General features: G+C 38.1%; 110 protein-coding genes, 5 pseudogenes and 5 riboswitches (1 of these 120 only partly in view). Of the genes and pseudogenes, 28 read left to right on the top strand and 87 right to left on the bottom strand.

The genetic code is table 11. The annotated features are described in order from the left end of the window. From AR328_RS12650 to AR328_RS12620, 7 genes are all read right to left on the bottom strand, one after another. Positions 1 to 198: the start of an enoyl-CoA hydratase/isomerase family protein gene (locus AR328_RS12650; RefSeq protein ID WP_066295369.1), read on the bottom strand. It extends 567 nt beyond the left edge of the window; only the first 198 of its 765 coding nucleotides appear in the window; it begins with the start codon at positions 196 to 198; its stop codon lies off the left edge, out of view. An 18-nt stretch (positions 199 to 216) separates the two neighbouring features. Continuing rightward, positions 217 to 1,338 carry a 2-keto-3-deoxygluconate permease gene (locus AR328_RS12645; RefSeq protein ID WP_066295368.1) on the bottom strand — a complete coding sequence of 374 codons (1,122 nt, stop codon included), beginning with the start codon at positions 1,336 to 1,338 and terminating at the stop codon, positions 217 to 219. A gap of 54 nt (positions 1,339 to 1,392) precedes the next feature. Beyond that, positions 1,393 to 1,833: a tripartite tricarboxylate transporter TctB family protein gene (locus tag AR328_RS12640; protein ID WP_066295365.1), complete on the bottom strand. Its 441-nt coding sequence runs from the start codon at positions 1,831 to 1,833 to the stop codon at positions 1,393 to 1,395. A gap of 16 nt (positions 1,834 to 1,849) precedes the next feature. Beyond that, a complete protein-coding gene (locus AR328_RS12635; RefSeq protein ID WP_066295363.1) occupies positions 1,850 to 2,893 on the bottom strand; it encodes a tripartite tricarboxylate transporter substrate binding protein in 1,044 nt (347 codons plus the stop codon). Beyond that, positions 2,890 to 4,407: a tripartite tricarboxylate transporter permease gene (locus tag AR328_RS12630; protein ID WP_066295361.1), complete on the bottom strand. Its 1,518-nt coding sequence runs from the start codon at positions 4,405 to 4,407 to the stop codon at positions 2,890 to 2,892. The genes AR328_RS12635 and AR328_RS12630 overlap by 4 nt, the downstream gene beginning before the upstream one ends. A 17-nt stretch (positions 4,408 to 4,424) precedes the next feature. Continuing rightward, positions 4,425 to 5,405: an aminopeptidase gene (locus AR328_RS12625; RefSeq protein WP_197414460.1), complete on the bottom strand. Its 981-nt coding sequence runs from the start codon at positions 5,403 to 5,405 to the stop codon at positions 4,425 to 4,427. Between the two features lie 215 nt (positions 5,406 to 5,620). Beyond that, positions 5,621 to 7,402, bottom strand: a complete 1,782-nt coding sequence (locus AR328_RS12620; protein ID WP_066295356.1) for a sigma-54 interaction domain-containing protein — start codon at positions 7,400 to 7,402, stop codon at positions 5,621 to 5,623. A gap of 236 nt (positions 7,403 to 7,638) precedes the next feature. On the opposite strand from AR328_RS12620, the pseudogene AR328_RS22250 reads away from it, so the two are divergent. Next, positions 7,639 to 7,940, top strand: a pseudogene (locus AR328_RS22250) (tyrosine-type recombinase/integrase); the annotation flags it as partial. Positions 7,941 to 8,095: 155 nt separating this feature from the next. On the opposite strand, the pseudogene AR328_RS23070 reads toward AR328_RS22250, so the two are convergent. The 4 genes and pseudogenes from AR328_RS23070 to AR328_RS23065 form a co-directional block, all read right to left on the bottom strand. Next, positions 8,096 to 8,203 (bottom strand): annotated as a pseudogene (locus AR328_RS23070) (TRAP transporter large permease subunit); the annotation flags it as partial. A 364-nt stretch (positions 8,204 to 8,567) separates the two neighbouring features. Beyond that, a complete protein-coding gene (gene trhO / locus AR328_RS12615) occupies positions 8,568 to 9,536 on the bottom strand; it encodes an oxygen-dependent tRNA uridine(34) hydroxylase TrhO (RefSeq protein WP_066295355.1) in 969 nt (322 codons plus the stop codon). Between the two features lie 150 nt (positions 9,537 to 9,686). Further along, positions 9,687 to 10,175, bottom strand: coding sequence for a flavin reductase family protein (locus tag AR328_RS12610; RefSeq protein ID WP_066295354.1), 489 nt, complete (start codon positions 10,173 to 10,175; stop codon positions 9,687 to 9,689). 70 nt (positions 10,176 to 10,245) lie between these two features. After that, positions 10,246 to 10,443, bottom strand: coding sequence for a hypothetical protein (locus AR328_RS23065; protein ID WP_066295353.1), 198 nt, complete (start codon positions 10,441 to 10,443; stop codon positions 10,246 to 10,248). A gap of 852 nt (positions 10,444 to 11,295) precedes the next feature. Here AR328_RS23065 and AR328_RS12600 point away from each other — a divergent pair. Genes AR328_RS12600 through AR328_RS12590 form a run of 3 tightly spaced genes read left to right on the top strand, consistent with a single transcriptional unit; the run spans position 11,296 to position 12,732 of the window. Further along, the gene (locus tag AR328_RS12600) at positions 11,296 to 11,742 is read left to right on the top strand and encodes a hypothetical protein (protein WP_066295352.1); all 447 of its coding nucleotides are present in this window, start codon (positions 11,296 to 11,298) and stop codon (positions 11,740 to 11,742) included. Position 11,743: 1 nt separating this feature from the next. After that, positions 11,744 to 11,971, top strand: a complete 228-nt coding sequence (locus AR328_RS12595; RefSeq protein WP_066295351.1) for a helix-turn-helix transcriptional regulator — start codon at positions 11,744 to 11,746, stop codon at positions 11,969 to 11,971. A gap of 59 nt (positions 11,972 to 12,030) precedes the next feature. Beyond that, positions 12,031 to 12,732, top strand: a complete 702-nt coding sequence (locus AR328_RS12590) for a DUF4386 domain-containing protein (protein WP_066295350.1) — start codon at positions 12,031 to 12,033, stop codon at positions 12,730 to 12,732. Between the two features lie 110 nt (positions 12,733 to 12,842). Here AR328_RS12590 and AR328_RS12585 read toward each other — a convergent pair whose 3' ends face one another. From AR328_RS12585 to AR328_RS12570, 4 genes are all read right to left on the bottom strand, one after another. Then, positions 12,843 to 13,541 (bottom strand): Type 1 glutamine amidotransferase-like domain-containing protein, encoded by a 699-nt coding sequence (locus AR328_RS12585; RefSeq protein WP_066295349.1) that lies wholly within the window; start codon positions 13,539 to 13,541, stop codon positions 12,843 to 12,845. A gap of 57 nt (positions 13,542 to 13,598) precedes the next feature. Further along, the gene (locus AR328_RS12580; RefSeq protein ID WP_066295348.1) at positions 13,599 to 14,129 is read right to left on the bottom strand and encodes a GNAT family N-acetyltransferase; all 531 of its coding nucleotides are present in this window, start codon (positions 14,127 to 14,129) and stop codon (positions 13,599 to 13,601) included. A gap of 437 nt (positions 14,130 to 14,566) precedes the next feature. Further along, positions 14,567 to 14,755, bottom strand: coding sequence for a capping complex subunit for YIEGIA (locus tag AR328_RS12575; protein ID WP_066295347.1), 189 nt, complete (start codon positions 14,753 to 14,755; stop codon positions 14,567 to 14,569). A gap of 17 nt (positions 14,756 to 14,772) precedes the next feature. Then, the gene (locus AR328_RS12570; RefSeq protein WP_082677216.1) at positions 14,773 to 15,225 is read right to left on the bottom strand and encodes a YIEGIA domain-containing protein; all 453 of its coding nucleotides are present in this window, start codon (positions 15,223 to 15,225) and stop codon (positions 14,773 to 14,775) included. On the opposite strand from AR328_RS12570, the pseudogene AR328_RS23390 reads away from it, so the two are divergent. Beyond that, positions 15,158 to 15,454: pseudogene (locus AR328_RS23390) on the top strand (CBO0543 family protein); the annotation flags it as partial. The gene AR328_RS12570 and the pseudogene AR328_RS23390 sit on opposite strands and share 68 nt — an antisense overlap. A 153-nt stretch (positions 15,455 to 15,607) precedes the next feature. On the opposite strand, the gene AR328_RS12565 reads toward AR328_RS23390, so the two are convergent. Continuing rightward, positions 15,608 to 16,447, bottom strand: coding sequence for a DUF2935 domain-containing protein (locus AR328_RS12565; RefSeq protein WP_066295346.1), 840 nt, complete (start codon positions 16,445 to 16,447; stop codon positions 15,608 to 15,610). A 328-nt stretch (positions 16,448 to 16,775) separates the two neighbouring features. Between AR328_RS12565 and AR328_RS12560 the strand changes: the two genes are divergently transcribed. Further along, positions 16,776 to 18,284, top strand: coding sequence for a flavin monoamine oxidase family protein (locus tag AR328_RS12560; RefSeq protein ID WP_066295345.1), 1,509 nt, complete (start codon positions 16,776 to 16,778; stop codon positions 18,282 to 18,284). A 1,162-nt stretch (positions 18,285 to 19,446) separates the two neighbouring features. Here the strand turns inward: AR328_RS12560 and AR328_RS12550 are convergent. From AR328_RS12550 to AR328_RS12515, 8 genes are all read right to left on the bottom strand, one after another. Continuing rightward, positions 19,447 to 19,932 carry a glutathione peroxidase gene (locus AR328_RS12550; protein ID WP_066295343.1) on the bottom strand — a complete coding sequence of 162 codons (486 nt, stop codon included), beginning with the start codon at positions 19,930 to 19,932 and terminating at the stop codon, positions 19,447 to 19,449. Between the two features lie 244 nt (positions 19,933 to 20,176). Beyond that, a complete protein-coding gene (locus AR328_RS12545) occupies positions 20,177 to 22,747 on the bottom strand; it encodes an EAL domain-containing protein (RefSeq protein WP_066295342.1) in 2,571 nt (856 codons plus the stop codon). A gap of 23 nt (positions 22,748 to 22,770) precedes the next feature. Continuing rightward, positions 22,771 to 23,859 (bottom strand): sensor domain-containing diguanylate cyclase, encoded by a 1,089-nt coding sequence (locus tag AR328_RS12540; protein ID WP_066295341.1) that lies wholly within the window; start codon positions 23,857 to 23,859, stop codon positions 22,771 to 22,773. A gap of 20 nt (positions 23,860 to 23,879) precedes the next feature. Further along, positions 23,880 to 23,962, bottom strand: a riboswitch (cyclic di-GMP riboswitch). Positions 23,963 to 24,356: 394 nt separating this feature from the next. Continuing rightward, positions 24,357 to 24,824: a regulatory YrvL family protein gene (locus AR328_RS12535; protein WP_066295340.1), complete on the bottom strand. Its 468-nt coding sequence runs from the start codon at positions 24,822 to 24,824 to the stop codon at positions 24,357 to 24,359. Positions 24,825 to 24,920: 96 nt separating this feature from the next. Then, the gene (locus tag AR328_RS12530; protein ID WP_066295339.1) at positions 24,921 to 25,919 is read right to left on the bottom strand and encodes an HAAS signaling domain-containing protein; all 999 of its coding nucleotides are present in this window, start codon (positions 25,917 to 25,919) and stop codon (positions 24,921 to 24,923) included. Beyond that, positions 25,906 to 26,253 carry a PadR family transcriptional regulator gene (locus AR328_RS12525; protein WP_066295338.1) on the bottom strand — a complete coding sequence of 116 codons (348 nt, stop codon included), beginning with the start codon at positions 26,251 to 26,253 and terminating at the stop codon, positions 25,906 to 25,908. The genes AR328_RS12530 and AR328_RS12525 overlap by 14 nt, the downstream gene beginning before the upstream one ends. A 238-nt stretch (positions 26,254 to 26,491) precedes the next feature. Then, positions 26,492 to 27,616 (bottom strand): helix-turn-helix domain-containing protein, encoded by a 1,125-nt coding sequence (locus tag AR328_RS22830; protein ID WP_066295337.1) that lies wholly within the window; start codon positions 27,614 to 27,616, stop codon positions 26,492 to 26,494. A 321-nt stretch (positions 27,617 to 27,937) separates the two neighbouring features. After that, positions 27,938 to 29,611, bottom strand: coding sequence for a ribonuclease J (locus tag AR328_RS12515; RefSeq protein WP_066295336.1), 1,674 nt, complete (start codon positions 29,609 to 29,611; stop codon positions 27,938 to 27,940). A gap of 143 nt (positions 29,612 to 29,754) precedes the next feature. On the opposite strand from AR328_RS12515, the gene AR328_RS12510 reads away from it, so the two are divergent. Together AR328_RS12510 and AR328_RS12505 are read left to right on the top strand one after the other, a co-directional pair. Next, the gene (locus AR328_RS12510) at positions 29,755 to 30,348 is read left to right on the top strand and encodes a dienelactone hydrolase family protein (RefSeq protein WP_066295335.1); all 594 of its coding nucleotides are present in this window, start codon (positions 29,755 to 29,757) and stop codon (positions 30,346 to 30,348) included. 125 nt (positions 30,349 to 30,473) lie between these two features. Then, positions 30,474 to 30,950, top strand: coding sequence for a hypothetical protein (locus AR328_RS12505; RefSeq protein WP_066295334.1), 477 nt, complete (start codon positions 30,474 to 30,476; stop codon positions 30,948 to 30,950). A 50-nt stretch (positions 30,951 to 31,000) separates the two neighbouring features. Here the strand turns inward: AR328_RS12505 and AR328_RS12500 are convergent, their stop codons facing one another. From AR328_RS12500 to AR328_RS12440, 14 genes and pseudogenes are all read right to left on the bottom strand, one after another. Next, complete coding sequence (locus tag AR328_RS12500) at positions 31,001 to 32,023, bottom strand: DUF3231 family protein (protein ID WP_066295333.1); 1,023 nt, start codon at positions 32,021 to 32,023, stop codon at positions 31,001 to 31,003. Between the two features lie 120 nt (positions 32,024 to 32,143). Continuing rightward, positions 32,144 to 33,151, bottom strand: a complete 1,008-nt coding sequence (locus tag AR328_RS12495) for a DUF3231 family protein (protein WP_066295332.1) — start codon at positions 33,149 to 33,151, stop codon at positions 32,144 to 32,146. Between the two features lie 550 nt (positions 33,152 to 33,701). Then, positions 33,702 to 34,241, bottom strand: a pseudogene (locus tag AR328_RS12490) (DUF1572 family protein). Positions 34,242 to 34,364: 123 nt separating this feature from the next. Beyond that, positions 34,365 to 34,901 (bottom strand): GNAT family N-acetyltransferase, encoded by a 537-nt coding sequence (locus AR328_RS12485; RefSeq protein ID WP_066295331.1) that lies wholly within the window; start codon positions 34,899 to 34,901, stop codon positions 34,365 to 34,367. Between the two features lie 198 nt (positions 34,902 to 35,099). Further along, complete coding sequence (lepB, locus tag AR328_RS12480; RefSeq protein ID WP_066295330.1) at positions 35,100 to 35,735, bottom strand: signal peptidase I; 636 nt, start codon at positions 35,733 to 35,735, stop codon at positions 35,100 to 35,102. Positions 35,736 to 36,364: 629 nt separating this feature from the next. Continuing rightward, positions 36,365 to 36,817, bottom strand: a complete 453-nt coding sequence (locus tag AR328_RS12475; protein WP_066295329.1) for a hypothetical protein — start codon at positions 36,815 to 36,817, stop codon at positions 36,365 to 36,367. An 81-nt stretch (positions 36,818 to 36,898) separates the two neighbouring features. Continuing rightward, positions 36,899 to 37,276 carry a DUF2500 domain-containing protein gene (locus AR328_RS12470; protein WP_066295328.1) on the bottom strand — a complete coding sequence of 126 codons (378 nt, stop codon included), beginning with the start codon at positions 37,274 to 37,276 and terminating at the stop codon, positions 36,899 to 36,901. A gap of 193 nt (positions 37,277 to 37,469) precedes the next feature. After that, positions 37,470 to 37,625, bottom strand: a complete 156-nt coding sequence (locus AR328_RS22555; protein ID WP_156422691.1) for a hypothetical protein — start codon at positions 37,623 to 37,625, stop codon at positions 37,470 to 37,472. Between the two features lie 62 nt (positions 37,626 to 37,687). Next, complete coding sequence (locus AR328_RS12465) at positions 37,688 to 37,894, bottom strand: transcription initiation factor TFIIIB (protein WP_066295327.1); 207 nt, start codon at positions 37,892 to 37,894, stop codon at positions 37,688 to 37,690. Further along, positions 37,891 to 38,100 carry a DUF2332 family protein gene (locus tag AR328_RS12460; RefSeq protein WP_066295326.1) on the bottom strand — a complete coding sequence of 70 codons (210 nt, stop codon included), beginning with the start codon at positions 38,098 to 38,100 and terminating at the stop codon, positions 37,891 to 37,893. The genes AR328_RS12465 and AR328_RS12460 overlap by 4 nt, the downstream gene beginning before the upstream one ends. Before the next feature lie 7 nt (positions 38,101 to 38,107). Next, a complete protein-coding gene (locus AR328_RS12455) occupies positions 38,108 to 38,485 on the bottom strand; it encodes a GNAT family N-acetyltransferase (RefSeq protein WP_066295325.1) in 378 nt (125 codons plus the stop codon). Between the two features lie 97 nt (positions 38,486 to 38,582). Next, positions 38,583 to 38,888 carry a hypothetical protein gene (locus AR328_RS22825; protein ID WP_191969303.1) on the bottom strand — a complete coding sequence of 102 codons (306 nt, stop codon included), beginning with the start codon at positions 38,886 to 38,888 and terminating at the stop codon, positions 38,583 to 38,585. 101 nt (positions 38,889 to 38,989) lie between these two features. Next, positions 38,990 to 39,295, bottom strand: coding sequence for a hypothetical protein (locus AR328_RS12445; protein ID WP_066295324.1), 306 nt, complete (start codon positions 39,293 to 39,295; stop codon positions 38,990 to 38,992). 54 nt (positions 39,296 to 39,349) lie between these two features. Continuing rightward, positions 39,350 to 39,577 carry a hypothetical protein gene (locus AR328_RS12440; protein ID WP_066295323.1) on the bottom strand — a complete coding sequence of 76 codons (228 nt, stop codon included), beginning with the start codon at positions 39,575 to 39,577 and terminating at the stop codon, positions 39,350 to 39,352. Positions 39,578 to 39,843: 266 nt separating this feature from the next. On the opposite strand from AR328_RS12440, the gene AR328_RS12435 reads away from it, so the two are divergent. Continuing rightward, positions 39,844 to 40,599 (top strand): DUF2087 domain-containing protein, encoded by a 756-nt coding sequence (locus tag AR328_RS12435; RefSeq protein WP_066295322.1) that lies wholly within the window; start codon positions 39,844 to 39,846, stop codon positions 40,597 to 40,599. Positions 40,600 to 40,620: 21 nt separating this feature from the next. Continuing rightward, positions 40,621 to 40,970: pseudogene (locus tag AR328_RS12430) on the top strand (GIY-YIG nuclease family protein). Between the two features lie 258 nt (positions 40,971 to 41,228). Here AR328_RS12430 and AR328_RS12425 read toward each other — a convergent pair. Further along, positions 41,229 to 44,312, bottom strand: a complete 3,084-nt coding sequence (locus AR328_RS12425) for an efflux RND transporter permease subunit (RefSeq protein WP_066295321.1) — start codon at positions 44,310 to 44,312, stop codon at positions 41,229 to 41,231. Between the two features lie 99 nt (positions 44,313 to 44,411). Between AR328_RS12425 and AR328_RS12420 the strand changes: the two genes are divergently transcribed. Beyond that, positions 44,412 to 45,239, top strand: a complete 828-nt coding sequence (locus tag AR328_RS12420; RefSeq protein WP_066295320.1) for a TetR/AcrR family transcriptional regulator — start codon at positions 44,412 to 44,414, stop codon at positions 45,237 to 45,239. Between the two features lie 371 nt (positions 45,240 to 45,610). Here the strand turns inward: AR328_RS12420 and AR328_RS12415 are convergent, their stop codons facing one another. The 3 genes from AR328_RS12415 to AR328_RS12405 form a co-directional block, all read right to left on the bottom strand. Continuing rightward, positions 45,611 to 46,900 carry an MFS transporter gene (locus tag AR328_RS12415; RefSeq protein ID WP_066295319.1) on the bottom strand — a complete coding sequence of 430 codons (1,290 nt, stop codon included), beginning with the start codon at positions 46,898 to 46,900 and terminating at the stop codon, positions 45,611 to 45,613. A gap of 116 nt (positions 46,901 to 47,016) precedes the next feature. Then, positions 47,017 to 48,234 carry a MerR family transcriptional regulator gene (locus AR328_RS12410; RefSeq protein ID WP_066295882.1) on the bottom strand — a complete coding sequence of 406 codons (1,218 nt, stop codon included), beginning with the start codon at positions 48,232 to 48,234 and terminating at the stop codon, positions 47,017 to 47,019. Positions 48,235 to 48,316: 82 nt separating this feature from the next. Then, complete coding sequence (locus AR328_RS12405) at positions 48,317 to 48,886, bottom strand: TetR/AcrR family transcriptional regulator (protein WP_066295318.1); 570 nt, start codon at positions 48,884 to 48,886, stop codon at positions 48,317 to 48,319. Positions 48,887 to 49,059: 173 nt separating this feature from the next. Between AR328_RS12405 and AR328_RS12400 the strand changes: the two genes are divergently transcribed. Beyond that, a complete protein-coding gene (locus tag AR328_RS12400) occupies positions 49,060 to 49,989 on the top strand; it encodes a DsbA family protein (RefSeq protein WP_066295317.1) in 930 nt (309 codons plus the stop codon). A 144-nt stretch (positions 49,990 to 50,133) separates the two neighbouring features. Here the strand turns inward: AR328_RS12400 and AR328_RS12395 are convergent, their stop codons facing one another. From AR328_RS12395 to AR328_RS12385, 3 genes are all read right to left on the bottom strand, one after another. Then, positions 50,134 to 50,868, bottom strand: coding sequence for a glucose 1-dehydrogenase (locus AR328_RS12395; RefSeq protein WP_066295316.1), 735 nt, complete (start codon positions 50,866 to 50,868; stop codon positions 50,134 to 50,136). A gap of 128 nt (positions 50,869 to 50,996) precedes the next feature. Then, a complete protein-coding gene (locus AR328_RS12390) occupies positions 50,997 to 51,791 on the bottom strand; it encodes an SDR family NAD(P)-dependent oxidoreductase (RefSeq protein WP_066295315.1) in 795 nt (264 codons plus the stop codon). A gap of 137 nt (positions 51,792 to 51,928) precedes the next feature. Next, complete coding sequence (locus tag AR328_RS12385) at positions 51,929 to 52,678, bottom strand: SDR family NAD(P)-dependent oxidoreductase (RefSeq protein ID WP_066295314.1); 750 nt, start codon at positions 52,676 to 52,678, stop codon at positions 51,929 to 51,931. Positions 52,679 to 52,998: 320 nt separating this feature from the next. On the opposite strand from AR328_RS12385, the gene AR328_RS12380 reads away from it, so the two are divergent. After that, positions 52,999 to 53,412, top strand: coding sequence for a MarR family winged helix-turn-helix transcriptional regulator (locus AR328_RS12380; RefSeq protein WP_066295313.1), 414 nt, complete (start codon positions 52,999 to 53,001; stop codon positions 53,410 to 53,412). A gap of 506 nt (positions 53,413 to 53,918) precedes the next feature. Then, positions 53,919 to 54,125, top strand: coding sequence for a hypothetical protein (locus AR328_RS12375; RefSeq protein ID WP_066295312.1), 207 nt, complete (start codon positions 53,919 to 53,921; stop codon positions 54,123 to 54,125). Between the two features lie 113 nt (positions 54,126 to 54,238). On the opposite strand, the gene AR328_RS12370 is transcribed toward AR328_RS12375, so the two are convergent. The 9 genes from AR328_RS12370 to AR328_RS12325 all read right to left on the bottom strand — a co-directional run bounded on the left by AR328_RS12370 (position 54,239) and on the right by AR328_RS12325 (position 63,476). Continuing rightward, entirely contained in the window at positions 54,239 to 54,946 is a 708-nt protein-coding gene (locus AR328_RS12370; protein WP_066295311.1) for a DNA alkylation repair protein, read from the bottom strand. Between the two features lie 309 nt (positions 54,947 to 55,255). Next, positions 55,256 to 56,884 carry a M20/M25/M40 family metallo-hydrolase gene (locus AR328_RS12365; RefSeq protein WP_066295310.1) on the bottom strand — a complete coding sequence of 543 codons (1,629 nt, stop codon included), beginning with the start codon at positions 56,882 to 56,884 and terminating at the stop codon, positions 55,256 to 55,258. A gap of 17 nt (positions 56,885 to 56,901) precedes the next feature. Next, positions 56,902 to 58,056, bottom strand: coding sequence for an aminotransferase class I/II-fold pyridoxal phosphate-dependent enzyme (locus AR328_RS12360; protein ID WP_066295309.1), 1,155 nt, complete (start codon positions 58,054 to 58,056; stop codon positions 56,902 to 56,904). A 3-nt stretch (positions 58,057 to 58,059) separates the two neighbouring features. Next, on the bottom strand, positions 58,060 to 58,722 hold the full coding sequence (locus AR328_RS12355; protein WP_066295308.1) for a GntR family transcriptional regulator: 663 nt from the start codon (positions 58,720 to 58,722) through the stop codon (positions 58,060 to 58,062). Positions 58,723 to 58,901: 179 nt separating this feature from the next. After that, the gene (locus AR328_RS12350) at positions 58,902 to 59,240 is read right to left on the bottom strand and encodes a cupin domain-containing protein (RefSeq protein WP_066295307.1); all 339 of its coding nucleotides are present in this window, start codon (positions 59,238 to 59,240) and stop codon (positions 58,902 to 58,904) included. Positions 59,241 to 59,252: 12 nt separating this feature from the next. After that, complete coding sequence (locus tag AR328_RS12345) at positions 59,253 to 60,533, bottom strand: TRAP transporter large permease (protein ID WP_066295306.1); 1,281 nt, start codon at positions 60,531 to 60,533, stop codon at positions 59,253 to 59,255. Next, positions 60,530 to 61,006, bottom strand: a complete 477-nt coding sequence (locus tag AR328_RS12340; protein WP_066295305.1) for a TRAP transporter small permease — start codon at positions 61,004 to 61,006, stop codon at positions 60,530 to 60,532. The genes AR328_RS12345 and AR328_RS12340 overlap by 4 nt, the downstream gene beginning before the upstream one ends. 73 nt (positions 61,007 to 61,079) lie before the next feature. Next, positions 61,080 to 62,111, bottom strand: a complete 1,032-nt coding sequence (locus AR328_RS12335; protein ID WP_066295304.1) for a DctP family TRAP transporter solute-binding subunit — start codon at positions 62,109 to 62,111, stop codon at positions 61,080 to 61,082. A gap of 645 nt (positions 62,112 to 62,756) precedes the next feature. Further along, complete coding sequence (locus AR328_RS12325) at positions 62,757 to 63,476, bottom strand: YebC/PmpR family DNA-binding transcriptional regulator (RefSeq protein WP_066295302.1); 720 nt, start codon at positions 63,474 to 63,476, stop codon at positions 62,757 to 62,759. Between the two features lie 229 nt (positions 63,477 to 63,705). On the opposite strand from AR328_RS12325, the gene AR328_RS12320 reads away from it, so the two are divergent. Continuing rightward, on the top strand, positions 63,706 to 64,113 hold the full coding sequence (locus AR328_RS12320; protein ID WP_066295301.1) for a GNAT family N-acetyltransferase: 408 nt from the start codon (positions 63,706 to 63,708) through the stop codon (positions 64,111 to 64,113). A gap of 421 nt (positions 64,114 to 64,534) precedes the next feature. Next, positions 64,535 to 64,864, top strand: a complete 330-nt coding sequence (locus AR328_RS12315; RefSeq protein ID WP_066295300.1) for a hypothetical protein — start codon at positions 64,535 to 64,537, stop codon at positions 64,862 to 64,864. Between the two features lie 187 nt (positions 64,865 to 65,051). Here AR328_RS12315 and AR328_RS22550 read toward each other — a convergent pair whose 3' ends face one another. The 5 genes from AR328_RS22550 to lpdA all read right to left on the bottom strand — a co-directional run bounded on the left by AR328_RS22550 (position 65,052) and on the right by lpdA (position 68,861). Then, positions 65,052 to 65,189 carry a hypothetical protein gene (locus tag AR328_RS22550; protein WP_156422689.1) on the bottom strand — a complete coding sequence of 46 codons (138 nt, stop codon included), beginning with the start codon at positions 65,187 to 65,189 and terminating at the stop codon, positions 65,052 to 65,054. 89 nt (positions 65,190 to 65,278) lie between these two features. Further along, positions 65,279 to 66,061, bottom strand: a complete 783-nt coding sequence (locus AR328_RS12310) for a TerC family protein (RefSeq protein ID WP_066295299.1) — start codon at positions 66,059 to 66,061, stop codon at positions 65,279 to 65,281. Positions 66,062 to 66,335: 274 nt separating this feature from the next. Further along, entirely contained in the window at positions 66,336 to 66,494 is a 159-nt protein-coding gene (locus AR328_RS22240) for an FbpB family small basic protein (RefSeq protein WP_082677213.1), read from the bottom strand. Between the two features lie 74 nt (positions 66,495 to 66,568). After that, positions 66,569 to 67,438, bottom strand: coding sequence for a formyltetrahydrofolate deformylase (gene purU, locus AR328_RS12305; protein ID WP_066295298.1), 870 nt, complete (start codon positions 67,436 to 67,438; stop codon positions 66,569 to 66,571). A 22-nt stretch (positions 67,439 to 67,460) separates the two neighbouring features. Continuing rightward, complete coding sequence (gene lpdA, locus AR328_RS12300; protein ID WP_066295297.1) at positions 67,461 to 68,861, bottom strand: dihydrolipoyl dehydrogenase; 1,401 nt, start codon at positions 68,859 to 68,861, stop codon at positions 67,461 to 67,463. 92 nt (positions 68,862 to 68,953) lie between these two features. Then, positions 68,954 to 69,050: riboswitch (glycine riboswitch) on the bottom strand. Next, positions 69,051 to 69,152, bottom strand: a riboswitch (glycine riboswitch). A gap of 189 nt (positions 69,153 to 69,341) precedes the next feature. Continuing rightward, positions 69,342 to 69,386: riboswitch (PreQ1 riboswitch) on the top strand. An 8-nt stretch (positions 69,387 to 69,394) separates the two neighbouring features. Here lpdA and AR328_RS12295 point away from each other — a divergent pair. After that, entirely contained in the window at positions 69,395 to 69,880 is a 486-nt protein-coding gene (locus tag AR328_RS12295) for a QueT transporter family protein (RefSeq protein ID WP_066295296.1), read from the top strand. A gap of 35 nt (positions 69,881 to 69,915) precedes the next feature. On the opposite strand, the gene AR328_RS12290 is transcribed toward AR328_RS12295, so the two are convergent. Continuing rightward, the gene (locus AR328_RS12290; RefSeq protein ID WP_066295295.1) at positions 69,916 to 71,277 is read right to left on the bottom strand and encodes an aspartate kinase; all 1,362 of its coding nucleotides are present in this window, start codon (positions 71,275 to 71,277) and stop codon (positions 69,916 to 69,918) included. A 252-nt stretch (positions 71,278 to 71,529) separates the two neighbouring features. Here AR328_RS12290 and AR328_RS12285 point away from each other — a divergent pair, with 252 nt between their 5' ends. Continuing rightward, positions 71,530 to 72,690 carry a PP2C family protein-serine/threonine phosphatase gene (locus AR328_RS12285; RefSeq protein WP_066295294.1) on the top strand — a complete coding sequence of 387 codons (1,161 nt, stop codon included), beginning with the start codon at positions 71,530 to 71,532 and terminating at the stop codon, positions 72,688 to 72,690. A 138-nt stretch (positions 72,691 to 72,828) separates the two neighbouring features. On the opposite strand, the gene AR328_RS12280 is transcribed toward AR328_RS12285, so the two are convergent. The 9 genes from AR328_RS12280 to AR328_RS12240 all read right to left on the bottom strand — a co-directional run bounded on the left by AR328_RS12280 (position 72,829) and on the right by AR328_RS12240 (position 80,169). Next, positions 72,829 to 73,203, bottom strand: a complete 375-nt coding sequence (locus AR328_RS12280) for a PilZ domain-containing protein (protein ID WP_066295293.1) — start codon at positions 73,201 to 73,203, stop codon at positions 72,829 to 72,831. Between the two features lie 87 nt (positions 73,204 to 73,290). After that, a riboswitch (cyclic di-GMP riboswitch) is annotated at positions 73,291 to 73,375 on the bottom strand. Between the two features lie 168 nt (positions 73,376 to 73,543). Further along, positions 73,544 to 74,107, bottom strand: a complete 564-nt coding sequence (locus tag AR328_RS12275) for a tyrosine-type recombinase/integrase (RefSeq protein ID WP_066295292.1) — start codon at positions 74,105 to 74,107, stop codon at positions 73,544 to 73,546. Positions 74,108 to 74,341: 234 nt separating this feature from the next. Then, positions 74,342 to 74,695 carry a monovalent cation/H(+) antiporter subunit G gene (mnhG, locus tag AR328_RS12270; RefSeq protein WP_066295291.1) on the bottom strand — a complete coding sequence of 118 codons (354 nt, stop codon included), beginning with the start codon at positions 74,693 to 74,695 and terminating at the stop codon, positions 74,342 to 74,344. Beyond that, the gene (locus AR328_RS12265; RefSeq protein WP_066295290.1) at positions 74,673 to 74,957 is read right to left on the bottom strand and encodes a Na(+)/H(+) antiporter subunit F1; all 285 of its coding nucleotides are present in this window, start codon (positions 74,955 to 74,957) and stop codon (positions 74,673 to 74,675) included. The genes mnhG and AR328_RS12265 overlap by 23 nt, the downstream gene beginning before the upstream one ends. Next, positions 74,957 to 75,433: a Na+/H+ antiporter subunit E gene (locus AR328_RS12260; RefSeq protein ID WP_066295289.1), complete on the bottom strand. Its 477-nt coding sequence runs from the start codon at positions 75,431 to 75,433 to the stop codon at positions 74,957 to 74,959. Before AR328_RS12260 ends, AR328_RS12265 begins: the two co-directional genes overlap by 1 nt. A 93-nt stretch (positions 75,434 to 75,526) precedes the next feature. Beyond that, on the bottom strand, positions 75,527 to 77,011 hold the full coding sequence (locus tag AR328_RS12255; protein WP_066295288.1) for a Na+/H+ antiporter subunit D: 1,485 nt from the start codon (positions 77,009 to 77,011) through the stop codon (positions 75,527 to 75,529). After that, complete coding sequence (locus AR328_RS12250; RefSeq protein WP_066295287.1) at positions 77,004 to 77,342, bottom strand: Na(+)/H(+) antiporter subunit C; 339 nt, start codon at positions 77,340 to 77,342, stop codon at positions 77,004 to 77,006. Before AR328_RS12250 ends, AR328_RS12255 begins: the two co-directional genes overlap by 8 nt. A 2-nt stretch (positions 77,343 to 77,344) precedes the next feature. Beyond that, positions 77,345 to 77,767, bottom strand: coding sequence for a Na(+)/H(+) antiporter subunit B (locus AR328_RS12245; protein WP_066295286.1), 423 nt, complete (start codon positions 77,765 to 77,767; stop codon positions 77,345 to 77,347). Next, positions 77,764 to 80,169, bottom strand: a complete 2,406-nt coding sequence (locus AR328_RS12240; RefSeq protein ID WP_197414459.1) for a Na+/H+ antiporter subunit A — start codon at positions 80,167 to 80,169, stop codon at positions 77,764 to 77,766. Before AR328_RS12240 ends, AR328_RS12245 begins: the two co-directional genes overlap by 4 nt. A 211-nt stretch (positions 80,170 to 80,380) precedes the next feature. Between AR328_RS12240 and AR328_RS12235 the strand changes: the two genes are divergently transcribed. Further along, positions 80,381 to 81,073: a universal stress protein gene (locus tag AR328_RS12235; RefSeq protein ID WP_066295285.1), complete on the top strand. Its 693-nt coding sequence runs from the start codon at positions 80,381 to 80,383 to the stop codon at positions 81,071 to 81,073. 165 nt (positions 81,074 to 81,238) lie between these two features. On the opposite strand, the gene AR328_RS12230 is transcribed toward AR328_RS12235, so the two are convergent. From AR328_RS12230 to AR328_RS12220, 3 genes are all read right to left on the bottom strand, one after another. Then, complete coding sequence (locus AR328_RS12230; RefSeq protein ID WP_197414458.1) at positions 81,239 to 82,072, bottom strand: CheR family methyltransferase; 834 nt, start codon at positions 82,070 to 82,072, stop codon at positions 81,239 to 81,241. A gap of 26 nt (positions 82,073 to 82,098) precedes the next feature. After that, positions 82,099 to 84,882, bottom strand: coding sequence for a response regulator (locus tag AR328_RS12225; RefSeq protein WP_066295284.1), 2,784 nt, complete (start codon positions 84,880 to 84,882; stop codon positions 82,099 to 82,101). Positions 84,883 to 85,015: 133 nt separating this feature from the next. Continuing rightward, positions 85,016 to 87,733, bottom strand: a complete 2,718-nt coding sequence (locus AR328_RS12220; protein WP_066295283.1) for a dynamin family protein — start codon at positions 87,731 to 87,733, stop codon at positions 85,016 to 85,018. Positions 87,734 to 88,115: 382 nt separating this feature from the next. Here AR328_RS12220 and AR328_RS12215 point away from each other — a divergent pair, with 382 nt between their 5' ends. From AR328_RS12215 to AR328_RS12185, 7 genes are all read left to right on the top strand, one after another. Next, complete coding sequence (locus AR328_RS12215; RefSeq protein ID WP_066295282.1) at positions 88,116 to 89,780, top strand: glutamine--tRNA ligase/YqeY domain fusion protein; 1,665 nt, start codon at positions 88,116 to 88,118, stop codon at positions 89,778 to 89,780. Between the two features lie 48 nt (positions 89,781 to 89,828). Beyond that, the gene (locus AR328_RS12210) at positions 89,829 to 90,179 is read left to right on the top strand and encodes an ASCH domain-containing protein (protein ID WP_066295281.1); all 351 of its coding nucleotides are present in this window, start codon (positions 89,829 to 89,831) and stop codon (positions 90,177 to 90,179) included. A gap of 9 nt (positions 90,180 to 90,188) precedes the next feature. Beyond that, positions 90,189 to 90,629 (top strand): hypothetical protein, encoded by a 441-nt coding sequence (locus AR328_RS12205; RefSeq protein ID WP_066295280.1) that lies wholly within the window; start codon positions 90,189 to 90,191, stop codon positions 90,627 to 90,629. Between the two features lie 157 nt (positions 90,630 to 90,786). Beyond that, entirely contained in the window at positions 90,787 to 92,271 is a 1,485-nt protein-coding gene (locus AR328_RS12200) for a TerD family protein (protein WP_066295873.1), read from the top strand. Positions 92,272 to 92,431: 160 nt separating this feature from the next. Then, the gene (locus AR328_RS12195; protein ID WP_197414465.1) at positions 92,432 to 93,253 is read left to right on the top strand and encodes an MBL fold metallo-hydrolase; all 822 of its coding nucleotides are present in this window, start codon (positions 92,432 to 92,434) and stop codon (positions 93,251 to 93,253) included. Then, on the top strand, positions 93,250 to 93,582 hold the full coding sequence (locus AR328_RS23060) for a hypothetical protein (RefSeq protein WP_066295279.1): 333 nt from the start codon (positions 93,250 to 93,252) through the stop codon (positions 93,580 to 93,582). Before AR328_RS12195 ends, AR328_RS23060 begins: the two co-directional genes overlap by 4 nt. Then, positions 93,564 to 94,526, top strand: coding sequence for a D-2-hydroxyacid dehydrogenase (locus AR328_RS12185; RefSeq protein WP_066295278.1), 963 nt, complete (start codon positions 93,564 to 93,566; stop codon positions 94,524 to 94,526). The genes AR328_RS23060 and AR328_RS12185 overlap by 19 nt, the downstream gene beginning before the upstream one ends. A 25-nt stretch (positions 94,527 to 94,551) precedes the next feature. Here the strand turns inward: AR328_RS12185 and AR328_RS12180 are convergent, their stop codons facing one another. From AR328_RS12180 to AR328_RS12165, 4 genes are all read right to left on the bottom strand, one after another. Then, positions 94,552 to 95,496 carry a DMT family transporter gene (locus AR328_RS12180; protein ID WP_066295277.1) on the bottom strand — a complete coding sequence of 315 codons (945 nt, stop codon included), beginning with the start codon at positions 95,494 to 95,496 and terminating at the stop codon, positions 94,552 to 94,554. 133 nt (positions 95,497 to 95,629) lie between these two features. Continuing rightward, positions 95,630 to 97,030: a M28 family peptidase gene (locus AR328_RS12175; protein WP_066295276.1), complete on the bottom strand. Its 1,401-nt coding sequence runs from the start codon at positions 97,028 to 97,030 to the stop codon at positions 95,630 to 95,632. A gap of 216 nt (positions 97,031 to 97,246) precedes the next feature. Further along, positions 97,247 to 97,807, bottom strand: coding sequence for an FAD-dependent oxidoreductase (locus tag AR328_RS12170; RefSeq protein WP_066295275.1), 561 nt, complete (start codon positions 97,805 to 97,807; stop codon positions 97,247 to 97,249). A gap of 126 nt (positions 97,808 to 97,933) precedes the next feature. Then, positions 97,934 to 98,167, bottom strand: a complete 234-nt coding sequence (locus tag AR328_RS12165) for an excisionase family DNA-binding protein (RefSeq protein ID WP_066295274.1) — start codon at positions 98,165 to 98,167, stop codon at positions 97,934 to 97,936. A gap of 169 nt (positions 98,168 to 98,336) precedes the next feature. On the opposite strand from AR328_RS12165, the gene AR328_RS12160 reads away from it, so the two are divergent. Further along, positions 98,337 to 99,983 carry a PAS domain-containing sensor histidine kinase gene (locus tag AR328_RS12160; protein ID WP_066295273.1) on the top strand — a complete coding sequence of 549 codons (1,647 nt, stop codon included), beginning with the start codon at positions 98,337 to 98,339 and terminating at the stop codon, positions 99,981 to 99,983. A gap of 62 nt (positions 99,984 to 100,045) precedes the next feature. Here the strand turns inward: AR328_RS12160 and AR328_RS12155 are convergent, their stop codons facing one another. From AR328_RS12155 to AR328_RS12110, 11 genes are all read right to left on the bottom strand, one after another. Beyond that, entirely contained in the window at positions 100,046 to 101,221 is a 1,176-nt protein-coding gene (locus tag AR328_RS12155; RefSeq protein WP_066295272.1) for a toxic anion resistance protein, read from the bottom strand. Then, positions 101,218 to 101,874, bottom strand: coding sequence for a 5-bromo-4-chloroindolyl phosphate hydrolysis family protein (locus AR328_RS12150; protein WP_066295271.1), 657 nt, complete (start codon positions 101,872 to 101,874; stop codon positions 101,218 to 101,220). Before AR328_RS12150 ends, AR328_RS12155 begins: the two co-directional genes overlap by 4 nt. 215 nt (positions 101,875 to 102,089) lie before the next feature. Then, on the bottom strand, positions 102,090 to 103,232 hold the full coding sequence (locus AR328_RS12145; protein WP_066295867.1) for a trans-sulfuration enzyme family protein: 1,143 nt from the start codon (positions 103,230 to 103,232) through the stop codon (positions 102,090 to 102,092). Between the two features lie 446 nt (positions 103,233 to 103,678). Next, a complete protein-coding gene (locus AR328_RS12140) occupies positions 103,679 to 104,287 on the bottom strand; it encodes a methyltransferase (RefSeq protein WP_066295270.1) in 609 nt (202 codons plus the stop codon). A gap of 68 nt (positions 104,288 to 104,355) precedes the next feature. Further along, positions 104,356 to 105,699 (bottom strand): M20/M25/M40 family metallo-hydrolase, encoded by a 1,344-nt coding sequence (locus AR328_RS12135; RefSeq protein ID WP_066295269.1) that lies wholly within the window; start codon positions 105,697 to 105,699, stop codon positions 104,356 to 104,358. Positions 105,700 to 105,944: 245 nt separating this feature from the next. Beyond that, complete coding sequence (locus AR328_RS12130; RefSeq protein ID WP_066295268.1) at positions 105,945 to 109,004, bottom strand: efflux RND transporter permease subunit; 3,060 nt, start codon at positions 109,002 to 109,004, stop codon at positions 105,945 to 105,947. Between the two features lie 375 nt (positions 109,005 to 109,379). Next, positions 109,380 to 109,493: a cytochrome bd oxidase small subunit CydS gene (gene cydS / locus AR328_RS23485; RefSeq protein WP_442854447.1), complete on the bottom strand. Its 114-nt coding sequence runs from the start codon at positions 109,491 to 109,493 to the stop codon at positions 109,380 to 109,382. Between the two features lie 2 nt (positions 109,494 to 109,495). After that, a complete protein-coding gene (locus tag AR328_RS12125; protein ID WP_066295267.1) occupies positions 109,496 to 110,524 on the bottom strand; it encodes a cytochrome d ubiquinol oxidase subunit II in 1,029 nt (342 codons plus the stop codon). Beyond that, entirely contained in the window at positions 110,521 to 111,867 is a 1,347-nt protein-coding gene (locus tag AR328_RS12120; RefSeq protein ID WP_066295266.1) for a cytochrome ubiquinol oxidase subunit I, read from the bottom strand. The genes AR328_RS12125 and AR328_RS12120 overlap by 4 nt, the downstream gene beginning before the upstream one ends. 317 nt (positions 111,868 to 112,184) lie before the next feature. Then, positions 112,185 to 112,565: a hypothetical protein gene (locus AR328_RS12115; RefSeq protein WP_156422688.1), complete on the bottom strand. Its 381-nt coding sequence runs from the start codon at positions 112,563 to 112,565 to the stop codon at positions 112,185 to 112,187. A 109-nt stretch (positions 112,566 to 112,674) separates the two neighbouring features. Continuing rightward, a complete protein-coding gene (locus tag AR328_RS12110; RefSeq protein ID WP_066295264.1) occupies positions 112,675 to 113,652 on the bottom strand; it encodes a proline dehydrogenase family protein in 978 nt (325 codons plus the stop codon). Between the two features lie 419 nt (positions 113,653 to 114,071). Between AR328_RS12110 and AR328_RS12105 the strand changes: the two genes are divergently transcribed. Continuing rightward, positions 114,072 to 115,235 carry a pyridoxal phosphate-dependent aminotransferase gene (locus AR328_RS12105; RefSeq protein WP_066295263.1) on the top strand — a complete coding sequence of 388 codons (1,164 nt, stop codon included), beginning with the start codon at positions 114,072 to 114,074 and terminating at the stop codon, positions 115,233 to 115,235. The last annotated feature ends 108 nt before the right edge of the window (positions 115,236 to 115,343 follow it).

Raw genomic sequence — 115,343 nt, 5'->3', positions numbered from 1 at the left:
GTTTAAATCTGCTCCGGCACAAAACGCACGATCCCCCTCGCCAGTTAAAATGATGACACGAACATCTGGTCTCCCTTTTAATTCTTCCATAAAGGGTACAAATTCTTCGCGAAATTCCTTTGAAAGTATATTCATTGGCGGATTATTGATTGTAATTGTACAAATATGGTCAGCAAAATTAACCTTAATCATTTCCATACCTTTCATCTCCTATCTTCAAGCATTCTGTTTCATTTCTGGTTGAACTATTATTTTTTTAGAAATGTCTTCTATTGTTCCATCAATCCCCTTGCTTCTTTGATACTTATCCCAAAGGATGACTGCTATTGGACATAAAATGGACGTAGTAATTGTAGATATCGAAATTTGTATGGTTGCCAGATTCGCAATATCTTGGAAAGCCTTTGCCTCTTCCAATGTCATGAGTCCTGCCCCAGCTGAGACTGCTGCGGCTGCAGCGATGGCTGCAGGGGTCCCAACCGCATTCCCTGCCGTTGATGCTTCAGCAACTGGACCAATTGTGCTTCTCTCACCGAATAAACGGTAGACTAGGATCCCTGTAATAGCTGATAAAATAACTGTTGCAAAGCCCAAAGCTAACCCTCCCCAGACTGCCTCTGGATTAAAGAAGCTCATAAAGTTCATTCCTGCTCCAAGACAGAATGCAAAGAATGGGACAAGTAATGTTTCTCCAGGCTTTAGGAATTCTCGAATATCCTCATCTAAGTTTCCAAGCAGCATTCCAAGAGCTATTGGCAGCAATACCGCAATAAATGCGATTAGTGGAAAATGTGACCCAACCATTCCTAATGCAAGCATTGTAAAGAATGGGCCGTCATTTAAAGTTAAAACAGAGATTGCACCAACATCTGAACGGTTTCCATATTGACCTGTAAGAACTGCATACATTCCTTCATTTCCATTGGTCATAGCTGCAATAATCGCCACTGTCGATAAACCAAGAAGACCGTTCATTGGATCAAAAAATATTCCAAACAAAATTCCAATGAGAATTCCGGTTAAGCACTTACTTGAGGTAAGCAAAATACCTTTCTTTAAAGCCTTTCCACCTACTCTCAAATTCATTTGACTACCTGCACAGAATAGAAATAAACCAATAAGCGTTAAGGTTCCATTTTTAAAAAGAGCCTCCGAAAAGCCGCCAATTCTCATAAACTCATAAATACCTTCTTGGGCAGGTGATACCCCTAAGGATTTAAGGATGTTCATAATAAAAGGAATGTGAAGCTGGTCAATCGTATTTAATAGTGCCCCTAACATAAGAGGGATAACCATTAGACCGCCAGGAACTCTTTCAATGCTTTTTTTGATTTTCATTATTATCACCAACCCAGATTATTTATTGGATAACAATCCTACAACTTTTTGCTTTTAAGGTAGTCGAATATTCATTAGTTGTTCAAAAACTAAGTAAACGAAACCTATCATTCCGATAGATATCAATGATGCTGTGTACCAACGAATTTCTTTATAAAACAATATCCCAATAAATAGAAACAACAATGTAGAAATCATAAAGCCTATCATAGGAATAAGCACAAAAATATACCCAACCGTAAGAAGAATAAAGACGACTCCCCTTTTAATTTCAAGACGTGAAAAGGATTCTTTTGTTTTTTCTTTTTTCTCACGAAAGGTTTTAATAAATTGCCAGATTGCTAGCGCCGTAAAACCATAGCCTAATAACATTGGAAACGAACGCGAAGAATTTAAAAGATGTTTCCCTTCTGGGAATGTAAAACTCTCTATTACTAAAAAGAGACCAAAGGTTAGTACCATACCTGAAAGAATAAAATCCTTATTAATTCTCATCCTCTTCTCCCTTCAATTACTCTTGCGGCTTACTAATCCCTACTTCTTCAGGTGATCGTTTCCCAACACCTATATCCCATAGTAACCAACTTGTTTTCTCTGTGATTTCTTTTGTATATTGTTGGCTATCTTCAATATCTGTTAAGACAATTGCCCGTTTCTTCGCAAACTCTTTAAACTTTTCACTTTTAATTGCTTTGTTATAAGCTTGTCTTAATTGATCCACGATTTCCTTTGGTGTTCCGCTTTTTACTGCTGGTCCCCACCATGTTCCTTCAGGTACATACTTATCCATGCCTGCAACAAAATCAGTCACCGGAGGGATAGATCCGAAACCATCCACTTCAAATGCTTTATTATCCATCACAGCTAAGGAACGTAAATCACCTGAACGCAGTAAATCTACAACTTCGTTAACCCCGCTAATGGAGAAATCTACTTCCCCTTTCATAGCGGCCATTGCAGCGTTTGACCCTGAATCGTAGGTTATAATTTCAGCATCTCCGCCGACAACATTATTAACAATTTCCAAGGTAAGATGCCACGGATCTCCAATAGCAGCTACTCCAACTTTGGCATTTCCTTCTTTTAGAAGTTTTACCACATCATCGAATGATTTCAGATTAGACTTTTCATTAACAATAAAGTTTGCAATCCCCATAGCCCCGATCCCAATTTGTTCGAAATCTTTATAGGTTAAATCAGTCATTCCCATCGTTGGGAATACCCGTACAAGGTCTGTTTGGAATAAGATTGTATAGCCATCGGCTTCTTGCTCATTCACATATTCCAAGGCTAGTGCACTCGAAGCCCCAGGCATATTTCTTACAGCAATTGGTTGCCCTAATTCTTCTTGAAGCATTGGATGGAGGGTTCTTGCCATCGTATCCGTTCCCCCACCTTCACCAAACCCAACAATGATTTCAATTGGCTGTGCGGGGTATTTGTCTTCTTTTATTGTATCTTCCTCTGAATTTGCATTATTGGATTGATTACTAGAACAGGCACCTAGTAATAAAATGAATGACATAGATAATAGAAACATCATTTTAAGTTTCATAATTTTGCCTCCTCATCAGTTCTTATTTTCTTCCATACTTTTTTAAACTTTTTTGATAAAAATTGATTTTGGTTCAATAGCAAAAACACAATACATACAAGTAAGAATAGACTTATAGGACGTGTTATAAATGGCAGAAACGAATAATCAGCACTAACCATGGCTCTTCGAAAATTTTGTTCAGCCATTAAGCCTAGAATTAATCCGAGTACTAGGGGAGGAGCAGCAAGGCCAACCCTTCGCATTAAAAAGCCAATAATCCCAAAAGCAAACATGACTGCGATATCAAATGGACGGCTATTAACGGCAAACGTTCCGATAACACTAAATACAGTAACCGTCATTAAAACAACGCTTCTTGGAACAGACAAAACTTTTTGAAATAGAAACGAAAAGAGTAACCCAAATATCAGCATAAATACTGCGGAAACAACTAAAATGATAAAAAACTGTTGTAAAATATTTGGGTTCTGAGTAAGTAATAATGGACCAGGTTGCAATCCATGTAACAAGAGTCCCCCTATAATGACGGCTGTCACGGCATCCCCTGGTATTCCCAGTGTGAGCATAGGGATATAGGATCCGGGTACGCAAGCGTTATTCGCGGTTTCTGCAGCGACGATTCCTTCTGGATTTCCTTTTCCAAAACTTTCAGGATTCTTACTGCTTCGGCGGGCAGCATCATAAGAAACCCATGCGGCTACATCCGCTCCAACTCCAGGGATTGCTCCTATTAAAGCCCCAATTACGGAGGATTTTCCTCCAGTAGGTAGAAACTTCACCAACATCCGCCACGGTGGAAAAATAGATTTAAATTTTTCAGCTTTTAATGGAGGTTTGAGCTGGATTAAGGATTCAATCACTTCCGCGATACCAAAGATTCCTATTAAAACAGCAATGAGGCTGAACCCATCCATTAAAGCGCTTTCACCAAAAGTAAACCGTTGTACTCCCGTAATTTTATCCATTCCTACTGTCGCTAAAGCCAATCCTAAAAATCCTGAGATTAATCCTTTTACCAGTGACTCTGCAGTCAAATTAGCACTAAGTATAATTCCGAACATGGCCAGTAAGAAATATTCCCATGACCCAAAGCTCATACTAAAGTTTAAAAGTAAGGGGGCACCAATTAAGAACAGAACGGCTGCAAAGATGGTTCCAAGAAAGGATTGAAAAGTCGCAAGCCCACGAGCCAAGCCCCCTTCCCCTCTTTGCGCCATAGGATATCCGTCCATGGAAGTGGCCGCAGATGCTGGGGTGCCCGGTATATTCAAAAATATGGCAGGTGTGGATCCCCCGTATGTACCTGCAATATGAACAGAAATAATTAACACCATTGCCTCGATCCATTCCATACCCCATGTAAATGAAATTAATATGGATACTCCCATAGTGGTAGTAAGTCCGGGAAGTGCTCCTACAACCATGCCTGCAATTGTCCCAAATAAAAACAAAAGCAAGACTTTAACAGATAAGATACTAGCAATCGATTCTCCTATTAAACTTAAATCCAATCAAAAGCCCTCCCCCCTCAATCTAAAAAGAGTTGTCTATCCTTCATAAGAATTTTGCCATCCACTTTAATGACAGGATCACGCATGACAAGATCGCAATGGCCCGGTGCCCTTATACTGCTTCCGAAGGTGATTCCATTTCCAATTCCAATATGCATCGTACCAAATTCCGCCTCGTCCTCTAGTTGTCCTCCCCTGCCAATCTTTGCATTTGGGTTCATACCCATTCCCATTTCTACCGCGCAATAGACATTCGGATGATTGTAGCTTTCTAAAGTTTGTCTTAACATTTCTGCATCTTCTTTTCCTTCAATCGAAACAATTCTTCCTTCTTTAAAGGTAATTTTTACTGGCTCTTGACATGCTCTTCCAGGTACTATTGCCCCATCCACGTACATAACTCCTTCTGTTGTGCCTTCAATTGGCGATATTGCAGTTTCAATGCATGGTGGCGGTGAAATCATACCAGGTTCGTGGCAAATTCCTGTTTGAGGTACTGCATGTCGACCTGAAATTTTCATGTGCAGTTCCGTTCCTAATTTTGAAGTAATGCTTAATTCTTCGCCTGCCTCTAATATGGCTGATACCTTATCGATCACTTCCTTTTGGGCCATAAAATCAATATCTAAAGATCCATCCAAGAAAACTTCTTCGTTCGCATCAGGCATAAAAATGAGTCTTGCACCAGCGTTACTTGCTTCTTTTCTGGCAGTTGAATGATTAATAGAGAATGTTGTCGGAGCAACGATTGCATCGGCTGCTTTCATGGCTTCAGCGATAATTCTTGGCGGTTCATCACCATGTCTTGTCGTTGGATGCATGACTGTCAGAACAACCTCTGCGCCCATCCCATGTCCTACAATTGCAAACATCTCCCCTATTTCAGTCGTGTTGGTATCTGTTAGGATGAGTAGGTTTTCTCCTGGTTTTACATTTAAACAAGTCTTAAGAATCGTTTGAACAGACTTCATCATGAACATTTTTCGAATAGTATTCATATCTTCCTTCCTCCATTTTTTCTTTGATATATTTAATAATGCAATATCTGTGCCAAATTGAAATAAAGTTTGAAATCGCATTAATATATGGATTTCCTCATAATAAAACTTTTAAGTTTATTCGCAAAATGCAAATAAAAATGGCAGGTAAGCCTTTCAATTCAACATTAAAAGACTTTACCTGCCTTGATTTCCTCTTATTTGCAAAATGCGAATCAAATTTGCACTTTGCGAATGTTTTGATATTTTCCGATTTTCCTATATAAAGTGGCTAGGTTTATCCCAAGCTCCTTCGCCGCTTGTTTCTTTCCATTTAAGCTATCTCCGTATTTATTAATCGCCTCCCTTATCATATTTTCTTCCATCTCAGCTAAAGTAATATTTTTATTGAAAACCATTGGGTGGCCCAAATCCCTTATTCTTGGCGGGAGATTATCAATTGTTATCCAATGGTCAGTAGCCATATTTATGGCATATTCCACAGTATTTTGTAATTCTCGGATATTTCCAGGCCAACTATAACCGCAAAGCATTTCCTCTGCCTCAGGTGTGAATCCTCTAACTTTCTTTCCTGTTATATTGTCATAATGTTTAACAAAATGACGAAGCAGTACGGAAACATCTCCGTCTCTTTCGCGTAATGGGGGTATTTTGAGTGGGATCACATTCAATCGATAAAATAAATCTTCTCGAAATTCGCCATCTTTCACCATTTGTTCAAGGTTTTTATTTGTAGCCGCAATAACCCGGATATTAATTTCTATCGAATCATTTGAACCAACTCGTTCAACCCTTCTTTCTTCTAATACACGAAGTATTTTGACTTGTAGGTGAAGAGGCATATCACCTATTTCGTCTAGGAATAACGTTCCTCCATCAGCCATCTCAAATTTTCCAGGCTTCCCCTTTTTTCTTGCACCCGTAAATGCCCCTTCACTGTAGCCAAATAGTTCGCTTTCCAACAATTGTTCGGGAATTGCCGCACAGTTAATTGCTCGAAATGGCTTATTTACTCTTTTACTTTCTTTATGGATAGCTCTTGCGAATAGCTCCTTTCCTGTTCCACTTTCACCCAAAATAATGACTGTAGAATCAGTTGTCGCCACTTTTTTTGCAATGGATTTTACCTGTAGAATGCTTAAGCTTTTTCCAACTAAGGTATCAAAGGTTGAATCATCAGCCTCTGTGGTGATAGAATAGGCAATTTTCCGAAATTCATCTAAATCTTTAAAAGATATAGCGACCCCGATAATATGACTATCGTGAACTAACGGGGTTGCACTGCTTATAATCTGAATATTCATACCATTTATTTGTAGGGCAAATTCCAGATTAGAAAATCCCTTTCCTGTTGATAATACACTCATAATTGGTAAATCTGGCATCACATCTATTATGTTTTGTTTTAAGACTTCTTCTCTATATATCTTTAAAATCTTCTCAGCTGAACGATTCAATTCTAATATATAGCCGTTCCGATCTACGGAAATGATCCCTTCATTCATAGATTGAATGGTCACTTGGAGCATTCGGGAGGTAGATAGATACTTTTTCAAAAGGGATTTACCATTTATTTTACTGCTGATTAAATCAGCCATCTTCCCAAGATAATTTGATAAAATTAAATGCTTTTCTTTAAATTCCAGTTTTTGTTCCTCTGAAAAGGCTGTTAAACTGATAACGCCAACATTTTCACCCTCGTGTTTTAACGGATATGAAACATCCGCTTTTTCTGGACAAGATTCATAGAGGATACAACTTTTACAGATTTCATGAAATCCTGGTTCTAAATTGTATACAGGTTTATTTGTTTTTAATACCTCACTGATTATATGTCCCCTTACAGGTTCACCTATAACAGCATGCTGACCACCACCTGTAGCTGCTACGACTACTTTATTTAAATCATATATAATAACTTCCAACGACAAAACCGATTTAATAGCTTCTGCAACTAAAATAACCTCGTCTTGTATCTCAAAAAGTATGGAACTCATTTTTCATCCACTCCTTTTATTATAAAAAATGGGACAAGTTGCTTTTATTCTTATATACTTTTCGATCAGATGGAGAAAAAACCTCTAAATATATCATTAATTATTTGAGTATTCATTCAACAGATAAAACTTGATACCAATTTTTATCGTGAAATAATATTTTTTTGTCTTATTACATTTATAAAATATAGTATTACCTTTTAAATACTATATGGAATTTAAACTATTTGGCTGGAGAAATAACAAAACACAAGCAACATGTTGTAGGCTCCCCTATGTCTTTTACAGCCAAAGATCAACGAAGTTCACGGTCCGATGGATCCAGACGTTAATTGAAGGTTATAGTCTGCCAAAGAAAAAATTAACACCTCATATGTTCCTGCATACTTTTTGTAAGTGGATGTTAACAGCGACAAATAATGATAAAGAAAAGGTAAGAATATTGGCGGGGTATGATAATATCGCTACTACCAGCAGATATTTGAAGGATTCATATAGTGACTTGGCGGATGCGGTGGATGCATTGCCGAAGTTTTGATTTAATATAAATCCCTAAATTGCAGCAGATGCAATTTAAAAACATCAAGCCATTAAGAAAATGATGTTAACTAAAGCAAGTACAAGATATCGATTATCAGATACACCTGCCACAAGTTGAGGAAGAAATTTCGGAATTTGTTCAGCCGTAATAAGCTAGCCGAATAGATTTGCGGTAGCTGCGGCACCAGCTTCAGTAGGCGTAAATATCCCTCCCCAAATCCCAAATATAATAATCAAAGGCAAAATTAACGCTAATATTCCTTCAAAGAAGGTTTTCCTTCAATGTGGCTTAATATGCCCATCATTTACGGAGTGGTAATCGATCGATACTTTCTTATGATATTTTAGCTATTAATATTTATCTTATTTAAAACTCATTCGAGTACTCTATTAACAATTCATTCTACACAATAGTAAATTCCCCCTTCATTAATAAATTGTGATTATGAACATCAAAACTAGTTCTCTTTCTTTAAAACCCCATGCTCCGAAATTGAAGAAGCACCACAAAAATAAGCGTTAATTAGATATAATAAAAAACGTCTTATCCCATATTCACCAAGGGATAAGACGTTTTTTACTCAAATCATTTAAGCGTTAAATTGACTGAGCTGCCAAGTAGTAGTTAGCTATGGCTAACTGCACCGTCTTCGCCAATTATGCGTAAACGTTCTAAAACCTGCTCCTCCGTCATGCCATGTTCTTCAACATACCTATTCCTTGGATGAACGCGGCATTCATGGCTGCAGCTACGCAAGTATTTGTGCTCATTTTCCTCCGAGGTCAAAATCTGCTTGTTACACTCCGGATTTGCGCAATTAACATAACGTTCGCAAGGTTCGCCTGTAAAGTAATCCTTTCCGACAACAACATGTTCTACATGGTTGATTGGCACGGAAATCCGCTCGTCGAAAACATACATCATGCCGTCCCAAAGCTGCCCCTTTACTTCCGGGTCTTTACCGTAAGTGGCAATCCCCCCGTGAAGCTGGCCGACATCCTTGAAGCCTTCTTTCACAAGCCAGCCGGAGAATTTTTCGCAGCGGATGCCGCCTGTGCAATAGGTAAGCACCCTCTTGCCTTCCAACATATCCTTGTTCTCCCTTACCCAGTCCGGAAGCTCGCGAAATGCTTTAATATCCGGACGGATGGCACCGCGGAAATGGCCAAGGTCATATTCGTAATCGTTGCGGGCATCGATTACGATAGTATCGGAATCTTGCATCGCCTCAAAGAAATCCTTCGGCTCCAGATACTCACCTGTTACTTCATTCGGATTGATATCATCCTCAAGCCTTAAAGTGACAAGCTCCTTCCTCGGACGGACATGCATTTTTTTAAACGCTTGGTCTTCTGCTTCATCGACCTTGAAGATCATATCAGAAAAATGCGGGTCCTCGTGCATCCCCCTCATATATTCATCAGTCTGATCAACTGTCCCTGAAACCGTCCCATTGATTCCTTCCTCCGCCACTAGGATGCGGCCCCGAAGACCAAGTTCCTTGCAGAACTGCAGATGCTGCGCAGCAAATTCCTCAGGATTCGCGATATGGACATATTTATAAAAAAGCAACACTCTATATGAATGGTTCATTATTTTTTCTCCTATCTTCTTATATGATTTAATTTCAATGTCACTGAAATTACAACAATTCCTTATCTAATATTAACAAAAACCTTAACATAGGTAAAAATAAAGATACCTTCCTATTATAGGGAAGGTATCGACTAATTGTAACTAATTTTACTTGGAATAAAACTCCCGAGGGATTTTTCCAATCGTACGCTTATGATAGAGCAGTGGTTCTTTATTATTGCTTTCTATATCAACGACTTTTCCGATCAGGATTGTATGGTCGCCAGCATCGACCGCTTTAAAGGTCTCGCACTGGAATACTCCAGAAGTACCGCTAAGAATTGGCAGTCCATACTCTGATTGGTTCCATTCACAATTCGCAAAGCGGTCAACCCCCCTCGTAGCAAACAGGTTGCACACATCGCCTTGCTCTGCCGCAAGAACATTAACCGCAAATTTATCCGTTTTTGTGAAAAGTTCATGCGAGGAAACTCGCTTGTCAATCGACCATAGAACCAAAAGCGGGTCAAGTGAAACCGATGCAAACGAATTGACCGTCAGTCCAACTGGCGTTTGATTTTCATCAACCGTGGTTACAACCGTCACCCCTGTCGGATAATTTCCCATGACTTCTTTAAATTTAGATACATTATCCATACTCACACACCCCTTTTAAGTTCTTTTTCGTTCATTATTTCCCAAAGTTAAATTTCCCCTAAAGAAAACACTATATTTTCCCTTGCCGAATCCATTTAGTTGCTACCCATTTCTCTCCCATTAAGACAGGAGAACTGCTATGCAGCGACCTATGGTCCACTTGGCCTTTACTATTACCATATTCAATTGATTCTGGATTCACACCGCTTTTTAATGTATTGCTTATCCAATCCTTAAGATCATTTGAAATGTGTTTAATTTTATCCATTGTATTCTTCTCCCTCAAAACTTATATCTGCCGTCAATTGGATTTAGGAAAATTTAAATAGAAAACTGTTCATTTGGTTGTGCCCAATACTAGCTTGTTTTACAAGTATCTTAGTTATTAACAATGAAAATATTAATTTATAATACTTTTTATAATAAATTGTATATATAATATTTTATTTTATACATTAATTAGAAGCATTTTAACTGTCCGATTCTAGCAGTGGCGCAGGAATTAAAACAGCTTCAATTGTGAAACACAACTGTTTAAAAATGTTCCTGAAACAGACTAGGTAAATCGAATTGGCTGCAAAACAGATGGCGATGACCATTGCAAATTTTTGTTTAGATTTTGATTAGTGAATCCTTATCGCATTTTGGGGTCCGTATGAATTGGATTGCTAAAATAGATGTAAATTACTATGTTAAATATAATAACTGAATGTTGATTTTACTCTGTTTGAAAAATAAACGGAATAATTCCGTTTAAATTGGGAATTACCCATATTTCCTTAAAAATAAAGGAAATTTTTCCGCTAATCTTATCCAAATCTTTGGATTTTCCCTTATTTAGAACAGTTAATCGGAATTTGTCCGCTTATATTTGCCTCTTAAGCCTCCACTATATAAATAGACGGAAATTCTCCGCTTATGATTTTATACCTACAAAAAAATATAAGACGCATCGCGGAATCCTTTACAAATTACCATGCTTTTTCGGAGTACATATTGGAAATTTGTGTTTATTTTTTCTAATTTAAGGTAACATAATCTTGACTTGATGTATAGTTTATATTACATTATGTTTAATAAACTTAACAGAATGTAAAAATATCCATACTAGGAGGTAACTATGACGTACCAAGAAAAGAAAAGTATCTTATCGTTGATTAGTACAATTCTAATTTTTGGATTTTATTGTTTGTACATGTACCCGCAGTATCCCGGCGGGGAGATGGAGTCGGCTGAGTCTTTTCGTTATTGGGGTTCCTTCGTCCTAATCTTGACTTTGGTTTCAATCGTTGCACACATAATGATTAGCATTATATTTAACATTGTCTTTAGAATTACAACCAGAGAAAAAGAACCAAATTTTGCGGATGAACTGGATAAATTAATTGACTTGAAAGCGTTCCGGAATGGCTTTTTTGTATTTATCATCGGGTTTCTTATTGCAATGGGGTCACTAATCATCTATCAGCCTATACAGGTAATGTTTATGATTCTGATCATTTCAGGATTCATTTCTGATCTAACCGGATCCGCTACGAGACTTTATCATTATCGGAGAGGAGTCTAATATGAGTAAGAAGAATCTTGTCGGCAATCACATTCGAAAATTACGCTTCAATCATGGTGAAATGACACAGCTGCAATTGGCAGACAAGGTTGGTGTTACAAGACAGACAATCGTGGCTCTCGAAAAGGGAAACTACTCCCCATCTTTAGAATTGGCTTTTCGTATTGCTCATGCCTTTAACTTACCGTTGGAAGAGGTTTTCTTTTATGAGGACGACTCAAAGCTGTAAGAATGATTATTGTTTTTGCTTAACTGTTTGTAAATTTATTAAAAAAAGGGGATAAATAAATGAATTCAAACAAAAAAGCAGCCAAAATTGTGGGGATACTGTTTATTCTTGCAGCCGTTTCGGCGGTTGCAGGTCTCTTATTATACGACCCTATCCTAAACGGACCTAATTACTTAATGAATGGTTCTGAACATGCCAATCAAGTAGTACTGGGAGCACTTATGGAACTCATTCTTGTCGTCTCAGCGGTTGGTACTGCAACAATCATGTTTCCGATTTTAAGAAAATATAATGATACGATTGCACTATGGCATGTTTGTTTCAGATTTCTAGAAGCGATTATAATTACAATTGGTGTAATCAGTGTACTGTCCCTTTTGACATTAAGCCAGGAATTTATCGCATTAGGATCCCCAGATACCACATCTTTTCAAACCTCCGGAATCGTATTACATGCAATCCATGACTGGACATTTCTGCTTGGCCCCAATTTCATGCTAGGAATTAATACATTTATGTACAGTTATATATTTTATAAAACCAAGCTCGTACCAAGATTTATACCCATTTTAGGTATGACAGGGGCAACTCTAATTTTTATTTGTGCCTTGTTCGTCATGTTCGGGGTATTTCCTCAACTTTCAGTTTGGGGTGCTATTTTGGCCATACCGGTAGCAGCGAATGAAATGATTTTAGCTGTTTGGCTCATGGTTAAGGGATTCAATCAAACTGCACTTGCCTTATTGTTTGCAAAAAAGTAAAACGATTTGCAGGAAAGCTTGTCTTTAAGCATTAAGTTGAGCTTTACATGGAGAACAAGGAGAGCTAGGAGCTGAATTACAGCTCCTTTTTATTTATCCTTTTTAACCAGTCAATAAGAACCTAAAAATTCTGTTTCAAGTTCGGTCTCTTCAACTTCTTGATGGTAATCGACTTTATATGCCTTGGCATTAGGCCTAGAACTTACAATTCTACTTATATTTTGTTCTATATAGTGAATAGCAACACCATCATCAGTTGCAATTCCAGGTATTATTTTTTTAGAAGCTATTAATTCATGATAGGAAGGTCTTCTGTCTGATTCTCCATCATAATGCGGGCAATTACTCCCTTTTAAAAAACCTAAGCACTTTAGTGGTTCAAGCCTATCACCATAAGAATCTGTCACTCCTTCTTCAAACCAGCAAATGGAACCGGCACTTATTCCAGCTAATATTATTCCTTGTTCCCAAGCCTTTTTCAAAACAATATCCATTCCCCATTCCTTCCATAAGACTAATAGGTTCTTGGTATTTCCACCGCCAACATAAAGAATATCTTTTTCTAATAAAAAGCTCTCAATATCCCTAGTGGATGGTTTAAATAATGATAGGTGCGAAGGTTGACAATGTTGTTTTTCGAAGAATTGATAAAATCTAGAGATGTAGGTGTCTGAGTCCCCACTTGCTGTAGGAATAAAGCAAATTTTTGGATTCGCTCTATTAGACTGGTTAAGTATGTATCTATCTAATAATGGATTATCTGGTTCCATAGAAAACCCGCCGCCGCCTAACGCAATGATTTGCTTCATTGTCTTTCATCCTTTCGAATTTAATTTAATAGCTATTCTCAATAGCTAACTTCTTACCTATTTAACCAACTTAAACATTAAAACATCGTCTGCATATTCATCATCGCTAAACTTAAATTCTTTTACTTTGCGCCCTTCCTCGACAAACCCTAGCTTTTTATATAGCTCTATAGCTCTTGAATTCGTGGAGAACGTCCCTAATGAAACTTTTTCGATCACTGGATGCTGCGCTGCCCATGAAAGGATCTCATTGATCAAAAGCTTGCCAATCCCCTTATTTCGATAGTCTTTCTGAAGCATGATGGCGATGGATCCTGTGTGATGCATCCTTTGTCTCTCTTGTGACAGGAACACGATCCAACCTACTACTCTTCCATTCATTTCTGCAACAAACATCGTTTCTCTTTCATGCATAAGGATCTTTGTTATCCATTCTTTTTGCTCTTCCACCGTTTTATTGAACTCATCAGACAACGCTATAAAATAATCCTTTTCTTTAATGACCTCACGGTGAATATCAAGTATGGCTTCAGCATCTTCTATTCGTACCGTCCGAATCCAAGATTTGTAGTCTTGTTTTGGTGACATGCTTTTCCCCCTCAATCTGTATGTAAAAAAGAGCCGTCCTCTTTACTTTAAATGCTCCCTTTATTTTAACATAAAAATCCAATTCCCTTAGGAAAGAAATCGCTATCGGGTAATGAAAATTGCTTATTGGGGAGGCCGCTCCTTGACTTTTGGTCCCCGCTCATGGTGCGCAACTATTTATGCGGACATGAAATCCGTTATTTTCAATAATTGACCTTGATTTATAGGCTAAGCGGACACTGCGTACGTTATTTAAGAAAAACAGATGAAAATGACTGCTTTTTTACAAAATAGAGGAATCTCTGTCCGCAAACACAGGAATTCCTCTATTTTCGTGCAAATAAGGGAATTGGTGTCCGCCAAGTTTTAACGAGGGGGGCCACATTGATGCAGCACAAAGAACTTGCCCTAGCAAGCCTCTTTCTATCGTGCCAAATTCAGTGTGCCACAATAATCATCGTGTCTGGATCAACTTCATGTGCTGATGCATCCAATATTTTTTCAAGGGTGAAGCTTGTTTTTTGAAGACCTTCTGCATCCTTTACAACAAACACGGGTGCTCCGCCGGCTTGAACATTTTCGGTTTTAGTCGTAATAATGGCGATAATTTTTGTTGGTTGTTCCATTTCCTATGTAACCTCCATTATTGTTTTCCTTTATCGGATTGATGCGGGAGGCGGATAGCACTATCAAGAACCGGCACATGTTTTAGTACTTCTTTTATTTGAGCAAAGTCCTTTTCTTTTGGCAAAAAAAATAAAGCAATCCGCCCGTCTTCCATATCCCTTTTAGAAAGTGGAATTAATGCCGGCTCTCCGGAATCCAGATAAGAACCGAGTACATTCGCAATATGATGCAGCATGGCTTGTCTTTGTCCCATATGGGATAAGGTGACAATACTGTCTTCATTTTTCGGTGTAATAATGGCCCCAACAGCTTTCTCCAGAATGAGCTTTCGACTTTCCGCTAATCCAACGTTCTTAATATGTATATCCCCTACATAAAGGTTTGGCCCATATCCATACCGCCCTTTTTTTAAAAAAACGTATAAAGCTAGTTTTTGTTTTGAATACTTTTTATATCCAGTATTTAGTATTTTATTTAACCTTTATTATCCTGAAAAAAGAAATATTATTGTAAAGGCTTTGTACAATTTATTTCACACATCACTGCTTGTCGGTTCAGAGGTCTTAATAGCGAAGTATACGAAACTAATTCGATATAAAAAATGGGCTTGGTATTGGAGTTTCTTGACAATTTGGCTTTCTAACTACCTATCACATGCTTACTATAAATGGTTCTTTAAAGATGATTCATTAAATTGATAACCCTAAAAGGGTAGCATCTAGAAACACGGTTTCCTGACGCTACCCCTTTATTAAACTGTTCAAAGTCTAGAAAAACAATGCTCCACAATAAATCTTCATTTTTATTTGCCACATTAGTCTACTCCAAATGCCATAAGCCCATTACACTACCTAGGATTGATGGCCGCTTGTAAGATGAGAATCAAACATATCAATTATTTCAAGGAATCTATCAGCTTCACGGAAAACATGATCGGCTAAAAGCGGATGAATAATACTTTTTATTTTACATTGTTCTATTAAATCACGCGCAGTTTTCTTAAAGTCACGAAGAGATGCGACTGATACACGATTTTGATCTAGAAATTGATCTAAAAGCGGAACGGTTTGAGATTGTGGCTTCATAGATTCTAAATCTATTGCTTGATACATTAATTGATCGAAATCATTACTGAAATTCCGAGCCATATCTACGAGCTTTCTTTCCGATGGATCAAGAAGATGACCAATAAATTTAGCATGATCTGCCATAATCCTTAAGAAGAAGACATTTTCTTTAATAATGGCATCAGGAAGAGCTTTCAATTTACCTTCATTTAATTCGATTAAACGTTTTCTAAAATAATTCGCTTCCCTGCTTGTATGATCAACTAACAATGGAAAATTATTGGCCCCTGGTAATTTACATGTAAGAATTAACCCTAATACTTTTCGTTTAAAGGCAAATATGTTAGTGGCAGCTTGTTGTACTTCCGTATTAAATCCTCTTATTTGATTGGGATCTGTTTGATTGGAAAGGGAATGTGCCGTTTGTTCAATGTGTTCAAATAATCGGTAAAATTGATTGGCTTCTTGGATTAATTGAGTGTCCTCCGCTCTAAACCCTAATCGGAGAAATAAAGAATGTTCTTTCATGATTCTAGACCAAAAACGAATTTCATTTAACGATCGCTCGACAAACATTCCTGATGTGACGCCAGTATCAGCATGCAAATGCTCATTTCCATTCATCCAAATCCCCCCAATAGTTTCAAGCATTCACTGTATTCATATTAATTAAGAAACATCAATATGCCACAATAAATATTTAGGATAACCTTTATTTTTACAAGCTTGAGCTGGTGCGAAAGAATTAGGAGGCCGATCATATTAGCCTTTAGAAAGCATAGCATTTAGGGTTTTGGTATAATGCTTCTTTTCACTGGATATATGGTCCTTCAGTGGAACAATGATTTTTTAAGACATTTACTTTTTTTCATAATACTACCCTTTGTCTGAATAAGTTGATAATGGTCGATCATTTATTGATTTATTTCCTATTCAGTAATGGAGGGAGATTATGTTAAATTACGTATTTCCTCAGATACCAGAAGAAAAAATGATTTCAATTATTAGAAATGGCCTTGAAAAATCGAAAGAGCCTAAGAAAATAATTATTTTAGGTGCAGGTATGGCAGGGCTTGTAGCTGCATCATTACTGAAGACAGCTGGACATGATATAACAATTCTTGAAGCAACTGATAGGGTGGGAGGCCAGGTCTACACATTAAGAGGTGATTTCAAGGATGGACAATATCTTGAGGCTGGTGCAATGCGTATTCCTCATACTCATTCGTTGACGTTAGAATATATAAAAAAGTTCAAACTGCCAACGAATGAATTTATTAATAGTGATCCTAATAATATCATCTACATTAAAGGGAAAAAAGTTTATAGGAAAACTTATGAACGGAATCCTGATATTCTTAACTTCCCAGTGTATCCTCATGAACGAGGGAAAACCGCTTCCGAATTACTTCAATTAGCGATCAAGCCAATAACAGATATTATTAATCAAAATCCAAGCAACTGGTCTTGGGTCATCAGAGAATTCGATAAATATTCCATGGATAATTATTTGAGATATAATCCGTTTGGGCAATCGTTATCACCAGGTGCAATCGAGATGATTAAAGTAATGCTTACACTTGAGGGATTAATGGAATTGTCTTTCTTAGAACTATTACGTGAGCTTTTAGTCCTATTTACCCCTGATATCAAGTTTTATGAGATCAATGAAGGTAACGACAAACTTCCTAATGCATTTACTGAACAATTGCAGGATAACATCCATTATGGCCAATATGTGAAGAAAATTGTACAACACGACAATCAGGTAACGGTTCAAGCTGTACATAAAATTTTGGAGCCAACGAGGATTACTGGTGTTCTTGCCATTGTGACCATCCCATTTACCGTTTTACAATTTGTAGAAATTGAACCTCGCGACTCATTTTCAGAAAAAAAATGGATGGCGATTCGGGAAACAAACTATGCTGGCTCTACAAAGACGGGCATTCAGTTCAAAAGCAGGTTCTGGGAAAAGGGAGGGGTATATGGTGGGCAGACTATTACGGATCTCCCGATTAAATATGTTCAATATCCCAGCCATAATCTCGGCTCAGATGGACCTGGGGTCATTTTAGGCAGCTATACTTGGGAGGATGATGCGATTCCTTGGGATAGCCTGGCTGAGGATAACCGCCTCGAATATGTATTAAAAAATTTAGCGACCATCCACGGTCCTCAAGTATATCGTGATTTTCAAGGGGGAGCGAGTCATAGTTGGATAAGGTATCCATATTCTGCTGGAGCTTTTACTATGTTTAAGCCCGGACAAGTAACGGAATTAACACCTTATATTGCCTCACCGGAAGGAAGGGTTCATTTTGCCGGGGAACATACCTCATCTGCTCACGCATGGATTCAAGGTGCAATCGAATCTGGAATCCGAGTTGCATCTGAAGTTAATAACTTACCAAGGACATACTTTGATTATGACTCTGGCGCCGGTCTCCCATTCAAATAAAACTTTTTATAGTGTTAAAGTATAAAAGAGTTGATTATGCGTGTTTTAAGAGCGACCGAGCTAGCTTTGATAGGATATATAGGATGTTTTTGCAGAATAAATAAGGCTTTCTACTTTGTTTATATGAACATTAAGTAGAAAGCCAATTTAGCTTATATTGTTCGACAATCGCACCCTATTCTGGAATAGATTAACCTACATTGTGGTTTACTTCCTTCCCAAAAAAGCCAAATCAAAAAAAACGACCCCTAGTGATGTACCAAAAGTAATTGGAAAAATCCTATAATAATCTATTTCCGTGGGTTCTAAAAAGTAATAACAAATGATACTTGTTCCACTAAGGAAAACAAAGGAAGTAATAAATCTATATATTCTTTTTCTAATATCAAACCATTTTAACTTTCCCATATTGATTGCAGTTGTAATAATAAAATAAATAAAATACAGAATAAGAAAAACCACATAGCTAATTACAAATTTAGAAGAAAATAGATTGTCAATATCCCTATATACAATAAATAATGTAATTATTGTGCTTACTACAAATGTTGTGTAAAGCAAGACAGATATTAACCTTGAAGAGGATTTATCCATTTTATCACCACAGTATCTTTAAATATTTTATCCCTTGATTATCTCAAAATATTTCCATCCTGTTTATAGGTAATTTCCCCCTCACTTGCCAAACCTGAATTTATCAAGCGTGGAAAACTTCTCCTCATTTGAAAACAGGTAACCCCCTGCCCCGTCATGGAAAATAGTTAAAAGTAGTCTCTTTTTCTACTTTGAAAATTGGAATTGTCCTTTTTTCTTTTTTCCCCACTCGGTAACCTCGCGTGATTCGAAAATCAAATTGCTATTGTTGATTTTCGTGTAGGTATGAGAATTCAATAAGCGGAGAATTTCCGACTAATGTATATTTGGATGCTTAATAAGTAAATATAGACGGAGATATTCCGATTAACTGCTCAAAATAGGACAAAATCCAAAGATTTGGATAAGATAACCGGAAAACGTCCTCTTATTTTTAGGGAAATATGGGTATTTCCAATAATAAACGGAATCTGTCCGGTTATTTTCAAACAAGGTAAAGTCAACATTCAGTTATAACATAGCCAAATAAAAATAGTCGCGTTCCTAAATAAACGCGCCTGATTGTTTATCAGTGCAGATTCAGCACTTTTTCTATTGAAGCTGTCAGTTTTTCCGGTTCTATCTGTGGAGCAAAACGCTTTACCACTTTCCCTTTTCGGTCCACTAAAAATTTCGTAAAATTCCATTTGACTGCCTGTGACCCTAATGCGCCTTTGGCCTCTTTTTTTATGTATTGATAAAGTGGAGCCGCATTCGCACCATTTACGTCTACCTTTGCAAACATTTGAAAACTCACATTATAATTCAAATCGCAAAACTGCTGAATTTCCTCATTCGTACCTGGTTCCTGTTGACCGAATTGATTACAAGGAAATCCTAGAATCTCCAATCCTAAATCACGGTACTTATCATACAACACTTGCAATCCCTTATACTGTGGCGTAAAGCCACACTTGCTCGCCGTATTGACGATAAGAACGACTTTTCCTTCATAACGCGACAACGACTCTGTCTGACCATCGATTTTCTTTACTGTAAAGTCATACACGCTCATTTTTGTTCACATCCTGTATTTAATATGTTTTTCTTAATATCCTCCAGTATGTTTCCTTATACATGTACATAGAGGGTTTAATAGATATATACAGAAAGGTTACTGTTTAATTCGCTTTTATTGTACCAAATAAGTTTATAATAGCTGCTATATTTTTTTCTCTATGGTAATCAAGGCGAATAAACTTTGCAAAAAAAGAACATTGAATTTTCAAAGGAAATTCAATGTTCGCAGCCTTGATTTATTATTCCTTTTTTAACATTTCCCTTTGATTCTTTATAAAATGATATCGATCCGTTTTAATAAAGTTGCACTCCGGAACGATTGGATTCTTTCTAAGAAGAATCGCGAACTTATTTAGTAATTTAGCTAGATTGGAGCGCTCCGTTTCTTCTACCAAAAATTCCAGTCCATACTGGAAAATACCAGGCTTTGCTTCGTGCATCCATACGACGGAACCATACATGTTAATCGTCTCACCTAAGATTTCCGTTTCAAATTCCAAAATAATATCCCGGTGAACAGTTAACCTAATATCCGATAAAAACCTGAGACCCCCTAATCCAATGTCTTCAATCAAAACATTCGTGTTCCCTAGTTCTACTTTTCTTCCGTGAATTCGAATAAGGGTCATAGAGGCAAGTAAAGGAAAATCAAGTTTTACCCTAAAATACTCCCGTTTATCTTCAAACTTATCCATTTCGCTATCATAGCTTCCTGACACTTCTAATTTACCTTTTTCTAAAAGGGAAGCAAAATCATTTGCCTTGACAGGCTTAGAGAATAAATAGCCTTGGATGGTTTCACATTTGTAATTCTTCAATATTTGGAGCTGCTCAAGATTTTCCACTCCTTCTGCAACAACCTCCATATTGAGATGCTGGGCTAACTCAATAATGGTCTTCGTAATAAAATTAGAGTTATCAGGATCTTTCTCACTTAAATCCGTTATAAAAGATCGGTCAATTTTTAGTGAATCCATTCTTCCTTTAAACCGATTTAGGTAAGAGAGTGATGAATACCCTGTCCCGAAATCATCTAAGGCGATTCTAACTCCAATGCTCCTTAATTCATCTATCGTAGCCAAAACTACCTTTTCATTTTCTAATAGGGAAGTCTCTGTGATTTCAATTTGCAAATAATCAGGTGAAAGCTTGGTTTCTTCTAGTGTTCTGACGATATTTTCGACTAAGTCTTTTTCTAAAAATCGACTGGCAGATATGTTAATAGAAATAGGAATAGCCGGTAATCCTGCCTCTTGCCATGCTTTATTTTGGGCACATGCTTTATATTTGACCCATTTCCCAATTTCGGTAATTAATCCTGTTTCTTCTGCCAACGGAATGAATTCATCAGGCGATAACAGTCCCCATTCCGGATGATTCCAGCGAATCAGAGCTTCCACTCCGACAATTTGATTGGTACGTGCACAAACCTTTGGCTGGTAATAAAATTCAAGTTGATTTAGCTCGATTGCATTCCGAAGACCCGACTCGAGATTGAATGTTTTAAAGGTTTGTATATTCATAGAAGAGGTATAGATGTGGTAAGTATTCTTCCCTCTTTCTTTCGATTTATAAAGAGCAGAATGGGCGTATTTCATTAAGGACTCCGTATCTTCTCCATCAGCAGGATAAATACTAATCCCGATGCTGGTCGTAATAAAAAGCTCATACCCCTCAATAAAAAATGGTTCCTCTAATGATTTAATAATCGTTTCTGATTGCTTGATGACCTGATCTGTATTTCCAATATTAGGAAGCACAGCAGAAAATTCATCTCCACCCAGTCTTGCTAGGAAATTATTCTCCCCTAGACAGATTTTTAACCTTTTTGAGATGAGTTTCAACAGCTCATCTCCCACAAAATGCCCTAGAGTGTCGTTGATATATTTAAACCGGTCCAAATCGAGAAACATGACTGCCATTTTTTGTTGCAGCGTTTTACTAATAATCAATTCTTTTTCCAACTTTTCTTGAAAGAATCTTCTGTTTGGCAGTTCGGTTAAAAAATCATGATAAGCTAAATATTTGTTTAATTCCTCTGACTTTTTACGCTCAGTAATATCTTGAAGTGTTCCAATAATAGTAGTTTGATCATGATAATAAATACGTTTTGAATGGGCTTCAATATCAATAATAGAACCATCTTTACTTACGATTCTAAAGGTATGGCCAATGCCTTTTTTCCCATCAATTAATTGATTAAAAACAGATTTCATTTCAGCATGATCTTCTGGATGAATATAATCCAAAACATCTAGTGCACTTGATGAAATCTTTGTTCCTAAAAGGTGATATAGCCGAGGATTTCCATATATTAATTTTTCATTTTGTATGATATAGACGCCAACTAGAGCTTCCTCAACTAGGCTTCGGAATTTTAATTCCGATTCGATTAATTCAATGGCGGTTTCCTTTTCCTCTGTAATATCTTTTGCTATCCCACTAACCCCAACCACTTCTCCATTAAATTTTGCAGGGATTAAAGTGAGATTAATTTGAACTTTTCTTCCATCTTTATGTATAAAAACAGTATCAATATGCTGCACTTCGCCAGAAAGAACCTTACTAAAGCATTTTTTATATGTTGGGATTTCATTTATATAGAGAAATTGCTTGATCGAATGAAATATTATTTCGTCTTTTGTATAACCCAGATATTCGGAAAACCCTTCATTTGGCTTCGCAATCATACCTTCCTTATCTAGGAAGAAAACGGTGTCAGGGTTATGTTCAAATATTGAACGAAAAAAAATATCAGAAACTTCTATATGACTTGTTGAGTGATCCAATGTTTTATTTGTCGAATCCACATCCTATTCTCCTTTCCTTAAAATCAGAAAATTTCTTCTACAAACTGATAACTGTTTTTTCCGTTATTCTTAGCTTGATACATAGCTTCATCGGCCTTTTTTATTAATGTTGTCGCATCCTCTCCGTTTTGTGGATATAAAGAAATGCCAATACTAGGTGTGACGTGAATTTCTTTCCCCATAATGTAGAGAGGTGGATCTAAGCTGCTGATAATTCTCTTCGCTATTAAGCTGCAATCTTGTTTAGTAGATTCGGGTAAAAGTATCGTAAATTCGTCTCCTGCTAATCTAGCAACGATGTCATGCTCTCTGACACAACTCTCTAAAAGCGCACTTACCCTCTTTAAGAGCTCATCGCCGGTATCGTGGCCCAGGGAATCGTTTACCTTTTTAAACCCATCCAAATCAATAAAAAAAACAGCAAAATTATAATTGTTCTTTTTCGAATCCTTTATAAGCTGCTCAAGATTATCCAAAAAAGCCCTTCGATTGGGCAATCCCGTCAATGTATCTTGATAGGCTAATTTTTTTATCATACTTTCTTGTTTTTTTCTGAAGGTAATATCTCTGGCGATAAATTCCCTTGCTGGCAATCCATCGTATTCAATATTTGTTGAAGTGACTTCTAAATCAATGAATTGACCATCTAATCTTTCAACTCTAATTTGAAAGGTTACTATTTCCCTATTATAATGTTTTACTTTTTCCCTTAGGTGATACAAATCACTGGAACTGGATTGTATGTAGTTTTTCCAGTTGTGATGAAGTAAATCATCCACACTATTTGCTCCCAGCAATGTAACACCAGCTTTGTTTGTAAAGATGATATTCCCATTCCTATGGACAAATATGGCCTCTGGAGATAAATCAATCAAATTACGATAATGCTTTTCTTTTTCTTTGTAGTTAAGGATGATTTTTTTGCCTAGTAAAAAAGCCCATAGAACCGATGTAAGTACCACAAAAGAACTTCCGGTATCTAAAAGAACTTCCCATAAACCGTCCCCTTTTAAATGAAAGAACAGTAGTATCTTTTCATCAAAAATATTTATTAGGGACATACATGTAATAAGAATGAAAATTAGCTTCATTCTTATTTTGAATTTTTTCATTTTGTAAATTATAGTCTCCTTTCGGCAGCCCAGCCACCATAGCAAATGCCTTAGGTCTGAGGCTTTGCGTCATCGCTTTTCAACGAATTTGCCATTTTCGCGGTTCCAAGATAATACATATTTCGACATTTTTACCTATTCAATTTAGTATTATAGCACTTTTCTACTATATTCATAGTGTCAAACACCATATTCCACCTATTTCCAGAGTGGTGAATTAACTGTTAACATTCAATTCTATTGAAATTTAAGAAATCAAGGTAAAATAATTGAGGTTTCCTTTGTAGGGAATGTAACAAAACCAGAAGACCAAGAAGGATTAGTTAAACACGATGCAGATACATTTGGTAGTGTTGATGTATTCATATTAGCTTGTATTGATAATTTTAATTTTTATTACGCAGAAAAAATAAATCCTCGATCAAAAAATTAAATTTTCTTTCTCAATTTAAAAACTTAAAATCAGCACTTCTAAAATCTCCTTCAAATAAAAGATATTAACTGTCAATCCGCTTTTCTCCATCCCCTTTATCATCGAATACAATTTCTATTGCAGCCATTAGCAAAGCAACTATGATCTCTGTTTTCATGGAAAGGGTAATGCTTTTCATAAACTCATCCATTATAAAGAGACATAGCCAGTTAGATGCGGCTTCAATACTGATCCGGACAAAAAGCACCTTTAATTTTCCTGTCATTTTTTGTTTAAGCAGCACAAAAACCGCTCCGGAAAACAATTCTACTATAATGCCCAAAACAAAGAAACTGACAACAAAAACAATCACTGACCAGACAGATTCATACCGAACACCGAGCAGTTCAAAAACCCCAGCCAGCCCAAAAAAATATATACCGAGCACAAAACTAGGTGCCAGAATAACGAGAAGCGTTATTCCGGCAACTGTGGCTATTTTTCCTTTTATATTCAGATTGCCAAATGAAGCATCATCATCATGTTTGGGCATATTGGTGCTCCTCTCCTTTATATGCAGCCCCAGCATAAGAGAATATGATTATTCAACCCTTAAAGTAATATAATGTTAGTTTTACAAGCAAATATATCAACGAATTCTAGCCTTACGAAACCCATCGATTATATTTATTACGGCAAAAATAACAAATGTGATAATCACACTGCTAATTACCCACGTTTCAAATTGCTTGGCTGTTGTAGTAAATAATTCAGACATATACGTAATAAATTCTTGGCTCAATAAATTCGGATTGCTTAAAATAACAATGAATACAATGGTTGCGAACAGCTCGACCACTGTGTTGAAGATGGCTGTTTTCTTATTCCATTGCCCTTTGATTAATTTATAGAATGCTAGTGTAATCTCAAGGGCGATGACAATAAGAACAACTGGCCAATATTGAAATAAAACCTCCTGATTGAAAGCCGGAATTTTGAATTCAAGTTGATTTCCGCCTCCTCTATAAATACCTACAAGGTGATCCGCATAAAAATAAATGGTGGCCCAAATCGCTGTCCACATTAAACTTCCAAATACTTCGCACTTTTTAATCGCTTTTTTCTTAGGAATGTAGGAGATGTTTTTCAAATCATCAGGTGTCCATTTTTTTAGACTTGCGGATAACGGCTGTTGATCTTTTCCTTTATCCATTCTTTCTATAAGAGCGAAAACGAGCGTTAGCCAGAAAAAGGTTTGGATGCCCACTTCAATGATTTTCCCTATCCCTTCACCCATAATAGTAAGAACAACATTTACAATTGCCTCGTCTCCACTATACCCGATCAAATATTTTGCAATCATAGAAATCAGTGAGACTACAGCTGCAATTGGTAAAATCATTTTTAATAATGACACATATACATCAAAATAGCGTGGACCTATTAGATGCATAGGCTGGTCTCGGTAACCGCTGGCTAATGCTGCCGGATTCCCTAATTTTTTAAGGACTGCCTTAACATCTTCCCCGCTGTAATCATCAGGCAGCATATCCTCAATGGTTGAACGCAGTTCGAGTGCAATATCCGCACGGCCTTTCTCAGGCAGCCTGCGAGTGACTTCTTGAATATAAACCTCAATTAAATTCATCTTCCTCACCCCCTTTCAATAAACCATAAAGTTCTTTAGAGTTCTTAATCCATTCCTTTTTTAACTGTAAAAAGATTTCCAGACCATATTCACTTAAAACATAATACTTACGCGGTCTGCTCTCAGATGTATCCCAGGTGCTTGTGACTAATTCCTGTTTTTCTAAACGGCGAAGCAATGGATATAAAGTACTTTGATCAATGCTAATGCCTGATTCCTCCAATAACTGAACAAGTGAATATCCATACTGGGGTGTTCGCAATTGACTTAAAACGGCTAATGTCAATGTTCCTCTCCTAAGCTCTGCCGATAATGAATTCAATAAAGCACTCATTCACCCACCTCATTTATCATTGCTATATGTTATTACTATATGTCATACAGTATTTGTTCCATACTATGTGCCGTACACTATTATCGTTACAACATCATTTGAAATGAAAGCCCTTTTTAAAAAACATGGGGAATAATGGATAATGTATAAATAAAAAAACAACGTTGAAATTCATACGTTGTTCATTGATTTGGTTTACTTTATCCAAAGGCTATATTTCTTTAATTATTTTCTTCCTTCAATGAAAATTGATAATAATTTTTTGCAATCTATTTGCAACCCATTCAATGTCATAACCTATTTCGTTAAGAATAACTGTATTATAAATTTCCTCCAGGCCAATACGAAGCATATAGCAGTAAATTTTTTCCTTAGATTGAGGAGAACTCATATACCTATTTGTAATCCTTTGTATGAGTGGCTGGAGCTTATCCTCATTCCAAAAAAGAATATTTGCTTTGTCATATAAATGATCTCCATACATAGAAAGGCTCCAATCAATCATTCCGGTAACCCGCCCATCTTTTGCCAATAAATTAAATGATCCTAAATCTCCGTGAACTAAATATTTTTTACTTAATGAAACACTATTAATATGGGCTTTTAGCTCTTTAATAGCATTTTCAACTACATCCGAATCTAATCCATTCCGTTCCAGGGCTGACCAATCATAAATATTCTCATTGTAAACTGCCTTTATATAGTCCTCCCAGGTCGGATAACCCGCCTGCCCAGTTTGATCAAATCGGCCATATCCATTCTGTCCGGTCATTTCAATTGCTTCCAATATCTCAAGGGCTTTTTCTACAGCTGGACAAACATCAAGTATTTCCTGACTATTTAAATCAAATAATTTAGTTCCTTCGATAAATTTAGAAATGGAGTAAGCGACATCATTTTCTGTTACCTGTATAGCCAACACCTCCCTTAAAGGAAGAAGATGATGAAAGCGATGGTAAACCCATCTCTCCTTTTCATACACTTCGAATTGATTTCCCACTTGAAAAACAAAGCAATCATTATTTGAATTAAAGGAGTACGTTTGAGAGACAAGACCACCGTTAAGCTCTTTTATATTATTAGCAGAAGGATAATGCATTTTAATCAAACTTTGAATCTCCAATTCTGGTAACTTCTTTACCATTGCCATCGCTCCTTTGAAAAATATTTTACCTAATAAAAATTCATCTAAGGAGAGTTGGTATATATGGCTTAGCTTAATAATGGAGTCAATATCGGGAAAGTTTTTCCCGACTTCCCAATTCGAAAGGGTTTGCCTCGTTATATTCATTCTTTCCGCCACTTGTTCCTGAGTAAACCCTGCTTTTTTTCTTCTTAACTTTAGCTTTTCACCAATGTTCATTTCCTTCCCTCCTTATTTAAATTTTCGCACAATTAATGAAGAAAGCTAGCAAGGATTCCTTGCTTTTTTACGTCTACAATCGTTGGTCAAAAAATAAGATTGCTTTATTGAGAGTAATTTTAGGTGGGACTTACACTTAATTTTCATTTGTTCTTTTCGCTGGAGTGGAATCGAATTTGCATTCAGAGGATAAAGAGTAATTTCATACTTGAAAGGGCGTTTATGAAATACTAAAAATTTCACTTAAAAACAAGTTTTAGTAAATTCATAACGCCCGATTTTTGAAGATCAATGAATTCAATTTTTCAAATCTTCCTCTTTTTAAATTTCAATAAGGATAGGAACAATCATTGGATTTTTTTTAGTTTGTGAATATACGTATTCTCGTATTGACTTTTTTATTTGTTTTTTCATTACATTTCTTGAGTTTCGATTTGCTTCTTGGAGCTCGTCAACAATGTTTACAGTGAGTTCATTTACATTTTTGCGAAGCTCCGAGAAATCTCGATGATCTGTAAATCCGCGGGAAAACGTTTCGGGTTCCGTCATCAACTTTCTATCGGCTTTGCTTATCGTTACAATAATCATGAACATTCCGTCCTCAGACAGCTGTTTTCTGTCCCGTAATACATAATCCCCAATATTTCCGACATCTCCGCCTTCTACGTATGTATTTCCGACGGGTACGGTCCTAGTTTGGCGTGCGATGCCATTTTCAATTTCCACTACATCGCCATTATTGATGATAAACGTGTTTCCTTTTTCTACTCCAACGGATTCAGCTAACAAACGGTGATGATGCAGCATTCTAAATTCACCGTGAATGGGAATAAAATATGTCGGTTTCATTAATGTAAGCATAAGTTTTAAATCTTCCTGATAACCGTGGCCGGAAACATGCATGCCGGATGTACTTCCAGTTCCATATATCACTTTAGCTCCAAGTGCAAATAAGTTGTCTACGATACTTGTGACATTACGTTCATTCCCAGGTATTGGACCTGCTGCAAGGATAACCGTATCTTCAGGCAAAATGTCGACTCCCCGAAAGTTTCCAGTGGAGAGGCGGGCAAGAGCAGCCAATGGTTCTCCTTGACTTCCCGTACATAAAATAGCTACCTTCTCAGGCGGCATTTCATTAATTTCTTGTGGGGCGATTAACATTCCATCAGGAACGGTTAAATATCCACGATCCATCGCCACCTCTACAACATTCACCATACTTCGCCCAAGTAACGCCAGCTTTCGATTTGTTTTATGCGCTGCAAGGACGACTTGCTGAACACGGCTAATATTCGAAGCAAAGGTAGAAACAATCACTTTGCGTTTAGCTTTCATGAAAGCTGCTTCCACATGGTCACCTACCATTTGTTCCGATGGGCTTAAACCGGGACGCTCTGCATTCGTACTTTCAGACAATAGAAGTAAGACGCCTTCTTGGCCGATTTCAGCCATTTTATGAATATCGGCATGCTCCTTATTCGCAGGGGTTAAATCGAATTTGAAATCCCCCGTATGCACAATATTTCCTGCTGGTGTGCGGAAGACCATGCCTAAGCAATCAGGAATACTATGGATCACTTTGAAAAAACTCACACTCATTTCACCGAATTTTAGTATTGAGTTTGAGTTGATTTCAACCAGTTTACTTTCTCTTAGAAGCTTGTGTTCTTTTAATTTGATTTCAATTAATCCAAGTGTAAAACGTGTGGCATAAACGGGAATATTCAATTTTTTTAAGAAAAATGGGATCCCCCCGATATGATCTTCATGCCCATGTGTGACAATCAAAGCCTTGACTTTATCCTTATTTTCTACTAAGTAAGTGATATCAGGAATTATCAAATCAATTCCTAATAAACTTTCATCTGGAAACTTATTTCCACAATCGATAATAACAATATCATTTGAATATTCGATTGCATACATATTTTTCCCAATTTCATTCAAGCCGCCTAAAGCGAAGATAGATAACGCATTCTCTTTTGTACTCAATTGTATTTCCTCCCACTTTAAATATAATCTTAATATGCCCTTTGCGTTTCCCTTTATCAGTGGGAGATATTCGAGCTTCCTATATAAAATTATTTTGCCGAGTGTAATACAATAATGAGAAATAAGTCGATTGGAGGTATATTTTGATAAACATACATAATCAGTCGGACACAGCGATCATTGTCGTTCATGAGATTTATGGGATTAACCGTCATATAAAAGATTTTTGTCAATCTTTATCAGAAAAAGGCTTTGATGTTATTTGTCCAAATTTATTAAAGCAAGATGGGCCTTTTAATTATTCTCAAGAAAAAGACGCTTATCGACATTTTATGGATAACATCGGTTTCGATTATGCTTCTAAAATAGTTAAAAGAGTATTATTGGAGATAAAAGACAAATATAAAAAAGTATTTATTATTGGATTCAGCGTTGGGGCATCTGTTGCTTGGTTATGTTGTGAGGATGAAGGTCTTGATGGAATTGTCGGATATTATGGATCGCGAATTAGAGATTTTATAGAAAAAAGGCCATTATGCCCGACATTGTTGTTCTTTGCAGAAGAGCCATCATTTAATGTTGAAGATCTTATTTTACGCTTAGAAGAAAAGAAGATTGATATATATAAATTTAATGGACAACATGGATTTAGTGATCCGTACTCCCCAAAATACAATGAAAAATCAGCACATGCAGCATTTAGCAAAACGATAGATTTTTTTACTACTTTTGCTTAGTTCATCACGGCAGATTTTATTATTTTTACATTAGCCTTTGCACATAGTTATTTGACCATCCAGAAAAAGCCAATATGCATACCCTATCCTTAACATGGGGTTTTTAAGATGAGGAGAGTATGCAAATGGACCATTATAGGTATACGATTTTAAGGAGACAAAGCCAGCCTTATCATAATCAATTTTCTGCACCACCATTACACTTACAGACCCTTAACCAAGAGAATGATTTTGAAAGTCCGGCAGGCTGGAGTGGTCAAGTTTATAAAGCAGGTTGGTTGAGTCCTGGAAGTCTAGCGGGCTTCGGCGGTCCGGGACATCCAGTTAATTGGGCCACAAATGGAAATCAAGCGAGTTTTAGTGCGCAAGGACATTCGGGGCCAGTAAATCAATCAGGTATGTATACCCAAGGGCATATGGGTGGTTGGGGAGTATATGGAAATCCAGTCAGCTGGAATCAGGGAGTTCCGATGGGCTGGGGGAATTTCATGGGGCAAGGCCGACCGGGGATGTTTGGAGGTTTACTCAAGGTGGGAAAAGGAGCATTAGGCGGGCTGGGGCTTCTTAATAATCTCATCAGTGTCGGAAGGATTTTCTTTTAGAATGTGAATAACCAAGGGTCTTCAATGTGGGAGACCCTTGGTTTTGCAGCCTAACTATTTTTATTTTTATTTTTTGCCAGTTTTGTTTTATCCAATGTTCCCGGAGGCTGTTCTAACCAGGCGTTTTGAATCATAATATCAGCACCATCTTTGGCAAATTGTCCAATTTCAAGTGACAGACGTTCGTAATTCATGACAAGATCACTTCGTTGGCTAACAGCTGCTGCTGTGGCATAATTCCCTATTCCTGCTGAAGTTAGTAATATCATATGGAACATCGTAAGCTTGTCTGAAAATGGCTGAATGATCGAATCAGTAATAAAATTATCTGATGAAATTGGCGGTTGCAAATCATTATCGATCAAAACCTGTGTGAATACACCAAGATGTTTTTGTGCTATATCTTTCCCTCGCAGCATCCATTTTTGAACATCTTTTCTTGGGGATATTTGGGCAAAACTTAAAGCAAGTTTCGTTCCAATTTGATTCGTTAACGTATTCATAAATACACTGGCGATTTCAATCGCATTTAACGGTCTCTTATCACTGAACGGATTTAAACCACTTAAATACTTTTTGCTATCTACAAAATCCGTTTCAGTTGGATAGGATATAAAAGGAGCCCGAACAAATACACCTTTTGAAAGGGCTACATCTGTACTCTTGTCATAAAGGTTTGCTGTCGCCGCAAGTGCTTCCATGAAATAGGCTCTCGTATCCTTTCTAGAACTCATCGCAACAAAGCCGCTATAGCCAAGCATTCCTGCCTTTGCCATATGATTTGCATACATAAGCATAAATACGTCGGTATATAAACGCGGTGCATTCACATTCACATCTTCGCTTGTAAATCCTGTAGGGAGTGGCAGCTGCTCCTTTTGAAAAAGATGAGTGAGCTTTTCAATATGGGTAGCCGCAATATCATAAGCCATTTGCAGAATTGGACGGATTTCCTCATCCTCAACAACCTTTAAGAAATAACCAACAACGCATTTTGCCATACTATCGTTCATATAGTCAGTCCAAATTGAAGCTATTTCAGCAGAAGTTAAATTTATATGGTTTTCGGCCATAATTAGTTACCCCCAAAGATTAAATACACCCCTTATTATACTTTGTAAATAACTGTATATTATACAGGAGCTAAGCTCAAAGAGAGTTATTTTTTATCATTTTCTTCAATTGTAGTAACTTCACTTATTCTTTACTAATTCGTCATTGTCATCTGATTGTGGAGGCTCCTCCATCCAACCGTGTTTAATCATGATTTTAGCTCCATCTTCGGCATACAGTGAGATTTCCGGAATTAACGACGCATATTTTAACCCTAAATCTCTTCTTGAACTTGCTGCTAGTGCCATGCCAAAGTTTCCAATTCCCGCGGCAATCATGGCTGTAATATGATACATCATTAATTTATCCGAAAATACATTTGCTGTTGAATCTGAAACAGCCGAATCCCAACCCATAGGAGCAGGAAGATCTTCCTTTATTAAAATATTGCTAAATGTCTCTACAAATTTTTGAGAAAGATCTTTCCCCTTTAAAAAATACTTTTTTACTTCTTCATTTTGAGCAGTCTGAGCAAATCCTGTTATTAAAGCTTTTCCAATGGAATTTGTTTGAGTATTTAAAAATAAATGAGTGATCTCCACTGAGGTAATTGAACGTTTTTTTCCAAAAAAACCAGCTAAGAAATGTTGCTTTTCCACGAAATCGATCCTTTCAGGAGTCGAGATATAAGGGGGTCTTATATAAGTCCCTTGCTTTAACATTAAATCGCGTGTTCTATCCTGCAATTCAACCGCCTTCTTTAGTACGCGTTTATGAAAATCAACCACATCCGGCCGTGCAGCTAATCCAAGTGCGGAGCTATTAGTCACCATTGCGAGAATAGACAATTGACGTAAATACATTAAGAAAAATGTATCGGAAAAAAGCCTTGGAGCTTGCGGGTTTACATCTTGTTCCGTGAATCCAACAGGTATGGGAAAATCCTCTTTTTTAAATAATTTTTGTGCGATAGAAATATTTTCTTTAGCTGTATCCAGCGTCCATTCAACAATAGGACGTACTTCCTCATCTTCAACTTTTTCTAAAAAATATCTGTTCACACAAACTGCCAATGTATCGTCAATGTACTGCAGCCATAAACTAGACATTTCCGCAGCAGTTAATGGGATATTTGTTTTATCCTCCATTAAGAAAACCTCCTATGTCATACATTATGGAATAATATTTCCCTAAATGGAGAAAAGTATAAATGAACAAAATGTAACTTTTTTATAGGAAAGTGCCCGAAACGGTAATCATGAGCCTTTCATGGAACGTGTTTTCATAGGAGAATGCCGAAAACAGTTGTCATGGACACTTCATGGAGCGTGTTTTCCTGGAAGAGTACTCGAAATGGTTGTTATGAAGCCTTCATGGAGCGTGTTTCCTTAGGAGAGTACAAGAAACGGTCATCATAAACCTTTCATAGAACGCGTTTCTTGGGAAAGTGCAAGAAACGGTTGTCATGAACCTTTCATGGAACGCGTTTTCTTGAAAAGTGCAAGAAACGGTTGTCATGAACGCTTTATGAATCGCATTTTCTTAGAAATGGGTAATAAGCTGCTGTATTACTTTGCACTGCCTGTAGAGGATATATTTATAGGCTTTATCAAGCGCCCGATAGTTGAATACTAAAGAGAAACAGGAACTATCTCCATGACAGTTCCTGTTGTTGTTTAGATATTTATCCGTCTTACCCTATTTATCTTGATGTTTTTCAAGCATTTCCTTTAAGTATTCTTCCGATTTTCCTTTTGGAATGCTTAGACTTTTCCAGTTGTTGTCCTTTAATTGTTTGCCAATATAAACAATTTGCCCGACATGATATGCGTAATGTGCCATTTGCCTTTCAATTGCCTCTATGACCATATGATTTTCTCCACGAATGGAAATATTTTTTAATAAATCTTGCTCACTTAAACCAGTTAATGTTGCAATCAGGACTTTCCAGCCTTTTTCCCAAACCATCATTAATTCAGATTTCGAAGATAAATCGTCTACAAATTCTTCCTCTCGATTTCTTTATTCTTTTTCCCCATCTGATGTTAAAAAGTCAGTCCACCTTGAAACCATATTTCCGCTTAAATGCTTTACTATTATGGCAACACTATTAGACTCGTTATTATAAGTCCAATGTAATTCCTTTTCCGATAACTGATTGATTGCCTTATCTCCAAGGCTTTTAACACTATTAAATCTTTCAATTATATTTCTTAAATATTCGTTTCCGATGTTCATAATAATCCCCTCCAAAAAATGAAAATACCCTTTTAGATTCCTGCCATCCAAGCTGCATTGTTAGCACAATAAGCGACTGTTTTTATTGAACAACCGGACCCTGTTAGCTAAATTAGGTGTGTATTAATATGGCAATTCATTAAATTTTATTGGAGTTATTACTTCATTTTCCCAGTCACTTCTAATCATTGCAAAACAAATAGAGTCTGAAACACTACCATCTTTATTCTCCCATGCATGTCTTAAATATCCTTCTTTAACAAACCCACAGTTATAAAGTGTTTTTCTCATAGCTAAATTATCACTTCGAGTATGTGCCTCAATTCGTATTTTTTTATCTGGTAAATTAAAAATATAATCCGTAATCCATTTGACAGCTTTTGTACCAAAACCTTTCTCTCTAACATTATCTGCTATACGAATGTCAAATAAGGGGATTGTGTCATTGATATCATGAATAATAATTAATCCCATTTTTTCATTTATATTTTCTATCCAAAAAGTCTCCCTATCTTCCTGGTACCAACCTTTATGGTATGCCTTAACAATTTGTTCTTCCGTAGGTTTTGGGTCTGAGTGATAATCCCATGAATTATTTGTCATAAATGAAACTAATTCAGATATTTCACTTTCAAATTTTCTGAATCTAAGTTCGTTCATATTTCCACCTTCTCCCCCTATATTAAGAAAAATTGTTCTATAAACTGCACCGTTCGCTTAATAAAAATGATCGATGCTGAGATCCAAGTCTTAAACTTTTGCATCTGTTTGTTCAATAATTCATCTCTCACTTTTCATCGGGCTTTGCCCTTCCAATGATTCTCCAACTCTTCAAAAATAATTTCTATGGCTTTCAGTTTAAAATTCATCCGAATAACCTAACACTTTCCCTTGTATCCTTTCCATCGGCAGCAAACCGAAATCTTTGCTATCTGTCCCCCGCCACCAGTGGTCAACCAAAACAAAGACCGTTTCTTCATCAACTTTTATAGGTTCCAAATTGAAATTAAAGTAACTCTTAACCCAAGCTAAATCATTAACATGACTCAAATCAGCTTGATCTAAATACTCCTCTTCTTCCATTCCCCTTATAGTAGCCACTCCATAAAATGTATCCAATTTCTTATGATCAATATAAACGTGACCATCCTTGATTTCAATTGTCTCACCGGGTAAACCTACAACTCTTCCTAAATAATTTTTTGGAATCTCTGGGTTCTTTTTAATTGCCGTTTCGAACATCTTATAATAAACAACATCTCCTCGTTCAAGTGGAGCAGATTTTGGATCTATTACCAATTCGCCATGAGTCCCGGTATCAAAATCATGGTTCCCTCTATCCATTGCGTCAGAAAGCCATTCAACTAAGAAGTGATGGTCCATTGGTGTTACCTTTCTCATTTCAGGGGAAGTAATGTCATCAGTTATTGTACTAACCTCCTTGTCACAGCCCACTAACAAAAGACCGAACAGAATAACGATTAGCTTCCTCAAATCATCATCTCCTTTTTACACATTATACCAGCATTCACTTTCATTACTTTACAAAAAAACCCATTTCCTTGACTTAAAAAGAAAAAGCATTATCGCTGTTTCAGCTAACAGGTTCTCTTTTGAAGTGCCAAGAGTGAAAAAATTGATTAAATAAATTTTTACATAGCTTGGTAATTCGCCATGTATTTTACTGACGGTATTGGAAGGAAAAATGGAATAGGTGTGAATTTTAATAGGCGGAGAATTTCCGGCTAATGTATATTTTTTGACTTAAAAGACAGATATAAGCGGAGGAATTCCGGTTAACAAGTCAAATTAAGTCAAAATCCAACGATTTGGAACAAATAAACGGAAAAGCTCCCCCTATTTTTAGAGAAATATGTGTATTTCCCAACTTTAGCGGAATTATTCCGTCTATTTTTCACAAGGGGAATGATAATTTCCGTTTATGTCAGAAAGAGGATATCTATTCGCAAGGATATTTACTATATAATTTATCAAAACACTGATTCAACAAAAAAGGGTGAAAATTAAATGTGATTTCGCACCCTTTTGCAATGGAATTTACTGCTTTGCACCTATATTGTGAACCCGTTACGTTTCAGTAATACCCCCTTTGTTCTATGCTTCTATTTACATGTATTAATTTTGCCTGATAATATACTTGGCCCCAGCTTTTTGGTAGTTGAATTAGAAAGTCTTATCTGTACTTCGACATTTTCCACTTTTGCTGTAATGTCATCAATTCTTCCAGCCCAAGTTGGACCATCTATTTCTGGAGTGGGGTAAAGCCTGAAACGCCAGCTGATTTCATTAGGGATAAAGGCAAATCCTTCATAACTATCGTAATTGCCATAGGTGGCTGGTTTCGGAAGGTGCACTCCGAGAATACTTATATTCGTTCGTGCAAAACTTTGAGGGATCAACTGGACTTTATAAATCAACGCTGATCCCTTTGCATTGGTAAGTTTTTTATCAACGGGCTCCAATACCATGCTGCAAGGCATTGTTGTTGCCTTTGACTGTGAAGGATAAATAACCAAAATCGAGATCATACATATGGCCAAAACAAACTGTTTCATTACGCACCTCTTAGAATCGTTTTGGTTAATTTACCCTTATGATGGTTGAATTATAGGTTGAATTAATTCCAATTAGGTTGTTTACGCATCAAACTCCATTTTCTTTTTCTGCCTAATAAAACCAAGATATCTTGTACCCTGAAAGGCAAGCTCTCCGGTATCACCTTCAACAAGCATCCCATATTCGGAGCCCTCAACTTCTAACTCAAACCGATCTCCGCTTTCAACCTCAAAAGTAACAAAATAATCATTATGAGCTCTATTCTCTCCTCCGCCACGAATCGCCGTCCTTTTTGTCACCACTTTCGCGTTGACGTTGAGCTTTGGGGAGTTATTATTTTTATTCCATTGAGAAAATCCTTTAAATATTGTAAATAGGATTGTAGCGATGACGATGACAAAGATAATTCCAATAAATATAGGAGCGAAAGTAAACATGAAATCCCCACCGTGAAGCATCTAATCCCTCCTATACCAGTTAATTAGTTTTTTTCTTTAAATAGACAATTCAAAAAGATCCTTATATATAAAAGACGAAAATTGATATTATATTGTTTCGCGTTTTAAATTCTTTATCATGTGAAGATGCCTTTTTACTTTTTGGGTAATTGAACAGGCTTCACTTTATTTTTCGATATGAACTATTGAGCAACTATTTATATCGATACTCCTTATCATTTCCAGTTTTCCCTTCTGTAATATCGTCAAATGGAGTATAGTTATTGCTTGGTAATTTCCGTTTTCTAATGATTTTAATAATCATTAAGACAACAGCAACCACGATGATTGCCGAAAAAATATAAGCCATGCAGCATACTCCTCTCCATAAATAGAATCTATTTATTTCGTCTATTCGTAAGCCTTTATCCCTTAAAAAATCGTCCCCTTAAATTTCTCTGGCTTTTTCACATAGCTTTCTATAATGAATCCACAGTCCGTACAAAGAATGTATTCAATATTCGAGCCTAGGCTCATCTTATTTTCAGGTTGCATAACCGCATAGCCAGAGTGTTTACCTTTTCCCAATTCTTTTCCGCCACATTTTGGACATTCCTTTGCTCTCACAGAATAATTCATTTGAAATCCTCCCCTTTTTTTAACCATTTAAACCATCTGCCATGACCATCTGTTTTGGCGATTGTTTCATTACTTTCCATACCATTCTCAAAAAAATCCAGATGTAAATATTGGTCTTGAATATTATTATAGATATGAAATACATCTCGTTCCCTGCCAATGGCTTCAATTGTTTTAAGAAGGTATTTTCTTGCTTCAATTGGCATTTGGAAATTAAGAAGGAAAGTATTCCATAGGCTCTTTGCAATGGCTATAACCATTTTTCCTATAATAATTTATGCTGTCATCACTCGGCCAAACAATGATAAACTCATACTGCTCTTTATTGGCCCATTCATTTATAGCAGTTAGCAGATGACTGCCGATCCCCTTGTTTCTATAATCACTAACTGTATACATATTAGTCATAAAGGCAAAAGGTCTTGTAATCCTCCCAGGACGGGGCACTTTTTGTATTAATTCAATATAGATGTGAGAAACAAATCTGCCTTCTTCCTCTGCGACCCAAATAAACCACTGCTCACTATTAATCGCATTTTCCAAAAAATCCCAGAACTCAATTTCGAACTTTTGTACTTGTTCTCTCCACATCCAGCCGCTCACGCCGCCGCATGTAAAAAAAGCATCAGTGGGGCCTTTTTATCACCATATTCTTGATAAAATAAAGTCATCCTTATCACCCAATTGTTTAGGAATCTTTAACATCTGTGAAAATTTTAAAAGCCCCAATTGCCAATACTAAAGGCATTATTACCATTGAAAGTTTGAGAAAGGGAATATCTAAGATGAAGCTTAATAGAATGATAGGCAGTCCAATCATAACAGTCATTGATGCGAATTTAGTATATCGGATAGCTTCTTCAGATATCTCTGGTTCTTCTTTATACATCCACCTTTTCCCGAATAACATACTTTCCTCTGGATCCAAATAGGACCAAATTAACAAGCCATAAAAGGGAATCATACAAATAATTAATAATATTATTTCAGCCATAAAGTCTCCCATTCACAATTATTCATGAGTTTTCCTGAGCACTTAAAAAATTGCGCCTACAGCTTTTCTAATCATTTTTTCCTCATCTCTTTCTAACTCTTCTACAAAATTCTCTCTTCTCTTTTCCCAAGTAATATAGAGAGCACGAGAAAAATATATGAAAAGGACAACAGAATCAATTCCAAGAAACCTAAACCAAACAGCAATGAATGATTCTCATCCGCTTCGATTCCAGAATCAAACATATATTTTCCAATTAACAAATAGCTGCCGACAGACATTAAGAGAAACAGCATCCCGACCCAATTAAATTTAAATTTTACGATAGTATGAATTAGGACGAAGAAATAAACCGAACCGACAATCAATAAAAATATAAAAATATATAGTGGTTCATAAACTGACACGTGTTCAACTCCCTCGTTGACTTTTCATTTAATGAAGTGGAAATTCTGTATTTCTTATTTTTTCCTCAGTTTACTAATTTGATATACCAAGTAAATGTTAAAGAAGAATGAAGCTATGAGAAATGCAACCAATGCATATTCACTTGCATCTGCAGCAATAAATAATAACGGGACAAGCGCGACAATCAGGGCATACATAATACCATTGAACAATACATATCTTCCTTTCACACCATATTGGCGGCTGCTTTGCAATTTCCTCATCTGCACTAAAAAAAGCAAAGCTCCTCACATCTCCATCAAAAAGTCCCCTACCCCTATTTTATCCTAAACTGGATAATACAAGGAACTGTTTTACATACAACTTCATACTGGACCAAATCCTAAGTAAACAAATCACATTATTGTTTACCTTATAACAAACAACAATTTAATGCGGCCGTTTAATTTCCATTGACGTTAATTAAACTTTACATTACTATGTTTGTTATGGGACAAACAATATTATAAATCGTTTAACAAAACCACTATCTGGATGTGATTTTTAAATGGAACTATCTGATTTCTTTTGGAATGCCTCTTTAGATGAGCTTAAACGAGGATATATTGAAGAAAAGGATTTCTTTACATGCTTGCTTTGCGGGGAAAAGATTGAAAAAGGAATAGTTTATTCTCATGATGATACGCTTTACGAAGCGGAAAGATTCATGAGAGTTCATATTAAGCTTACCCACCAATCTGTATTTGACTATTTAATCGGAATGGATAAGAAGCTTACCGGTCTCACTGATCATCAGAATGAGCTCCTTCAACTTTTTCATCAGGGAAAAAGCGATAAAGAGGTTCAGCAAGAAATGGGCATTGGCAGCACCTCAACCATTAGGCACCACCGGTTTGCATTAAAGGAAAAGGAGCGGCAAGCGAAGGTATTTTTGACAATGATGGAACTGTTAAAAGACAAGGATCAGCATGCTCCAGCCTTTATTGCCCCTCATAAAACTGCGAAAATGGTGGATGAACGATATGCCATCACGAAAGAGGAACGGGAAAAAGTCATTTTGAAGTACTTTACAGAAGAACCAAATAGAAGCTTAAAGAAATTCCCGCCAAAGGAAAAGCAGCGTCTAATTGTCCTTAGGGAAATTGCAGCGCTGATCGAGGGCGAGCGAATTTATGATGAAAAGGAATTAAATCAAATGTTGAACGCTATTTATGAGGATCATGTCATGATCAGAAGATATTTAATAGAATATGGATTTTTAGACAGAAAGCCAGATGGAAGTCAATATTGGCTAAAAAAATAATAATGAAAGTGAGATAAAAACATGGACAGAAAAAAAGAATTAAAACAGCAATATAAAGAAATCCCCATTGAAGCGGGTGTCTATCAAATTAAAAACATCAAGAATCAAAAGATGCTTGTCAGTAGTACAAGAAATTTTAAAACGTTAAATGGGGAAAAATTCATGCTTGAATCAGGGAACCACACGAACAAAGCACTTCAGGAAGAATGGAACCAACTTGGAAAAGAGGCATTTATTATTGAAACATTGGAGGTTCTTAAAAAGAAAAACACCCCTTATTTCAATGAAAAAGAGGCATTAGCTGAACTTGAGGAAAAATGGTAGATAAACTTCAGCCCTATGGGGAACGGGGATATAATTTTAAAAAATAAAATGGAATTTTTTGTGAAGTTAATAAAATTTTAGTTAAAAATTAACTTGTTGGACAGGTTTTGATGAAATACAGGGAACCTGTCCAGTAAACTCACTTTATTGGACAAGTTCTATCAAAATACAGAAAACCTGTCCAGTAAACTCGCTATATTGGACAGCTTCCATCAAAATACTGAAAACCTGTCCACTATGTTCAACTAACCAACAACAAAAAAAAAGCCCCACAAGATGACTCACTCATCTTGCAGTGCTCCCCATTAATTCTCTTCAATTTCCTTACGGTTTTTCCTAAAAATCTTAGATAACACTTCGTATACGATTGGAACAACAATTAAGGTTAATAGCGTGGAGCTGATTAAACCGCCGATTACCGTTATGGCAAGGCCTTTCGAAATCAAGCCGCCTCCGCCTGCACCGAATGCTAATGGCACCATGGCACCAATCGTTGCGATGGCTGTCATAAGAATCGGACGCAGACGTGTGGCACCAGCCTCTAGCACCGCATCACGCATAACCATCCCCGTGCGCTCCATCCGAATGATTCGGTCTACGAGTACGATTGCGTTCGTTACAACAATACCAATTAGCATTAACAGCCCCATCATGACGGATACAGAAATGGTTTCACCTGCAATCAATAATCCCACAAATGAGCCGATAACTGTAAATGGCAATGAGAAAAGAATCGCAAAAGGCGCAAGTCCTTCACCGAATGTTACGACTAGAACAAAGTACACAATGGCAATCGCCGCAAGCATGGCTATACCAAGCTGTGTAAATGTTTCCTGCATATCTGCAGCAACCCCTGCAACGTCAACAGTTACTCCTTTAGGCAGATCTAATTTATCAATCGTCTTATCAGCTCCCGCTGTTGCTTTGGAAATATCTTCACCGATGATGGTACCTGACACACTCGCATGGTATTCACCCTTACTGCGCGCAAGCGTATTTAATGTTGTGCCTTTCTCAACAGTCACCAGTTCAGAAAGCGGCATGGTCGTACCGAATGGTGTCGGTACTTCTTTTTCCAAAATATCATCAATTGATTTTGGCTGTGCTGATTGTTCCTGCTGAACAATTACATTTAGGTCGTTTCCTTCTTTTTCAATCGTTGTTAACACATTCTTCGTTTTTTCTGGACTTAACATCATAACAATTTGCCCTGTTGTTAATCCATACGTTAATAATTCATCCTGTGCCACTTTGAAGGTGTATTCAACGTACGCATCCTCTGTACTAGAGGAAACATCCTTTAACCCTCTATTTTCCTTTAATGCATCTTCAACTATTTTCACAGATTTATTGAGTTTATCTAAATCTTCACTGTAAAATGTATAGCTCACTTCATTTGAAGCCATGGACATTGAAGAGAAGTTCTGGCTCTTCCATTCGCCTGATTGTCCAATGTCCTTTACATACTTTTCTATTTCTTCGCGTGCTTCAGGGAAGTTTTTCATTTCCGGATCAAAGATTAAGTACATTAACCCGCCATTTCCTCCGCCACCCATCATGGCAGCTTGCCGGTCGCCGCTTTCTGTAACGGAAACTTGAACGATATCAATATCATCATGTTCAAGCATTTTTTCTTCTACTACCTTAATATTTTCTAAAGTATCCTCAGGCAGCTCTCCAGCTTTAGGCGTGTATGTTAAGTACATTACCTTATCCTCTTCACTGCCCATAAAACTAAAGCCAATCAATGGTGTCAACGCCAGACTGCCTGCTAATAAAACAACGGCAAGAATGGAAGTAATCACCTTATGATTAAGTGTTTTTTCAAGGAATCCTTTGTACCATTTAGATAATCTGCCAGCTTCTTTATGTCTGCTTTCCGTCTTTTCACTATATAACTTCTTCTTGAATAAAGAATGAGATAGTGAAGGAACGATTGTAATCGCAACTATTAATGAGGCTGCGAGAGCAAATGACATGGTTAATGCAAATGGCATGAACAGCTCGCCCACCATCCCGCCAACGAAAATAAGCGGCGCAAATACTGCAACGGTTACGATCGTTGAAGACATAATAGGTCTGAACATTTCAATGGTTGATTCACGAATGAGTGCACGCCCTGTTAGTTGTTCACCTTTTAAATGCAGGCGGCGATATATATTTTCAACGACAACGATGGAGTCATCGATTACACGGCCAATCGCAACAGTAATCGCCCCAAGCGTCATAATATTTAACGTAATATCCATCCAATTTAAGATTAACATAGCCATTAAAATCGAAACCGGAATAGATATAATCGAAATAATGGTCGATTTGAAATCTCTTAAGAAAAGGAGAATAATTAATACCGCAATCAAACCGCCAAATAACGCTTTTTCAATCATTGTAGCGACAGAATCTTCAATTGGCTTTCCTTGGTCAAGCGTCACATTGATAACGATTCCATCAATTCTCTTCTTTTCATCTTCAATTAATTTCTTCACACTGTTAACAACATCTACTGTGTTAGCCTGTTGGCTTTTGACAATTTGAATAGCAATCGCATCTTTTCCATTTGTGCGGGAAACGGATTGAACCTTTCCTACTACTTGAATGGTTGCGATATCGCTAAGCTTTACGAATGGTAAAGGCTGTGCAGCCGATGGCGTGACAGGAATGAGCATTTCCTTTAATTCGTCAACAGTCGTGAACTTGCCGTCTATTGCTACTGCCTGCTCGCCTTCTTCAAATTCATAAAGTCCTAAAGAAACGCCAAGATTGCTTGCCTGAATCATTTGCTTGACGGAATCTTCCGTTAATCCGAGCTCAGTCATTTTCGCCTTGTCATAAGTAAGGTCAACTTCTTCTATATGCTGCCCTGTAATTGTGGCAGAGGCAACACCATCGATTTTATCGATTTTTGGGAGTAAAACTTCCTCCACAGTTGACGTTAATTCAACAATGTCCTCTTTCGTGCTGCTTACACTTAATGCTACAACAGGCATCATGTTCATACTAATTGCCGTAATCGTTGGCTTCTGGGCGCCTTCAGGCAATTTGACTGCATCAATCGCAGAATCCAATGCCCGCTTCGCTTCATCCATATCAATGCCATATTCATATTCCACTTGAATATTAGCTACATTCGAATACGAATTAGAATTAACGGATTTCACGTGTTCCAAGCCCTCAACCGCTTTTTCTAGAGGGATCGACACATCGTTCATTACTTGCTCGGGAGTTGCCCCAGGATATACGTCCATCACCATTAGAAATGGAATGGAAATATCCGGAATCATCTCCATTTTCATACGTGTTCCTGAATAAATTCCGGAAACGGTTATAATAATGGTCAGCAGCCAAACTGCTAGTTTATTCTTCAAAACAAAGTTTACTAAGCCTTTCACATCTCCACCTGCCCTTAATTGACTAATCAGTCTCATTTCCTTATAATAATGACCGATAAGTCATTTGTCAACGAAAGTCCTAGGAGTGGATGTTAAGAAATGATGAAGAAACAGTTAATTATGGAGAAAGCACTAGAGCTTTTTGCCACTCAAGGATTCGATGCCACAACCGTTCAACAAATTACAGATTATTGCGGCATCTCTAAAGGTGCTTTCTATTTGTCATTCAAATCAAAGGATGAATTAATCATAGCAATCATTGATCATTTTATGATGCGATTCACAGCCGATATTGACCATGTAGTCAGAAGTACAAATGATAATCTTTTATATGAGTTTTATCATGCAACCTTTCGCTCTTTCCACGAGCATTTTGCTTTTGCTAAAATCCTCATGAAAGAGCAGTCCCATTCGTTTAATAAAGACTTCTTTTTAAAAATGCGTTATTACGACACGCTAATTAACAGAACCATATTAATGCTCATTGAACGTTTATACGGCAAATCAATCGAACCGATAAAATATGATTTAATTTTTAGCATCAAAGGATTTATGCATACTTTTTCACAGCTTTTTCTTTTCAGCAGCTCACCGCAAGACTTGCATCTTCTTTCTCAATCGCTTGTGGAAAAAACAAACCTTTTGGCAAAACAAGTAACGATCCCATTTATATCGAAAGATCTGTTTGAAATTCTTAAGCAGCCAATAAATGAAGAAATAACAAAGGAACAATTGATTGGCATGGTGGAAGAGAAATTAGCGGATATCGAAGAGCCCATTGCAAAGGAGTCATTAATACTCTTAAAACAACAGCTTCTGGACCCGACTTTAAGTCCAGCGATTGTAAAAGGCCTTCTCGAAAATATTAGGAATCATCCGGAGTGTAAGTGGATTTCTTATTTGCTGAGGAATTATTTTGAGTTTTAGAGTGATAGACTCTTTTTCGGTTATAGTAAAAGACCGAATTTCGATTAACTAACAGCCTATTAACTCAATCTTCGATCATGAACGGACAGAGAATCCGTTATATCAAAAAAACACGTCAATTTATGTTAATTTCGGACACAGGTTCCGCTAATTGCTCTAAAACGTACAAAAGTGAGGCTAATTAAGGGCATGAACGGAACCATAGTCCGTAATCTACTAAAATATTGCTTATTTACATGAATAACAGAACCATAGTCCGTAGGTTGTTAACCATCATCAAACCGATAATCTAGTAATGCAAGAGCTACTGAAAACACTTATCCAGCAACCCTTCATTCTTTCTTATCCTAGAATTTGAATAACAACACAACTTAAGTACTTATACTTTTTGAAGTAAGTTCAATGTTCAACGAATTCGAAGAACGCATATTAAATAGCAAGAATATTACTCCACCTGCAATAGGCATGACATAGGAAGGAATAATATTTAATAAGACTCCTGATGATACCATTGCTAATGGAAGCATCATTTTTCCAATACTAAGGACAATGCTTAGCACTCTTCCTCTATACTCATCTGGGATTTCTTTTTGCAAAACATAAGACAGAGGAATATCAATAAGAGCTATGATCACTCCAAAAAAGAACATGACAACAGAGTAAAAACAGGCATAAACAATGGAATTCACTTGTAGGCTTTTGAGCATGACTGGGATTCCTGAGATGATCATAAAAATTGATAAGGAAAAACATAATTTTTTCAAAAGAACGGAATAAGAAATCCTTTCCGTAATTTTTTTTACCAATAAAGCCCCTAAGATCATTCCCACTGGGAAGGCTCCTTGGATGATGCCAAACTCCTTTGGGCTTAGCTGTAGTACTGTATTAATGATATATGGTAATGGTATGGTCACAGCAAAACCAAGAAAGAAATTGATTGAAATTAATATAATAGCCAAACCTTTAATTCCCTTTCTTTCGAATAAATAGTAAATTCCATCCTTTATATCCCTAATAAAATGAATTTTACCACCTGAATGACCTTCATGTGATTGGTGATTTATAAGTTTGAAATCAATAAACAACATTGATAATCCAGAAAGGATAAAAGAAACTCCATTAATGATAATAAAAGTTCTGATATCAAATATTACAAACACAATTCCCCCTAACATAGGGCCTAGTATAGAAGAGATCGAATCAATTATTTTACTAATGGAGTTGATATTCATCAACCTTTTTTCAGACACGAGGTTTGGCTTAGCTGCTTCTATTCCTATTCCAAAGAAGGTTGTGAATCCTGACATAAGAAAGGTTGTGATATAAATGATGAGCAAGTTTAATTCATATTTACTGCATAATATATAAACAGAAACTAACAAGAGTCCGTTTAGCAGATCCATTAAACCAACTAGCGTCTTTTTATTGAACTTATCCACGAGTACTCCTGCAAATGGATTGACAATAATCATCGGAATAATCCCTAATATTAATGTAACTGCAAAACTTAACGCCGACCCCGTCAGCTTTAATACGTATAATCCTAATGCAAAATTAAAAATGGCTGTTCCAAATATCGAAATCGTCTTTCCTGTAGAATAGAGAAGTATGTTCCTTATTTCTTTCTGATCATTTTCACCACTAATACTTAATGTTTGCATATCCAATCCACCTCGCCAAAACCATTTTTATTAAGTTTAAGCTGTTGTGTAAAGCCAACATCAATAGGTAAATTCAATGAATTTATTAGGAGAAAATAAAAAAGATAGGGCTAACCCTACCTTTTACCAAAAAATGAATAATAAAATATCTTTTCCCCTTGGACAAAGAAATTTTCGTACCTCCCGCCTCTATCTATATATTCGGAAGTACTTTCAGCAAGGGGAATATACATTAAACTTTCAATATTTCCCTTAATTTTGCTAGCAATAAAATTGTCTCTGAATCTAGTTTCAATTTTGCTTTTTGTGCTGAAATTTTTAAAAGCAATATAGGATCCCAATAGATAACAATCGGGTTTAAGAAGTGGCACCAATTCACTCAGCAAAAACTTCTCATGTTCAAAGCTGTAATTACTGGTACCCGCTTTATCGATCACCACATCGATGGAGTGTTCCTTTATCGGTATGTCTAGAAAGTCAGCGCAAATAAAGAGAATGTTTCTTCTGAGACTCGTTCGCTCCAATACACTTTTTAAAAAACGGTGCCGCTCCAAGCTGCGATCAACAGCAATATATAGACAATCTTCCGGCAATTCTGTATAAATATTTCGCAGAAAAAAACCAACGCCTGATCCTAACTCAAGTAACACTTTACCGCTTAAATCTAACTGTTCAAGTTTCCTCTTTGACCATTCTCCCCCTTTAAAGATATTTTCCAAATAAGCTGGATCGGTTTCATGAATGTATTCTAGAATATATTCTTCAAGTGGATGTCCAGCATTCGAGTTGAGCGCCATACCTACGTTTAAAATTCCTGATTCAATAAGATATTCTTCGCCACAATCGCAAGCTAGCTTCCCTTCCATAATCTGATTTCGATTAATGATACCATCTTGAAGAATGAGCTTTTCACTACATTTTAAGCATTTCAGCATATCGAGAACTTTTAAATCAATCCCCATCATTGAGCTTGAACCTTCAGATTTGGTTGATAGATCATCCATTTTTGTCTTGAGCTTGTCTTTAATTTCTACTAAATTTTTTATTTCCTGTTCAATCTTCTCATATTTATCTATAAATAAAGATTGATAATATGTATCTTTTTCATAATCTGTAAATTTGCCAAAATTCCCGTAAAGAAAAATCACTTTAATCTCGTTTAAACTAAATCCCATTCCTTTAAATTCCAAAATGAGCTCTAAATCGCTTTGACAGCGCTCGTCAAAAAAATAATGGCCACCCTTTTTTTCAGGCACGATTAACCCTAGATCCATATAATGCCTAATTGTATCAATACTCAATTTATTTTTTTCTCCAAATTTGCCGATTCTCACGATATCACTGCCAGTCAAATTATTTATTCATAAGTACTTTCTTATTTCAGAAAGACCTTGGAAATTTAGGCACTATCTTCATTTATGCCTTAGACCCAAAATCAATCCCCGACTTGATAAAAGGAATGGCTAATTTGATAAATTCTTCAGGTGGCGTCTCCTGACCGCTTCTTCTCCATTCTAAAGATGCTCCGTAAAGCCCCCAGCTTAACATGGCAGAAGTAATCTTTAAAGGCTGCTCATCTTCACTTGAATATTGTTTTTGCAGCATTTTGTAAAAAATGATTTCAAGCTGCTCCCTAATGATACGGGCAATGGTATCTTCGTATCCCCTATGACATCGATTGGATAAAGACTTTTGAAAATCCGTGATCGCTATAAAAATACTAACAACCGATTCTTCATTGAGTTCGTTTTTCTCGAACATATTGCCTTTCAAATTTATCAACAGTACTTCTGACAGTACTTTTTCCAATAAATCATATATATCTTCAAAATGGTAATAGAAAGTGGCCCGATTGATCATGGCCTCTGTTGTAATATCCTTAACGGTAATGTCCTTGAATTCCTTTTTACCTGAAAGTTCCATAAAGGAATCCATGATTAATTTACGTGTACGTAGAATTCGGGGATCCGTTTTTGGTTGAGTCATCTACATTTCCCTCCTACTTTTTAAACAATTTATTCAATGTGTTGGATAAACGACAAATACAACGAACTATTGGTATGGATGGTTTTCATTATGTACTAAAATGCAATTATAAAGCAAATAAGAAGCTTCATTTTCGAACAATGTAAATATTAAATGAAACGGAGGAAATAGTTATGTCGAACAACAATCAAAATATGATTTGTGATTTAGAAACAGGTGTATGCGGAGCAGCAGGAGAGGAGGAAATGGAGATGATTGATTTTAATCAGCCAAAAAAATCAGTTAATCTTTATTATGTGACTGATCCTATTTGTTCTCATTGCTGGGCCATTGAACCTACTCTTCGCCGTTTTGTTGAGCAGTATGGAGACTATTTTAATTTTCATACGGTTATGGGCGGCTTGCTGGAAAAATGGCATGACGGACCAATCGATCCTGCAAACGGAATTTATAAACCAGCCGATGTTGCTGGTCACTGGAGAGAGGTTGGAGAATATTCAAGAATGCCTATTGACGGCTCTTTAATGATTGATAATCCTGTTCAATCATCATTCCCGCCCTCTCGTGTATTCAAAGTGATTCAAAAAAATCATAGTGATACTTTAGCATTTGAATATTTACGCCGTGCAAGAGAAGCACTTTTCGTATTTAATCAAAATATTTCAGATACAACTGTTATGATCGAAGTCGTAAATAAACTTGGTCTAAATGGAGAAGCCATTGTAAAGGAAGCAGAACAACCAATCGGACACCAATTATTGAATGAAGATTTTGCTCTGACTAGAAGCTTAGGTGCCAGAGGTTTTCCTACCATTATTATGATCAATGAAGAAAATAAAGGCGTAAAAATTGTTGGCGGCCGTCCGTTTGAATACTATGTTGACGGATTGAAACGTGCTCTAAATGTGGAAGATCTGCAGCCAAAACAACATATGCCCCTGTCTAGCTTACTGGAGAAGGAAAAACTTCTATTTTCAAAAGAAATTGAAGTGATGTACGATGTTGAGAAATCGGCGATTAACACTTTTATTGAAAAAGAACTTTCGCCAGGAAGTTTTCAGGTGAAGGAAATTTTAGGGGAATTGTATGTTACAACAAAATAACATGGACATTAACCAAGAGAAAAGGAGTAGCTTATTTGCTGCTCCTTTCCTAAAAAACATCCTAATTCCCTTGTTTTTTCACTAACCCGATGAACCCATGCAGTGTTCTCACAAATTCATTTGCCTTTTTAAAATAGATGACACTTATTGTGCAGTTAATCCGCCGTCGATTACGAACTCAGAACCCGTTGAATAGCTAGATTCATCAGAAGCTAAATAAAGAACAAGGTTCGATACTTCTTCAGGTTTTGCTACTCTTCTTACTGGAATATGTTTTGAAAACTCTTTAATTACCTCTGCGGCATCTCCTTGAGTTACCATCGGTGTTTCAATAACACCTGGATGCACAGAATTTACTCGAATGCCTAAATGCCCTAACTGCAACGCAGCGGCTTTTGTTATACCACGAACTGCAAATTTTGTATCAGTGTAACCAACTGCACCGCCTACTAATCCGTTTATTGAAGAAATATTAACGATTGAACCCTTCCCTGCTTTTGTCATCGAAGGAACTACGGCTTTCATCCCTAGAAATACAGAAACCTGATTAATATCTACAATTTTTCGATAATCACTTTCTGTCATTTCCATTAGTGATTTATTCATACTAATCCCTGCATTGTTTACTAAAATATCAATAGCTCCAAATCCTTTTTCTGTCTCTTCGACAACATTTTGCCAGTCAGATTCATTTGTTACATCTTGTTTAACAAATTTAACATTTTCTCCGAGTTCAGTTTCTAATGCACATCCTAGTTTTTCATTAATATCCGTAAAAACTACCTTTGCGCCTTCTTCTACGAAGAGTTTAACGTGAGAAGAACCCATTCCTTGTGCTCCGCCTGTAACAATTGCAACTTTTCCATCTAATCTTTTCATTGAAGAATCCCCCTTAATTTTAATTTTATTTAATTCCATAAACCAGCTATTACAATGGCTGTGATCACGATGGCCAAATAGGCTAATCTCCAACCTTGGTTTGCTATTATATTTCCGACAATTCATCATTACTTCATCATTTCTCTAAAATCTGGGATAGTTGGGTTACTTAAATAATGTCCGCCTTCAACTTGTATTGTTTGTCCTGTTATGAACTTCGACTCATCCGAAGCTAAAAATAATACCGTGTTACCAATATCATCTGGCTCTCCATGATAAGGGAGCTGGTTGTATTTTCCAAAAACATCTAATAATTTTTGAGACATATTATTTTTTGCTGCAGGTGTTAAAATAAGACCAGGTGCAACAGCATTACAGCGTATATTTTGTTTTCCATATTGCGTTGCAATATACTTGGTTAAATTTACTACTCCAGCTTTCGAAGCACCATACGCAGCACGTATTGAGTCCCCTGCGAAACCAGCCATGGAAGCTGTATTGATAATGGAACCTCCACCATTTTCTATCATATAAGGAATCGTAAATCTACTTCCTAGTAATACACTTTTTAAATTTACATTCATCACTCGATCCCATTCCTCAAGATCGATATTAACAACATCTAAGTCTTTCTTTAGATTTGTTGAACCAACATTATTAAATAAAACTGTTATTTTTCCATAATGTTTAACAGTAAATTCAACCGCTTCTTTAATAGATTCTTCCTTTCCTGCATCGAGGAAAATACCTACTGCTTCTCCGCCGTTTGCCTGAATATCTTCTGCTGCTTTTTTCGCCCCATCGAAATTGTAATCTGCTACGACTACTTTTGCCCCTTCTTTCGCTAAAAGTTGTGCCGATGAAAGTCCAATACCCGAAGCGCCCCCTGTTACTAACGCGACCTTCCCTATTACTCTATCCATACACAATTACCCCTTTTTGTCATTGCTTTGGAACTATTAATTAATTAAAACAAGTCTATTATAGGTGGGACTTTTTTTAAAAAACCCCACCTATTCATTTAACTTACAATTTGTAAAACAAATAGGTTAATTCGTTATTATCGTAGTTTCGTGGAACCACCATCAACCATGATAGTTTGTCCAGTAATATAATCAGAGTCGCTACTTGATAAGAAAACTGCCACTCTTCCAATATCCCCTTCAGGATCCCCCATCCTTCTAAGTGGAATATTATTTATCATTGCTTCATATAATTCAGGTGCACTTTTGCTCCACTGTTCGACACCAGAGGTTAGTGCGATTGGGGAGATAATATTTACATTAATTCCTTCAGGGCCCCACTCATTGGATGCAACACGTGATATTGCTCTGATTGCTTCTTTTGCTGCCGCATAGGAGGTTTGAGTTGGTTGACCGTTAAGTCCTGCACCAGAAGCAAAGTTTATCACTTTTCCTTTTGTTTTCTTTAGTTCAGGATAAGCTGCTTGCATGAAGTAGAAAGTTGGATAAAAACCAGTTCCAAACGATAAATCAAAAAGCTCTTGTGTTGTTTCTGCAAATAGTGCTTGTTTGGAAGCGTGTGCATTGTTAATTAAAATATCTAACTTACCAAATTTATTTACTACATCCCTTACAATTTCTTCTACATTTTCTTTTATTGAAATATCTTTAATAAACAGCATGCCTTCGTTATATTGATTAATTTCTGCTAATGTTTTTTGACCCATTTCTTCGTTGATATCAACTATTACAACATGTGCCCCTTCTTTCGCTAAGGCGAGAGCCATACCCCTTCCAATTCCTGAAGCACTCCCAGTGATAATCGCTACTTTTCCTTCTAATTTCATATTGATGCACCCCTTTTTTGTTTTGCTTTTTTCCAAATAATCTAGTCACCTAAAATTATTACTTTATTTAAAACTATTCATATATTAAATATTTAGATGTCTAACTATTAATAACTAAATGTTACTAAACTGTGACAACAAACGCAATAAAAACGCATTAATTTGTTACATTAATAAAAAAAGGTTGCTTTCCACACTAGCACTGGTATGAAGCATATTATCATTTTTGCAGATTTCCAGCCTAATAATGGTATAATATGAAAAAGTGATCCCCAGCTTTAATTTGCGGGGATTCTATTTTCGAAAGTGGGGAATATTTGGTGTCTGAGGAAACGATTTTTGAAATCATACATAATATGGATAAAGTAACAAATGACCTTATTATCCGGTGGAATAAGGGTTTCAATAAGGACTTGGGAGTATCACATGTTTTAGTCCTTGGTCATTTAAGGGTAAATGGAAAAAGTCGCCCTTCTGATATAGCAAAGGCACTCGGCTTAACACCACCAACAGTTACCCACCTAATGGAAAAATTAGTAAAGAGGCAGTTAGTTACCCGCTCAACTGATGAAACTGACCGCCGCATCATTTATTTGGAAATTACGAATGCTGGAGAAATGATTCTAAAAGAGGCTAATGAATCAGGGCAAATATTAAGGAAGAAGCTATTTGAAAAGCTTACGGATGAGGAAAGACAACAAATGTTGCACATCTACCGAAAACTAAATAAATAGTGATGTAAAAGAAGTGCGCTTAGTAACTTCTTTTTTATTGATAGGGTGGATTCTAACTATGGTGTATCTTGTCATAGAGAAGTTGGGTGAAGATGCTGTTTCCTTGAGGAACTATGTTTAGAGAATTTTTGAACAAAATAATTATTTGCCTCTTAAATAACCACGGTGAACGGTACCATAAGTAAATGATGCTTTTTATTTAATAATCTAGGCAAATATCGTTTTTCATATAAAGATAAATATATATCATACCATAAGGTCAATATTCTTCGATGTGAAGATATTGACCTTTTTAGGAGGACCATTTTTCAAGGCTCTGTTAAATCTTAATGTGGATAATTAGATAAAAATAATTACCTCATCTTGTTCAAAGTAAGCTATCTTTACTTTAAGTGTATTCTTCAAATACTTGTCTGCATACAAATATTTATTCACTCATATATTATATCAATGTATAAAAAGCACCACTCACGAAAGAAGTTTAGACAAATAGGGGGGATAAAATTTTGAATAAACAGGAAGAGTATTCTAAAGGCACCGCCAAAACCAAGAATGATATAAATATTAATAATAACTTTAGTCTATCTATTCATTTCGGTGATTCACTAAACTTATTTGCCTTAATTATAGGTTTCTTTTTCATTAATAGGGTTTCTAAACAATACAAAATAAATAAGAAATTGCAAAAAGAGAGTAGAGAAAAGAATGATTAATGGAGTTTGAATAACCTCCATAGAATTCCCTCCCTGTATAAAAAGTATTATAGCTAAGTGATTTCTACAAAAAAGAGCGTTAATCCTTCTTGGATCAACACCCTGATGCAAAGTTAACATCTTACATATTTGCGTTTGAAACCAAGCCTGCCCTTATCAACTTCTTTTTGAATACTTTCGGATGCGTTTAGGAAGCTGCTTTTTTTATTATCCCGTTTGACTTCTACTACCCCTACGTCCTTTGCTGTCTTCACTGCCTTTTCATGAAGCGGCAAATAGGAAATCCCCACGGTATATAGAAAATTATTCATTGCGGATTTCGTTCGTTCTGGCGAATCATGTATCGTATTTTTCACCATATCAAGCATATTGGAAATCTTGCTTTCGGAAAACTCAACGTCTTTTCGATTCCCTAAAAGCCAGCAGTAGCAACTCCAGCCCGCTGACATTTTTAGCTCGTCCCCACTTGCGATCCATTTATCAGCAACGTCTTGTGCAATATCTGATTCTGATAAAGTGACTGCCACTACATAATCGGACAGCATATAAAAATACGATGCATCAATCCAACGATCATAATCTGACTCGGTCATGCCTTTTGGGTCTGCAATAATGCCAGCAAAGTACATGGCATCGTAGTTACCTGTCGCAAAAAGCTCTTCAGCTAGAGGTTGATTTATTTTTATTTTCTTAGAGATTGGTTTCATAGCACCTGTAGCCACGCCAAAAAGCGGCTCATGCGCACCATTGGATATGTATATTTTCTTCGTTCGTTCCTTGCCGAGGGCTTCAAGCTCCTGCATAACCGTTTCAAAATCCATAGCTCTACACTTCCTTTCTTTATCTTAAAACTCATTCCATCGTAATTAACTAGTTTATAATCTTTTTCGAGTCTTCCATACTTCTCAATTCTACCATTAATCGTATTCAAGTATACTGCTTCATTCCTTCAAAAAGAAAACGTGCTATTCCTTCTTGAAGGATGCACCCGTTACCCCTTGTTATTTAACTTTCATTTTCAATAAGAAGCGCTTGAATAGCACGGCAATCTACAAAAATAGTTAAAGTAATTGTTCACCCCCCTTCCCTCCCACTAAAAAACAGAGAACCCTCAAGGTTCTCTGTTTTCCTTATTCCATAGTCACTTTGATTTCATTCACCATCATGCTTTTAATCAGTTCTTCAATCATTACAGGCATTTCAATAAATGCACTGTCGATGTGAAGTCGCTCTGTTCGCTGATGCGGGTCTTTTCCAAACGGACCGACATTTAGGACAGGTGCACGCAATTCGCTCATTTCCTTGAATGGAATGCTGTATGTATCTCCCCAAACCGGTGTATTGCTTTCAAATGCCGCCCAACCGTTTGAATCATCTTCGTAGTTGACGTAGCTCAGGTCGCAAATACCGTTAAAGTAATGTACTTGTTTCACGGTATTATCAAACGTCTTCGCCATTTTTTTCATAAGCTCAATCGAATCTTGGACAAGCTGATTGTTCGACGAGTTTATGGCCGGATAATATGGCGGTGCATACAAAAGGACTATTGCAGGAGTCAGTTCTTGACATTGAATCATTAAGCTATCAACGATTCGAAGCGATTTTTCCCTATCGTCCCAATGCGGATTTTTGACCACTTCTTTTTTAATCCGTTCTACGTCCTCTGCACCTAGTTTTTCAATCGCGTGTGCTAGCAATTGTTCATAACGCAATACTTTTACTTGCCCTACTCCATTCACTTGCTCTCGCTCACAAATTTGTCGGTAGCTTTCATTGCATGCATCCATTGCTTCTTTTGCAACTTGTTCAAACAAATCCATCACTTCAGCAGCAGTTCGCTTCATTAAAAACACATTGTACAAGGCAACGGCACGGTAAGGTGTTTGTGTTGAATATTGTAATTTTAAATCTTTTTGCTGCAAGGAAACCGGAAGCGGTGTACTTTCGCCAAGAGCCGTTTCACGGAATTGTTCATTCCATTCCATGCGCTGTGTTAAAAATGAAGCGATGTAATTCGCCGTCATACCTTTTAGCGGCTCGCCGACATGTGTTTCTTTTCCGTAGAACAATGCGGCTGGCATAATTTTACCAATCGTTCCGGAATAGATGTACTCATCAATATCTGTGGGATTCTTTGAAAATGAAGGTTCACTATTAAAAAATAGTTTATACTTTAATCCATATTCATCACGCAAGCGAACGAGCTCGATTACTGCTGCGCGCATACCCGCGGAGTTGACTTCCTCGTCTGGAACAGTTGTTAACACAAGGTTAATCGGCCATTTTTCTATGCTTGCCTTTTCAATAAGCTGCATATGAAGAGCAAGACCCATCTTCATATCCATCGTGCCCCGGCCAAACAAATACTTCCCCGATTCAAGGTCAATCCGTGCATCTTCCGGTAAGTCTTTCTTATATTTTTCTTCCATTAATTTCTTTGTTAATTCTTCTGGACGAAATGCAAGCGGCTCCAAAACGCCATATTCCTCTGTCCAAACAGTGTCAAAATGACTGATCAAAACGATTGTTTCCGTAGCATCCGGATGCTTGTATAAAGCCGTAACTGTTTGTCTTCCTAAACCTGCGTCATGCAGCCCCAACCGATCTGGGTGTTCTTTAAAGTAATCCAATTCGCCCAACTTTTCTGTAACCTTCGGGGCAAATGCGCACTCGCCTTCTGTTAGTGTCCGGCTATCCCAGCTAACAAGATCACATAATAATGCGCGAAGTTGTTCCGAAGTTCCCCATTTTCTTCCCATTTATATTCCCCTCTCATTTACAATGTTTGTAAAAAACTTTCTAACCGATCCATGCCTTTTTCCAACACAGGCATTGCATAAGCATACGAGATTCGCAAGTAACCTTCCCCATATGTTGAAAAAGCACTGCCCGGAACTGCCGCCACTCCGGCTTCATTCAATAACTTTGTCGCAAAACTATAAGAATTCAGACCGTATTTTTTAATGGAAGGGAAAATGTAAAACGCGCCATTCGGCTTTACAACATCAAGTCCCATTTCCACCAAGCGGCTATAAACAAAATCACGTCTTCTAATATATTCATAATTCATTTCCACTGGGGTCTGTCTACAGTCATTCAGCGCTTTGATTGCGGCATACTGACTTGGCAAGGAAGCGCATACCGAGTTGTATAAATGCACCTTTAAAACATGTTCCATATAATTCGCTGGTCCTAACGCATAACCAATTCGCCATCCAGTCATGGAATGCGATTTTGAAAGACCATGCAATAGAAATAATCGATCTCTCAGTGAAGCATATTGCGCGAACGAAATATGGGGCCCTGAAAATGTATTTTCACTGTAGATTTCATCAGATAAAACAAATACATTGTTTTTCTCTAGAACCGCGACAAGGTCATCCATTAATGCCTTTTCAATGGTCACGCCTGTCGGGTTCGATGGAAAATTGAACAAAACAGCTTTTGTATTTGGTGTGATTAATGACGCCAATCTTTCTGGCGATGGACGAAAGTCAGTATCTGTCGTGTCAAGATAGACAACTTTTCCGCCGCATAGTTCAATGATGGGTTCATAACCAAGATACAGCGGTGTTGGCAGTATAACTTCATCACCAGGTGTTAAAATCGTTCGAAATACAGAGTCGATCGCTTCACTTGCGCCATTTGTAATCACAATTTCAGTCTCTGGATTATATGAAAATCCATATTTATCTTGAAAGTAAGAAGAAACTGCCTGCCTTAATTCAAGCAGGCCCGCATTGTGGGAATAACCAGTCTTATTGTTCATGACCGCTTCTATCCCAGCCGACTTGACTGCTTCTGGTGTTGGAAAATCCGGTTGTCCAATTGTTAAGTTTACCGCATCTGGAAAATGAATAAGCTGATTTGAAAATTGACGAATGCCTGGTACGGACAATGTCTTTGCAAGCTCATTAATCGATAGTACCATCTATTATTCATCCTCCTTAAAGTAAACTAAAAATCTTTCTTCCACTTTTTTCATATGATGTGCCATCTCTTTTTTTGCTTGCTGTAAATCCTTATTTTTCATCGCTTCCAGAATCCGCTGATGTTCTTCATAAGCCTCTACAGCGCTCATATGAACTGTATTGGATAAAACAAGGAATGCGCGATTGACACCAGTATTCATTTGATGAATTAATTGTTTAATTTTTCCGTTATCATTTTTCGAAGCTAAAATTAAATGAAATTGGCGATCATAATCAATAAATTTTTGGAAATCATTATTCGAAATCGCCTTCAGCTGCTCTTGAAGGTTTTCCTCTAATTCATTAATAAATATCAAATCATCGTTATCGATAATTTTTTCGATATTGTAAATTTCAAGCACACTGCGTAACTCCATAAAATCCAGTGAATCCTCTTTCGTGAAAGTCGCAACTGTCGCTGGTTTCCCTTTGTTTAAATTAATCAATCCTTCGGTCGCAAGCTTTCGGATTGCTTCACGTAATGGTGTTCGGCTTACACCTAAGTCTGCGGCCAGCTTTTCTTCTGTAAGCTCCGTTTCCGGGGCAAGCTTTCCAGAGATGATTCCTTTTTTAAGTAAAGAATAGGCCTGTTCTGCTAACGTTTCTCTTTTGATTACTTTCTCCAAGTGTATTGTCCTCCATTTATCGATTCCCAAACCCAGTATACTGTATACAACAGTAAAGTATATTGAATTATTTGTAAACGGTTTTTTTCAAATGTTTGGAATTCGTCAAGTTTTCTTATTTAAAAACGGAGCTCTTCATTAAGATGGAGAACTCCGTTTTTTGATTTATTCGTTATCCATCAATATACAACTGCAATGATTTCTAAATCATTATCAGTAGGATTTTCTAAACCGTGGCTTTGTCCTTTTTTGATAAGACATAAATCTCCAGCCTTTACAGGGATTCTCTCTTCTTTGTGGTTGAGGAAAATTCCTTCCCCCCTCAGCACATAATAAGCTTCCGCATCGTCCGGATGCGGATGATACCCTATTGTGGAATGCGGTTTAATAATGACTTGGGCAAAAAGAGATAATCCCGCCACTTGATCATCTTGCGTAATCTTTTTGTGTATTTCAATTTTGCCAACCCCGCCGTGACAGTTTTCAAGCATTGATTTTTCTATCGTTTTTCTAATCATCATAAACTCCCTTTAATCGAAAAGATTTGGAATAGTTGTCGAAATAGCAGGGATAAATATTATTAATAAAACAACGAATGCGACAATTCCAATGACATGGAAAACATATGGAATGGTATCTTCAATCCCCATCTTTCTATCCGTAATACTACAGCCTGCAATCAATGACAGTCCGACTGGCGGTGTAATATTAGCTAAGGCAAAGTTCATAACGAGTACCATTCCAAAATGAATGGGGTCAATTCCATATTGCAAGGCAATTGGCATGAAGATTGGACTTAATAAAATGATTAAAGATGTTACTTCCGTTAATGTACCAAGAATCAATAATATTAACGATACAATTAGTAAAAACTGCAATGGCGTACTTGCAAATTGCAAAAAGAAACCAGAAATCATAGCTGGCACTTTATTTGTCGTCAGTACGTAAGTAAACACATTAGCGACTGAAATAATGATTAAAATAATAGCGGAAGTTACCGCAGAAGAAACCATTACTTCTTTAACCTTTTTAAATGTTAACTCTTTATAAAATACAGACAATATAAATCCATAGATAACTGCAATGACAGCAGCTTCTGTGGCTGTTACAAGCCCACTAAAAATTCCGCCTAAAATAAATATTGGCGCCATTAATGGTAAAAACGCTCTACGGCAAATCGTTAAAAACTCTTTACCGCTTATATTCTTATGTTCAACGACTCCAAAGCCTTTTTTCTTTGACATAAAGGAAACATAAATACAGAATACAATTGTTAATAGTATTCCCGGCAAGAAACCTGCAATGAATAGTTTGCCAATCGAAATATTAGCCGTTATTCCTAGGATAACCATTGTAATACTTGGCGGAATAATTAATCCTAATACTCCGGCAGGTCCGATAACGCTTGCGATAAAAGAGTTGCTATATTTTTGCTCCTTCATTTTAGGAACAACAACAGAACCTACCGCGTAAGTCGTCGCTACGGTTGAACCGGATACTGCGCCGAAGAAAGCGCATGTTACAACTGCCGTCATACCTAGCCCGCCTGAAAGCCTTCCAACGATTGCATCTGCTAAATCCATTAGCCTTTTCGTTAGTCCGCCATGCCCCATCACATTTCCCGCCAAAATAAACAGAGGAAGTGCCAAATAAGAAAAGTTATTGACGCCTGCGAACATTCTTTGAATGATAATTTCTAATGAAATATCACTTAAAAATAATGCACCGATTGAGACACTTCCAATTGTAAAGGCAATTGGCATTCCAAGAAAAAGCAATATAAAAAATGATAGTAAAATACCTATAATCATAATTCAGCAACTCCTTCCTCGGAAGGTTTTAACATATTCATAATAATATAGTAGATTGAGAAAATAGAACTCAATGGAATAACTCCGTAAAAGACCCCCATAGGCAACTGTAAAGTAGATGAAGATGTCGCCATAGCCGCAATGGTTAGTTTAAATCCATAGGTCATTAAAATACCGAAGAAAATAATTAATAGAACATGTATTGTGAAGTCGATGATTTTTTGATATTTTTCACTTGCTAAACCGACAAAATACCTAACTCCAAGATGCATTTTTTCATGAATGGCTAAACTTGTTCCCAGGAATGTCAACCAAACAACTAAAAGTCTGGCGAGTTCCTCAGTTCCGGGTAAAGAGTATTTAATAAACCTTGAAAAAACTTGTAGAAATACGATCAAAGTTAGTCCTGCAATGGCTAATCCACATAACATCGACAGCGTTTTAGTAATGACATTTGTTACCCTGTCTAACATATGGCCCCTCCTTTATTTCTTAAAATAATCTCCTTGTCTCTAGTGAAACAAGGAGATTTAAGTGATTCATACCTTACCAGCCAGAAGCTTCTCGATAAATATTCATAAGCTCTTCTCCGAAAACCTCTTTTTCCCATTTATCATAAACAGGTAACATTTTTTCACGGAACGCCGCCAAGTCTACATCATTATTAATTGTCATTCCTCTATTTGCCAGCTCTTCAATGTATCCTGCTTCCTTCTCGTCGTTCAAAGTCTTAACCTTTTCAGAAATTCGATCTGCTTCCGCCAAAATAATTTCTTGATCTTCAGCAGAGATTTTGTCCCATACATCGTTCGCTACAACCATCATAATCGTATTATAAAAATGCCCCGTTAATGAAAGATATTTTTGAACCTCGTCAAATTTCGGCGCTTCAATATTTGCTAAAGGATTTTCTTGCGCATCCAATGCCCCTTGCTGCAATGCGCCATATACTTCACTAAACGCCATAACCGTTGGTAAAGCGCCTACTTGTTCAAATGCATCGATACGCAGCTTAGATTCTGCCACACGGATTTTTAAACCTTTCATATCTTCAGGTGTGACAATTGGTTTTATGTTATTTGTGACGTGTCTGAAACCCCACTCCAAGTAACCAATTTTTTTCATGCCTTGCTCATGCATTATTGCCGCTAAATGGTCCCCGAACTCACCTTTATAAGCATTACGCGCATGTTCAATATCTTTCCACATGTACGGCAGATCTTCAATCGCCATACGTTTATCAAGCGCCTGCATTGTGCCAATCATGATTGCTGAAGACTCCATGGTTCCCATTTGAACTTGTTCTAACATTTCCTTTTCTGAACCTAGTTGACTATTAGGGAACACGTCAATTTCCACACGGCCATCCGTTTTTTCTGCTACCGCCTTCGCCATATCTTCAATCATATCAGCTGCCGGTGTTCCTTCAGACAATGCATGTCCTAATTGTAGTTTTACTGTCTCTCCATTGCCTTTAGATGTAGCGGTACCACCAGAGACATCATTTTTTGAACATCCTGCAAGTACAATCATAAGTAATAGTGAACCTATTAACATATATGAGAACTTTTTTAACATTTCTTTTCCTCCCAATCTATAGCCTTTTTTAAAACCATTAGAAAACGCTTGCAATTTACCCTGTTAATCTTTCATTCTCCAAATATATACAATCTATGTACCTCGGTTTCTATTTCTGAATGATGACTTTTTAAGTTTGATACCCCCCATCTCACTTGCGTATACTGTATACTGTATTCTAATTTATACATTAGGTAGAATTATTTGTCAATTAAAAATTAATTTTCTTTTCCAATCTTTCTTTATATTAATCAAGAACAAAATCGCTAACGCGGCTTTAGCTTTTTCATAAGTTCTTCTCCTAAATAATCCAAAACGGCTAACCATTCGAAAATGCTTAGGAGAAATGTGTTGTATTAACATGAATAGAAATTCATATACAGGCAAAGACTCATCTACTCTTTTTCCAGTTTATTTGTTGCTTAATAAGTTTTTATTTTCTTCCACTAATCCGCTCGAGATTAATGTAATAGGGAAATTCAGGGGATATCGGGCAATGAAAGGGCTGCTCTTTTACCGCAATAAGCAAAAAAGGAATTTTGCGGGTAATGAAAAAATAGTTCCTCATAATTTGTAAAGAGAACCCTTGTTGAAATAAAAAATGGAGCATTGTCATTAAACAACGCTCCATTTCGCTTATGCATTTTATTCACCAAAGTCCACATTATGATACACCTGCTGCACGTCATCTAAATCTTCAAGGGCATCAATCATTTTCTCAAATTTTGCTTGTGCATCTTCTGGTAAGGTAATTTCGTTTTGGGCAAGCATCGTGATCTCGGCAACTGTAAATTCGGTTACACCGGCATTTTTAAATGCTTCCTGCACGGCATGAAATTGGTCCGGTTCCGCGTAGACGATAACAGAATCATCTTCTTCCAAGATATCACGTGCATCGACATCTGCTTCCATAAGGATTTCAAGCACTTCATCGGCTGATTTTCCTTCAAGACCGATAACAGCAGTAGCATCAAACATGTAGGCTACAGATCCGCTTACTCCCATATTTCCACCGTTTTTCCCGAATGCCGCACGCACATCTGATGCTGTACGATTCACATTATTTGTCAATGCATCCACGATGACCATTGAGCCGTTAGGTCCGAAGCCTTCGTAGCGAAGCTCGTCATAGTTTTCGTCTGAACCACCCTTAGCTTTGTCAATCGCACGGTCAATAATATGTTTTGGGACATTGTATGTTTTCGCTCTTTCCAATACAAACTTTAATGCCTGATTGGCTTCGGGGTCTGGCTCGCCCTGTCTGGCAGCAACATAAATTTCGACTCCGAATTTAGCATATATACGGCTAGTATTTGCATCTTTTGATGCCTTTTTATCTTTAATATTATTCCATTTACGGCCCATATTGACCACTCTCTTTCCACTTTGAATCTACATAAAAAATAATAATACTAAATAGGCTATTTCTTCAATACTTTTTCTTTCCAATTGGGCAAATGTTTGGTAACCACTCACTCTTATCTTCATCCTATATTATACCTCAATTAATTTGTTTTTTTCGAGTATTTATGAGTAACTACATATTAAAGGAATCTAAATAATATTATTATATCAGTGAATAAGGGGGTCAATTATGGGAGAGAAATCTATTAATTATACAGCTGATGTTCCTGCTCCTGATCAGCTTTATGAGCTCTACCAGCTTGAAGGATGGAATGATTTTTTGAAATTGCCGAAGGAGCATTTACATAGGGCCATGCTTCAAAGCTGGTCTGTTATAAGTGCTTATGATAGAGAGCAGCTAATTGGTACAGGGAGAATCATTTCGGACGGAGTAATAAATGGGTATATTTGCGGGGTCATCGTCCACCCTGACTATCGAAGCCTAGGAATAGGGAAAGAAATTGTCAAAAGGCTCGTGGAAAAGGGCAGAGCATCGAATTTGCATCTTCAATTATTATGCGAAGAACAGAAAGCACCCTATTACGAAAAGCTAGGATTTGAAGTTTTTACAGTGGGGATGAAATATAGCAGAGAATGACTTCGAAGGGTTTCCGTTTTTTGGTAAAGAAATTTCAACCTTAGTGCGGATACCCAAACACGTCATGGTTGGCGTTTTTGACAGCAGTAGCTGAAATCACGCACCATGAACACTTTATGGTTGGCGTTTTTAGCAGCAACAGCTGAAAACACGCACTATGAACACTTCATAATTAGCGTTTTTGGCAGCAATAGCTGAAAACACGCACTATGAACACTTCATAATTAGCGTTTTAGCAGCAACAGCTGAAAACACGCACTATGAACACTTCATAATTAGCGTTTTTAGCAGCAACAGCTGAAAACACGCACTATAAGCTAAAGTAATCCTAAAACAGAGGATGAATAGTCTGAATTTTCCTATTTACAACCTAAAAGGTTTGCGTTATGATAATAACACACTTTTTAGGGAGGTTAGGAAGATGAGGAAAACGAAGCTGCTTTCAATTGTTCTGCTCACTGTCTTTTTCTCGTTCCTAATTGCTCAGTATCCCGGTGGACATACCAAAAGGATAATAGATCCTGAACATCATGCTGTCATTTCATCTGATTCAACAGAAAGTTTTCTTGTAAAAGATGACATAAAAAAGTTTCTTTTTAATCCGAATTTTAATATTGAAGCTCTATACCTATTAACACTTGCCTTATCACTATTCTGCAGTAAATTAATTGGATCTTCCCAAAGAGGCATGTTCTTTACGCCGATTTTCTATCAATCCAATTACGTGGTTTTTTCTCCTTCCTTTTCATAAAAAAACGAAGGAGGAAATCAATATGTGGATTCGCTTCTTATTCATCGGCTTATTTTCACTCACTGCATCAAGCCTGTTATTCTACCAGGGAGTTGAAATTTTCCACGCATTCACTGATTATTTTAAAAAGAGTTAGTTTAAAAGCCAGTTCTGGGTTAGTCCCCAGAACTGGCTTTCCTTATGAACATTAATATTCAATATCCTCAAAATCCTTTGGCTGCGGGATTGGCTGCTTAGATTCTGGATCAGCAAATTCTCTAATGAGCTGTTTCTCATTCTCTGCTTCTCCATGAATCTTTTTATTTTCTTTATGTTGCTCCTTCATAGGATCATCCCCCTTTAGATTTAAACACTTCTTTAAAAGGGTTCGCTATTTTTGGAGAAACATACACATTGCCTAAATGCCAATGACCCTTAGCTCGCTTTCCCTTCTGTCAGCATTTCCTTTTTCTCCTTCGAAAAAAGCCAGCCGCCTGCTGCGATCAAAATGAGGACAGCATAGAAAATGATTTTCCACGTTGTGGAGTGTGCAAACGTTGATGGGAGAACGGATATGGCCGGATGAGAAAGTGTATAAACTGAAAGCTTCACCCCGACCCATCCAACAATCATGAACGCGGCAATTTCCAATCCAGGCTTCTTTTGCAACAGATTAACAAATACATTGGCCGCAAATCGCATGATGATTAATCCGATAAATCCTCCGGCGAAAATGACGAGAAACTTTCCTCCGTCTAGTCCCCCAATGTTCGGCAAGTTTGTATCCGGAAGTGCTACTGCAAGTGCAACCGCTGCTAAAATAGAATCAATTGCAAAGGCGATATCCGCTAATTCTACTTTAAAAACCGTCATCCAGAAGCCGGCCTTTTTCTTTTCCTGCTTTGAAGATGCTTTTTCTTCTCCCCTTTTCACGATTAGCTTCCTGAATATATGATTGAAGGCAATAAATAATAAATAAAGTGCACCGATTGCTTGAACTTGCCAGATATCAACGAGAAACGAAATGGCAAATAATGACCCGAATCGGAATATAAAGGCCCCAGCAAGCCCATAAAATAACGCCTTTCTTCTTTCCTGCTCAGGAAGATGTTTAACCATAATCGCTAGCACTAATGCATTGTCAGCTGCCAAAAGCCCTTCTATCCCAATCAATAGCAGCAATACCCAGCCATATTCTAATAACATTGATAATTCCATTGTGACTCCCCCTTGTTTTCTAATGCCATCTCCTTTTTTGCAAACAAAAAAACCTTTACCAGCAAGCGGTAAAGGTTTAATAAACAAATAAAGACCTTTACCCCGAATAGGTAAAGGTCTTGCTAACAACGATAATAAGTTGCCGACAATGCCGGGAGATCAGATCTCCGAAGTGACGACTTTGCCGTAAAAGCTACTCCCCTTTAGGAGAAACTATTTAATTGATACATTTATCATAATCGAAATTATTTGGTTTTGTCAATTATTTTTTAGCTTAATTATATTGTAAACCGTAACGGCTCGTTTTCTTTTTCGTGATGATATGCTTATCGTCAATACGCTTTTCGATTTCCTCAAGCTGATCTCTGTCTCTTAGAAGCTCTTCTCTGTTCTTTCTGATTAAACTTGATAATGTTACTCTTTTTCTGCTCATTGTAATATCTCCCTTTATTCATGTTGTATGTTTATTAGAATGTATCCCCATTTATATGCATAGCCTATAGGCTGTTACTCAAACACAATTGTTTTATTCCCATGGACAAGAACTCGATCTTCTACATGCCAAGCTACTGCCTCCGCGAGAACAGTTCTTTCCACATGACGGCCGGCTACTTTTAAATCCTCTGACGAGTAGCTGTGATTAACACGCAGAACATCCTGCTGAATAATTGGCCCTTCATCTAAATCATTTGTTACATAGTGGGCAGTTGCTCCGATCAACTTCACTCCCCTGTTAAAAGCCCTCACATATGGGTTGGCCCCAACAAAGGCTGGAAGGAATGAATGATGGATGTTGATAATTTGGTTCGGATATTTCGATATAAAATTCGGCGTGAGAATTTGCATATATCTTGCCAGTACAATAAAGTCTACCTTCCCATCCAATAGCTCTAATGTCTTCTTCTCAGCTTCTTCCTTTGTTTCATGTGTAAGCGGGATATGGTAAAAAGGAAGCCCGTAACTTTCAACCTCATCTGCTAAGTTAGCATGATTGCTGATCACTAGCGGGATGTCAACAGGCAATTCCTTTGATTTCCAGCGCCAAATGAGCTCTAGAAGACAATGATCCATTTTGGATACAAAAATCGCCATCCTCTTTCTCTTCTTAGAATTGCTAAGCTGCCAATCCATCGAATGGTTTTGTGCAATTTCATGCAAACCCTGTTCCAGTCCTTCAATCGATGTGTCAAAGTTTTGCAAATCAAACTCAATTCGCATAAAGAATCTGCCTGCCTGCGGGTCGGTTGTATGCTGATCAAAGTGAACAATATTCGCTTGATGCTCTAATAAAAAGTTGGAAATGATCGAAATAATCCCTGGCTTTTCCGGGCACGAAATGAGTAATACGCCTCTATTTCCTTTTTCTCTTGTTGTCATTGATACACCTCAATTCAATAAATTAAGAATGAATGGCTCTTCCATCTACTGCTAACGCAGCCTCCCCGATCGCTTCCGCTAACGTTGGATGCGGATGAATCGTTCTAGCGATATCCATTGATGTCGCTTCAAGAACGCGAGCAAGACCTGCCTCAGTAATCATATCTGTTACATGCGGGCCAACCATATGGACACCGAGCAGCTTTTTCGATCCTTCTTCTACAACCATTTTCACAAATCCGTCAGATTCACCGAAAACAAGGGCTTTTCCAACTGCACGGAATGAGAATTTCCCTGTTTTCACTTCGTAACCTTGCAGCTTTGCTTCTTCCTCCGTAAGCCCTACACTCGCAACCTCAGGACTGCTATATATACATTTTGATACTAATGTTGGATCCAGCGGCGTTGGATTTTCACCCGCAATATGTTCAATTGCGATCAGTCCTTCATGTGAAGCTACATGTGCCAGCTGCAGTCCGCCAATGACATCTCCAATTGCGTAAATATTCGACTCGTTTGTCTGGTAGTATTCGTTTGTAGCGATAAACCCGCGCTCAACGTTAATCGACGTGTTCTCAAGGCTTATCGACTCGATATTCGGCAGTCGGCCAACAGAAACGAGAAGTTTGTCTGCAGAGAACGTTTTCTCTTCGCCGCGATGCTCAGCCTTGATTGTTACACCATCGCCTTTTTCTAGGGACCCTGGGAGCACCTTAGCACCTGTAACAATCTTAACTCCTTTTTTCTTCATTAAACGCTGTACTTCCTTAGATATATCTGCATCCTCTGTCGGAATAATTCGATCAGCAAATTCAATCACTGTTACTTCCAATCCGAAATCAACGAGCATCGAAGCCCATTCGATCCCAATCACACCGCCGCCAACAATAATAATCGACTTTGGCAATTCTTCCATTTGAAGCGCTTCATCCGATGTCATGACATACTTCCCATCGGCTTCTAGTCCCGGAAGTGTCCGTGGACGTGATCCAGTTGCAATTACTATATTTTTAGGAGCAAGAATGATTTCCTCTTCCCCATTATTCAAATCTACCAATATGTTTCTAGACTCTAGGATTCTTCCTTTTCCTTCATAGACATCAATTTTTCCTTTTTTCATTAGGTGCTGCACACCTTTAAACAGGCGGTCAGTAATCTCAGCTTTTCTTGCCTGTACTTTTGAAAAATCAAGTCCAACTTCTGGGGCAATGACACCATATGCTTCTGCATTCTTTGTCGTTGCGTAAACTTCTGCACTTCGAAGTAATGCTTTACTTGGGATACAGCCAGCGTGTAGGCAAGTTCCACCAAGCTTTCCTTTTTCAACAACAGCAGCTGTTAAGCCTAATTGAGAGGCGCGAATAGCTGCAACGTATCCGCCTGTACCGCCACCAATAATGACTACATCATATTCTTTGGTCAAATCATTCTCTCCTTTGGATATATTGTGAACATTTTAACAATCAATCCCCAAATTTATCCACGAAAAAAAGGACAGAAAAAGGGTAAGATTGTTTACCCTTCTCTGTCCTTTTACCTGAGAGTTTAAGCCCAAATTAATAATGGGGTCCCCTTGGGTGTCGTACAAGTTTCTACGAGCTCTCCAGAGATGCGTCCCGTTGTGGTTCCTCTACCTGAGAGATTGGTTCCAAGGGTCTTTTTGGAACTTGCTCCTTCGGTGGCTTGTCATAATGCTCTCTCCCACAACCGTCATTCGCCTATATAGAATTTTCTATAAATTTAGAATAATACTTTAGCGCTGTAATGTCAAGCATTTTAACAGAATCTTAATGTTTTATGAGAAAAAGTTCACAAAGTGTTCATTCCTGTTCATAAAAACTTTACAAAAATTACAGATTGACAGCATATGATCTGCCTATTAAAATATTATATTTGGGTACCCGCCCACGTGGTTCGTAACCATCCCACGATAAAAAACTAAGGAGAGAATTGAATATGAATGTAAAAACGCTTGTCGGAAATGGTATTTTAGCAGCTTTATATATTGCTGTTTCCATGCTAATCCAGCCTTTCGGATTTACGAATATCCAGTTTCGTGTTTCCGAAATGTTTAATCACCTAATTGTCTTTAACAAGAAATATATTTTCGGAATAGTCTTAGGTGTATTTTTAACGAATTTATTATTTTCACCAATCGTCGCGTACGATCTTATTTTCGGAGTCGGACAATCGCTGATTTCCTTATTAATCACGATGGCATGCTGCCGATTTATTAAAAATATTTGGGCACGCATGGCGGTAAATACACTCGTATTTACTTTCACTATGTTCCTTATTGCACTTGAGCTTCATCTTGCCTATGGCTGGCCCTTTAAGCTTACATGGCTCACAACCGCTATCGGTGAATTCGTCGTGATGGCAGTTGGAATGCCTATTATGTATGCATTAAATAAACGTGTGAATTTTGAAAAGACCATCTAGTAAAAGAGTTGGCGTGTGCCAACTCTTTTTTATTTTTACACTGTAACAGCAGCAAAAAACTCGTCATAAAGTGCCTGAACCGCTCGTTTCTCATCGACTTCTTTCACGCCAAACATCATGCTCACCTCAGAGGAGCCTTGGTTAATCATTTCAATATTAACCCCTGCTTTTGCGAGAGCCTTTGATGCCCTTGCTGTTGTACCAATATTGTGGCGCATTCCTTCACCTACAACCATGATAAGCGCAAGACTGTGCTCAATCACGACTTCATCCGCATCTAGCTCTGTCTTAATTCGATCAATAATCTTCTCTTCCATGCCAGGGGTAAATTGATTTTCCCTTAATATAATTGAAATATCATCGATTCCTGACGGTGTATGCTCATAGGAAAGACCATAGCCTTCTAATATCTCCAATAGTTTTCGGCCAAATCCAATTTCTCTGTTCATTAAGTACTTACTAACATAAATGCTGCAGAAGCCTTCGTCACTTGCAATCCCAATAACCGGGCCATTTGTGTTGTCCCTCTCATAAACAATTCGAGTGCCTGGTGCCGATGGATTATTCGTATTCTTAATATGTACCGGTATCCCCGCTCGGAATGCCGGAACAAGTGCCTCATCATGCAGAACACTGAATCCTGCATAGGAAAGCTCACGCATTTCTCTATAGGTTAATTCCTTGATCTCCTTTGGTCTCTGTACGATAAACGGATTAACTGAATAAACAGCATCCACGTCTGTAAAGTTTTCGTATAAGTCTGCTTTCATTCCATTAGCTAGGATGGAGCCAGTGATATCTGATCCGCTCCGTGAGAAGGTAAAGATCTCGCCTTCCTTGCTGTAACCAAAGAATCCTGGAAAAATCACGATGCCCGTGCGCTCACGCAGCTCATACAAACGATCATAGGCCTCTGGCAAAACCTGTGCATGACCTGGTTCTGCACTCACCAAAAGACCAGCTTCCTTAGGACTTACATAGTGTGCCTCCACACCCTGTTTACGGAAATAGGCAGCAACTAGCTTAGCATTGTTGTCTTCGCCGCTCGCCTTCAGTAAATCCATGAATCTGTCTCGGTTGCTTTTATCTGAATTAACCCTTTCAAGTAAATCCTGTTGAATAATATCAATGATTTCCTCTGATAAATCTAATTCCTCTGCAATTAAAGCATATCTTTCAATAACAGCATCAAGTTTTTGCTTCGGGTCTTTATTTTGCAAACAGAGCTCTGCACATTCAATCAAAAGATCTGTTACCTTTTCGTCCTCTGGAAATCTCTTACCTGGTGCAGATACGACTACAACCTTCCTTGCGGGATCAGAAACAACAATCTGGAAGACCTTTTCTAGTTGTTTTCCGGATGCTAAAGAAGATCCGCCAAACTTAACGACTTTCATCCTGACATCTCCTAACCTGTAAAAAATATATCCCTAATTTTACTCCTATTCAGAAAATAATCAAGAGTTTTCCCCTCCATAAGGACATTTGTTTACTAGTAATGGACAAAATAGTTCTAAATACCTACTATTATTTTGCCTCTTCTAGACACTTCCGAATGTTTTTTTATTAAAAATGTTTATCGTTAACAACTTTACCCATTTTTAAAATATAATAGAATTAAATCAATAAGAAATAAGGGAGCAGACTATATGGGGATTCTTATTGTGGACGACAGCCAGGCGAACTTGTTTGTTATCGAAAACATTCTTAAGCGTGCAGGCTATGATGATTACTTATCATTTACTTCAGCGCAGGAATTATTCACTTTTTTGCTTAAGGAACAGCCACTAGAGATAGGAAAACAGATCGACATGATCCTAATGGACATCATGATGCCTGAAATGGACGGAATTGAAGCATGTAAACGACTCCAGCAATATCCACATTTAAAGGATATTCCTGTCATATTTGTGACCGCTCTTGAAGATTCTAATAAGGTTGTGGAGGCACTTGATGCTGGTGGCATTGACTATGTGACGAAACCGATTAATAAGACCGAGCTGCTGGCTAGAATCCGCGTGGCACTGAGGCTGAAATACGAGAAGGACTGGCATATTGAGCAAGAGGAAAAGATCCGCAATGAGTTAGAATTATCGATGCATGTCCAGACAAGCTTGTTAAGTGAACCGGTTTATAAGGATAATCTTTTATTAAAAGCTTCCTACTTACCCGCGTTTAAATTAGCAGGTGATATGTATTATTGGCATAGAATTAATGAACATCGTTATGCTGCCATACAGCTTGATATGATGGGGCACGGGATTTCAGCATCACTTGTTTGCATGTTTATATCCTCCGTATTAAGGGATTCAATTTCAACCTATGCTGATCCGGAGTATGTCATCAAGGAGCTTAACCGCTGGATGAATTCTTTAAACGATCGAAACGAGCAAATTCCTTATTATTTTACAGCTATTTATCTTGTGCTTGATACGAAGGAGAAAACGTTGGAATACGTCAATGCAGGTCACCCAACTGGATTTGCTCTAGTCAACAACACCGAACTTAAAGAGCTTTCCAGTAATACTTGCGCTGTTGGCTTCTTTGAAGAAATCAATATCAAAAAATCAATTATTACATATACAGACTCTATTCAATTGCTCTTATGTACTGATGGGGTTGAGGAAACCATTGATCAGCATGAGACTGACGGCTATGAATATATTAAGAACATCGCCTCTTCCTATTGGCATGATTCCAAAAGCAAAGAACCGATTGATTTTATTTTAACGAAAAAACAACAGGTCAACGCGGACGATGATATTTGTGTAGTGCTAATTCAAGCCACATCAAAAGGGGATTTGGAATGAAAATATTCCGAATCCTTTTTGATGCGACAGGATAAGCCAAAGTTCCTCCTATAAAGAATTCATTCCTCAGCATGAAAATATAACTAATTTTTCCCAATCCCTTTAGGTTAATAAATGCGGCTCATTACGAATTGCTTTTTATGAAGTTTTATTTTTGATTACATATTTTTTGAGCTCTTGTAATAGTTGTTGTTCGGAATATGTTACAGGATTAAAAGCCATTCCATACATGAATCCTTGATAGCTCTTCTTCTCCCAGATTAATTCACCAGTGATGTGCACAGGTTCGTCAGCAATGACACATTCCATCTTAATTTTCGTGTTTGGAATGGGCAGCCGCAGCTGAGACATAATTTTTGCTCCTTTTAAACTCATATCTAGAATATGTATCTCGCCTATGTTGCTATCTACTTTTTTCCCTTGAATTTGTAAAATCGTAAAAGTGGCTGGAATGGGCTGATTAAAGGCTAATCGGAAACCTTCTTGTCTTTTGAATATCCCCTGAATTTTCATACATCCATTTCTCCTTTCGTTGTTCAACTTGAAATTTCTATATATCTCTCAATTATTTTCAAAAAAATAAAAAAAGACCCTAATATAAGCGATTAAGGTCGGTTGCACTACTTGCTCCAAATCATTCAAAGTGCCCACATACGAATGATTCTTCATCGCTTCCAAAGTGTATAAGTATTGAAATTCTATTCATTACATTGCTTAATTTATTTCTAATTATATCCATAAAGTTACGAAAATCAACAGAAATCCAGGCTAAAAAAACTATTATTATTCGTTCTTTTTTCAACAACACTAAAAAAGAGCAAACCATGGATTAAGGTTTGCTCTTCCTATCAATTTACAAGTTAACATCCACTTTAATCAATTTTTCCTCATCTTTATCAATGCCGATATACCTTAATGTGTCAGCATGGGTTTGATGATTGTATATGGACATTAAAATGGAAATGGCAATGCCCTTTCGATAGGCATGATAGCCGAATGTTTTTCTAAGTGTATGCATGCCAATCTTTCCGCAAATGCCAACTTCCTTGGCAGCTTGATTAATAATGCGATAGGCTTGCTGCCGTGTAATTGGAAGTTCATTCTTTTTCGATTTAAAAAGGTAATCATCATCCTTAAAATCAAATGTAGCTAAATAGTTTTGCAAAGCCGCTTTCACTTTACTATTTATATAATGGACCTTTTGTTCATCCTTTTTATCGTCATACAGATAAAGAAATTCCTTTATTTCCGCACCGTCCCAAATATCTCCGACCTTTAAACAAAGCAAATCATGCACCCGAATGCCTGTGTTAATGCCAAATACAAATAGTAAAAAGTCTCTTAATGATTGCTTCTTTAAGTTTTCCTTCATCGCGTTAATTTTCTCGACATCCTTAATAGGATCGACGTATTCCACTGCGGTTCCTCCTGCAATCTAATTAGATTGTTAGCGGACATCAGTTCCGTTATTTGACTCAAAATGGGGTCATTCCTTATATTTGCGGACATAGGTTCCGCTAAATCGTAAAAAGGAGGTAATTTCCTTGTGAATTTCATCAATAACGTACTTGGGGTCCGCTCAGCCCTTACTCGAGGGTCATTTATTAAAAATAACGGATTCAAAGTCCACTTTCAAGTTTAACATTCAAAATTATTTTCCCTCTAGAAACTCCTTCAAATCATCCTGGACACTTTCCTCTGTAAGCTCAACCTTTGAACGATAGGCAGCCCGATTCAATAAATGCGCTACCACAGGAGAAGTTAGAAATACAAAGAAAATACCTAGTATGAGTCTAATGCTGAAATAGCCGTCAGCCAGCAAGAAGAAAAGAAAGGTCCCGAATAATGTACAAAGCACCCCTAAGCTCGCACTCTTGGATACCGCGTGTGAACGGGAATACACATCAGGCAACCGAATTAATCCGATTGCGCTTAGAAAGCTAAAGACCGTGCCGATTAAAAGAAACACAGCTACAACGATGTCAATGTATACGTTTTCGTTCAATCACAACACCTCTTTCAATGAATCTTGCAAAGGCAATCGTACCAACGAATGAGAGGATGCCAATTAATAAAATGATGTCAAAAAAAGCATGTGTCCGAAGCAGGATCGATAGACAGGCAACACTAGCAATCAGATTTACCCCAATATTATCTAATGCCATGACCCGATCTGGTGTAGAGGGTCCTTTTATAACACGGTAGAGAGCAGCAAGGATGGAAAGAGCCAAGAAGAATAAACAAACTACTAAAATTTGATTAAACATTACCGGGTTACCTCCTTTATCGCTTTCTCATATTTAATCTGCGACTGAAAAACAGCATGCTTGGAATCTGGCAAATTTAAGGCATGGAGATAAAAAACCTTATTGTTTGGAGAAACCTCCATTACAACAGAGCCTGGGGTTAAGGTTAAAAGTAAAGCTAGCAACGTAATTTCCAAATCCCCTTCCAGATCCGTCTCCATTTTAAATATTCCAGGGGTAACTTCAATCTTAGGCCTGATGACTTCTTTTATAATCGCGATACTAGATGTAACCGATTCACTTAAAAACAGGAAAAACAGCTTCAAAATAGCGATAAACCGCCTTAAATAAAAGGATGTTGGGAAAAAGCGCCGTAAAGAAAAGAGCACGACAATTCCAACCAAATATCCGCCGAAAAAGGATAATATACTCCATTCATCCTGAAAAAACATCCATAAAAAGGCGATAAAAAGATTAATTAAAACCTGAACTGGCAAGGTTTCTCCTCCCTTCCGGAAATGCGCAAGCACCAATTGTCGACACCAGTATGTCCTGTACTTTGAGGGCAGGCGCTGGAGCCAGACATAATACTATTTCGCTCCCGCCATGACTGCTTCAATATAAAGGCTTGGATTCACTAACCCATCTGCGGCAATTTGAACATATTCATGAATTCCCTCTGCCCCTAATCCGAGTGTAATCGTCAGGGCAGTCAGGCATCCTATTGGAAACATTAAGCCTTTCGTTGTTCCCTTTTCCATTTCCTTGCTTAGAGCCGTTTCGCCCCAAAAAACATTCATAAAGATTTTCATAATCGAAAACAAGACCATTAGACTTGTTAATAACCCAATTCCGCCTAACCAGTAATACCCAGCTTCAAAGGTTCCTCGTGTAATAAAGACCTTCCCCAAGAACCCGCTTAATGGCGGAATACCAGCTAGCGATAAGGCGGCAATAAAGAACATCCAGCCTAAATAAGGATGATTGCGAATGAGTCCGCTTATTTCCTTTAGCTTACTCGTACCCGTAATGACAATAATCGCTCCGCCTAAAAGGAAAATAAGCGCCTTAATGAGGATGTCATGAATGAGATAGTACAAGGAACCCATAATGCCGTTCGGGGTTTGGGAGGCAAGTCCAGCGATAATAAATCCCACCCCTACAATCACGTTATACGTTAAGATTTTTTTGATATCCCAATAGGCGATCGCACCAATTGCTCCTAGCAGCATCGTTAATGCGCCAAGAATCCCAATGATGAAATGGGTAACCTCTGGCTTATGATAGAAAACAAGTGTAAACGTACGAAATAAGGCGTAGATTCCCACTTTTGTTAATAGAGCTGCAAAAACGGCAGCGATGGCTGTCGGCGGTGCACTATAGGCACCTGGCAGCCAGAAGAAAAGAAAAAGTGCCGCCTTCATGCCAAAAACAATTAAAAATAAGAGAGAAACCGTTGTCAGCAATCCATCCTGCCCCGCCTCCGCCACCCGAAGTGATAAATGGGCAAAATTTAATGTCCCGAGCATCGCATATAAATAGGCGATAGCCACAAGAAATAAAGAAGACGATAAAACATTGATCAGGATATACTTGATGGACTCTCGAAGCTGTAGCTTCGTTCCTCCTAAAGAAATCAGCACATAGGATGAAATTAACATAACCTCAAAACAAACAAATAAATTAAAGATATCACCTGTCAAAAACGACCCGTTTACACCGGTAATCAGAAATAAATAAAATGGGTAAAAATAATGCTTCTCCCTCTTCTCTCCAATTGAACGAAAGGAGTAAATCAAGCAAAAGAGCGCAACGATGCTCGAACTCAAAAGCAAAATGGCCGAGAACATATCCGCTACTATACTAATGCCATAAGGAGGGGCCCATCCTCCTGCCTGAAGTGTCTGAATTCCATTCCCTTTTATCTGACTCATTAATGAGACAGACACAACACCTATACCAATGATGGCCAGTATGCTAAGCAAGCGCTGAAAAAGAATGTTTTTCCGGAATAGGATTAAGATCAGCCCGGCAATGAGCGGAATGATGATCGGCCATATAACAAGATTATTCATCCTTATTTCCCCTTAATTGATCCATATCATCAGTCCCTACTGTTTTATACGTTCGGTAACTAAGCACTAAAAATAAAGCAGTCACGGCAAAGTTAATGACAATCGCTGTTAAAATAAGTGCCTGTGGCAATGAATCCGTAAATGTTGTATTGATGCCGCCTAATAAAGGCGGACCGCCCGTCTTTAATCCGCCCATCGTTAGAATTAACAAATTGACACCATGGCTGATAATTGAAGTTCCTAAAATGATTCGAATTAAGCTTTTACTTAAAACTAAATAAGTGCCAATCGAAAAAAACAGGCCGACTAGAATTGATATAAGTGTCTCCATCTTTACCCATCCTCACTTATACTCAGAATAATCGTGACAGCTGTGCCAATAACGGCTAAGGCAACACCCACATCAAATAGCACAGCAGTAGCCAGCTCTGTTTTTCCGAAAACAGGAAGATTAAAGTAACCAAATGTTTGGTTTAAAAACGGTTTCCCGGCAAAAATGGAAGTCATCCCGGTAAGAACAGCAAGCAGAACGCCCAAACCCGCTACTTTCTTGAAATCGACTGGGATGTTTTTTCGGACGGTTTCAATATCGAATGCAAGGTAGAGAAGGACGAGCCCTGCCGCTACACTCAAACCGCCGATAAATCCCCCTCCCGGATTATGATGGCCTCCGAAGAATAGATAGATAGAAAAAGTTAGAATAATCACGATGGCCACTTTAGTCACAGAACGCAAAATTACATCATTCGGGTTCATTCTTTCGGACCCCTCCCTGCTAATTGAAGCTTTATTAACGTATAGACTCCTAAACCTGCAATACTTAAGACAAGGATTTCCAGCATTGTATCTAATCCACGGAAATCAACAAGAATAGCGTTAACGATATTCTTAGCCCCTGCAAGCGTGTAAGAATCCTCAAAGAAACCCGAAATGGATGCGAATAGCCGATGATTATTTGCGGACATTGCAAGTAAAGTGACGATCACGCCAACCCCAAGAGAAATAATGAAATTCGTCATCTTGAATGAAATTCTGCTTACTTCCTTTCGCAATTCCGGCAAATGATAGAAGCATAGAAGGAATAACGCTGCCGTCACCGTCTCCACAACAATCTGTGTAAGCGCCAAATCAGGCGCCCGGAAAATAATAAAGAACAAGGATACGAGATAGCCCAGTGAGCCAAGGGCAATAATGGCTGTTAATCTTGATTTTGAAAGAAGGACAGCGAAGGCTGAAATGACCATTGCGATTATTAATACGCCTTCATATATGCTAACCTCTGCATTATTCGCATATTGCATGGTAAACCCTTTTGAGAACAAAAGGGAACTGCCAAGAACCAGGATGAAAAAGCCAAAAATATAAACTAAATAATCTCGGATAGACCCTGTCATATACCGATTGGTCACCTTTAATGAAGCTCTTTCCGATCCTTCTAACAATCGATTATACAAATGATTCAGCGATAAGGATTTAGGCAAGACATCATATAGAAACATCCAGCGCTTAATAAATTTATACATAATGGACCCAACGATGATCACACCGATTGTCATATATAATTCCATATTCCATCCATGCCACGGCTTGATCGTTACATCCATCTCACTTAATGAAAGACCAGGCAAGACCGCCATTAATGCAGGCTGCAGAATGTTCTTCGAAACGACATTAGGGAAAAAGAAAATAACAATAACAAGCACGGCTAAAATAATCGGCGGAATCAACATGCCAATTGGTGCTTCATGGGCAACTTTATCGATCTTCTCTGGACGGTGTTTACCAGTAAAGGTTTTAAAAACAAGAATCATACAATAGATAAACGTAAACACACTTGCAATCCATGCAACCCAAGGAATGATCATGCCAAATGTCTTCATTCCAAAAACAGGATTCTCCGCTGCCGTTAATACACTTGTAAAAAACATCTCTTTACTCAAATAGCCATTAAACGGGGGAAGTCCAGCCATCGAGAAGCTTCCGATGATCGTTAGAGTAAATGAAATAGGCATCAAGCTCATTAGTCCGCCTAATTTACGAATATCACGCGTTCCTGTTTCATGGTCAATAATCCCAATAACCATAAAAAGACTGCCCTTAAAGGTGGAATGATTAATTAAATGAAACAGAGCTGCTAATACCGCAAAAGCATAAACGGTTGACTCATCCCCATGACCAAAATACATAGAAGCAGAACCTAACCCAAGGAGAGACATGATCAAACCTAATTGGCTGATCGTTGAATAGGCCAGCAATGCCTTTAAATCCTTCTGATTGACTGCGTTAATGGAGCCATAAATTAACGTGATGATCCCAACTCCTGAAACAATCCAGAACCATTCACTGCTCCCGCCAAAAACAGGCGTAAATCTAGCTACTAAATAAATACCCGCTTTCACCATAGTTGCGGAATGTAAATAGGCACTGATTGGAGTAGGCGCCTCCATTGCATCTGGCAGCCAAATGCTAAATGGAAATTGGGCTGACTTTGTAAAAGCTCCTAAAAGCAGCAAGATCATAGCTGGAGGAAATAATGAATGCTCGGTAACAGCATGAACCTTGCTCAATATTTCACGAATGCTATATGTATCTGTCATCATGGAAAGCATAATGAGACCCGATAACATCGCAAGTCCGCCAAATATCGTAATCAGCATGGATTTGAGGGCACCATATCTAGAGTTTTTCCGTTGATACCAATAGGCAATCAGTAAAAACGAAGAAATACTAGTCAATTCCCAGAATACATACAAAACTAAAATATTATCTGAAAAAACGAGGCCAAGCATGGCACCCATGAATAAAAGCATATAAACATAAAAATTATGGAGTGCTTCACGCTCTCTTGACATGTAATAAATGGAATAAAGGACTACGAGGGCCCCAACTCCAGAAATTAACAGTCCAAAAATAAGCGCCAAGCCATCCAAATAAGTTGTTAAATTAATATTTAATGAAGGCACCCATGGAAGTGATTGGGAAATTGTATTTCCATTGGAAATGACAGGAATATACTGTAACAGATACAGAAATACTGTGAGCGGGACAATAACGACAAACCAGCCCGTATGAATTCGCGGTGTAACCATTTTATAAATAAAAGGTGTTAAAATAGCAAAAATAAACGGCAGAAAGATCATGAATGGTAACAAAGACACAATCAAATCCCCTCCTAACAAGTTATTATATTTCTATTAATGTTTGTCTCATCATTCATTATTAGTCTTTGACAGCTGCTTCTTATATCATGTGCAAGGCTTATATAATAATGAAATAGATTGACTTAACACAGCTTCATGATATATATTCAAACATAGTTTAATCGAATCTAATTTCTATTAAACGCATCTAACTCGAGGTGAAATGAAAATGAAAAAAGTAAAGGGACGTATGGACGAAAGCATCCTCGTCTGTGTATACTATGGGCCAAATGGTGAACGCCTTATTCAGCGCGGCTGTAAAATTGCAAGCATGCTTGATTGCCCTCTGTATATTTTAACCATTGATCCTTTGCCCTTTGATGAACTGGATGCGGAAAAATCAGATTATATTACTAGATGGCAGCAAATCGCTGAACATCATCGGATTGAGGAATTTATTTTAAAAGATAATGAAAAGCGGCCTGTCTCTAAAGTAATTGCAGAGGTTGCCCGTGAAAAACATATTACTCAAATCATCCTAGGCCAGACTGCCCAGAGCCGCTGGGAACAAATAGCTAAGGGCTCCATAATTAACTCCTTGTTAAAGGAAATCCCTTTTGTTGACCTGCACATTATTTCGGTTTCCCGTGCTCTTAGAGATCAAGAAGGACTTTTCGAAAAAGGGGTCCGTGCATACCTAGTTAAAGAAGAGAATGTTTATCGCCTAAGCTTTATTCATACTAAAGAAGCCGAATTCGAAGGGATATTCTTTAAGGAACAAGGTACAGACTTCAACAATGGTGTTTTCAAACTCATGAAGGGCAAAGAAACACTGCAAGTCGTTGTAACAGAAGACATTGTCAAGGACCTTAAAAATGTTAGAATGACTGATCCAATTGATGTAGATAATGATTTACTATAATATAATTCAGAACACTTCCAGCGCTTCTCTAATGCTGGAAGTTTTTTTATACTGCCAATCATCTAATGTTACATAAAAATAACTTACCAAAAAATAAGTAACATTACAATAAAAAGGCCCTTGAAAATCGCAAAAAAAATACAGCTTCTATCAAAAGAAGCTGTTCTAATATTTAGAAATTGATGTTTTCTTTCGGAATAACTTTTCGATTGGGTTGAAGTCTTCGAAGCAATTATGATCTGTACGAATCGACTCCTTGCTGCCGAGCCCGAGGAATCCCCCCGGACTTAGGCTTTCATTAAATAATTGGAGCACACGGCCCTGAAGGTCAGTGTTGAAATAGATAAGGACGTTCCGGCATATGATGACATGAAACTCATTAAAGGACCGGTCCGTTACTAAATTATGCTGGGCAAAGACGACATGCTTTAGCAATTCAGGGTTTAAATAAGCAGCTTCACAATCAGCCGTGTAATATTCCGAAAACGACTTTTGCCCCCCTGCAAGCAAGTAGTTCCTCGTATATAGCTGCATTTTCTGCAGAGGGATGATCCCTCGCTCTGCTCTGGCTAGGACTTTCTCATTCATATCGGTGGCATAGATTTTTGTTTTGTGCCCAAGCCCTTCCTCCTCCATCAAAATGGCCATGGAATAGACCTCTTTCCCCGTAGAACAGCCAGCATGCCAAATTCTAATTTCAGGAAGATCCTTTAGCCATGGAGTAACCTCGTTCCTAAATGTTTTGAAGAAGGTAGGGTCCCGGAACATCTCCGTCACATTAATCGAAAAGTCGCTTAATATTTTTTCTAAATATACTTCCTCATGGATAATTTTCTCCGTCAGACTCGTAATGCTTGATAAACGTTCCTGGTTTAAGCGGTATTGCACTCGTCTCATGATGGAAGACCGCATATATTGGCGAAAATCATAGCCTGATAGACGAAAAATCGCTAATAGCAATAACTCAAGCTCTACATCCTCTTTACTCACTTTAAACATTCTTCATCATCCCAATAATTTTCTTTCTAAGATAACCACACTCGCATCACTGACAATAGTTGATCTAGTTTAAGCGGCTTGCTGATATAATCGGAAGCGCCAGATTCAATGCATCTTCTTCGGTCATAATTCATCGCTTTTGCCGTTAACGCAATAATGGGCAAATCTTGATATTCTTCAAGTTCACGGATTCTTCTCATCGTTTCATAGCCATCCATAACAGGCATCATAATGTCCATTAACAAAATATCCACTTTTTCTTCTTTTGCCATCGTGTCTAAACACTCCATGCCATTTTCAGCGGTTAGGACATGCATGCCTTCTTTTTCAAGAGCATTTTTGATAACAAAAATATTCCGATGGTCATCGTCAACAACGAGAACTGACTTTCCTTGTAAAACTGTAGAAGACGGGCTAACTTCCTGTTCATCATCAGGAAGATTTTCAATGGCTGTTTCAATAATAGATTGAGAATCCTTTGCAGAAGCAACTTCAGAAATCACTGTTTCCTCTGCTCTTTTCGGTAAACCTTCAGGCAGGCTTGGAATAAATAAAGTGAAGCTGCTGCCCTTCCCTTCTTCACTCTGTACTTTACATACCCCGCCAAGAAGCTGAGCAAACTCTTTTGTTATCGATAATCCGAGTCCTGTTCCGCCATATTTTCTCATTGTGGCTCCATCCACCTGCTGGAAGGCTTCGAATATCTCCTCCTGCTTCTCTAAAGGAATTCCAATTCCTGTATCTGAAACGATCACCTTCACCCATGTATCTGAACAGTTCGCTTGAGGGAAGCTGCTAATCTCATGGCTGTGCGCCTTTTCAAACGTAACAGAAACAGAACCGGAATCTGTAAATTTAAAGGCATTTGAAAGCAGGTTTTTAATCATCTGCTGAAGGCGTTGTTCGTCTGTAAAAATGGCCTCCGGTACGCCTTCCACATCAGTAACAGTGAATTCAAGATTCTTCTTCTTCGCGAATTGAATAAAGTTCCGTTCCAACCGATCCGCAAAAACATTCATATTCACTTCCTCAAAGTGAATCTCTAGCTTCCCAACCTCTACTTTAGAAAGATCGAGAATATCATTTATTAAGTCTAGCAAATCCTGTCCGGCTGAATGAATCACCTTAGTGAATTCAACTTGTTCTTCATTAAGGCCATGATTCGGAACATCAATCAGCATTTCTGAGAGCAGCAGAATACTATTCAATGGTGTACGAAGCTCATGAGACATATTGGCCAGGAATTCTGTCTTGTATTTCGAACTCAGCATAAGCTCTCTCGCCTTTTCTTCAAGTGCTTCCTTGGCAGACCTCAGTTCCTCTGATTTCAGCTCTGCATCATTTGTGCGTTCTTCTAATTGCTCATTAATCATTCGGAGCTCTTCTGCTTGAGTTTGGAGCTCCTCAGATTGTGACTGCAATTCTTCCGATTGAGTCTGCAATTCCTCAGATTGCATTTGCAATTCCTCTGTCTTTGCCTGCGATTCCTCCAGTAAACGGGCAATTTCCATTCTGCCTAATATATTTGTAATGGCGATGCCAAGCGTATCCAGCACTTCCTCTAACAGTTTTAAATGAGTGGATGTAAACACTTCTAGACTTGCCAATTCCACAACCGCTACGACTTCATCCTTCACCAACACCGGTGCCATGATAATGCTTCTTGGCGCCACACTTCCAAGGCCGGTATGGATCAGATGATAGGTACTTGGAACATCATTTAAAATAAAAGGCTTCTTTTCAACAGCACATTGCCCAACTAGCCCCTCGCCTGGATAAAAAAACTCTCTCCCTTCATCCCGACCGTCTTCTGCAAAGGAGGATTTTTTTCGATAAATGGGCTTTCCATTATTCGTTTCTTTCACATAGAAAACGCCAAGATTGGCATGGATTGCATGAGATAATTGGCGAATGAGATCTTCACCAAGAGAATGAATATTAATATGATGGCTGTACAGATGAATGATGTCGGCAGAATGGGTTTGAATCCAATTTTGCTCCGTTATTTCTGAAATATATTTTTGTTCTTTTTCATGATAGGTTTCTAAAGACGCTGCCATCGAATTAAAGGATTTCGCTATGTTTCCGAATTCATCATTTGTATGAATTACTAGCCTTGGGAGCCTGGAAAGATTTTTATAATCAATACGATTGAGCCCCTTTAATATGATGGCCATCGTTTTACTTGTGCTCCGAATGAGTGAAAGTGTAACAAGGACAATCATCAATAGAGCTAGAATAACAGCCGATATTAATACAATGACAAGCTGGGAATGTGTTTTCGTCGCACTATGCAGCGATTCATCCATTAATGATTCCTGGTATTCGATAAATTCGCTTAAATCGAGTAGAAGCTGGTCGCGATTAATTCGTTCACTATCATAAATGGTTTGCATTTCATCAAATTTACCACTTTTGAACTTTTCAATAAAACTATGCTCCATCTGATTGTATGAATTGTAATATTTTTCAATTTCTTTCAGAACTTCAATGCCTCTAGCTGTATTAATGGAGGATTCTAATTTAATTATTTTTGATGTAATGCCTTCTTCATTATCTTTGAGAGATTTCTCAATCAGTTCCGGGTTTATTTCTTCTTTTACAATTAATATCCGCAGAAGCTGGCGGTCGGTTTGATCGAATAGCCTTCTGATTTCAGTGGCTTGGTTTACTTTATAGTATCGATCTTTCACAATCTCCAGCATATTCGCTTTTATTAAATTTGCCATAAAAAGGATGACAAACATCAATAGAAGCATAAAAAATATAGTCAAGCCTAGGCTAAGATATTGCTTCCTTTTGAAACTCACTAAATATGCCTCCTTTATAGTGAAATAAGTTTCAGAGGTTAATTATTTATGAGTGCAGAATGACAGCTAATAAACGGTATGTATGGCCGTTCGGCTAAATTGCTAGGCTAGCCGAACGGACTATTATGGACTTTTACTGGATTTGATAAGTTTCTTCTCGGACATCTGTCATCCATTCAAGCTGAATAAGCTTAAGATGGAATAAGGTAATCGGATCACGGTAAAGTTCAGGATTTTCCCTAATCTCCCTCAAAGACTCTTTATTGAATTCTATTTGACTTCCTGATTCCTTCACCGCTTCCTGCAGTTCAGCTAACGGCGGACTAAACAACATGCTGACATCTCTATCTATCGATTTTTCAAAAAGTTCAAATGGCTGGAAGAATTGTTCTGCAACTGCTGCAGCCACTTCGCTGTAATCTTCATTTTCAATAAATTGCTTATATTTGTTATAGAGCATGGATTTATTTTGCTGAATGGCTCCCAGCAATTTGCCCGCACTCTTTAAAATAAACTGGGATGGTGTGAAGCGGTTTAATATATTCATATTTTCTAGATGCACATTTCCTCTCGTCATCCGATCCGCATCTCTTCGCCAATCATCCAGCACTTTAAAATCACACGCAAGACTTAATTTCTCTTCCTCATAAAGATCATTAAAGCCCGCACCCATTTCATTCAGGAATTCTTGAGCCTGATCGAATTCATCACTTGCCTCGTTAATCCACTGATGAATCACCTTATGAAAGCTTGGCATAATCATTTCATCTAAATGATGACGAATACGATTATTCATTTCATTATTCAGCTGAACATGGATCTTCCCAAAATCGCTGTCCTCATGTATCAATTCTGAACTTCCTTTAAGCAGCTTAGGAATATCCTCCATTAGCTGAACCTTTAGGTCGTCTTTGATCTTTGTAAAGGACCTCTTCATGACTCGGGCTTTTTCTTCCTCCAAATCACGTAATTGATTTGTGGCGCCTGTTAATTTGGTTACCATTTCATCATTCCATTTAATTGACTCAATGAAACCATTCTCCATTTCCACTCGTCTTTCCAATAAGAACTTAATCGTTTTGCGAATATAATGCTGAACTTTAGACGTTCTTTTTTCTTCTAGATTGTCGTGATTCGTGATAGATTTCAAGAATTGAGTTAATGGTTCAAGCTGTTCATTTCGGCCCGAATAAGCAAATACTTTTGCTTTTGAAAAATAAGTATTCACTTTCGATGTGGCACGGTCTATCACTTCCTGCTCCATTTCATGAGAATTTGCCCCATTTATCAAGAAATGAATCGAAAGGTCAGGTGCCTGCTCGCGAATTTTCACAACCATTTCAAGCTCTTCCTCTGCGAAAGCATGATTGGCATGGAGGACGAATAGCAGACTATCCGCGAGCTGCAAATATTGGAATACTTCATTTCTGAATCGGTTCAAACCCGTTATGCCAGGTGTATCAATAAAGGCAAGCTGCTTCTCACGGAGAAACGGTAAAGGTTTTTTATACAGGATCACAGTTTGTGAGTCCTCGCTCACATCGAATAGATGAGAAATTTCTCTTTCTCCTTCATCGCCAATCTCCTGGATGATAGCGGCCTCATTATCCTTGAACATCACAGTTGTTGAAATCGAGTCATCTATGATCGTTTCGCCAAGCAGTTGATTGATAAATCCCGATTTCTCATTGCCAGCAGCTCCGGCAATTAATAGATTAGGAGCCTTGAGGTCAAGAAGCTCCTTCACCATCCATTCAAATCGGTGTCCAATCTCAATCCCATTCTTCCTTGCCCAAGAAACGACGGACTTGAATAACTCGAATCCATCTGTTAAGCCATTTCGATCACGCATTTCCTGACTGATCTTTTTCTCCGCTGCATTAATCGCTGAATGCTCGATGCTCGAAGGGAAGATTTCACTCCATGCTAGGGCAGAAGCCGCAGCAATGGATGAATAAGTGGAATCAGCCAGTTTCACCCAGTTGCTTAAATGATTCGGAATTAAATGTGAGATTTCTCTTATTAAATGCTTCCCGTTGATTAATTCGAAATATGTATCATGATAAACGGCCGAAAGCTCTTTCCATGAATGGGAGCTTCCCCCTTCCATATGGAGAAGGATGTGATTTAATTCTTTAATCCAAGTAAAATATAAATCTCCATTTCGATAATGATTCCATAAGGTAACAGCCAGTCTTTCAAACTTTGCCAAATCCGCCTTAAATAATATGACTAATGCTTCATTGAAATAATTTGGTTCTGTCTTCTTGATCTTGCCCTCTTCGACATAGGACTGCAGAATGTCGAACCAAACAAGATCTCCTGTCCTGATGGACTCATTAACAGCAAGCTCAATCGCATTTTTCCAATCCTGATGCTTTTCAAAAAACGCTTTAGCGATGCTCGTTACATCCCGGTAGTCTGGGTTAAAAGTAACAGCCTCATTGATCACCTCAACGGCAAAATCAAGCTTTCCGCGTGCCACATAGGTGGAAAACAACTGTAATAGCACTTCTATTTTCAAGACGTCAGAGTCTGTTTGAATGGACCGGTACAAATCCTCTGCTGTAGCGAGAATTTCCAGTTTAAAATAAGCATCCGCCATATTCTTCTTTGCCCACGGCTCAAGCTCATTATTAATATTTTCCCATTTAAAAATCGCTGCCTCGTAATCACAATTCTGGAAGTAAATCTCTCCTTGAGCAAAGCGAATAAAGGAAAGCTCCGATATGGCATTCCTTTGCTCCTCCATATACAATTCTCCTAAAGCCTTGATGGGATGTACATTCTCTTTCCCTTCCACTAATGTCTTGTAATAACTTTTTCCTATTAATTGTTCATCTATAGTCATCATGCTACCCCCGCAGAGTATTTTCACAAAATATCAAAACAAGCCTAAGCAGCTTTATTTGCTTTTTTTCCTATTCTTTTATTCTAACAAAATATTTTTATGGCAAATTTTCAATTTTGATTACATAATTGTAGTCTTCTGTAACAAATTTAATAATAGGCAAAAGTCCTAATGCCTGTTTCCTACTTTATTACCCTAATTTCCTATTTTACAAACAATTTCATGGCGCTTTTCTTTTCATTCTAAGCAAAATTCAATATGATTACAATTTGGCAGGTCTAATTCATCATAGATGATTTGGTTATTCCCTTCGATTGATTTACTTGGTTAATAACAGTAAAATAAGAATTAACTACCTACATATAGAAAGGCTGATACCGGTTTGGAACAAAATTCGTCAAACTTTATTAAAAATATCATTATCGAGGATTTGGAATCAGGAAAGCACAAAGAAATCATTACTCGTTTTCCTCCCGAACCGAACGGGTATCTTCATATCGGTCATGCGAAATCCATCGTCATTAACTTTGGTCTTGCCGATGATTTTAACGGAAAGACACATTTACGATTTGATGATACGAACCCATTAAAGGAAGATCAGGAATATGTTGATTCGATTAAGAACGATGTAGCATGGCTCGGCTATGAGTGGGATGATCTCCGCTTTGCTTCCGACTATTTTGAGGAAATGTATGATCGTGCCGTTCTTCTTATTAAAAGAGGAAAGGCCTATGTTGACGATCTATCCCAAGAAGAAATCCGTGAATACCGCGGGACACTGACTGAGCCTGGTAAAGAAAGTCCTTACCGCAATCGCTCAGTAGAGGAAAATTTAGATTTATTCGAACGGATGCGTAACGGCGAATTCGAAAATGGCAGCAAAGTGTTACGCGCAAAAATTGATATGGCCTCACCGAATATTAATATGCGCGATCCTGTCATCTATCGTATCTCACATGCTTCCCACCATAATACAGGCGATAAATGGTGTATTTACCCGATGTACTCTTTTGCCCATCCATTAGAAGATGCAATTGAAGATGTCACTCATTCCATTTGTACGACTGAATTTGAGGATCAGCGTCCGCTATATAATTGGGTGATTGAAGAATGCGAAATGGAAAGCAAGCCGCAGCAAATTGAATTCGGCCGGCTGAACATTACGAATACAGTCATGAGTAAGAGAAAGCTGAAGCAGCTTGTTGACGAAGGCTTTGTCGATGGCTGGGACGACCCGCGCATGCCAACAATTTCTGGATTAAGAAGAAAAGGCTTTACTCCAGGCGCCATCCGCGAGTTTGTTAAAGCAACTGGTATTTCTAAAGGATCCGGAGCTGTAGATGAGGCTATGCTTGAGTATTTTGTCAGAGAAGACTTAAAGCTGACTGCACCGCGAACAATGGGTGTACTGAACCCGCTTAAAGTCGTAATTACAAACTATCCGGAAGATCAAGTCGAAATGCTTGATGCGGAAATCAACCCAGAAAATGAAGAAATGGGCATACGGCAAATTCCATTCTCCCGCGAAATTTATATTGAACAGGATGACTTCATGGAAGACCCGCCAAGCAAATATTTCCGCCTCTTCCCAGGTAATGAAGTTCGTCTTAAGCACGCATATTTCATTAAATGTAATGATGTAATTAAAGATGAAAACGGCAAGGTGATTGAAATTCACTGTACATACGATCCTGAAACAAAAAGCGGGACAGGCTTTACAGGACGTAAAGTAAAAGGTACACTTCACTGGGTTGATGCGAAGCATGCGATTCCAGCTGAATTTCGTCTTTATGAGCCGCTCATTCTTGATTCTGAATTAGAAGCTGAAGCAATGGACGATTCTGAAAAGACGTTTTTGGATTTTGTAAATCCAAATTCACTTGAAATCGTTCAAGGCTTTATTGAACCGAATATGAAAGATGTTAAAGGTCAGGACAAATTCCAATTTTTCCGTCATGGCTATTTTAACGTGGATCCAAAGCATTCAACGGCTGAGAAACACGTATTTAACCGCATCGTTTCGCTAAAAAGCTCTTTTAAGCTATAATGAACTTTGCCATTTGCAGCCTTAACACATCAAAGGGAGGAAATTATTATGACAAACGAAAATGAAAATCAAGCACTGCCGCCAAAAACGTGTACAATTGAGCGACTGATCACTTTGCCAGCAGACATTGAATTGGTGTTAGCAGGTAAGAAAACGGCCACACGCCGCAACGGACGCTATGCAGACGTTGGTGAGATTATGGATCTTCAAGGTCATCAATTTGTCATTGAAAAAGTATATTCACAATCTTTAGGTGAATTAACTGATGAGCACGCCAAGCAAGAAGGCTATGAAACGGTTGAAGATTATAAGCAATCCATTCTATCCTATCACCCTGGCATGCCATGGCTGCCGCAAATGAGAGTATGGGTGCATGAGTTCCGTCCAGTCTCGGAATAATCATTTTTCATGGATACACTTTATCGCTTCATCCTATACATCCATGTGGGCAGTGCTGTTCTATCCATCGGTCCCTTTTTCGTATTAATTCCGATTGCGAAAAAATTGCGGGCGGCAGAACATGAAGTCCAGCTTGCCTACTTGGATATTTTCCGTCTCTCTGTCCGGCTTGTGAAGCACGCCGGACATCTACTTGTCGGGAGCGGTGCACTGCTTATTGCTATGGGGCATTGGACGTGGAAAACACCGTGGATTATTGCCACGTTGGCTGTCATGTTTGGTTCTGTGTTTTTTCTTGCCAGGGCATTCACCCCTATTTTTCGAAAATTTCATGAGCCTGAACAAGATCAACAGCTGCTTGTCCAAAAGCTTTTAAAATCAACTTGGCTTTATTTAATCCTATTAATGGTCATGCTCTGGCTTATGGTAGTAAAACCTCCCCTTTGGTAAAAAGGGAGTGGTCAGTCTCTATAAAGAGGCTGGCCATTTTTTTTAGGCTTTCATTTTCCTTTTGATTCCATTTTGCATTATAATTATAGTTGAAATTAAAATTCAGAGAAAAGTTACTTTATTATATGAATCTATAGGGATTGGAGTGGTTTTTAAAGTGGGTGTTACGTTACGAAAAGGACAGAAAGTCGATTTAACAAAGGCTCATCCGGGTCTTGAGGTTGTTGTGGCAGGTTTGGGCTGGGATGTTAGCCATAGCCATTCACAATATGATTTAGATGCCTCAGCTTTCTTGGTTGGTCCTACTGGCAAGGTACAAAGTGATTTGGATTTTGTATTCTATAATAATCCTAGAGGCGGAAATGATTCGGTTATATACAGCGGCGATAATCGTACCGGAGCTGGCGCCAGTGATGATGAGCAAATTTCAATCGAATTAAATAAAGTTCCTCCTTCTATTCACCGGATTGCTTTCACTATCACCATCCATGATGCACAAATCAAACAGCAAAACTTCGGACAAGTTTCTAATGCCTATGTGCGGATTTTTAACGCGAGGACAAATGAGGAATTACTTCGTTTCGACCTGGGACGTGATTTTACAGTGGAAACGGCCATTGTGGCAGCAGAATTGTATCGCCATAACGGTGAGTGGAAATTTAATGCCATTGCGAGCGGCTTTCAAGGCGGATTAGCGGCACTATGCAGAAATTTTGGCGTTCATGTAGATGATGAGCCTGCTCCTGCACAACCCGCTTATCAATCTCAGCCTATCAACCAACCCTACGGCAGCTCCCAGCAAGCGCAGCCATTTTCTGGCCAGCAACAGTCAGGCTATAATCAGCCAGCTTTCGGTCAAACAAATACTTACAGTCCTTCTTATAATCAACCAGCGTATAATCAAACGATGCAGCAGAGTCAGCCTTTCAATCAGCAAGCCTATGGACAGCAGGCAAGCTACAATCAGCCTACATACGGTCAAGGATATTCCTCTCAGCAATCTTATGGCGGAGACAATATCAATTGTACCCGCTGCGGTTCCTCGAATGTACGGACAGGTGAAAAAGGCTTTGGCCTCGGAAAAGCGGCAATTGGCGGGTTAATCCTTGGTCCGATCGGTTTATTGGGAGGATTCATTGGCAAAAACCAGCTTAAATTTACATGCAACAGCTGCCGAAACGTCTGGTCTCCTAATCAAACCGATTATTCACAATGGGCCAATCAGCAAAAAAGAAAGGCTCAGGAATTATTCGCCCGCTATAAAAGCCAGGATGTCCTAGATGCTGTTGTTGCCGCTTGTGCACTCGTATCATTAGCAGATGGCAGACTAGACCAAGCCGAGCGGCAAAAAATGATGGAATTTGTCAATCAAAGCGAAGAATTACGCGTTTTTGATACAAATAAAGTGATGCAGCAATTTAATTACTTTGTCCAAAAAATTGAACGTGATTCCATTATCGGTCGTGCGGAGGCATTCAGAGCTTTAGGACGTGTCAGATCGAAGCCTGAAATTGCTCGCCTTGTTGCTCGTTATTGTATCGCACTTGGCTATGCAGACGGTCATTTCGATCCTAGCGAAAAGCAGATTGTTTCAGAAATCTGTATGGAATTAGGGTTAAATCCCCAAGAATTTTTATCATAATTGTGTTTGGAAGAGCCCACTCCTTGAAGGGCTCTTTGTTTTTTAATACATTCTTTTCGCATACCCATCTTCAAACAAGGGGAAACTCATAACAAATTGTAAAAGAGGAGGAGTTCCCTTGGAAGAAATTCATTTGGAAGGCAGTTCTTCAACTGAACGCATGATGCCGATGACCTCTGTGGCAAGCGGCATGTTTCAACATGTTGCTTCAGGTGTTCAATGCTTTACCGTTCAAATCGTTAATATTGCTTTTGTCACTCTTTCTGACACCCCCGGAGATTGGGTTTTGGTTGATGCAGGTATGCCCCAATCGGCCAGAAAAATTATCGATGCTGCTGAAGAACTCTATGGTGAGGAGGCAAAACCTAAATCCATTATTTTAACACATGGGCACTTCGATCATGTTGGAGCCATTATTGATTTAATTAATCACTGGCAAGTCCCTGTCTATGCCCATACATTAGAGCTTCCTTACTTAACCGGGAAGAAAAATTATGTAGAACCCGATTCAACTGTTGAAGGCGGAATGATTTCGAAAATCTCTCCTTTTTTCCCAAATGAGGCAATCGATATAACTGGATATGTTCACCCCCTTCCCGAGGATGGGAGTGTTCCTGAAATGCAGGGCTGGAAATGGGTTCATACACCCGGACATTCACCTGGTCATGTTTCCTTATTTAGAGAAAGTGACCGTGCCCTTATTGCTGGCGATGCCTTCGTTACGGTTAAGCAAGAATCTCTATATAAGGTTCTAACACAGGAATTTGAAATAAGCGGGCCGCCGAGATACTTAACTCCTGACTGGGAGTCATCACGGGAGTCTGTTGAAAAACTTTTCGCCCTTCAGCCTGCCTATGCAGTTACAGGCCATGGAGTACCGATTTCAGGGGATGTATTAACAGAAAATTTACCAAAGCTAGTACGTGAATTTGATAAGATCGCCATCCCGGATTATGGGCGTTTTGTGGATGGGGTGCATTGATTAGGTTTTACCTATCTGAAGCTTGTATGAAGCTTGGCGGACACCAGTTCCCTTATTTGCAGGAAAATAGAGGGTTTTTTATTTTTTCGGACAGAGGTTCCTCTATTTCGGAAAAAAGCAGCTATTTCTGTCGTTTTTCAGTAAATAACGTACGCTGTGTCCGCTTAGCTTATCAATTCGGGTCATTAAATGAAAATAACGGATTTCATGTCCGCAAAGGGTTTCCTCAGCTAATCACGGAACTATTTTTCCTTATTGCCCCTTCCTTTTTTTGCTATGATATACATATCATGAATGAGGGGGAGTCTTTGTGGAGAAACGAAAGCTAATTGTTACCCAAAATATTAGTGAGGATTTAATCGAAGCTATCAAAGAAATTATACCCGATTGGGAGCTTATTGTTGGAAAGGATAAGGCCGTTTGGCAAGATCATTTACATGAAACGGAAATCATTGCAGGCTGGAAGAAGGATTTAACTGAACATGTGCTAGCCCATGATTCTAAGCTGCGCTGGGTTCAATCATGGTCAGCAGGTATAAACAGCATGCCATTGAAAGAATTCAATAATCACCAAATCCAGTTAACATCGGCCAACGGGGTTCATTCCTTTCCTATTTCCGAGACCATCTTTGCACTCATGCTCGGGCTTACTAGAAAAATACATACATATGTGAAAAATCAGCAAACAAAGACTTGGCATCATTCAGGGCTAAAGCTTGAACTGCATGGCAAAACATTGGGTCTATTTGGGGTAGGGGCTATCGGCAAGGAAACAGCGAAAATTGCCAAGGCATTTGGCATGAATGTTTTAGGGTTTCGCCGCTCAGGTCAGCCTGAAGAATATGTGGATACGATGTATTCGCTTAATCAGATAAATGAGGTATTACCCTCATGTGACTATGTAGTTGTGACGCTTCCACTAACAGAGGAAACAAAGCATTTATTTGGAAAAGACCAATTTGACCTCATGAAGGCTTCGTCCTTCTTCTTAAATATTGGCCGAGGTGATATTGTCGTGGAATCAGAGCTTATCCAGGCTCTAACGGAAGGAAAAATCGCTGGTGCAGGCTTGGATGTATTTGAGAAAGAACCTCTTAGTGAGGACAGTCCATTATGGGAAATGGAAAATGTAATCATCACACCACATACAGCAGGGTCGACCGAGCATTATGATAAGCGGGTCATTAAGGATATATTCATCCCAAATTTAAAAAGCTATGTAAAAGACGAGAAGCTGCCAATTAATTTAGTGGATTATCATAAAGGTTATTGAAACAGCAAAAGGGATTTCCTCCTTCTTAGAGGAATCCCTTTTTTGCTTTTGGAGTCTGCCCCATTTCCCTTTTTTTCCTTTGCCGCAGCAATTCCTCCAATGCGCCGGATCCAAGAACAACACCGGAAACAATGAATAGCAAACCTAATAAATGGATGGAGGTGATGATTTCGCCCAGAAGAACAGCCGAACCTACTAACGAGAAGAACGTGCTAAAATTAATAAAAATGGATGCTTCCGCGGGTCCGATTTTTTTAATAGCTGCATTATAAAACATATGCCCCAAGGCTGTTGAAAGCAAGGCCGATGAAAAGAAGGCAATCCATAGAAGGCCTGGAGCTCCGAATAACCCTTCCACCCCTTTTGGCTCCTGCCACAAACTAATGAAAAATAAAAGAACACTTCCCATGACCAGCATATATCCGGTCAACAGTCGCGGATCCATTGATTTCGCTGCCTTGCTAATAAGAATAAAGCTAAGGGCTTGTGAAAGAATCGAAAAGAATATATGTAAGTCGCCTATCGATAAACCTGATAGCCCTCCTTCACCGGATAAGACGATAAAGGAAACCCCTGCGCTTCCAAATAGGAATCCTAGAATTTGAATCCATGTTGCCCGGTTACGCAGGATAACTGACGAAAGAATGGCTGTTAATAATGGCCCCGTTCCTAAAATGAGCGCCCCATTTGTAGCTGTTGTATTCGTAAGACCTACCGATAAGAAGAAATGATGGCCAACCACGTTGAACAAACTGCCAAAAATAATAAACTTCCATTCTTCCTTACTAGGCTTTCGAATTTTCCGTATGAAAGCCATAATGAGAAAGACTGAAATTCCCGCCGTAAAAATTCGTAAAGAAGTAATGGTTACTGGCGGAAAGTAACCTACAAGTATCTTGACAACTGGCACATTAAATCCCCAAGCCATCATAATCCCAATGAGCAAAAGATAGGTTTGAATATTTTTCAAAATGATTTCCTTCTTCCTTCACCTTCACATATTAGACCTATTTTAACATGGAAATCTTTATAAAATCATTTTATTTGAATCTAGCGAAAAAAAGCCAGTCCTCCTGATCGAGAACTGACTTCATTATTTCATACTATTTTATACTCTGCTCATGGCGCTGTTCTTTACCAGCTTTTACTTTTGGACCTTTTTTCGACTTTGGTCCCATGTTGTCGAAGCGAGCTAGGTCATAAACTGCCGCTCCCACAATCTCAGCTACATCCTGAAGCTTTTCTTTGCTGATTTTATCAATGGAATCTTCAGGTGTATGGTACCAAGGCTCAACAGGGTCGTGAATAAATAAGGCTGCTGGGATTCCTGCTTCTGCAAACGGAACATGGTCGCTGCGTCCGCCTTGACCATATGGAGTTGGCTCTCCGTTAAGTCTTTTGCTTGAAGCTTGAGCAAGCTCAGTCACTAGGTTTGGCTTCCCATCAAGAGTAAGCAAGACTAGATCTCCCGCATCCCTGCTTCCAACCATATCAAGGTTAAAGTTAGCAATCGTGCGTTCTTTTTCGTCATCTGATAGATTGTTAACAAAGTGGGTTGAGCCAATTAATCCAAGCTCTTCCGCGCCAAATGTAATAAATTTAATTTCTGTGTCTGTCGGCACGTTTTTAAATACACGTGCAAGCTCAAGTGTTGTTGCCGTTCCGGAGGCATCATCATTTGCTCCAGGTGCACCTGCAACAGAATCGTGGTGAGCCCCAACGACAATAACTTTACCGGTATCTTTTTGTTTATTTGTCGGTTTTTTCGTAGCGATTACGTTATGGGAAAGACTTTCTCCCGCTCTGGCACCCTCAACTTTCAAGCTTGTCTTCAAGTCTGCTCCTGCATTTAGCTGAGTAAGAAGTGCCTCTCCCTCTGCTTGCGTTAAAGCTACTGCCGGAACATATTTATCATTTGCTTCGCCAAGCGTTCCGTTTACTGGACCGCTCGTATTGTTAAAAATAATTACCCCTGCAGCGCCCTTTTCAGCCGCATTTAACACTTTTTCAGCGAAAGGAATATCACCGCGTTTGATGAGAGCAATTTTTCCAGTTAGATCTTTATTAGCAAGCTCCTCTTTCTTACCTAAGTCTGCATATACAAGATCACCGGAAACATTGCCGCTTACTGTGTATGTAAAGGAACTTGGGTTCAGCACTCCATCATAGCCATTTACGTTCAGTTCAATCGAACTTGGAGGTGTATATCCATAAAAAGTAAACGGCTGTAATTCAACCTCATATCCATATGACTCGAATTGCGCTTTAATATACTTCACTGCTTGATCCTCAGCTTCAGTACCAGCCACACGTGGTGTTTTTGACAAGTGTGCAATATTTTTATAAATATTTTCAGCATTAATCTTATCGATGACTTTGTGATCAAATACGTTAACTGGCTGAGCTTGTCCTACTTCATTCGGCTTCGCAAATACAGCCGGGGCGCCAACCGCACCAAAGGCTAATGTAGTTGCTAAAGCTACTGATAAAAATGGTTTTTTCATAGAATCCCTCCTAAGACATAGATTAATATAAATCTTAAACTATTCTAAATATTAGGAAAGGGAATTTATTACTACTATGTGGTGGGACAAACTGTCCATTTTATTCCAATATAGTTTTATTAAGGATAAAAGACACGGGTAATCAAGCATTACTAGCAGCTTAGTCGTAAAAATAAGCACGAAAAAAGCCAACCCATAAAGGCTGGCTCGTCCAACTTACTTTAAAACATCATGGTCAACATAGCGTTCACCATTTAATTCGCTAATCACATTAATGGCAACTTTTGCGCCGTCTCCGGCTGTGATAATCGTGTGCACGCTTACCCCTGCCGCAGTGCCAGCTGCCCATATTCCTTCAATATTCGTTTTTCCGGCTGCATCGACATCGAAAATCGTTTTTACTCTAGGCTCTGTGCCATCTTTTGTTTTTAATCCCGCTTTTTCAGCAAGATCTGTTAGAAAACCTGTTGCGATAATCACATGCTTCGATTCATATGTTTGATTATCTGTTTGAATGGCGAATCCAGCTTCTGATTTTTCAATATTTTCAACGGATCCGTTTACGATTTCGGCACCGAATTTAGCTGCCTGCTTCTTCCCAACTTCGACTAAATCTGGGCCGGAAATTTCAAGCACACCATAATGGTTCTCTAACCAAGCACGCTTCGTTACACTCTTATCATTATCAATGACTAATACCTTTTTTCCTGCTTTAGCCGCGAATAATGCCGCACTTCCTCCTGCCGGACCTGCTCCAATGACCGTAATATCATACATAATTCGTTTCCTCCTTCATGTTATTTCATAATAAAGATTAACGAACAACAGGATTTTTGTAAAATAATGTGACTCGTACAAGTTAACCCCATTTTCTATTATGACCGCAATGAAGGGCGGAACATTCTAATCCTCGTCTTTAATATCCCGATCCTCTGGAATGGGCTCATTTTCCAATTCCTTGACTAAATGTTTATATTTCTCCAGCTGTTCAAAATGTGTCTTAAACTGATCCTTGTAGATCAATACGGCTCCCTCGCTATCATGTAAGACACGTACCTTTCCTTGTAAAATTAAGTTCTCCACATATGTGACAGAGACTGATAAATATTCAGCTGTTTCTTCAATGGTTAAATACACGATTATGTCACTCCAGTAATTTTTTTGTCTTTTACTGCCTACCAAACTAGGATAAAATGTTTATGGACTGAAAATTTATATTTTCTAGTCTCTATACCATTACGAACATAACGAAATGGAAATGATTATTTTCCTCATTCTCGTATAGAACAGGAGATATACGAATCAAATGAACAAAAAGAAGCTCTTTATCCTCTATATAATGATAAGCATTGTTTGGATTTTTGGCACTAACTATCTTCTCAGTCAATTTCAGCCTTCTCCACTTATCGAAACAATCGAAAGAATGAAGGAACTGCTATATATCCTTACAACTGGCTGGCTATTTTATCATTTTATGGAAAAGACGAAAAAATTAAACAATCTCAAGGAAGAGGAAAGGCGATTATCAACTCTAATCAATTCAATGGTTGACTTCGTGAATTTCAAGGACGGAGAAGGGCGCTGGATCGAAGCCAATGAATTTGGATTAAAATTATTTCAGCTGGAGAATGTAGATTACAAAGGAAAAAAGGACTCGGAACTAGCAGAATATACAGAGTTTTACCAGGACGCGTTAATCTACTGTGAGGTATCAGATGAAGAAGCTTGGAAGAATAAAGGGATTACACGTATTGAGGAAGTCATCCCTCTTCCGAACGGTCTGCAAAAAACGTTTGACACGATTAAGGTCCCTCTCTTTCATGAAGATGGCAGCCGCAAGGGGCTAGTCATTATTGGAAGAGATATAACAGAAAGAAAGATCGTTGAAAACCTGCTAAAAAGAAGCAGGCAAAAGTACAAATCCCTATTTGAATATAACCCTGATATTGTTTATATGATCAATCTGAACGGGGTCATAACAAATGTAAACCCGCAATTTAAAGCTGTTACTGGCTATGATGATCAAAGAATAATTGGCAAAAATATTAAAGACTCGCTGCCATTCGAAGGACAAAAGGCAATCCAAAAGGCGATTTCTAATATCCTTAAAGGAGAATGTGTTCAAAAGTATGAGCTTAAGATGCCCCATATAAACGGCGAAATCATAACGTTACAATGCACGAATCTTCCCATCATCGTAAACGGGAAAATTGATGGAATTGTTGGTTATGGAAAGGATGTCACCCATATTAGGCAAACGGAGGAAAGACTAAGACGAACAGAAAAGCTGTCCGTTGTGGGTGAATTAGCTGCAAGTGTGGCACATGAAATTCGCAATCCGCTTACCTCGCTCATTGGATTTGTTCAACTGCTTCAGAAGGAGAACGAAAAAGATCATTTATATCATAAAATTATGCTAGACGAATTAAACCGAATTAATTATATAGCTGGGGAGCTGCTCCTGTTGGCTAAGCCCCAGCAGGTCCAGTTTACCCGTGCCGATATCCATCTCCTACTATTTGAGGTCATATCATTACTTCAATCGGATGCCAATTTATATAATGTCCAAATCGATTTTATTTCGGATATTCAAGAATATATGATCGATTGCGAACCGAATCAATTAAAGCAGCTTTTTATCAATATTATCAAGAATGCCATTGAGGCATCCGCAAGTAAAGGTAAAGTGGAAGTCTATTTAACATTGGAAGAGAATGGAGAAATTCTAATTACTGTAAAGGATCAAGGCTGCGGCATTTCTGAACAACGGCTGGAAAAAATCGGAGAGCCGTTCTATTCTTCTAAAGAAAAAGGAACAGGATTAGGTCTGACTGTGAGCTATAAGATTGTGCAATCTCATAATGGTTCAATCGTATTCAATAGTAAAATAAATGAAGGAACAGAGGTCCTAATCAAATTACCGATAAAGAATGATAAAAGTATGGATCAATAAGGTCAAAAAGAAGCTCTACTAATCAAGCGTTTGATTAATAGAGCTTCTTCCTTTTTAATGGATTACCCTTTGATTTCAAGCAGCTTTTGTCGTAGGTCGCTTTCCATTGTGGCCAGCTCTTGCTCTGCCAAACGGCGCTTGTTGCGTCCTTCTTCTTGGATTCTTAAAGTCTCTTCCAGTGTGGAAATTAAATTTTCCTGGGTTTTCTTCAATGTTTCAATATCAACAAGGCCGCGTTCATTTTCTCTGGCAGTCTCAATGGTGTTCGTTTTTAACATTTCAGCGTTTTTCAGCAAGAGCTCATTCGTTGTCTTAGACACTTGCTTTTGTGCCTCTACCGCATGTCGTTGCCTAATGAGCGTTAGTGCAATGGCTACTTGATTTTTCCACAACGGGATGGCTGTCATTATAGACGATTGGATCTTTTCAACTAGCGCCTGATTCGTATTTTGAATGAGACGGATTTGCGGAGCGCTCTGAATCGTGATTTCTCGGCTTAACTTCAAATCATAAAGGCGTTTATCCAGCCTGTCAGCGAACTGAATCATATCATTTACTTCTTGGAACTTCATTTGGTCGTTCGACTCTTCAGCTTTTTTCTTTAATGCTGGAATCGTTATATCATTTAATTCCTCAAGCTTAATTTCACCTGCTGCAATATAGACATTTAAGGCATGGAAATATTCCTTGTTATTCTCATACAGCCTTTCTAGCATAACTACATCTGAAAGTAGTATGTTTTTGCTGCGTTCAAGCTTCACACTAATCCTGTCAATTTGTGCGCCTGTTTTCTGGTATCTGGACAAAGTCTCTTGTATCGAGCTTGAAATTCTCCCAAACATACGTGAAAGAAAGGAAGATTTCTCCCCCTTCAAGTCGTCTGGATTCACTTCATTAAACTTCATCATTAATTCACTAATGATTTCTCCTACTTCCCCAATGTCCTTTTTTTGTACTTGTTCGAGCATCGAGTTGGAGAAGGACAATAGCTTTGACTGTGCAGGTGTCCCGTATGAGATCATCGCCTGATGATTGGTCGGATCAATCTGCTTGGCAAGCTCGTAGGCCTTTTGTCTATTTTCTTCTGGAATCACGTCAATCAGCTTAACCGGTTTTTCTTTTAACGGTTCATTTTTGCTAGTCAGCTCAAGATTTCCCCCAAATGGATTAGCTAGCAGATCATCCATTAAGTTTGTATTGCCCGTGTTTTTTAAAAGAGATGGATTTTGCTCACTCATTTTAATCTCCTGCTTTCATCGATTATTCGTGAATCCTTTATGGTTTTTATCGTATGCTTTGCGACATCAATTTCGAAGTTCAGCTGATCAATATCATCTGAGATGACTTTATATAAATCCTCTTCAACCATAGCCGTTAACTGTTCAAGGGTACGGCGTGTTTCATGAAGTGACTGGTCAAGTTCATAGGTTTTCTTGGGCTGAGCTGATAAAAACACATATTTCTCAGAAAGCTCAACAGCAGAATCTAAATGGGAAAAATAAAACTGCTCCGCTTTATAAAAACGTTTTGGCTCCTTTTTCGTTAGCCTGTATATTTTTCTCGTTGTTCGCATGAGTTCCACTCTTTGCTTCAAAGAAGGAATATGACGAATCGAGAAAAGCGCCTTATGCAAACGGGAAATTTTCCGTTTCGCATCATCGATGTTTTTCTTAATAAACTGGTATTCCTTCCTAGTCAGATGATGGCGTTTTAAGAACCTTTGCTTCTGTATCATGCCTGTCATTAAATAAGCAAGAGCTCCCGCCCCAAAGCCAATGGCACCTGAGAGCCAGAAGGTTTGGTTAAAGGCAAAATAGCTTAGCAGCCATACACTGGACGATGTTGGAAGAGCAATTAACATTCGTAATAGAAATGCTAAAAATGGATTCATATTTAATCGACTCCTGACTTAAAATCCTTAATATATATACGTATGAAACAAATGTTGGTTTCAGCTATAAAATATTTCCTTCTCTTCTTAAAGATACAGGATTTTTTCACTTTCATCTATAGACCTTGACCGTAAATAATTCTAGGACTTGAGACGTAGGTACTGATTAATGAGTTAGGACAAAAAAGCCCGCCGATTGGCGAGCGTGAGAACAATTATTTTATTGATTGTTTAATCGCTTGCTCAAAGGCTGCAATAATATCTTCCGGATGTTCGATTCCAACTGAAATCCGGACGACCTCTCTCGTAATCCCTAGCGCTTCACTAGCTTCAGGCGGTAAGGCACGGTGAGAGGTTAGTAATGGATGAGAAACGGTTGTCTCCACTCCGGCAAGGGTCGGAACTAATTTTACCCATGAAAGGGATTTAAAGAATTGATTGACATCTATACTTTTTGAAAGCTCAATCGTAACCATTGCACCAAAACCGGTCTCTGCTTCATTGAAAGGATAATACACCTTAGAAATATTTGTATTCCCCTGTAGAGCCTCAGCTAGTTTTCTTGCATTAGTGGATTGGGTTCTCATGCGAAGGGCCAATGTTTTCAGCCCGCGGCATGTAAGCCAAGCTTCAAATGGACTTACATTTGCGCCAAGATTTACAACTTTCGCTCTCGCCTTTTCTACTAAATCGGCTCGTCCGACAACGACTCCAGCCGTAACATCACTATGGCCGCCAATATATTTTGTTGCACTATGAACGACTAAATCTGCACCAAGCTTAAATGGGCTGCATTGTAAAGGTGTGGCAAATGTGTTATCAACAAGCACAGCTAATTGATGTTTTTTAGCGAAATCAACGACACCTTCAATATCCTCCACTCTTAAAAGCGGATTGGTGATCGATTCTGTGTATAATAGCTTTGTGTTTGGCTGAATAGCCTGTTCCACATTCTGAAGATTGGAGAAGGACACAAATGTTGTCTCAATCCCCAGTTGACTTAATTCTCCTTTCAATAGGTGGAAGCTGCCCCCATAAACATCTTCCGCAGCAATGATATGATCACCGCTTTTGAGCACAGCAAGAACCGCTGCCAATATCGCTGAAAGGCCTGATGATGTGGCCACTCCTGCAGGGGCGCCTTCGAGTGCTGCAACCGCCTGACCAAGTTCATCGGTATTTGGATTGCCAACACGAGAATATAAGTAATTCCCTTCCCCTTGGTAAAACCTTTCCATATCATCTAAATCTTCAAATGCAAACGCAGACGTTTGATAAATGGGTGTTACCTTACTTTTTATCGGTTTCGTTGGTTTTTCTGTACCGTGCAAAACTAATGTTTCAAATCTCTTTTCCAAAACAAGCACCTTCTTTGTAAAATTAAATTGCTTTAATAAAAGTTTGATTAATTGAATTTTATCAATATTTAACCTTAAATCCAATTAATATTCTTATATGATTCATCAATTAACTAGGATTTAATTCATTTTGACTAAAGACCGTTTTTTGTGAGATCAAATATTAAACCCTTACTTTAAAAGTTCTATGGTACTTGTTTTGGCGCTGCTCTTCCTAAAACTCGCGCCATGAATGATCTATAGCGCTCGTTTTCGCGTTGCTCTATCTAAAACGCTTACTATGAAGGCTCTATAGTGCTTGTTTTCCTGTTGCTCTTCCTAAAACGCTTACTATGAAGGTTCTATAGCGCTCGTTTTCGCGCTGCTCTATCTAAAACGCTTACTATGAAGGCTCTATAGTGCTTGTTTTCCTGTTGCCCTACCTAAAACACTCACCATGAACAAGCCTAGTCTATTGAATAACGATATATCAAAAATCTTTCATTTGGATTATGCACAGATTCTGGTAATAATAATTCCTGCTTCAATTCCAAGACCGTTTGATTTTCCAAAAAATAAAAATAATCCTCTGATGGATAATATAATATTAGCTCGATGTCACGTTTATATTTTTCCACAGACAACAGGATATTATTGATAACCCTCATAAAGATTTGGATTGAAAACGGATTGAAAAAATAAAACCGATTGTCAGCGGGATCAATTTCGTATTCTTCAGCTAAACAGCAATGAAAATGAATATCATCTTTTCTATTTCTAAATTTCTTTACATACCTCTGCCTATTTTCAAGCGCTTCTTCATAATATCCTTCATTCATCTCCACCCCAACCGCTGTAGATTGGAATAAATAATTTGTAAAAAAGTTTAATCTTCCTTTACCACAGCCAAAATCAACAAGCCTATCCGTGCTTTTCAATTCATATTGGTTAAATAATAGGTCAAGTGCACTGTATGGAGTTGACTCATATCGATGATAGTGAAGGGATTGATTGAAGCCCTTTTGATCCCCGCCTGTCCTAATATTTAATAATGCGTCAAAAGTACGTTCCAACATGATAAATCTCCTGCCTAATCAAAAAAATAGAAGCTGACTTCAAATCAGAAATCAGCTTCTTTATTATACTATTTACCTACTAATTGATATACAGAAGCGCCCACTAAATCCCCCGCCTCTTTCAATCGTTCCGCACTAACATATTCAATTTTGTCCTCAGGTGTATGGTAGTACGGCTCAAGATTAGCTGTACCCGGCTCACGGCGAATGAAGTTCACAGCTGGAATTCCTGCATCGTGGAAGGATACGTGATCGGAAGCTCCGCGCTGATAGAGAACTAATTCAGATGGTGTTCCAAGTCTTTTCGCTGTCGCCAGCGCTGTTTCAGATACGATGTTTGCCTTGCCATCAACGGTATTCATAAAGATGGCCGTTGCATTTTCCCAGGAAGTTCCGACCATATCCATATTGAAATTCGCAAGGCTCCGATCTAACTCATTCTGACTTAGCTGACTTACATAATAGGCAGAACCAACAAGGCCAATTTCTTCAGCCCCCACAAAAACAAATCTCAATTCTTTTTCAATCGGATAACTTTTTAACACTCTAGCAAGCTCTAAAGCAGTAGCCGTACCAGATGCATTGTCACTGGCACCCGGTGCAAATGGAACACTATCAAAATGGGCAGACACGTGTACAATGTCGTGGTTTTTTCCTTTTTGAGGCGTTCTAGTCGCAATGATATTTTGTGACTTTGCATTGGCAATCCGTTTTACTTTTAATGTCACCGTTTTGTTTTGTGCAAAGATATCTTGAAGCAGCGCTTCGCCGCTTGCTTTTGAAATTCCTCCAACAGGAATGGTCGTATCTCCACCGATGGAAGGATTCAATGGTCCAGGGGAATCCACATTATTATAAATCAGCACGCCAATCGCTCCAGCAGCTATAGCATTATCGATTTTTTCTTTAAATGTGATGTCGCCTCTTGAGATTAGAGCAATCTTTCCCGCTGCCTCCTGTGTAAAATCAGTTAATTTCCCTAACCCAGCATCATAAAGCTTTGCAGTGATCCCTGCTTCAGAAGTATCTCCTGAACCGGCTGGGATACTAACCATGACTTCATTTTGATCACTAGTCTGTAAATGCCCTGTCATTTTATCAGGGATGCTGAATTCTTGTGTCGTTACTTCATATCCATATGAAACCAAACGATCCTTAATAAACTTGGCGGCTCGCTGCTCCCCTTCTGTACCTGTTACGCGCGGGCCAATCGTTTCAGATAAATAATAGACATCTTCATACATGCGCTCTGCACTAACTCTAGCAATTACCTTTTGATCAAATGCCTTTTCACTTGGATGAACAACATGATTTGGTGCAGCCTCTGCTGTATAGGCGGGATTCATAGGAGCAAGATACAAACCTGACGTGACTAGAATGGTAGAAAACAAAATGGAAGTGCTTTTTTTCAAAACGAAAACCTCCTAGGTTGTGATTTCACAAAAGGAATTCGCTTTTATTTCATGCAAACCTTTTCAAAAACGAAAAACGAAACTTTCAACCTAGCTTTTTTTCAATTTATTAGGTATTTTAGAATAAACCATATTACTGGAAATAAGTCTTATGACCATGAATAATTTGAAGGGCGTCTTTGCCTATTTTTCAACAAAAATAACCCAAAGCATATGCTCTGGGCTATTTCTTAAAGCTATTTTTCCTACTTCACTGTTTCAGGCACCGCCTGAACCTCAATAATATCTTTGCGACGCTGTTTCCTAACTGCTCCAATACTCAGCGCTTTGACCGAAAATAAACGGTAAACGGCTGGTATAAGAAGTAATGTAATAAAAGTCGCGAACATTAAGCCGAAGATAATCACGGTGGCCATTGGCGCCTGATAATTGCCCGATGTGCCTGAGGCAAGCGCTAATGGAAGCATCGCGCCAGCAGTTGTTAAGGTTGTCATGAATATTGGACGAATACGGTTTTTGCCTGCTTCAAGAAGCGCCTCTTCAACAGAGAAACCTTCATTGCGAAGCTGTTTTGTACGGTCAATTAACAGAATCGCGTTGTTTAAGACGATGCCAATTAACATGATGACACCCATTCCTGACATAAGATTTAGCTCCATTTGAGTGATGAATAAACCTAGAATGGCGCCTACAATCGTCATTGGAATCACTGACATGACAATGAGCGGGTGGCCTAAATGATTGAACTGAACCGCCATAACTAGATAGACTAAGAAAAGAGCAATTCCTATGACAAAGACCATTTCCATCATTAATTCCTGCTGTTGCTCCAAGTCTCCAGCAACTGACACGGATAAACCTGCTGGGGCTTTGAAATCCTCGATTAATTTCTGGACATTTCTATTGATCGCCCCAAGGTCTTTTCCTTCAATATCGGCAGAAATGGAGACAAACCGTTCCCCTTCTGAGTGGGAAATCTCATTTGGCGTATCTACGCTTTTCAATTCAATGAAAGCAGATAATTTTTTCTCTCCTTCTACGGTTGGAATCTTCATTTCCAGCAAATCCTTTTTCGTTGCGGTCTTTTGATCCCATTTTACAAATAAAGGCATCTTCTCTTCGTTAATCGACATTTCTCCAATAGGCATTTGTAAAAACGACTGCTCAATGAATTGTTTAATTTGAAGTTGGGAAAGCCCAGCCTTTTCAATTTCATTCGTTTTAAGGACAATGACTTCCTCTTGGGACATCCGCTCCATTGATGTTCTTACGCCAACAATGCCATCAATCTTTTGCATCTCTTCCTTAAAGTCGCCGGCTGTTGCTTTCAGCTGCCCAATGTCTTCACCTTTTATTTTCACTTGAACAGGTAATCCGCCGCTGCCTGACAACGAACTTTGGATGCTTTCAATTGGATACGAATCCTGCATCTCCCGCAATGTTTTCAAGATCTCTTCATTTACTTCCTTTTGTTCCTTTTGAATCTCATCGCCTTTTGTCATATTGATGATACTGTACAGCATTCCGCCATTATCAAGTACATAACTCGATTCTACATCCTCGATGGCACTCAGTTTTTCATTCATCGTTTGAACGATGTCGGCTTTATCTTGATTGGTAACACCTGGTTCTAAATCAACCATCAGCTCCGAATATCGGTTAAACATATCAGGCATGATCGTCATTGGGATCTTTGTTACTAGCAATAATGATCCTGCAAACATTAGGAAAAAGAGAGTAATGACACCTAGACTGCGGCGCTTTTTCTTGATAGTCCAGGAAACAGCCTGGCTATACCCCTGCATAAACATGCCTTCTTTCGCTGCTCCCTTTGTCTTTTTAAGCTTCATAAACTTATCGGATAATGAAGGAATTAATGTAAAGGCTACAATCATGGAGCTGATTAGTGTAATGGCAACAACTACTGAAAGCATGATCATAAATTGACCCATTTCGCCGCCCATCATTCCAATTGGTAGGAATACGACAATGGTCGTAAGAACCGATGCAATTACGGCCGAAGCAACTTCCTTTGTTCCCTCTATAACCGCATCAAACTTGTTCAAACCTAGTTCTTTCTTTCGATAAATGGATTCTAGAATAACGATGGATGAATCAACCATCATCCCAATGCCCAATCCAAGTCCAATTAAGGTCAAAATATTAAAGCTATAATCAAACATCCACATCGCTGCAAAGGTTAATAATACACTTGTTGGGATGGAAATTCCGATAATGATCGTAGCCCTCAGATTTCTAAGGAAAATGAGAAGAATGACTGCAGAAATGAGCCCGCCAATTAGAATATTGTCTTTTACCCCATCAATCGATTCCTGCACATAGTCTGCCTGTGCAACCATTTCATTTAATTGAAATCCTGTAACTAAACCTTCCTCGTGAATTTTTTGAATTTCTGCCCGAACTGCTTTTGCCATCTCAATTTGCGTTACATCTGCGGCCCTGCCAATCTGGATAAAAATAAGATCCTTCGTTCCATTTTTCCAAACAAGTGAGGAACTCTCCTTAGGCTGCAGAGAAATAGTTGCGACTTTGCTTAGCTCGATAAATCCCGATTGAGTCGGAATTTTTATCCCTTTTACATCCTCAATATTTTCTAATTTTGTGCTCCAGCGTAAAGAAGGTGAATCCTTTTCATTACTAAGTTCGCCCAAAGTGGCTTCATTATTGGACATTTGGATGGCACCGATTACCTGGCCTGCATCTAAACCATGCTTCAGCATTTCTGCACGATTAAATTCAATTGTCACTTCATGCTCCAGAATTCCGGAAAGCATGACGTCACGCACCTCTGGAAGCTCCTCTAATCTTGGCTCCAATACGGTCTTTGCAAATGCAGTCATATCGTTCATGCTGCCATTCGAAATATCCATGAAGAATTCATAGCTCTGACTTGCGCCGTACCGGCCTGCCTCCATTTCCTTGATTGCTGGATTTTCGGACTTCGCAGCGTTAACAAGTGACTCTACTTCCTTAAATACCTCATCCCCTCGACCCCGCTCAAAGGTCATCTGCAGGGAGCTCCTGCCAATCATTGTTGTCGATTGAATTCCTTCGACACCGTCAATTCCTTTTAATTTCTGTTCTAATGGAGTCGTAATCGTTCTTTCTACTTCAATCGCAGCCATTTCACCTGCACTAATCTCAACATAGGCACCGTCCATTTTGATGGCTGGCATTAATTCCTTATCTAATTCGAATAACGAGTAGCTTCCAATGGCTAAAACCAACACCGACATTAAAGCAATTAACAATTTCCTTTGCACAATAAATTTCAATAATTTCATGCCTTTTCTCCTCACTCTCTCCTTTACCTATAGGGTTAAAATGGATCTGGAGATTTTAACACAATTAGGTAAAAGTTTACATTTCATTCTTTTACCATCTTACCTACATTTCCACCCTTTCATAACGAGCCATAGACAGATATTTATCTAAGTCTACAGTCTTAGAGGTGTAGTTTCGCTTTCTCATACCCTATCGGTTTATACACTTCCATAAATAAATGAACTACGTGTCATTATTATAAATGACACATAGTTCATTTTACAATACCCATTTTGGGATTTTTTTCTTGTTTTTTAGTCAAAAAAAAGAGCCTCGAATAACTCGAGTGCTCACAGCAATATTTCAAATAGGGACTTTGACCTTCTATATTATGCTTATTTCCGCTCACTTCTATGAACAGCTCCGTCTTTCGGACCTAGCCAGAAAGCAGCCGCTATAGCCAAAGCCACCACAATAAATGGTGCATAAAAAATAAAAAAGTTCTCCATATTCACGAATCCTCCTTCTTGACTCTTCCTCTAACATAATTTTTATCAAATAAAAAAAGTCTTAATAGAAGCCATAAGGATGGAACGAGTAAACAAAGCCCAGCAATAAATGCAACGATTAGCGAAATCGCCATCGCTTCATTTGTAAAACTGTCATAAATAGTTAAGTATGGATACAGAAGATATGGATAATGAGATATTCCGTATGCAAAAAAAGCCAAGGTAAATTGTCCTGCTAATAATCCGAAGGCAAGGCCATATTTCTTCCGCTTCCAAATGAGCCACACCGTTCCGAGAAATAGGATAAATGACAGTCCAAGCAGCCACCAAACATCCAGCATTCGTGCATAATGCTCAGCATTATGGATCCGCAGTTCTACAATAATTCCGGCTGCTGTAATCATTAATGGAGCTGCCCAAATTAATGCATACTTTCTTAATAATTCAGTTGCATTCTGATCCTGCGCTTTATTCGCATACCATGTTAAAAAGACAGCAGATATATAAAGAACAGCTGCTAAACTAAGCACAACAATGCTCCATGTAAGGGGGCTAGTAAACAGCGCCCAGTAATCGAGCACAGGATGGTCATTGACCAGTGTAACGAAGCCGCCTTCTGAAATAGTAAGCACAATGGAAAGGGATGCTGGAATAAACAAGCCCGATAAGCCGTACATAAAGGTATATCCCATATGGCCCCTTGACCCATATGTCTCAAAAGCATAATAGGATCCTCGAATCGCAATCAAAATAATGGAAATACTCGCTGGAACAAGCAGAATCGTGCCGTAGTAAAAAGCGGTTTTTGGAAAAAATCCAACCATGCCAACAAAGAAGAAGACTAGAAACACATTTGTGACTTCCCAAACTGGCGATAAATATCGTTGAATGATATTTGTTAAAATATGCTTGCGTCCTGTATATAAGCTATATGCGTTAAATACACCAGCACCAAAGTCAATAGAAGCAACGAGCACATACCCAAACAGAAATAGCCAAAGAACCGAAATTCCAATTACCTCAAGTGTCACGAATGCTCACCACCCATCTCTGTATGCCGATCATCCAGCTCTTTTTCCACTGGATTTCTTCTAAACATTCTCGATAACACAACAATGCTTCCAATCCCTAGAATCAGGTATAAACCAGCGAATAACAGAAGCATAAGGTCCACTTGACCACTAGTTGTCGCGGCGTCCTCTGTTCTCAAAATTCCTCGCAAAATCCATGGTTGTCTGCCTACCTCAGCAAACCACCAGCCTGCTTCTATCGCAATTATAGAAAGCGTCCCTCCTGCCACAATAAAGCCTCGGAACCATTGTCTTCGTACAAAAGGCCAGCCCTTCCATGTTCCAATAACATATACAGCTGATAGTACCGTCAGCCATACTCCTATAGATACCATAATGTCAAATAAATAGTGAATATAAAGGGGAGGAATTTCGTCCTCTGGAAATTGATCTAATCCGATCACTTCAGCAGATAAACTACTATGTGCCAGTATACTTAGTGCAAAGGGAATTTTAATGGCATACCTTACCTCTCCATCTTCTAGAACTCCGAATAAATATAGCGGAGCGTTTTCTTCTGTTTCTAAATGCCATTCAGCTGCCGCTAATTTCTCCGGCTGGTACTCAGCTAAATATTTGCCGGAGAAATCACCAATAACTGCGGATGCAATGGAGAATATGAGGCTTAGCTTCATCGTTAAATAAAGCGCCTTTTTGTGATAGATATGGCTTGATCCTTTCAGCAACCGGAATGCAGCTATCGCAGCTAGAACAAAAGCTGAAGTCATGTAAGCAGTTGCCAAAACGTGGGCAACCTTTGTTGGCATTGCAGGATTAAACATCGCAATCAGCGGATTAATATTGATCAGCTGACCACCAACGATGTCAAACCCTTGCGGAGCATTCATAAACGCATTCACAATCGTGATAAAAACAGCTGAAAAGGACGCTCCGACAGCAACTGGTATTAATAACAGCAAATGCTTCTTCTGATTTTCGAATCGATCCCAAGTATACAAATAGATCCCTAAAAAGATGGCCTCAAAGAAAAACGCAAATGTTTCCATAAATAAAGGCAGAGCAATCACATTTCCTGCTAACTCCATAAAGTTTGGCCATAAAAGAGAAAGCTGCAAGCCAATCGCAGTTCCAGTTACAACCCCAACTGCAACTGTAATGACAAATCCTCTAGCCCACCTTCTTGCCAGTAAAATATAATGTTCATCATTTTTCTTAATTCCAATCCACTGGGCAATCATAATCATGAGCGGAATTCCTACACCAATTGTGGCGTAAATAATATGAAACGATAATGTCAGCTCTGTAAGTACCCGGCTAAAAAATACAGCCTCCTCTTTTCCCATTTCCTAATCGCCTCCTTAACTGCCAAAGACTCTTCCTAATAGTGATAGCAGCATGATCCCAGCAACTGAAAAAACTACCCACACCAATATTCTTTCTTGCTTTTTATACATGATCATCACTCCTTACCCTTATCTTGCATACAGACCCCTCTGAAAACTCGACATCTTTCCAATGCATTCATAATATTAATGTGGCAAACGATAACATTTATGGAATAATTGCTCCAATTATAAGATTCCCTTTCATAACCATGTATAAAACAATTGAACGAAAAATAAATAAGCCCCCACTGTTTGTGGAGGCTTCCATGTTACTGTTATTTCCTTTTTCGCCAGGAGTATGCACCTAATTGAGCAAATACTCCTAACCCAATTCCCATAAACACCCACATAAATAAAGAGATAAGTCCTGCTAAATCTCCCCATCCTGAAGAGTCACTAAAGAAAAGGCGATACATTTCAATAAATCCAATGATGAGACCAGCTAGAAAGAAGATTAAAGCTATTTTGAAACCAAAGCGCACTAATAATAATGCAATCAGTCCAACCGCCAACGAAAACCCTAAATAAGCAGCCAGGTTTTTAACATTTAATTTTGAATCCAAAACTTGGATAACCCCAGCTATAAGTAAAATGAAAGAAATAACCGATACGAATAATCCAATCTTCCAGTAATATTCTTTTTGAGCTTTGAACATTTGAATCTCTCCATCACTTTTCATTGTTACTCTTATTTTACCATCAATTATCAAACAAAACAGGCCTGCCCCATCAGAGACAGACCCTTCCATTCAAAACGTGTTTGAATTATTTTTTGTTTTTCTTCTTTGTCAATCTTCCTAATAAGAATGCTCCAGCTGCCACACCAATTACGGTGTTCGTTTTCTTCGTAAATACTTGCTTCGCAACTAAGTTTAGGTTTTGCGGTCTTTCTGCAAGGCGACGCATGAAGTATCCATACCAGTCTTTGCCGAATGGCACATACGTACAGAAGTTATACCCCTCTTTTGCCAGCTGTAATTGCATATCTTTTCTAAAGCCATAAAGCATTTGGAATTCAAATTTATCATTTGGAATTTCATTCTTTTTAACGAATTCCTTCACATGATTGATAATATTATGGTCATGTGTAGCAATGGAGGTAAACTTTCCATTTAATAAATGATATTCGATTAGCTTAATAAAGTTTCTATCGATATCCTTTTTATCTTGATATGCAACTTGCTCAGTCTCTTTATAAGCACCTTTCACAATACGAAGGCGGTAGTTTTTATACATTTGAATATCTTCTTCTGCACGGAAGAAATAAGCTTGGATAACCGTTCCAATATTATTATATTCCTTAGAAAGTTCATCCAATAAGTCGAATGATGGCTGAAGATGCCCATAATCCTCCATATCAAAGTTGATATGCATATCATACTTACTCGCTAAGTCGACAATTTCTCTTAAATTGCTTAAGCAAAAGTGATAATCAATATCTAAGCCTAATTGTGTTGGCTTTAATGAAATATGAGCATCTACTTGGTTCTCATGAATCGCTTCGATTACCTTTAGAATCTGTTCCTTCGCTTCTGTTGCTTCTTCCTCTTTAAATACAAATTCACCTAAGTTATCTACTGTACACGAGATTCCGTGGGCATTGAGTTCTTTAATACTTTTGATCGTTTCTTCAATATTTGTACCCGCTACAACACTTTGCGCTCCCATTTTTAAACCATACTTTTTAGCAGCACTATTAAGAAATTGGTTTTGGGATAGGCCCATAAATATATCTTTTAACATAGTGATTGCTCCTCGCAGTTATTTTTATGAAATAATTATATCATATCTTGTCGAAAATAATCTTCACTAATCTAATTGAAACTTTTAAGTTTTTCTCCTTTTTTTCGAAACTAAAGCAAATCGCTAAGAAGATGATTTTAGTATGCCCTTTTTCGCATTTCTAACTTCAATTTCACATTTCCCTTTTAGACTTATTTCACAAATAGGCCAGTTTCCTGCATAAGCATGCGGGAACTGACCCTCATGATCATATATTATTTTTCCGTTATATATAAAGAATCTTGTTCGAAAATATTCTTATAAGGCTATAGACATTTCACTTGAAAAAATATAAAATTTGAAATTAAAATGCGAACATTTACAATAGTATTATAGCTAATTTTCAATTATTTCATTTTATGATAGAAAAGGTGAATCACATGGAATATTCAAATCGCTTAAAAAAACTGCCTGTCCAATTTTTTGCTACCTTAGTTGAAAAAGTGAGCAAGGCTATGGCAGAGGGCCGGGACATTATTAATTTAGGACAAGGAAATCCCGATCAGCCAACACCTCCTCATATCGTTAAGGCACTGCAATCAGCTACTGAGGATCCAAGAACGCATAAATACTCTCCATTCCGCGGAATTCAAGAATTAAAAAGTGCTGCCGCTGAATTTTATTTGAAACAATATGGTGTTGAAATTGACCCATCGACTGAAGTAGCGATTCTGTTTGGAACGAAGACGGGATTAGTCGAGCTGCCTATGTGCTTATTAAATGAGGGCGATTTGATGCTGCTTCCTGATCCGGGCTATCCAGATTATTTATCTGGAGTTGTCTTGGCTAATGTTCAATATGAGACTTTTCCATTAAAAGCAGAAAATAAATTTTTGCCTGATTTTAACGCAATTCCGAACGAGCAAAGAGAAGCGGCTAAGCTTATGTATTTGAACTACCCTAATAATCCAACAGGCGCAACGGCTGACCGAGCTTTTTTTGAAGAAACCGCTGCATTTGCGAAAGAACATGGTATTACGATTCTGCACGATTTTGCCTATGGAGCGATTGGATTTGACGGCAAAAAACCAACGAGCTTCCTAGAAGTTGAAGGTGCTAAAGAAATTGGTGTAGAAATGTATACTTTATCCAAAACGTATAATATGGCAGGCTGGCGTGTTGGTTTCGCAGTCGGCAATCCGAAAATTATTGAAGCACTTAATCTGATTCAAGATCATTTATACTGCAGCCTCTTTCCAGCGGTACAAATGGCAGCTGCTGCAGCCTTAACAGAGGATCAGAGCTGTGTCGACGAGCTTGTTGCTCGCTATGAAAACCGCCGGAATGTACTAATTAAGGAATGCAGAAAAATTGGCTGGAAAGCAGAAGCACCGAGCGGTTCCTTCTTTGCGTGGCTCCCTGTCCCTGCTGGGTTTACAAGTGAATCGTTTGCTGATTATTTGCTTGAAAAGGCAGATGTCGCCGTAGCCGCTGGAAAAGGCTTTGGCGAATACGGAGAAGGCTATGTCCGGGTTGGGTTATTAGTTGACGAAGAGGTGCTTGTAAAGGCTGTAGAGCGGATTGGGAAACTGAACCTTTTCTAATTGAATAACGTTTTGAAAAGAGGCTGGGACAAAACCCTCCTCTGAAATGAAAAAGCCTGTGAAATTTTACGACAAGTAAAATTTCACAGGCTTTGATTATTTTTAAAT

Source organism: Bacillus sp. FJAT-29937 (assembly GCF_001509555.1).
GTDB lineage: Bacteria > Bacillota > Bacilli > Bacillales > Cytobacillaceae > Cytobacillus.
The sequence above is the reverse complement of the archived record's forward strand: the minus strand, read 5'-3'. Positions and strand labels throughout refer to the sequence as shown.

Coding starts and splice junctions, on each gene's coding strand:
- AR328_RS12645 (WP_066295368.1), bottom strand. CDS start 1,338: ATGAAAATCAAAAAAAGCATTGAAAGAGTTCCTGGCGGTCTAATGGTT.
- AR328_RS12640 (WP_066295365.1), bottom strand. CDS start 1,833: ATGAGAATTAATAAGGATTTTATTCTTTCAGGTATGGTACTAACCTTT.
- AR328_RS12635 (WP_066295363.1), bottom strand. CDS start 2,893: ATGAAACTTAAAATGATGTTTCTATTATCTATGTCATTCATTTTATTA.
- AR328_RS12625 (WP_197414460.1), bottom strand. CDS start 5,405: ATGAATACTATTCGAAAAATGTTCATGATGAAGTCTGTTCAAACGATT.
- AR328_RS12620 (WP_066295356.1), bottom strand. CDS start 7,402: ATGAGTTCCATACTTTTTGAGATACAAGACGAGGTTATTTTAGTTGCA.
- trhO (WP_066295355.1), bottom strand. CDS start 9,536: ATGAACCATTCATATAGAGTGTTGCTTTTTTATAAATATGTCCATATC.
- AR328_RS12610 (WP_066295354.1), bottom strand. CDS start 10,175: ATGGATAATGTATCTAAATTTAAAGAAGTCATGGGAAATTATCCGACA.
- AR328_RS23065 (WP_066295353.1), bottom strand. CDS start 10,443: ATGGATAAAATTAAACACATTTCAAATGATCTTAAGGATTGGATAAGC.
- AR328_RS12600 (WP_066295352.1), top strand. CDS start 11,296: ATGACGTACCAAGAAAAGAAAAGTATCTTATCGTTGATTAGTACAATT.
- AR328_RS12595 (WP_066295351.1), top strand. CDS start 11,744: ATGAGTAAGAAGAATCTTGTCGGCAATCACATTCGAAAATTACGCTTC.
- AR328_RS12590 (WP_066295350.1), top strand. CDS start 12,031: ATGAATTCAAACAAAAAAGCAGCCAAAATTGTGGGGATACTGTTTATT.
- AR328_RS12585 (WP_066295349.1), bottom strand. CDS start 13,541: ATGAAGCAAATCATTGCGTTAGGCGGCGGCGGGTTTTCTATGGAACCA.
- AR328_RS12580 (WP_066295348.1), bottom strand. CDS start 14,129: ATGTCACCAAAACAAGACTACAAATCTTGGATTCGGACGGTACGAATA.
- AR328_RS12575 (WP_066295347.1), bottom strand. CDS start 14,755: ATGGAACAACCAACAAAAATTATCGCCATTATTACGACTAAAACCGAA.
- AR328_RS12565 (WP_066295346.1), bottom strand. CDS start 16,447: ATGAATGGAAATGAGCATTTGCATGCTGATACTGGCGTCACATCAGGA.
- AR328_RS12560 (WP_066295345.1), top strand. CDS start 16,776: ATGTTAAATTACGTATTTCCTCAGATACCAGAAGAAAAAATGATTTCA.
- AR328_RS12550 (WP_066295343.1), bottom strand. CDS start 19,932: ATGAGCGTGTATGACTTTACAGTAAAGAAAATCGATGGTCAGACAGAG.
- AR328_RS12540 (WP_066295341.1), bottom strand. CDS start 23,859: ATGAAAAAATTCAAAATAAGAATGAAGCTAATTTTCATTCTTATTACA.
- AR328_RS12535 (WP_066295340.1), bottom strand. CDS start 24,824: ATGCCCAAACATGATGATGATGCTTCATTTGGCAATCTGAATATAAAA.
- AR328_RS12530 (WP_066295339.1), bottom strand. CDS start 25,919: ATGAATTTAATTGAGGTTTATATTCAAGAAGTCACTCGCAGGCTGCCT.
- AR328_RS12525 (WP_066295338.1), bottom strand. CDS start 26,253: ATGAGTGCTTTATTGAATTCATTATCGGCAGAGCTTAGGAGAGGAACA.
- AR328_RS22830 (WP_066295337.1), bottom strand. CDS start 27,616: ATGAACATTGGTGAAAAGCTAAAGTTAAGAAGAAAAAAAGCAGGGTTT.
- AR328_RS12505 (WP_066295334.1), top strand. CDS start 30,474: ATGGACCATTATAGGTATACGATTTTAAGGAGACAAAGCCAGCCTTAT.
- AR328_RS12500 (WP_066295333.1), bottom strand. CDS start 32,023: ATGGCCGAAAACCATATAAATTTAACTTCTGCTGAAATAGCTTCAATT.
- AR328_RS12495 (WP_066295332.1), bottom strand. CDS start 33,151: ATGGAGGATAAAACAAATATCCCATTAACTGCTGCGGAAATGTCTAGT.
- AR328_RS12485 (WP_066295331.1), bottom strand. CDS start 34,901: ATGAACGAACTTAGATTCAGAAAATTTGAAAGTGAAATATCTGAATTA.
- AR328_RS12475 (WP_066295329.1), bottom strand. CDS start 36,817: ATGAAACAGTTTGTTTTGGCCATATGTATGATCTCGATTTTGGTTATT.
- AR328_RS12470 (WP_066295328.1), bottom strand. CDS start 37,276: ATGCTTCACGGTGGGGATTTCATGTTTACTTTCGCTCCTATATTTATT.
- AR328_RS22555 (WP_156422691.1), bottom strand. CDS start 37,625: ATGGCTTATATTTTTTCGGCAATCATCGTGGTTGCTGTTGTCTTAATG.
- AR328_RS12465 (WP_066295327.1), bottom strand. CDS start 37,894: ATGAATTATTCTGTGAGAGCAAAGGAATGTCCAAAATGTGGCGGAAAA.
- AR328_RS12460 (WP_066295326.1), bottom strand. CDS start 38,100: ATGCCAATTGAAGCAAGAAAATACCTTCTTAAAACAATTGAAGCCATT.
- AR328_RS12455 (WP_066295325.1), bottom strand. CDS start 38,485: ATGTGGAGAGAACAAGTACAAAAGTTCGAAATTGAGTTCTGGGATTTT.
- AR328_RS22825 (WP_191969303.1), bottom strand. CDS start 38,888: ATGGCTGAAATAATATTATTAATTATTTGTATGATTCCCTTTTATGGC.
- AR328_RS12435 (WP_066295322.1), top strand. CDS start 39,844: ATGGAACTATCTGATTTCTTTTGGAATGCCTCTTTAGATGAGCTTAAA.
- AR328_RS12420 (WP_066295320.1), top strand. CDS start 44,412: ATGATGAAGAAACAGTTAATTATGGAGAAAGCACTAGAGCTTTTTGCC.
- AR328_RS12415 (WP_066295319.1), bottom strand. CDS start 46,900: ATGCAAACATTAAGTATTAGTGGTGAAAATGATCAGAAAGAAATAAGG.
- AR328_RS12405 (WP_066295318.1), bottom strand. CDS start 48,886: ATGACTCAACCAAAAACGGATCCCCGAATTCTACGTACACGTAAATTA.
- AR328_RS12400 (WP_066295317.1), top strand. CDS start 49,060: ATGTCGAACAACAATCAAAATATGATTTGTGATTTAGAAACAGGTGTA.
- AR328_RS12395 (WP_066295316.1), bottom strand. CDS start 50,868: ATGAAAAGATTAGATGGAAAAGTTGCAATTGTTACAGGCGGAGCACAA.
- AR328_RS12390 (WP_066295315.1), bottom strand. CDS start 51,791: ATGGATAGAGTAATAGGGAAGGTCGCGTTAGTAACAGGGGGCGCTTCG.
- AR328_RS12385 (WP_066295314.1), bottom strand. CDS start 52,678: ATGAAATTAGAAGGAAAAGTAGCGATTATCACTGGGAGTGCTTCAGGA.
- AR328_RS12370 (WP_066295311.1), bottom strand. CDS start 54,946: ATGGATTTTGAAACGGTTATGCAGGAGCTTGAAGCCCTCGGCAAGGAA.
- AR328_RS12365 (WP_066295310.1), bottom strand. CDS start 56,884: ATGGGAAGAAAATGGGGAACTTCGGAACAACTTCGCGCATTATTATGT.
- AR328_RS12360 (WP_066295309.1), bottom strand. CDS start 58,056: ATGGTACTATCGATTAATGAGCTTGCAAAGACATTGTCCGTACCAGGC.
- AR328_RS12350 (WP_066295307.1), bottom strand. CDS start 59,240: ATGATTAGAAAAACGATAGAAAAATCAATGCTTGAAAACTGTCACGGC.
- AR328_RS12345 (WP_066295306.1), bottom strand. CDS start 60,533: ATGATTATAGGTATTTTACTATCATTTTTTATATTGCTTTTTCTTGGA.
- AR328_RS12340 (WP_066295305.1), bottom strand. CDS start 61,006: ATGTTAGACAGGGTAACAAATGTCATTACTAAAACGCTGTCGATGTTA.
- AR328_RS12335 (WP_066295304.1), bottom strand. CDS start 62,111: ATGTTAAAAAAGTTCTCATATATGTTAATAGGTTCACTATTACTTATG.
- AR328_RS12325 (WP_066295302.1), bottom strand. CDS start 63,476: ATGGGCCGTAAATGGAATAATATTAAAGATAAAAAGGCATCAAAAGAT.
- AR328_RS12320 (WP_066295301.1), top strand. CDS start 63,706: ATGGGAGAGAAATCTATTAATTATACAGCTGATGTTCCTGCTCCTGAT.
- AR328_RS12315 (WP_066295300.1), top strand. CDS start 64,535: ATGAGGAAAACGAAGCTGCTTTCAATTGTTCTGCTCACTGTCTTTTTC.
- AR328_RS22550 (WP_156422689.1), bottom strand. CDS start 65,189: ATGAAGGAGCAACATAAAGAAAATAAAAAGATTCATGGAGAAGCAGAG.
- AR328_RS12310 (WP_066295299.1), bottom strand. CDS start 66,061: ATGGAATTATCAATGTTATTAGAATATGGCTGGGTATTGCTGCTATTG.
- AR328_RS22240 (WP_082677213.1), bottom strand. CDS start 66,494: ATGAGCAGAAAAAGAGTAACATTATCAAGTTTAATCAGAAAGAACAGA.
- purU (WP_066295298.1), bottom strand. CDS start 67,438: ATGACAACAAGAGAAAAAGGAAATAGAGGCGTATTACTCATTTCGTGC.
- AR328_RS12295 (WP_066295296.1), top strand. CDS start 69,395: ATGAATGTAAAAACGCTTGTCGGAAATGGTATTTTAGCAGCTTTATAT.
- AR328_RS12290 (WP_066295295.1), bottom strand. CDS start 71,277: ATGAAAGTCGTTAAGTTTGGCGGATCTTCTTTAGCATCCGGAAAACAA.
- AR328_RS12285 (WP_066295294.1), top strand. CDS start 71,530: ATGGGGATTCTTATTGTGGACGACAGCCAGGCGAACTTGTTTGTTATC.
- AR328_RS12280 (WP_066295293.1), bottom strand. CDS start 73,203: ATGAAAATTCAGGGGATATTCAAAAGACAAGAAGGTTTCCGATTAGCC.
- AR328_RS12265 (WP_066295290.1), bottom strand. CDS start 74,957: ATGTTTAATCAAATTTTAGTAGTTTGTTTATTCTTCTTGGCTCTTTCC.
- AR328_RS12255 (WP_066295288.1), bottom strand. CDS start 77,011: ATGAATAATCTTGTTATATGGCCGATCATCATTCCGCTCATTGCCGGG.
- AR328_RS12250 (WP_066295287.1), bottom strand. CDS start 77,342: ATGGAGACACTTATATCAATTCTAGTCGGCCTGTTTTTTTCGATTGGC.
- AR328_RS12245 (WP_066295286.1), bottom strand. CDS start 77,767: ATGAACCCGAATGATGTAATTTTGCGTTCTGTGACTAAAGTGGCCATC.
- AR328_RS12235 (WP_066295285.1), top strand. CDS start 80,381: ATGAAAAAAGTAAAGGGACGTATGGACGAAAGCATCCTCGTCTGTGTA.
- AR328_RS12230 (WP_197414458.1), bottom strand. CDS start 82,072: ATGTTTAAAGTGAGTAAAGAGGATGTAGAGCTTGAGTTATTGCTATTA.
- AR328_RS12220 (WP_066295283.1), bottom strand. CDS start 87,733: ATGACTATAGATGAACAATTAATAGGAAAAAGTTATTACAAGACATTA.
- AR328_RS12210 (WP_066295281.1), top strand. CDS start 89,829: ATGACAAACGAAAATGAAAATCAAGCACTGCCGCCAAAAACGTGTACA.
- AR328_RS12205 (WP_066295280.1), top strand. CDS start 90,189: ATGGATACACTTTATCGCTTCATCCTATACATCCATGTGGGCAGTGCT.
- AR328_RS12195 (WP_197414465.1), top strand. CDS start 92,432: ATGATGCCGATGACCTCTGTGGCAAGCGGCATGTTTCAACATGTTGCT.
- AR328_RS12175 (WP_066295276.1), bottom strand. CDS start 97,030: ATGAAAAAACCATTTTTATCAGTAGCTTTAGCAACTACATTAGCCTTT.
- AR328_RS12170 (WP_066295275.1), bottom strand. CDS start 97,807: ATGTATGATATTACGGTCATTGGAGCAGGTCCGGCAGGAGGAAGTGCG.
- AR328_RS12160 (WP_066295273.1), top strand. CDS start 98,337: ATGAACAAAAAGAAGCTCTTTATCCTCTATATAATGATAAGCATTGTT.
- AR328_RS12155 (WP_066295272.1), bottom strand. CDS start 101,221: ATGAGTGAGCAAAATCCATCTCTTTTAAAAAACACGGGCAATACAAAC.
- AR328_RS12150 (WP_066295271.1), bottom strand. CDS start 101,874: ATGAATCCATTTTTAGCATTTCTATTACGAATGTTAATTGCTCTTCCA.
- AR328_RS12140 (WP_066295270.1), bottom strand. CDS start 104,287: ATGTTGGAACGTACTTTTGACGCATTATTAAATATTAGGACAGGCGGG.
- AR328_RS12130 (WP_066295268.1), bottom strand. CDS start 109,004: ATGAAATTATTGAAATTTATTGTGCAAAGGAAATTGTTAATTGCTTTA.
- cydS (WP_442854447.1), bottom strand. CDS start 109,493: ATGGAGAACTTTTTTATTTTTTATGCACCATTTATTGTGGTGGCTTTG.
- AR328_RS12120 (WP_066295266.1), bottom strand. CDS start 111,867: ATGGGAAAAGAGGAGGCTGTATTTTTTAGCCGGGTACTTACAGAGCTG.
- AR328_RS12115 (WP_156422688.1), bottom strand. CDS start 112,565: ATGTTCAAAGCTCAAAAAGAATATTACTGGAAGATTGGATTATTCGTA.
- AR328_RS12110 (WP_066295264.1), bottom strand. CDS start 113,652: ATGTTAAAAGATATATTTATGGGCCTATCCCAAAACCAATTTCTTAAT.
- AR328_RS12105 (WP_066295263.1), top strand. CDS start 114,072: ATGGAATATTCAAATCGCTTAAAAAAACTGCCTGTCCAATTTTTTGCT.